A 101,720-nucleotide genomic window follows, 5' to 3' on the forward strand; every position below is an offset into this window, starting at 1 on the left:
CTGACACCATAGGGAACATCTACCCAACCTGCTTCTGGTTCAACATTGAGATCTGGTGTCATGATATCTGCTTGCGAACCATTTGATGTTCTATAAACATAAACTTGCCTTGTTTTTACCGTTGCTACAAATACATAGTCACCTGCTACACTGATTGCGGCTGGGTAAATAGTCTGTTTCTCTTCAGGGCGTCTATCTACAGGTAACTTAGTTCTCCACGCTGGGTTTCTGTTTCCTTTACTCCAATTATCAAAACGGACTAATTCAGACCCAACGACTTTGGCATCATCATCCGGTGCTGGGTTTTCTTTAGTAAACCCTGTCAAATACATTGTGTCTGTCTCTGGAAAATATTCTATTCTACGCAAATCTGTGAACAAGTTTGGTGTGGCTATTTTCTTCATTGATGCATAAGTATAGATAGGATTGCCACTCCCATCAAAACCCTGGAGAGGATAATGTCGGATACCATTAGCAGTGCGTAAATTTTTCCACACATCGCCTCGACTATCTACCCACCAACCACCAATGTAAACATCGTCTTTACTAGTATCGTATTCACCTGGGTCGAAGGCTCCATTACCGTTCGCATCGCGCCAAATCCACTCACCAGATTTAGGTTGGTTTGGAGGCCAATTCCCTTGAGTGAAAAAAGGCTTGTTAGGATCTGCTGGAGTGCCTACAAACATCCCACTTGGGATCGCCGTCCAACCTTCAGAGTTTTGTGCAAAACGATATATTTGCATCCAACTGTTGTACATACCTGTTAAGTACATCAAGGGTCTGCCTTGAACTCTTCGGAAGAAAACTGCAGTTGCTGTAGTATTGAGTCTGGGATCTTGCGGGTATTTAATAGCGTTAACTGTGTAGTCAGCATAAGTCCACTGCTGACCGTTAGGTTTGTCATAGTCCATCACATAGTGTTCTTCTTTTGTGAACACGTCACGACCATCAGAAGCGGGATCGGCATCTGCAGTATCCAGAAAGCACAACCCTAACAATCTCCATTGCATTGCACCATTAGGAGAAAATTTTCTCAGGTCAGCACCAGCGTTGTTAAAACCATCGTTGGCAACATAAATGTTACCTTGTGCATCAGTGCCTACTCCAGTAATACCGTAAAGTTTTAAATCTCCGATCTGACCGGGAGTTCCTGCATACACGCCTCGTTCGATGCCAAATGTTCCAACTTGAGAGGGAGAACCCGTAATGTTGTAAATCAGTATTTGTTGGCGCGGTCCGTTGTCTGCAACTAATAATCTACCTTGGTTGTCGAGTACGATCGCACTTGGTTCCACAACATTAGTAATTTTTTCCGATAACTGCTGTCCTTGGGGAGAATACCGCAAAATCGCAGCAGAGGAAGAATTTTCTTTTTGTTGGACAATCCAAAGATTCTTCTGTCGGTCTATGGCTATGTGTCCCGGACGAGAAAAAGAGAAACTCCGGAGTTGGTTCATGGAGTTAGCATCATAGACAATAATTCTATTACCAGCCTTGTCGCTAACATACACCTCATTATCAGTCGCAGCTAATCCAGTCACCGGACTACTCGTATTCACGATCGCCATACTCTTATCCCAACCACGCCCACCAGAAAAAGGTGCTTGCTGACCTGATAAGTTATAACGTCGGATACAGTACCAAATCGTTCCTTTTGGTGGATAATCCTCACCCGGTTTGCCCAAACCCGCACCTTGTGACATTCCCACGTACAAGTAGCGCGAATTAGCTGTTACCGCTTTGCCACCCAAACGCTCCCAACCATGTAAATCAGCAGCAAAATCAGCAACATCTCCATTTTTATATATACCCGCCTCTTTTGCTGCTTCGTCCCAGATACTATTCGTGTAAACAGTTCCATCAGGTGCAACATACATTGCCTCTATATTGATTTGCACCCACTTACGATTTCCACTAAAAGTGTTGCCAATCCAAGATGTCGAATATCCCATTTTTCTAGATTCTTGAGCCATGTGCGTTCATATTCTATCCACGCTAATTTCCGAGGAACGCTGAATGATAAGATTTTCTTAATATTGTAGATTAAAAACTTAGAATTATCAATTAAAAGGTATCATCAAGCTACAAAGTTAGTCGGTAGGCTATGTTTAATTTATTTATCAATTCTTCGTGTTAAAACTGAGATTTTGATATTCGTGAGATGTCTGTGTTTTCGCCATAATCGAGCTTTTTTTTAAACAGCCCTCCCCCCTTCGTTTACCTCTATCTTCGACTTGAACAAAAATTGGGCATAGATTGAGCAGTCATTGACATGGTAATCGAGCAAAACAACAGGACAAACTACAAACAGTTGGGAAGCAACAAGCAACAAACACCAATAGCAACGTTGACTGACCAGCACTGAAAACTAAACACAAAATACATTCAATTGAGGTTACAACCATGTCTAATTCTATGATGCAATCCAATTTCTTAGTAGATTTGTCCGTTGAACAAGAAGAAACAATCGCTGGTGGTCTCAGTATTGGCTCTATTGACGGTATTGACTTAGACAGTTTAACAAAAACTAAGTTCTCCGAGAAAAAATTAGCAACTGTTTCTACTGTAAAATCTGGTAGAGATGGTGGTGAAGTTACACGTATTGTTGGAGCTAGCGATACCAATAGCTTTGCGTCTGAGTTGTTCAACATCAATGTCTAATTTTGTTGATTGACGCCATCAACTCAATTAATTGGCGTGGGATGGGCGTCCTCGCCCGTCCTGTATTACAGCAATTTTCAAGTTAATAGACCACAAGAAAATATTATTCTCCACCTTAATAACAATGCTAGAAACTCCTACACCAGAACAATTACCAACAATTCAAGGAAACGAGTTTCTCCCCCAGATTAGTCCTTGGGCGATCGTTGCAGGTATATCTGTAATAACCATCCTGGGTAGCGCTGTTGCACTTTCTACCATCCTCAAATACAGTGTTGCTGTTAAAGTACTAGCAACTATACGTCCTGCAGGAGACTTGCGGTTGGTACAAGCGGCGGTAGAAGGAACAATTACAAAAATTTTAGTCAGTGAAAATCAACAGGTGAAAAAGGGAGAAGCCATTGCATACATTGATAACTCCCGGTTACAAACTCAAAAAAGCCAAATACAAAGTAGCATTCAGCAAAGCGAACTACAAATTCAGCAAATTGACGCCCAACTGAAAAGCCTAGAGTCACAAATAGCTGCAAAAACAAACTTAATCGATCGCAATATCGCTGCATCTAAAGCCGAGTTAGCAGGAGTACAACGAAATTATCAAGACCAACAAGTCAAAGCCCAAGCAGATAAAAATCAAGCAGAAACTAACTTACAACTTGCAAGGGTACAACTTGAAAGATTACAGACAGAGCAAGTCTTATCTGTCACCGTTCAAGAAGCCGAAGCGGCTTTACAATTAGCCAAAACTCAATTTGATAGACTACAATCTGTGTCTTCATCAGGCGCAATTTCTCGTACTCTATTAGAAGAGAAAGAACAAGCAGTCAAAGCAGCTCGAGCTAAACTGGAACAGGCAAAAATTTCTGCTAAAAATCTCTTAGAAGAAAAACAACAGGCATTGAAAGTTGCTCAACTCAATTTACAACGCGCAGAAACAGCACTCAACCCCAGCGATGCTAGTGTTACTGTAGCAATGGAAAACATCAGCCAAGCATCTGCTAAAGGAAAAGCAACCCTCGCCAGTTTAAATAAAGAAAGACAGACATTACTACAACAAAGATTAGAACAGCAAAAACAACGCGATCGCACCCAAAAACAACTGCAACAAATTAACAGCGACATTTACGGAACGATTCTTCGCGCTCCGATCGCAGGAACTATATTACAACTCAACTTGCGGAACCCGCAACAGGTTGTGCGTCCTGGTGAAGCAATTGCTAGCATCGCCCCTCAAAACGCCGCTCTAGTTATAAAAACCCAAGTTTCATCAAACGATATTGACAAAGTTAAACCAGGACAAGACGTGCAAATACAAGTTTCCGCCTGTCCCTACCCTGACTATGGCACGCTCAAGGGTACAGTCAAAACTGTAGCACCCGATGCTCTTATCCAACCAGGAATTAACACAGCAGCTTACGAAGTCAGTATCCAACCCCAGCAGATGTATGTTGGCGAGCTCAAAAACCAATGTCAACTACTACCAGGTATGGAAGGAAAAGCAGATATCATCTCGCGACAAGAAACCGTTTTGAAATTTGTCCTTCGCAAAATGCGGTTAATTTCTAATATTTAAAACCGCAGATCCACGCAGATAAACGTAGATTTTTTGAGACAATTATCCATCCGCGTCCGTCAGCGTTCATCAGCGGTTCAAAAATAAAAATAATATGACTCCCTATGCTTGTCTTAACTAAACAAAAATATCAGTGCGTGTCACAACTGAGTGAAGAAGATTGCGGAGCAGCCTGTCTTGCTTCTATTTGCAAATATTATGGACGTATATTAAGTATCACTCGAAGTCGGGAAGTCGTTGGAACCGGACAGCTAGGTACGACTTTACTAGGTTTAAAACGCGGATTTGAGACTCTTGGTTTCAAAACACGTTCTGTTAAAGCTTCACCAGAGATCTTAGACAACATCAAAGAAATACCATTACCAGGAGTTATCCATTGGAAAGGTTATCACTGGGTCGTTTTATACGGAAAAAGCGGTAACAAGTACATCATAGCCGATCCAGCATTAGGTATTCGTTATCTAAAACGAGCAGATCTCACAGCAGCTTGGAATGGCATCATGTTACTGTTGGAACCAGATCCAGAGTCTTTTCTTCAACAAACACAAACACAAGTCTTAAGTGGGTTTGGGCGTTTTGTCAGACGAATCTTACCCTATCGCAACTTAATTTTTGCAGTTTTATCAATCAATATTGTTTTAGGGCTTTTCTCTCTAGCAAGTCCATTTCTCATCCAAATTCTTACTGATGAAGTATTGGTTAGACAAGATACTCAACTTCTAACAGTTGTTATTGCTGCTGTCATAGTCATGAATCTTTTTAACAGCACACTACAATTATTGCAGTCAACTTTAATGGCTCATTTCAGCCAACGCCTGCAATTAGGATTTGTGCTTGAATTTGGGCGTAAAATTCTCAATCTCCCCCTAAGTTTTTATGAAACTAGACGAAGTGGGGAAATTATCAGTCGGTTACGCGATATTAATGAAATTAACCAGTTACTGTCTCAAATTGTTGCGTTACTTCCCAGTCAATTTTTCGTAGCTGTCATTTCTTTTACATTTATGCTTTTCTCTAGTTGGAAACTCACCATAGCAGTGACTTTCATTGGTATATTAATGGCTGTTTCTACTTTACCATTTATTCCATCTTTACAACAAGCAACTCGCAATTTATTAGTGTTAGCTTCAGAAAACCAAGGGGTTTTAGTTGAGACTTTTAAAGGAGCATTAGTCATTAAAGCAACCAATGCAGCACCCCAATTTTGGGAAGAATTTCAAACTCGTTTTGGACGTTTAGCAAACCTAACGTTTAGTACCATACAAATCACTATTGTTAATAGTATTTTTTCGCAACTAGTTAGTAATATTGGTAGTATCTCCTTACTTGGATTTGGTAGCTTACTCGTTATTAGCAAGGAATTAAGTATTGGACAACTATTGGCTTTTAACAGTATGCAAGGAAATGTCCTCGCCTTGATGAGTTCTTTAATTAGTTTAGTTGATGAATACTACCGCACTCAAACTGCAGTCAGTCGGTTAAACGAAGTCATTGATGCAACTAGTGAAGCCACAGGGAATACACAAAAACCATATGTAAAGCTTCCAGAAAGTACAGATATTGTTTGCCAACGCCTTCTTTTTCACCATGCAGGAAGACTAGATTTGATGAAAGATTTTTCTGTGACTCTTCCCGGTGGATATGCGATCGCTTTAATTGGTAAGTCGGGTTGTGGTAAAAGTACTCTAGCCAAACTCATCGCCGGATTATATCAACCGCAATCAGGAAATATTCGTGTAGGTTACTTTAACTTAGAAGACTTATCCTTAGAATGCGTGCGACAGCAAATCGTCTACATTCCTCAAGAACCCCATTTCTGGAGTCGGAGTATCATTGAAAATTTCCGACTTGGAACGCCCTACATTTCCTTTGAACAGATAGTCCAAGCTTGTCAGATTGCTGATGCCGATGATTTTATCAGTCAATTGCCAAACAAATACCAAACAGTCTTAGGAGAATTTGGTGCAAACCTCTCCGGTGGACAAAGACAAAGATTAGCGATCGCTAGAGGAATTGTAACAGATCCTCCCATTTTGATCTTAGACGAATCCACTGCAGGACTAGATCCAGTCAGCGAAGCCAATGTTTTAGATCGATTACTGACTCATCGCAAAGGCAAAACAACCATTCTTATAACCCACCGCCCTAGCGTTATCGAACGCGCCGACTGGGTAACCCTTTTAGATAAAGGAAAAGTCCAGATTCAAGGCTTCTTAAAAGAATTGCGTTCTTCTCCAGGCGAACATTTAAAGTTTCTATCTCATTAGTGACAAATGACAAATGACAACTAACAAAATCATGAACAACATTGAAAGAACTCATAAACTAGACTTGTTAACAAACCTATTAAGCCAAGAAGAACAGAAAATTAATGGGGGTATCAATCCAGCTAATTTTGAAACTTTTTTCTTTCAACAAACAGAGATTACTTCTTTTGCAGAAGATAGTACCAACATTTCTAATAACGGTAATCTTAATATCTCTTCTAACTCCAGAACTGGTTATAGTTTCCGCCAAATTACTTTAGGATTCACATCTTTATTTTCCAGAAATTCCCGTTTCAACCCCATCTCTCTCATCTTCCGTCTCTTTCGATAAAGAATTCTTCTAAATATAGCAATTCCTAATGTCGTAAGGTCTAGTAAGAAAAAATTAACCGCAGATGAACGCGGATGGACGCGGATAAATTTGTACCTCAATAGACTTTACCATGTCTCTAGTCCCCAATCGCCAATCCCCAATTCCCAATCCCTATTTTATGAAACAATCATTCACTCCCGCACAAACATTCAGCCTCTTAAGTATTGGAAAACGTGGAGTAGGAAAAACTGTTTTTTTAGCAGGAAGCTACTCTGAATTACACTCCAATACTCCCAAGCATAATCCTCATACTTTCTGGTTTGAATGTCAAGATAGTGAAGTTCAAGAAAATCTTGAGAAAATTAATAGCCATATTGCACGAACTCATTTTTATCCACCTGCAACAATCAAAATCACTAACTTTAATTTCAATTTAAAACGTCATACACTTTGGGGGATAAAAACTTTATGTCAATTTCGATGGTGGGACATTCCTGGAGAAATATGCGATCTTTGCAATCCAGATTTTCAAGAAATGGTATTAGCTTCCCACGGATGTTGCGTGTTTATTAACGCCCATGCATTAATTAGCGAACCGGACTATGTTAACACGTTAGAAGAAATGTTTCATCAAATTGTTGCGATCGCTTCTCTAATTGCCCAACACCGTCTCAAATACGCCTTTGCTCTGATTCTCACAAAATGCGATCTTCTCGAACCAGGTACAGTCACCCAATTAAAAATTGAACAAAGTCTTCAACCTCTTATTTCTCGTCTAGATACAGTACAAGCAAATTATCAAAAATTTTATTCAGCAATCCCTATTATCTCTATGGAAGGACTATCCGCATTGAGAGCTAGAGGTGCTGCTGAACCTCTACTTTGGTTACTCGCACAATTAAACAAACACCATCATTTCTTAACACAACAAAATCTAGCAAGTGGAGTAGCTCAAAATTTATTTGTCAATCAATTACTTCTAGCACAAATACAGAGATATATTGTAAGCTCGTCTCTAATTAGCATCAGTTTTTTAGCAGGGATTGTATTTCTATTGTTTACTTTTGGTATCATCTCTATTACCCCAGAAAGATTACCTGCAAAACAACAGATCCAAATTTTACTCCAAGACAAAAGATAATTTTATTCCTTATTTTTTCCATGTCTTTGCTTCTTGGTCAACTGATTTACAGTAGTTTTACTGGCATTGGGTTTACAACTCTCGCCAGTGTAGAAGTTCCTGTAGAAATCCAGCAAATTTTTTTAAAACAGATAGTTTATCAGTATTGGGATGCATACAATCCGCCTGACATAGGATATCAAGCTATTTACATACAACAAATTTCTTCAGACCAAATTTTATTTGGTTGGCTTTATAATGATGGTTTTGATGAATTTGGTCGTGCTTGCGTTCCATATTTTGTTTGTTATCATCTGAAAGTAAGTCTTAACTTATTCATACTTAATAATATTTTGACCTGCTTGCAAACGGGTCCCGTTGCTTTTTTTCCTCGAACAAACCTTCCAGATTATTTAGAAAGTATATTGGTTACAAGTTTTAGCAATTATCAATCTAATCGATCGGGAGTCAAGATTTCTCAAAAAATGTGTGAAGAAATTAGTACTGTACTCATACAAAATCAATTAATTCATTTATTTGTCTCTAACGAACAAAATACGAGAGATACAGCAAATTTTAACTTAGTGAAGTACGGAAATACCCCTCCTGCACGCTCGCGCACTCTCACCTTACCAAGGAGAAAATTGGGGAGGGGTGAACTCCATTTAAATCTACCTCTTGTTACTCAATCTCTAATTCCTAATCTCTTGCAACATAACATCATAGGAAAAGGAAGTCAGCAAGCTATTTTGTCGTTTCCTAAGCTTTTGATATTCAGTTATGTGACAATATTTTCTTTATTATTTATTATTTTAATGTATGTTTTTTATAACTTATCTCTATTGTCTCCTATTAATATATTTCCACAAAATCCATATGTGACTTCTCAAAAACAAAAGTCTGGAATAGTATCTGATAAGATTTCTAATTCGGTCTTGACTGAACATACGGATTCTGTATGGTCAATTATTTTAAGCAATGAAAATCAAAATTTAGTAAGTGGAAGTGCAGATAAAACAATAAAGATTTGGAATTTAAAGACTGGAAAAGTTCAGCATACCTTAACTGGACATAATGATGTGATTCGGTCTTTGGTATTTTCTAGCGATCGCCAGAACCTTATTAGTGCAGATAGCCAAGGAAAAGTTCGTATTTGGAATTGGCAAACAAAGCAATTAATAAAAATATTAAATATTTGTTCTGTCCCTTTGTGGTCTATTGTTATGAGTTCAGATAATAGGACACTGATAAGTGGAGATGAAAATGGCAATCTCATTTTTTCTGATATCCATACTGGTAAAATACTACAAGTTATTAAAGGACACTCAGGACGTATTTTCTCCATAGCTATTAGTCCTGATGGCAAAAAATTAGTGACTGGTGGAATAGATAAAAAAATAAAGATTTGGGAACTCCCAACAGGTAAACTTTTGCAAACCCTCAACGGTCATTCTGATGCAGTTCGATCTGTAACGTTTAGTCCAAACGGTCAACAGATTGCTAGTGGTAGTTGGGATAACACAATCAAAATATGGAATTTACAAACAGGGGGCTTATTACGGAATTTACAAGGACATACAGCTCGAGTTACTAGTATAACTTTTAGTACTGATGGTAAAAAGATTATCAGTGGAAGTATTGATAATACTATCAAAGTATGGAACTTAGAATCAGGTCAATTGCTGTATAGTTTTACCAGTCATTCTAACTGGATTTTAGGAGTTACTGTCAGTTCGGATAAAATATTTAGTGCTAGTAAGGATACAACTATCCGAATTTGGACTCTGCCACCCTGAAGTTATAAATTGTATAGATCTTGATGGGGAATAGACTTATGTCATCTTCTCTAGGTGCGCGTTTAAGTGCAGAACGAAATCACAGATTTGTAGGACGAGTACAGGAACTGGAATTGTTTCGCAATGCTATTACCTCAAGTGTATTGCCTTTTAATATTTTGTATATTTATGGTCCTGGCGGTATTGGGAAAACAAGTTTACTCCGACAATTGACTCGTATAGCAGAACAAAGAAATATACAATTTATATACATAGAAGGACGGAATTTAGAGCCTGCACCAGCATCGTTTCTGAGTGTCCTACGTTCGTTATTGAATTTACAAGATACAGATTCTCCACTTCAGATACTAGGGGAGAGCAGCGATCGCACGATCGTTTTTCTGGACACTTATGAAAACATCTCCGCATTAGATGAGTGGTTGAGGGAAGAATTTTTACCTCAACTGTCCTCAGAAACGTTAGTTGTCTTTAGCGGACGTAATTCTCCTTCTGAAGCTTGGTGCAGCGATCCGGGTTGGCAAGCGTTAATTCGTACTTTGCCTCTCCGCAATCTCAGCCCCGAAGAAAGCTTATCATACTTGACCAAACGGGATATTCCCATCGCACAACATTCTTCAATTCTTGATTTCACTCACGGCTATCCCCTAGCATTATCATTAATTGCAGACGTTTTTATTCAAGAAAAAGAAATTTTTTTATACCCAGAAACCGTACCAGACATTATCAAGGCGCTGTTAGAAAGATTTATTACAGAAGTCCCAACACCGAGTCATCGTCTAGCATTACAAGCTTGTGCAGTGGTCAGACTTATGACTGAAGCATTGCTGTCACATATGTTGGATTTGTCAGACACTCATGAAGTTTTTGAGTGGTTGCGAGAACTTTCGTTTATTGAAGCGGGACAGATGGGCGTGTTTCCCCACGATTTAGCCCGTGAAGTTTTAATTGCCGATTTACGTTGGCGAAATCCAGAACTTTATGCAGAATTACACCATCGCTCGCGTGCTTACTATGTCAAGCGCTTGGAACAAACTCAAGACCAAGAAAAGCACCGCATCTTGTTTGATTATATGTTCTTACATCGGGATAATCCTGCCATTCGTCCTCGTTTTACTTGGCAAGAACAAAGTAGTTTATTAACCGATTCACTGACAGAAAGTGACAAAGATGCAATATATCAGATGGTGGCACAGTATGAAGGAGAAGAATCAGCGAAAATAGCCGCCCATTGGATAAAACGTCAACCGCAAAATGTTGTGTTGTTTCGAGATTCAGAATCTACACCTGCAGGGTTTGCAATCTTAGTGGCATTACATGAAGCCTCATCGGAAGACTTAAATGCAGATCCAGGTGCTGCTACATCCTGGCGATATCTTCAAACCCATGCACCATTACGTCCAAGTGAAGGTGCAACTATCTTCCGTTTCTGGATGGCGCGAGACACATATCAATCTGTTTCTCCTACTCAAAGCTTAATTTTTATTAATTTTGTCCAGTTTTTTCAGAAAACACCAGGATTAGCATATACCTTTCTCCCATGCGCTGAACCCGATGCATGGACCCCCATGTTAACTTACTTCGACTTAACGCGAATTCCAGAAGCTGATTTTGAAGTTGGGGGAAGGCGCTATGGGGTATACGGTCATGATTGGCGGGTAGTGACTGCTTTATTGTGGAGAGAACTGTTAGCAAAGAGAGAAATTGCTGCTTCTACTTCTACTTCTACAGAATGTTCTGTGACTGCACCTGTTTGTCATTCTTTGTTGGTTCTCAGTCAACCTGATTTTGTAGAAGCTGTACAGGATGCTTTACGTAACTTAACACGCCCCGATGCATTACAGAAAAACCCTTTGTTACGTTCCCGATTGGTAGAAGATAGTCTTACTCATAAAGGAAGCAATACCGAACGAATTACTGCTTTAATAACTTTGGTGAAACAAGCAGCAGAATCGCTACAATCTTTTCCCCGCGATGAAAAGTTATATCGTGTTTTGTACCGTACTTATGTGAGTCCTGCTCCGACTCAGGAACAAGCAGCCGAACAACTAGATTTACCTTTTAGTACCTATCGCCGCCATCTTAAAGCAGGAATAACACGGGTAGCAGATCTCCTCTGGCAAAGAGAGATTAACTGATGAAAGTACTCAGGCTAATTTACTGAGGAGGACTGCTACCGCCATTGCGATCCCGCAAATACTCCCAAATCCGCCTAATTTCAGTTCGGAATTCTTGGCGGTCAATTGCAGCTTGTTGCCTATCTTGAGCTGCTTCGGCTGCTAGACGCTCGGCTTGTTCGCGAAAAGTTTGGCGGTCAACTTTAGCTTGCTCTCGGTCGTTGTACGCTTCTTCTGCAAAATTCCCAATGACCGTTACAAGATGGCTGATGCTATCCTGTAATTCTTGCTTGAATTCTGCCTGTTGGGAAGTTAACTGAGCGATCGCTGTTGTGTTTATCTGTTGTTGCTCGGCAACTCGATCTAGGCGGGTTACCGTTTGCTCCAAAATCCGCTCAATCCTGTCCAGTCTACTGCTAGGTGTTTGTGATGTGTTGGTCATTTATTTTTGTCTTTACGAAACTTCGCTACTTTTTGACTACACGGACGGATTGTTGCCACTATCCCGCTTAACCAAATAATCTAATAGTCTGTCAATTCGCGACAAAGTAGCTTCAGTTGTTTGCTTAAACTCCTGAAATTGAGATTTTTGTTCTTCATAGTTCCGGTCAAGCCGCCTTACAACTGCTTCTAAACTTTCAATTCTGCCGTCAACTCGAGCGGCCACAGTACCTAATTTAGTGAAAAGTCTCTGCGATTCGGATACAAAAGCATCAACTCGGTTTGATAATCGATCGAGTTGCATCTGAGTGCGATCTTGTTTCTCGCCTAGTCGGTCGATCTGTATTTGAGTTTGAGCTTGCTTCTCGCCTAGTCGGTCGATCTGTATTTGAGTGCGATCTTGCTTCTCGCCTAGTCGGTCGATCTGTATTTGAGTGCGATCTTGAGCATCTGTTAGCCTGTCAATCCCTCTATTAGCAGATTCGGCATAAGTTGCTGCTGATGCTAGTAGTTGTTTTACTGTGTCTAGGTCATTTTCAACACGGTTTAGTCGGTCATTTATTTGCGTCATTTTTCAATTTCATTAAAATAGTGGTATAATTGTATACTATTATGCACGCTATAGGCACAAGATTTTATTGTTCGGTTTTGCTTGCGATCGCAATACCCCTAGCTTTTAGAGCTTCTTCGCACAATGAAACGACCATTTGGCTAACTGTTTTCGTTTCTCGTTCAGCTAACGCGGATAGTGTTTCAAAGGTGGCGAGAGGAAAAGTTACATTCGATCGCTTTCCCTTGTATTTGGGCATAGATTCTCCCTGTAGGCACGTAATAGTATCAGTTTATCTAATTTCTTTTTCATATTCTTATCAGAATAAAATGACCGAAATTAAAGCATGAAGTGGTCGCAGTCTAAAATATGAGGTAGAAGCATATTTGAGAGGGTTGAATACGATTGCTTGCAGACTATTTCCTAAAATATCTGCTGCTGCATTTACACGTTTTAGGTAGTCCTTTAATAAACCACTGCCTATTCTTTTCCCTTGAAAATCTTTGCTTGCTGCTAGACGAGCTAAAAGGGCTATGGGTATAGGATATTTTGGCAATTCCTTAATAGTACGAGGTGGAGCATCTTTATGAGTAACATATGCTACAGTTAAAGTATCGTACTTTATTAATAAAATGTTGATTGAAATGCTAACTCTAGATAGAAGTACTCAGCAGGAGTAATCTCTACCATTTGACCAGTGTTTCTGATTTTTCTTATGTATTCTGCATCTTCTTATCGACGCAAAGAAATTCTCCGTGGTGTTTTAGCAGTGTCTACTATCATTGTTGGTATTACTCATTTTATCAAGCCAGACCAATACGCCCGAATTGTACCGCCAGTATTTCCGCCCTTGGCATCCGTTTACATTAGTGGTTTTTTTGAGATTCTTGGCGGTATTGGCTTAATGATTCCGTCGGTGAGTGTAGCAGCAGCGTGGGGACTCATTGCTCTATTTATAGGCGTGTTTCCTGCTAACATCTACATGACTTTGCACAACATTAAGGTGGAAGGAATACCCCATAGTCAGTTGCTTTATTTGGTAAGATTACCATTTCAGGCAGTGCTGATTGCTTGGGCATACTGGTATACTCAAAATCCACAAACACAACTAGGAGCATCGGAAAGTCGATGAAGCACCTGCATTTTTTACAGACACTCTGAGAGAGTGGCTGTTTCGATTTAAGCTAGCTCGGAGTGTGAGAACTGCTTGAAAGCTATAGCTACTTTGAGATACCGCTTATCCTCTGTTTTCCACCCGTAGTGTTTGAGTAATTTTCGTTACTTAGTTTTGGAATAGAAAATACTAAGTCAATAAAAATGTTAAAAGTGTCGAAACATACATCAATTTCTAAAGAAACGCCAAAAGTATAAAAAAATATATCAGTTAATTGTCAAAACGATCGAGTTTATTATTTTTCTAGGAACCGGTTCCAGATTTAAGAAACGGAAAAATGGAGAAAAGACGAAATGGACGAAAATCTGGAACAGTTTGTTTCTGATGAAAGCGATGTCTTTGCTGATGGTGATTTCATTAGCACTGGTACTGGTGATGATTTTGGCGGCACTGGTGCTGGTGATGACTTCGGTGGCACTGGTAGTGATGGTGACTTCAGTGGCACTGGTGACTTCGGTGGCGCTGGTGGCTTTGGTGGCTTCGGTGGTGCTGGTGACTTCGGTGGCTTTGGCGGCGCTGGTGGCTTCGGCGGTGCTGGTGGCTTCGGCGGTGCTAGTGGCTTTGGTGGCGCTGGTGGCTTCGGTGGTGCTGGTGGCTTCGGTGGTGGAGAAAATCCCTTTGCTAGTGGTGGCTTCGGTGGCTTCGGCGGCGCTGGTGGCTTTGGCGGCGCTGGTGGCTTCGGTGGTGCTGGTGGCTTCGGTGGTGGAGAAAATCCCTTTGCTAGTGGTGGCTTTGGTGGCGCTGGTGGCTTCGGTGGTGGAGAAAATCCCTTTGCTAGTGGTGGCTTCAGTGGCTTCGGTGGCGCTGGTGGCTTCGGTGGCGGAGCAGGTTAAGAAACTTCAAAATAAAAAGTTTCTAAATATCTCTTGTGGAACGATCGCCTTGCCTGAAACACGTTTGAAGGGCAGGCGAGGACGCTCCGCAGTTGCTATCTCAAGCGCGGAGACGCTATGTGCAAGGCACACGCTCTCGTCTCTGGCGCGACACGCTCGCTATGTGCAAAGCACATAGCGAGCGTGTCGCGATGCTGAAAGCTATGCCCGTAAGGGTTATACGCGAACAACGGGAGTTCCCCCCGCAACGCACTGCTTTCCACCCTACATTTCGGGAGAATCAATATTTGTAGGTTAAGGGGAACTGGGTTTGGGAAAAAGGAGAAGAAAAAACCCTTAACCCAATCCCAATAACCTTTTCCCTAAACCAAATTTGTGTAAAAATGCTATCACCCATTCGGGTGAACTGAGAGTAAGCCATGTTACAAAGCATTCGTGGATACTTCGTACCAACCTCGGTTAATGATGATTGTCTCTTTTGACTTAGGGGTTCCATTCTGTCAAATTGTAGTTTACGATCCAGGGAATGATGTAATAATTCACGATTGGACTGAGCAACAAGGCAGACAGGGATTTTCATGGCGTCCTAGTAGTGTAGCTTTCGGTATGATTGGGCAAGCTCCTGAACTATCAACAGAAATATGGCTAGCTAATGAAATAAACCTTAGAGCAGATACCGTTCGTGCTATTCTAGTTCCGTTTGATGTAGGAGAATCAAGGACAGTTAGGATTTCAGACGTTGCGGACTTGGGTAAAGAAGTTCCGATAGTCCAAGGCAAGTACGAACTTGTCTTTGAAACAGGATTTATAAATGAAGAAGAATACAAAAACTATAATTCCACCAGCATAGTCATCCAAGTTGTCCGATCGAGACTGCTCAATGTAAATCGCTCTCACCTGTGGATCAAATACAATCTCGTCCTCATTTCTCAAGTCATAGGCTGGGATTTTTCGCCCGTTAATCATGAGACCCTTAACTTGTGATAAATGATTCCCAATGCATTTACAAGTGTCAGCATCAAGTTTATGGGGTTATTATTCTGACGTTGTAAATACTCATCAATAAGTACAGCTACAGCTAGTAAGTCTGTAAAGATTGGCTGCTGAATGCCATGACGCGAAGCAAAGTCTCTAGTGTAAGTGAAGTGATATTCTACAAGTTCTACAATATCTAGTTCGGGATGCGATCGCCTAAACAGTTTTTGCTTTTCATAATCAGTGACCTGCAATTTCACTGAAGTCGTAGTCAAAATCGCATCATCAGCAAAGCAACTCACAATATCTACACCTGCAAACCCCGTTCTAGTTTTCATAACCGAAGCACAAAGACAGTCATCTTCAGCAAGCGTAAATGTAAGTACTGACTTCACTCATGTGCGAGAGTGTTAGCTTTCCGAGTAAGCGGAACTTCAATGCTCGTATTTTGGCATCGATTTCACGAAGTTTCGCTAATTCATCTACAGGTAAGTTTGTAAAATTAGTTGAAAAGTAATTTCCTTTGACACCCGCATACAATAAGGGAATAGGGTTATCGGTAGCTGAGTAGCAATTTCCAGCAAGTCTTGCGGCTTCAATTACAGATGCAAGACTTGGAATGGGCTTTTTTGCGTTCATAGTTAGTTCCAAAGATTGAGTTTTCAGAATTCTTCTTTATTCCTGCTGACTGTGCTTATAATTCCCAAAAATCTCAATTTTGCACACAAATAGAACATGAGTAACTCTGTAGACCACACTTAGCTTTTACAATTGGAAAATTATGAACAAATATAAATGCAGTAGTTTTTAGGCGATCGTTTATATTCCGCAATGAACAAGCGCGATCGCCTTTCACTAACCGCGTCCTAACTAATTTAGACTCTACCACTGCAAGTAGCCGATCCTAACCACGTATGCGGGTTACCAGCCCAACACCAACCGAGCTTTGGTTGATGCTTGCTTATCCATAAGGCTGTGACCCGACGGTCACCACAACGAGAACCAAGCAAAGAGAAACCATTGTTCTTTTTTAAGATATCTGGATAATGGGTAATTACGGCAATACCTTCATCAATCGTAAGTGGGGAACGGTTTTGTTTTTTGATTATTTCCATTGCATCATCTGGCGTAATATTAAGCGTTTCTTTGCCTGTATCAATATTTACTAACAAGTACGCCATACTGTTGGGAAGTTTTACACCCTCAATTGGTTTGAAACCTTTAAGATCGTCTGCGTCTATTACCGCAAACCCTTTTTTATATTTGCGTTCTACTAACTCTATTGTCTTGTCGGTAGCTACCAAATCGCTCTTGACAACAATAACAAAAGGGATATCTCCTTCTAATGGTTCTTTCCCTTGCGTGACAAGTTCACCGATTTTCTCTTTAAGGGGTTCGATATGCTTAATGAATTCATCCGCCGAGACAAGAGCAAATTTAGAGTATTCTTTCTGTACCAAGTTCTCAACTTGGCGATCGAACTCTTGCAGCAACTTTGCCATACTCTCTTTGTTAAGCATAATCTGTCACACGGTTTCAACGTATCTAACTGCTACAAAGTCACATCAGTCGATTCCATAAATTCTTCTTTGAATTTTAAAGCAGTACGTAACTGATTTACAATCTGGTGTATGTTCGTTTATACAGTAATTGCTTGGCTTTCATTTACCTGATACACAACTTGTTTGCGTATTTCAAGACTCTGCTGATAACGCGATCGCCTGCCAATCTGACTCAGTTCATAAGACTTTAATGAGCGATCGCAGTACCGATGCAGTGATTAAAATCACAATATTCATGTGAACTGACTTTTCTTAAATTTCCAGACAATACTATATTGTTTAGGAGAGTAAACTTGGTTAGGTTCAGCCTTGCGACTTGTCAGAAAGATTTTCTGTGTGGCGAACTGTATATTAAGCATTTTTGTGTTCTAAATAAGCTGTGAAAAATTTTATACTCAGGCTCTACCTGAACTTTAGTATAGGTAATGACCTCATCAAACAGTCAGTTCTTTGCCAAACTTAGGAATAGTGACAAGACATAGTAGTTGTATTAGTTAGTTAACAATGGGAGCAAAACGTTTCTTCTGATAGGAAAAATTTAAATAACTTGTGTCACAATGATATCATTGTAACTGGCTGAAAAGTCAGTAAAATAACATAATGATACTTGCTTTGATAAGCAAGCGTCAAACTATAGCATTCAAGTTTTTACCTTTAACTTACTGTATGAATACTAACTTAAATACTAAGTAGCATTACACGATCGACAAAAGATTTATGAGAAAATTGGTTGAACTCACAATTCATAGTGGTACCTTCAACGATGGTTTTTTTGTTACCCTACAAATACGTGAGAATGGTAGAAATCTCTTCCCGGAACCCAAACCAAAAAATTTTCCTCCTGCACCAGACCTTCCTGAACTTTATCAAAGTTGGCAGAGACAGTATTCTTCTTGGAGAAAAAGAGCAATTACCCATTCCAATAATCAAGTCACTAATGTATCTAATAATCAAAGTTTTAAAAACGCTGCAAAAGAACTTGAAGCAGGTATGAGAAGATGGTTCCAAGACCAATCTTTTTTACAATTGTCTAGTGATATACTAAGTCATGTTAAAGAGAACGAATCGGCTCACATCATTTTTAAAATAAATAGTGAACTTTTACAGAGACAGAATAATCAACTTCTACAGAAGCTTCCTTGGAATATATGGAATATATTTGAGTTCCGTGACAAAGTATGGTTTTCCCTGAGTCTGGTACTTAATCAACATTTTAAGACTCTGAAAACATCTGTGTTAAAAACACCTGTGAAGATTCTGGCAATCTTTGGTAATGCTGAAGGAATTAATACTCAAAAAGATAAAGAATTATTGGAGAACTTAGGAGCAAAAGTAGAACTACTACCAAATTCATTACAGCAAAACTCATCACCATTAAGGCAGCAAGTACATGATAAATTGTGGGATGAAAGTTGGGATATTCTGTTCTTTGCAGGGCACAGTGCTAGTAACAATGAAGGTAATAGCGGCGAAATACAGATTAGTAGGAATGAAAGTTTAGATCTGAATGAGTTTAAAAAAGCCCTTAAAAGAGCTATACAAAAAGGCTTAAAACTAGCTATCTTTAACTCCTGTGATGGAATGGGATTAGCAAACAAGCTTGCAGAATTAGAAATTTCTCAAGTGATTGTGATGCGGGAGTCAGTACCGGATGAAGTCGCACAGAGGTTTTTACAGGAATTTTTGCGTTTGTTTTCCAATGGAGAAGCTTTCGATCTAGCAGTGCGACAGGCTCTAGAAAGGTTGGAGGTTATTGAAAATGAATACCCCGGTGCTTCCTGGCTACCTGTAATCTGTCAAAATCCCGTAGCAAAGCTGCCCGTTTGGCCCCAATCAAGTCGTCTTCAAATTTGGCGATCGCACAAGAGAAAGATTATTTTGGTTGGTTTAAGTTTACTATTTATAAGTTTGTCAGCAGGTATTATATCCCAACTAAGACCCAAAAAACCAAATAGAATAAATACTCTTCAGGTAGAAAAAGAAAAACTACAAACAACTCCTCTCGTAGTAAAAACACAAGACCAAGTTCCAAATCTAAAACCTACTGATTTCAGCTATGGAGGACGAGTTTTGATTGCTGCAAGTAGTTTTGAAGTGACCAGCAAAAGAGCAGAATCAGAAAAGATAACAGGAATAAAGAAATTTGCAAATAAGAATTTTAATAGTGCTGTTATTCACTTCCAAAATGCTCGTAACATATATAAAAACGATCCAGAAAACTTAATTTATTTGAATAACGCCAAAATTGGTGAAGGTTCATCTTATACGATTGCCGTACCGATTCCCATCAGTCAATATAAAACAGGTGCAGAAGAAATCTTGCGTGGGGTCGCTCAAGCTCAAGATGAGATTAATAATGCAGGGGGTATCAATGGTAAGCCGCTACGAGTGTTGATTGCTGACGATCGCGACGATCCCAAATTGGCTAAGCAAATTGCAGAGAAATTGGTCACACTTCCTGACGTACTTGGAGTTATGGGGCACTATGCTAGCAATGTCGCCTTAGAGGTCAGTCAAGTTTATGAAAAAAAGAGATTGGTAGTCATTTTTCCAACCAGTTCATCTGTAAAATTATCCAACTTTGGTAATTACGTTTTTCGTACCGTTCCCAGTGACGCCTGTGCTGGAAAAGTATTAGCTAATTTTATGCTTAATAGTTTGCGACAACGGAAAGCAGCAATTTTTTACAATTCTCAAAGTGAGTATAGCAACTCCCTAACGTCGGCTTTTAAAGACGCAATTTCTAAGGGAGGAGGGGAGGAAGCACTCACCTTTGACTTGCACGCTCCTTTAGATTTATCTGCAAGTGTCAACAGCGCCGTGGAGAAAAAAGCTACCGTCTTAGTACTATTTGCGAATACTAACAAATTAAAGGATGCTTTACAGGTGTTAAAAGCGAACGACAAGCAACTCACTATTTTGGGAGGAGATGATGTTTATAATCCTATGACATTGCAAGCTGGTGCAAACACATCTGATATTGTTATTGCAGTTCCTTGGCACATTCAATATAATGACCAATCGGAGTTCGTCAAGAAATCTCGCAAGCTTTGGGAAGCAGATGTCAACTGGCGAACTGTCACGTCTTATGATGCAACCAAAGCCTTGATTGCTGGTATCAAGCAGAACCCAACCCGTGAAGGAGTGAGTCAAGCGCTTCGCTCAAAAGATTTCACCACAGAAGGGGCTATCAACGAGGTACAGTTTTTGCTAAGCGATCGCCGTAACGCCTCTATCCAGCTCGTCAAAGGTCAATACTCTGGTTCTTCCTCCCGCACTGGTCTTGAATATGAGTTTCGTCCTATAGGTCAATTAAGGTCTTGTCAACTCGAATAGTTTCTTCATAAAAATTTAAGTTGATAGGAGGTATCGTGTTGGGATTTTAAACATTGAGTTATTGCGATCTATAGTTGAATTTTGAGCGTTTACATCTTCTCTAACTTTGTTAGTTCGTCAATGGAAATAATTCGTTTGTTAATGGAATTAGATAATAACGAAAAAAGAGCATCGCGTGCATTCTTTGAGTGAAACTTATCAAATGTGGATTCAATGAAAACAATTGGTTGCTGAATGTTTTTCAAGAGTAATGGATTGAGGTCAGATAGGGAAGCTCCTTGATAAAGTTTTTTTGCTTTTTTCCATCCCGATGCCTCTATCACTTGTAGGACTTCAGGAGACGTTTTATTTCTTATAGATGTAAGAAATTGGTGAAATTCTTGCTCTCCCGCGATCGAGGCAGCAATTTCTGCATATTTATTTCTAATCTGAGTACGTTCTTCACCAAACGTTGGCACTCGATAAAAAATTAACTTCTCTACTAAGTGAGGAATTTCAAGAGTAGCATAAATTGCTACCATGACTCCCTTTGAGCTACCAACCAGAATTATTGGCTTGTCGATCGCGGACAAAATTTTAGCAATAGATTTACCATACATTTCCCAAGTTAGATCGTGACCTTCGGACTGGTCAAAAAGGGTTGCACTTCCATAACCAGGGAGACAGAACGAAAAGTCTACAAATTTTGCTAAATCCTTTGGGGGAAGAAATGTACCAAATAATTCGTGAATATATCCCACAATTAAACGATTATCAGGAAAATTTCCTTCAGCGATTACTATTCCAACGGAAGGAATCTCTACTTTTATTTGTGTCAAGATAAAGTCCTCAGAGTAATAGGAGCAATTCTACTTAAGCAAATATTAATTATTATTAGGAGCAAAGACGCCTAGCACTCTTTTCTACCTTTTGGTTAGTTCTGAGATAATTACTTGCCCAATGACAACCTTGTACAAGTAGAACATTGATATCGGAGGTTAATTTAACATCTTTAAGATTCCACAGTTTTACTGCTCCATCAACACTAGTTGAGGCAAGGGTTTTGCCATTAGGACTGAAACTGACTGACATAACTCGGTCTTTATGCTCTTCAAGAGTGGCGAGTAATAGACCATCAAGATTCCAAAACTTGATAGTTGCATCAGAGCTACCCGTCACAATCAGTTTACCATCGGGGCTGAAAGTTACATCAGAAACTCTAGCGGTATGACCTTTTAAGGTTTTAATTAAAGTACCATCTTGATACCAGAGGATAACAGTGTTATCTTCACTTGCTGAGGCAATTATTTGACCATCGGGGCTGAAAGTCACATTCCAGATCCAGCCAGTATGTCCTTTAAGGGTTTTAAGCAACTGACCCTCCCGATTCCAAAGTTTGACAGTATTGTCTTTGCTAGAAGAAGCAATTGTTTTGCTATCAGGACTAAAGCTGACACCATAAACTCCATCCGTATGTCCTTTAAGAGTTTTGAGCAGTTGACCCTCTCGACTCCAAACTTTGACAGTGCGGTCTTTCTCTCCACCCACTGTAGCTAGGATTTGACTATCCGGCGACCAAGTTACAGCCCTGATATAATCCTTATGCTCTTTTAAGGTTTTGAGTAGAGTGCCATCGCGTCGCCAAAGATTGAGTATTCCACTAGAGTCTACTGTAGCAATGAACCGATCATCAGGACTAAAACTTACCCCATTCACCTGACCTTTGTGTTTGAGCGAGTTGAGAAAAGCACCATCGCGATTCCAGAATTGGACGGTTTTATCCCAACTAGCTGAAGCCAAAGTTTGACCATCAGGCGACCAAGCTACATCCATGACTCTGTATTTATGTCCTTCAAGAGTTTTGGGAAACAATCCTACTAAATTCCACAGTCGAATGGTGTTGTCCCAGCTTGAGGTAGCAAGTATCTTACCATCTTGGCTGAAACTTAAATCTTTTACCCTATCCTGATATCCGTTAAAAGTTGTGAGTAAAGTTCCATCAATAGCCCAGAGCTTAACGTTTTCGCTATCGCCATCACTAACAGTAGCAATTAACTTGTTATCAGGACTAAATTTCACTCTATTAACGTGACCTTTATGTCCTTCAAGGCTTTTTAACAACTTACCATCTCGCTGCCAAATAATAGCGGTATTGTCATCGCTACCAGAAGCGATGAGTTTACCAATTCTTTCTTTTTCTTCTTTCTTGAGCTCCTTATACACACCCTCAGCATAGTGAGCTAAAGCTGCTTTGACACCTCGAATTTCAACATTCCCATTTTTAACTTTAATTTCATCGTAAGCAGCATTTGTCATTTGAGCGTTGCGCTGCTTCTCCCACAACTGAGTCAAAGCAAACTCCAACAGAGGAAGCTGACCCGGTTCGTTCCCGACATCATCCAATAGGCGTTCCGTAAGTCCTTTCTCAATAACAACTCCAAGCATAGTAGCAGGCTTAATAATTGCCTCTTCTAATTCTTGGCGATTCATCGGTCCAAGCATCTGGTCTCCATCACGGATAAAGTCCGCGAAAGAGCGATCGGAAAGTGCGTACCCAAGAAAGTCAGCCCGTAGTGTCAGAACAAGAGCAAAATCCAAAATGCGTTGTTTTGCTACACCCACGACCTCCAATAATTGCTCCAAGAAGCTCTGGCGCTCTTGTTCTTTGCAGAGAGTGTACAGTTCCTCAAACTGATCTACTACCAAAAGCAGGCGTCTATCTGAAGCTTCTTTTGTAATAGTTTCAATAACATCTCGCAAAGCATTAGTTTTACTACGCAACTCATCAGTCAGTTTTCTAGTTGCATACATTTGCGTCATTCCACCCTGTAGTTGAGGTTCTAAAAGGGGAATGAGCGCAGTGGCTAAAGCGTAGAAGGGACGATCTCCAGGACGGAAAGAAGCAATGCGCCAGTTACCTTGTCGTTTTAGCTGGGGTATTAAACCTGCAAACACGACTGATGATTTACCACTACCACTTGGACCTAGAATTGTCACCAAAGGTTCTTGTTGAACAGCTTCCACCAATTGTTTTGTAAAAGCTTCCCGTCCAAAAAAGAATTGTTCGTGTTCTTCTTGAAAGGCGAACAAACCGCGATAAGGGCAAGGTCGCTCCCATAGTTTATCCCATGCTGCAACCAATATCTTGGCAGGAATCATAAAGCCAACTTTGGCTTCTGGTCGGTTATTGTACCGACCTTCCACTGCTATTCCAACAACCCTACCTAGAGTGTCATCCCATATTGGCGCTCCACTGAAACCAGGCTCTAAGTTAAAACCTTGTTGTTTGACATCTTCAAGCTGAACCCAACCTTTAGCAGTGCGTCCCCGTAACACACCAGTAGCCCAAGCACCATTGGGTTCCCCAAATGGAAAACCACACGTTTGGAAATGATGACCGCTCAAGTCTTCTGATGGCAATAACCACATAGGTGTAGCCTCAGCAGGAACAGGCGTTTTCAACTCTAAGCCAGCAATATCTTCATACTTATCATTAGGATTGCAAGGTCGCCAAAAGACCACCCGCGCTTCCAATAACTGCTTTTCTTCTTCCAAAAGTGGAAAATCTAATAGTACTGTTTGGTCAGGTATAACAGTACTATCCTCTGGCAATCCCAAGGCAGTAGAAATTACGTGAGCGCAGGTAATTATGAAGTTGGGCGAGACTAATAAACCACCGCCTATCACATTTCCCGATTTCGCGTAAATTCTGACAAGGCAAGACTCAAGGGGTGCTACCATCTTTAGACTCCCTTTTCCATTTTAGTGTAATTTCATAGTTAACTTCAGCACTCCCTGATGCAATAACAGCTCCTAATCCGGCTGTCATTTTGATCCCAAATTTCACCTCAATTTCTTCTGCAGGCTTACTCAAGTTGTGTAATTTCTTAGTAATCGCATTAGCAACTGGTTTGATGTTGTCTAATGCTTCCTCAAAGTTCTTTTGAGCTCTTTGTGCAACTTCATCAGTAAGACTTATACGATTGTTTGTTGGCACATCCACTTCTACAAGAACGGAACCACCTTCAAGAAGTGGAAACTCAACAATACGCTTCATAGTGAACCTCTACAAAAGATTGTTTGAAACGGTCTATCCATAACATACAGTTGTTACTCTTAAAACTCCATTTTCAAGTTAAGAGCGTTATCATTATTGTTTTGTATCTGTCAATACATCTTTTTGGGAGTCTTGTTGTCCTTGAAAACATGATTTAATGACTTTTAAAGACATATTTAACGTTTGTGAATTTGAGTAAGCAATACTTGCTTACCTTCTCACTACTTATTTCTGAAAAAGCTAAGGTTTTTACGCAAATAGTATAAATCATGATGAGGCATCTCTTTCCCAGATTTAAGCTGTAAAAAACTCTGTGATACTAGCATCAGCCAAAGCAACTTTGACACTGAAACGATCTCCTGAATCAGCTATAAATTTAAATTGAATGTAATTATCTTTCTCCCTGGCTGAAACTTCTTTAATGAGATTGCCACTTTCATCCATCACAATCAACTTGAGACCTGAAGGTAGGTAAGAGAGATCAGTCATTGATACTTGTAGACGAATTGCTCTCATAGCACTATGTATCGGTAAAATGGTAAGTATGAGTGCAACTGGATAACCTGCTAACTGTACACCTAAATCCTTAAATCCTCTTTGTCCAGCATCAAAATAGTTTGGATTTATCTGCCATAAATAGTCAGCAGCTTGCCATTGAATTTCTACGTCTTGAGTTGATTTTATAAGTTGCGTTAATGCTGAACTAGGATCTAAGTCAGCTAAAGAATTTGCTTGCGATCGCTCGGTAATAGATTGACTGGCATACACTTGTGCAATCCAACGCTTAACACTTTCAGGAAGGTTTGGATCGACTATTTCCGATTGTCCGCCACGACGAAACGCACCAGCCAAGCCTTCTCTTTGCTGAGTCAATAATACTGATATTCCTGGTTCTATTGCTTGCCAACCATTGGTAAAAACATTAGAAATATTTTTTAACCATTTTTCCAAATCCACATCTTGTTTTTGACTCAAGTACTTAGTAAATTCTTCCATTGAACGCAATTCGCTTAAAGGAACGATTCCTTTTTTGGATGCTACTTCTGGAGTAAATCCTATTAGTTTTGCTTCTTTGAGAGATTGATTTAGCTGCACGGCTATGTAACCAGTTCGGTTATCCCAAGCATCTGGATGTACCTTCAAAATATCAGCATATGGTAACACGGGACAACACTCAAACTTTCCTAAATTTTTTACATATAAATCTGCTATATCTCTCAATTTTCTAGTTAGCAAATTGTAACTATCACTTTTATCATAGTCTGTTTCAATAGCCATTATTTGAAAATAAAACTCTACTGCATATATTGCTAAAGTATTGAGATAAACTTGCTTAGCTTTTTCTAAATGTTGATGCTGTTTACTATTCTCTTGGGCAAGTGAATGTGCTTCAAAAGAAAGTATAACTGGAAAAGAATCTTTATTCATCATCTGCTCCTTCTATTTAGCTTTAAACTACGAGTTTAATTTATTCTGGAGAACCGGAATAAAATTTTTTAGACTACGCTCATAAAAGCTAGAAAGTGTTGAAATTTTAATTCCTCCTAAATCCTTAGAGATTTCTTTCCATCCTTGACCATCTAGCCGAGCTATAGCTATGTATTGAAAACTAGCTTGGGGATGACCCTTGATATGCTTGTTTTTAAAAATATTATCAAGGTCTTCTTCCAAACATTTTCTTAATAATTCTTCATCAGGTACTTTGTCTTTTCCAGAAATTAACCTTTCCGAAATAAAAGTATCTAATCGATCTAGAGATATAATTTGTACCGAATTTTTAGCTTTTGAAGTTATTCCTTTGCTAGCGTCTTTATGAAGAATATCTTTGAATCTATATTTTAAGGTTTCATTGATCCAAGCCATCACAGGCTTTTGTAGATTGTACTTGTCAATTCCTTTAAAAAACTCAAGCATAACTTGTTGGAGCGCTTCTCTGTAATGTTCTTCATAAAAGTCAGACCAATCTGGATAATAGTTTCTAGCACGCCAAAGAGTGGGCGCTTGATAAATTTCCTTAAAGAGGATATACAAAGCTTTCCTTCTGCAAGAACTGTCAGTTGGTTGCTCTTGAACTTTTGTTACTAGCTGTTGTAAACGCCAATCCAGGGGTATGGAACTCATATATTGCTTGCACACTCCAAGTGCTCCTAGCGGATTTCTAAATAAGTGTGTAAGTTTTACGCAAAACTCTGATTTCTTAACAAAACTTCATGATTTAAAAGTAGCAGGAAAAAGTTTCTTAATACCTTATTGAGAAAAAGCCAAGATGTTGTACGCAAATCTTTGGCTCTCACAGGTAACGAGAAAACGAGAAAATTAGTCCGCGTAGGCGGACTTTGTTTGTATAGCAAGAGAATTCTATTCTGAGGGAATATTTATAAATGTTGGGTTTCCTTCCTCAACCCAACCTACAGAATGTCAAGCGTTACATTTTCCGTAACCAAGCAGTAAAAAGTCAGACAGGAATTGTAGAACTAGGAAAACCCCTTCGCCCCTACTTCCCCATTTATACATATTTTCAACTCTAACTTAGCAGAACTTATGAATCACCTGCACTCCTCACTTGCTCTGTTGGGAATGGCTGTTTTACTGGGAAATCTGGTTGCTTGCAGTCAACCTGAGACTACCATAAGTGGATCGGCACCAGCAGCAGCAGATCGAACAGCCCCAGAACTTCACCAACAACCTCCAAGACTTGCACTTAAACGTGCAGCGCCAAAAAACTCAGTATCTCGTCCCCTAGCGACATCTCCCGTGGCAAATATGGGAACACCATTGCTAAATCAGACGTCATCTATTCAACAGAGCGATCGCTCCTTGAGTCAGAACCGCGAGGGGTACAAACACAACGGAGACAATCCGTTTCAGAGTGTCAGCGCCAATCCTCTTTCCACTTTCTCAATTGATGTAGACGCCGCCTCATATAGCAATATCCGGCGCTTCATCAACCAGGGTCAATTGCCACCAGTCGATGCAGTCCGCCTTGAAGAAATGATTAACTACTTTTCTTATGATTATCCCCTACCCGATGGCGACAAACCCTTTTCTGTCACAACAGAGGTTTCCGATGCACCCTGGAATCCCAAACATAAACTCGTTCAAATTGGTTTGCAATCTAAACAAATTTCTACAGAAAATTTGCCTGCTAACAATCTAGTCTTTTTGCTAGATGTTTCTGGTTCAATGGAAGATCCTAACAAATTACCCTTGCTGAAGTCAGCATTGCGTTTATTAGTTAACGAGCTACGAGATTCTGATAAAGTCGCAATAGTTGTATATGCTGGTAATGCGGGTTTAGTCTTACCACCCACACCAGGTTCTCAAAAAGATAAAATATTTGATGCTATAGAACAATTAGCAGCAGGTGGTTCAACAGCAGGTGGGGAAGGAATTCAACTTGCTTATAAAATTGCTAGAGAGAATTTTCTGCAATCGGGAAACAATCGCATTATTTTAGCAACAGACGGCGATTTTAATGTTGGCGTGACGAGTGATGAGGAATTGGTACGTTTGATTGAGAAAGAGCGAGAACAGGGGATTTTCTTAACCGTTCTAGGATTTGGTACGGGTAATTTACAAGATGCCAAAATGGAACAACTCGCTGATAAAGGAAATGGGAATTACGCCTACATCGATAATTTACTTGAAGCGAAGAAAGTTCTTGTTAAAGAAATGGGGGCAACACTTTTGACAATTGCCAAAGATGTCAAAATCCAAGTCGAGTTTAATCCTACCAAAGTTCAAGGCTACCGTCTCATTGGATATGAAAATCGACTTTTGGCAGATCGGGACTTTAATGACGATAAAAAAGATGCAGGTGAATTGGGTGCAGGACATTCCGTGACAGCGCTTTATGAAATTATTCCGACAGGAGTAAAAAGTGATGTACCGCTACCACGAATAGATTCTTTAAAATATCAACAGAAAAGTCTCTCAAGTCATGACGAAATTATGCAGGTGAAGCTACGCTACAAACAACCCCAAGCGTCCACTTCTCAACTCCTAACTTATCCTGTTGTTGACCGAGGTGTTAAATTGAATGAAGCAACTACAAACTTGAAGTTTGCCTCGGCTGTTGCAGAATTTGGCATGATTCTGAGAAATTCTCCTGACAAGGGAACTGCCTCTTTTGATGGTGTTTTGCAACGGGCGCGTCAGTCTCAAGGAAGAGATTTGGATGGTTATCGGGCTGAATTTATCCGCTTGGTGGAAAAAAGCAAGGCTTTAAAATAAGTGTAAATCCATATGAACGAAATCTCCAATCACTCAATAAATTCTTATGCCAATCAATTTCCCGATTTTTCTCAACAAGGTTATTTAGTAGAACAACAGTTAGGATATAATCTCAACGGGGGACGAGTGACTTACAAAGCAACTTGTCTCCAAACTCAGCAAAAAGTCGTGATTAAACAATTTCAGTTTGCTAAAGTGGGATCGAGTTGGTATGCATATGAAGCTTTGCAACAGGAAATTGCTTTGCTACAGCAACTGAAACACCCCCGAATTCCCAAGTATCTTACAACATTTGAAACCGATAGTGGTTTTTGCTTGGTACAAGAATATAAGGATGCTCGTTCTTTAGCAGAACCACGGGATTTTACACTGGAGGGTATTCAACTCATTGCGATCGCAATTCTAGAAGTTCTCGTCTACTTGCAACAACAAGTCCCACCCATTATTCATCGCGATATCAAACCAGAAAATATTTTAGTAGACGATCGCCTCAACGTTTATTTAGTAGATTTTGGGTTAGCCAGAATTGGAAATGAAAACCTATCTGCTAGCAGTACTGTCAAAGGTACGTTGGGATTTATGCCACCAGAGGTGCTTTTTGGTCGTTCTCTGACTCTGGCTTCTGACTTATACAGCCTTGGAGTCACTCTTGTTTGCTTGCTGACACACACAAGATCGACTCAGGTAGGCAATTTAATTGATGATACTTTTCGCGTTAATTTGAACTCCCTCGTTCCGCAAGTTGATTCGCGACTCGTCTGTTGGTTGGAAAAGATGGTTGCACCATCACCACAAGATCGCTTCCCCAATGCTGTCGCTGCTTTGTGTCTTCTCAAATCCTTCCATTCCATTGGCACTGTACGAACGAGTTCGCGGCTAAAAACAGCTAAAGTCGCTTTGCATTGCTTCAGCTTATTGAGTGCGATCGCAATTCTCTCTTTAAGTTATAAAGAGACTGTAGAACCGATCGCAATTCACCCAGAAATCGTAAAGATTCCTACTATTGAGAATCCAGATAATATAAGACAGTTACAAGAATCCCGACAGTGTACGGTATGTGATTTAAGAGGAGCCGATCTACGAGGAATGGATTTAAGAAGTACCGAACTTAGGTATGCCGATCTGAGCGGTGCAGACTTAAGGGGTGCCGATCTCAGAGGCGCTTACTTAGTCGGTGCTGATTTAACTGGCGCTAAACTTGAGGGTGCTAATTTAGCAAGTGCCGATCTAACAGACGCAATTATGCCAAATGGGCTAATTTGGGGAGTAGGACGGGATGTGCCGCAATCTGGATTTTAAATAAGCCTAACATCTGAAGTTATATCAACCACTCAAAGAAAATGGGCACTCTTGCAATGGGCAATAAATTATTTCTGACTATGCTCCATGCCCATTGCCCTATTTTCCACTCAGTAAATTGTATAAAAAGTTTTACTAGAGGCAAAGGTGTCTTATTATTAGCAATGACTGATAATACAGCCATTAGCGAAAAGAGGATAATAAGGTGAAAAGCCAGCCTCCAAAATACTATAAGGTATTAATTTTTTTCGTTTGCACGTTGTTTGTTGTCTTTTCCAGTCAGATAGTCATCGCATGGAGCAATAGCAATCCGGATTCTCAAAAAATGCGGAGTGTGGATTTGATTGTTGGTGGTGATTTCGTCGTGACTATGAACGATGCACAACCTGTTATCAAGAATGGTGCAGTTGCGATCGAGGACGGCAAAATTATTGCGGTAGACAAAAGAGATAAAATCCTGACATCTTACAAAGCTGACAGGACGCTTCCAGGCGAAGGCATGGTATTAATGCCCGGTCTTGTCAACGGTCACTCTCATTCGGCAATGGTGCTGTTTCGGGGTCTAGCGGACGACTTAGCGTTGCAAGATTGGCTCCAGAATTATATCTTCCCTGCGGAAGCAAAGTTCGTTGACGAAAATTTTATTCGCATTGGAGAACAACTAGCCTGTTGGGAGATGATTCGGGGGGGAACAACGACTTTTGTTGACATGTACTTTAAGCCAGATGTTGCTACTGAAGTAGTGAATGAATGCGGCTTGCGTGCCATTATTGCACCATCGTCAATAGATTTTCCCAGCCCCGGTTTTCAAGGGTGGGATGATGCGTTTGCCGCAGCTGTAGATTTTGTAAAACGCTGGAAGGGCAAGAACCCACGTATTATACCAGCCATTGCTGCACATGCTCCCTACACTGTCTCGCCAGAGCACCTAACACAAGCTATTGAGGCTGCACGTCAGTATGATCTCCCTCTAACAATTCACTTAGCAGAGACAAAAACTGAAGTAGAAGATGTTCAACAGCGTTATAACGCGACCCCAGTGCAACACTTGGAAAATCTCGGCTTCTTAGAACCGCGTGTCTTTGCCGCGCACGTCGTATGGCCTAACGAAAGTGAAATTGCCTTGATGGCGAAACGCGGTGTTGGTGTTATCCACAATCCTGACTCGAATTTAAAACTAGCTTCTGGCTTTGCGCCGATTCCTGCAATGTTGAAAGCAGGAGTTAAAGTTGGTTTGGGTACGGATGGAGCTGCCTCGAACAACGATCTTGATATGTGGGAGGCAATCCGCCTTACTGCCTTCATCCATAAAGGGACAACTCTCGATCCCACTGCTGTACCTGCTAAGACTGTTTTGCGTATGGCAACACTTGGTGGTGCAGAAGCACTCGGCTTGGCAGATAAAATTGGTGCGATTAAGGTGGGGCTTCAAGCAGATCTGATTCAAGTCCAGCTTAGCGAACCACATCTGACCCCAATTTACGATGCAATCTCCCATCTGGTCTATACAGCAGATGCCCAAGACGTTGATACTGTTATCGTGGATGGGAAAGTTCTTATGCACAGACGTGAAATGCTTACCCTTAACCCGGAGCGGATTCGCCTTGAAGCGACTTCCATTGCACAGAGGATCGACGCTGAGTTACGACCTAATTAAAATACTTAAAGTCCTACCGTAATATACAGCAGTTTTCACCTAAATGAACCACACCGTTGGTAGGGGCGCAAGGCATTGTGCCCTTACAGATGTGGTCTATTTACTTGAAAATGGCTGTAATTGGGGATGTCCAAGAAATAAATTATTCCCGAATGTGGGATGGGCGTCCTCGCCCGTCCCGTGTCAGTGGCTGGCTAGAAGCCCGTACCACAAGAGAAAGTTGCATATTTTTTTATTTGGAAGTCCCTTGGCTCTCTGCCTTCTCCCTTAGGGAGAAGGGCTGGAGTGATAGGCATTTTCAACGAAAAACTTTCAAAGCCACCGAAATCAGGGTTAAGAAAGTGAGAAACCCAACAGCATCCAATAACGTAGTTAACAACGGTCCGCTAATCAATGCAGGGTCTAATTTTAACCTTTTGAGACCCATTGGTAAAACTGTACCCATACTGGCTGCAACAAATACGTTAACAGCCATTACCAATGCTGCAACAATTGCTACCCATCTCTCTTGAGGTGGCGACCAAATTAAGGAGAGTATGCCCAAGGATAATCCTAGCCCTACAGATGTCCCCAATCCTGCTAGAATTTCCTTACGAAGAATTTTGAAAGTATCTCTAGGTGTAACTTCTCCAACCCCTAATCCTCGTACTGTTACGGATAAGGCTTGAATGGCAACGTTACCACTGGTATTGGATAGAATTGGCATAATGACAGCTAAAACTGGCACTACGGAAATGACTTGTTGAAATGGCGCGATCGCACTCGCTGCTCCCACATATAAGGCAATATTAACCAACAACCAGGGAAAACGCTTGCGGAGAGTCACTTGGGGAGGTGATAAGGCGGCTTCATCACCACCACTCACGCCCGCAAGTTTTTGAATATCTTCTGTGGCTTCTTCTTCTAATATATCCACTACATCATCAATTGTGACGATTCCTACAAGTTTATCTTCGCGATCCACAACAGGGAGTGCTATCAAGTCGTAGCGCTTCATTAATTGAGCAACTTCTTCTTGGGGAGTTTCCGTTTTAACTTTGACGACGCGATCGCTGGCTACATCTCTGACGTAAACATCAGGAATGGTAAACAATAGCTGACGCAGGGAGACTACCCGCACGAGCTTGCGATTTTCGTCTGTGACGTAGGCGTAGTAAATTGTTTCTTTATCTTCATCATAACGGCGAATTTTGTTTAGGGCTTCTCCAACTGTTAAGCCTTGCTGCAAGCGGACATATTTAGTTGTCATGACGCGCCCAGCTGTTCCATCAGGGTAGCCGAGAATTGTTGCTGTCACTTGCCTTTCTTCCGGGCTAAGTTGTTGCAACAAGCGCTTGACAACTTTTGCAGGTAGCTCATCAAATAACTCTACGCGATCGTCCGGACTCATTGCCTCTACAATTTGACAGACTTGCGTAGCGTGAAGTGCTTCAATCAGTTCTTCTTGAATTTCAGAGGGTAAGTACTCAAAAACTGCAATTGCTTGGTTTTTGTTAAGCAAGCGGAATGCGATCGCTCTTTTTTCGGTAGGCTGTTCCACAATGTAGTCTCCTACATCCACAGCCGGTAAACGATTGAGTTCAACTTTTAGCTGGTTTAAGTCAGCAATGCTTGACAGTTCAGCACGTCCTTCCCAGGTGAGCATAAAAACCTCCTAATGTCTCCCTCTCACTGGGAGACCAACTCACCAAGCAAGAGGGAGATAAATACTATGACTACTAGGCGAACTTGTATCCATTGGATTTAAAAAATCGACGATGGTACTCGGAAGAGTACTTCTAGGTGACCTTTTAAGGTATTTTATATTACATTATATCAAAATTATTGACAAGACCATTTGGTTTAATCCCCTTAGTTAGATCCCCGACTTCTTTGAGAAGTCGGGGATCTTGAGTTTCATGTCACAAAACTTCATAAATTTTAAGTAATTTTTTGTAGCAAGTATAGTTTATAATATTACCTAATATTTTTGTATAAAAAATACATAAAACTGATGAATACCACAAGCAATTCTGAGATTGACAGCGAAGTGCTTCGCTCACAACTTGCTAAAGATTATCGTCAGCTATCAACATTAGAACAAAGTATAATCCAATTGTTTTCAGTTGTTTACGAGCCTATAAATAGAACTACATTTCTAGATTGTTTTACATATACTGGCGCACGTAACGAAAATGGTCTACTTTTCAATGCTTCAAATTTAAAACCTTATCTTGACAAACTGTTAGCATCAGGATTGTTAGTGCAACCTATTGGCTTCGGTCCTCAGTGTCATCCTTTGCTTGTAGAAATTGCGACTCGCGATGCAGTGAAAACGGGAAGGTTTAACGTATTTGTTAAAACAGTACAGGACAAATTACCCATCAAAACTCAATGGCAAGGTGGACCTCGGTTTTTTAAAAGTAAGAGCCAATTGATTCGGGAAGTCCGTATTGGTCTTTATAGCCATAACCTCAATTTTATTAACGAGCAACTTGAAAATTACAAGAAATACAATACGCGAGAGAATATATCAATAGAAGATATTTTTGAGCAGGTGTGCAATAATCCATTTGATGCAGATTGGTTTCGCACTCTACCTGAAGAATTGTATGAGAAAGCTATATCTAGCATTTTGTCGAGTGCTGCATTGAAATGCAAGCCAGCTGATGACGCATTTGCATTGCTTGAAGAACATTGTTCTTCTATAGATCCTTCACACGATCTGCAACTGCTTTTAACAGAACAACTGCTTTTAAGAGGACACATCCAAGAAGCTCAACAGAGTTTGGAATGTATATTGGATGAGTATCAACACCATGCTACTGTCTATTGGGGTTGGCTGAGTTTCTCACGTGGTGAGAACGACAAAGCTATTGAGTATTATACAGCTGGTCTCAAAGCCCATAAAAAAGGTAAAAGTCAACGACCAATATACTTTAACACTATAAGCGGATTGTTTTTTATCTTGGCTTTGTTGAAAGATGATTCGCCGGAACGTCTTCGCGAAGCAGAAGAATATGCTAGTTTGATTTCATGCCAACCCAAGCATTGGCTCAAGTTAGTTTATTCGAGACTGGAAATAGTCTTGCAAGTTCAACAGGGTGATGTTGAACAAACAATACTTATTGTCGATGCTTATATTCCTTCTTTAATTAATGGTAACAGTTTAGAAACACTGTTCTGTTGTCTGTGCCTTTACTGGATGGACATCGAGCAGGCAAAAAAACGATTGCCCAAGTTATTAGAACATTTATATAAACACGCTATGGCTTCTGGTTATGACTGGGTGGCGATGGAAGCAGCAGAATTGCTATCTCGGTTGATTCCAGACAGTCATTACGAAACGAAAGCAGAGATATTGCTTGAAGATATCGAGATAGAAAGTATTGTTAACTTGATTCAACCTCAAGAACCTTGGGAATTTAGCTTGAAGGCGCTGGCTAATATCCAGAAGGAACCGCAATCACCATCTAAAATTAATTTGGAATTGCGCTTGGCTTGGTTTATTACTTTCTATTCCAATAAATGCTTGTTACAGCCTCGCGAACAAAAAATAAATGCTAAAGGGGCTTGGGGTGTGGGTCGTCCTATAGCTTTGAAGCGGTTGAGCAATAATCTGAGTGAGTTCAATTATATCACTCCTCAAGATTTAAGATTGTGTGCGTATATTGAAACTTACCACGATAACTCTCATGGATATTACGGAAAAACTGAATATAGTTTAAACGAAAAAGCGATTTTGGAGTTAGTAGGGCATCCTTTTGTATTTTGGGAAAATTCTCCAACAACTCGTGTAGAAATAGTGAAAGGAGAACCGGAATTGTTGGTGAAAAAAAGCGATAAGCCGGGTACGGCTTGCGCCAAGGGCGATGCTGCAAAGCAGCCGCTTCGCGAACGCAATCGCTTAACTTTGGAATTTTTTCCCAAACTACCAGAAAAACAAGAAATCCTGGCTATAAAAGAAACGCCCACTCGGATAAAAGCGATCGAAATCAGTGCTGGACATCGACGGATTGCAGAAATTCTTGGTAAGGAAAATCGGTTGGAAGTCCCTGCTATAGCCAAAGATCGAGTCTTAGCCGCGATCAATGCAGTTTCTGGAATTGTCACCGTACATTCTGATATTGGTGGTGGGTTGGAAAATGCTAAAGAAGTCTCAGCAAAACCCACTCCTCACGTTCACTTGTTACCTGCAGGGGATGGGTTGAAAGTTGCCATACTAGTTCGACCGTTTGATGGAGGAGGTCCTTATTACAATCCGGGTACGGGCGGTGAAACCGTGATTGCAGAGGTTGAAGGTACGCGCTTGCAAACAACGCGCAATTTAAGTGAAGAGAAGCAACTAGCCAATGCTGTTGTAGCAGCTTGTCCCACCTTAACCCGTCACGAAGAACGAGAGGGTGAATGGTTGGTGAACGAACTTGAGAACTGTTTGGAACTGCTGCAAGAACTGCAAGCATTGGAGGACAGTATAATTCTGGAATGGCCAGAAGGCGAAAAATTCCGCATCGGTCACCGTGCTGACTTTAACGATTTTCAGATGAAGATTCAACGCCAGGGGGACTGGTTTGCTGTGAGTGGAGAGTTGAAATTGGATGAAAATATAGTATTTGATATGCAGCAACTGGTGGAACTCCTGGAGCTGTTAAAGACTTCTAAATTCACTAAGTACAGTCGCCTAGTTTCACCGCTTAATTTCACAGTCTTAGTAAGTTTCTTATTTAATAGATATACTTTCCATGTCACTCCCTGGCGATCGCCTTCAGATACCAGTCTTTTGCTTTGTGCATAAGCGCTTAAACTTAACACCAATATTAGTATTCCTGCTAGACTTACCAATTTTAGTTTCATTAACTGATTTACTCTTTGCTTTGTATCATTTTTTTCACAAAGTTAGGTGATAACCGCTATATTCTCGATTGGTCAGTAGAAACGAGTACCAGAACTATATTTGATACAGCTGGAGTCTGAATGTAATTGTAAAGAATTACGAACGCTTGAGTGGTTAAGTAATGGGCACTTCTCAGTACAACTACAACTTTTCTTCCCAACTCTGCACCGGATTTTAATCGAGCGATCGGTTCTTCAATATCTTTAGCTTCATATGCTTGGGTAGCATCAAAATCTATAACTCGATCGCATATGAAACTTATCATAAATTTTCCTCCACTTCGTCATCTATTTTCTCACAATGTATGATCTTTGCTGAGGATTGTACAATTGCTTTAAATTAGATATGAATTAATAAGTGTAGAAGTTACCACCTTATGTACTGACCAATGGGTTTAAATTGCCGAGATATGGTAGGAGTAGACTACAAATGTCCTAATATCTCGATCTGCATGGAAAATTCTTGCAAGCCCTCAATGCTCAAAATTGTCTTTTTTGTTCTCAATCAGCAAATGTGTAAACTAGAGGACATTAAAGTGAACGAGCAGCCCCTTGAAGAACTATTAGTCGAAACAAACCAAGATATAGAATCTTTGATGAGCAATCTGGATAGCTTTGTGATTGCTCAACGCCAAAGGGACTAATTGGGAGATTACTTGTGCATGGAAATGAAAGTTTATCACATGAAACACACGATCTCGCCATCATTCCCAGGCTTGTAATTGCCCTTTAGCATTGTTTCGCAGTGAATTCAATTGTTTGCGACGAGTTTCAAAATTAGCAGCGATGGTCAGGAGTACAATCTGAACTTTCAAGCTTCCATAGGATCTGGTCTACCAATGCCCAATTCTTGAAGTTTAGCTTTGACATCCTCCCATTGGATACCACAGTAATAGTACTTTTTGTTTTTAATGTCCGCTATATAGAAGCCGGGATGTCCGTTATTGATTCGTCGAAGCTCAGTAGCAACTTCTTTCATCGTTGTACCAAACACAGCAAATAAATCTTTTTGTTCAAGAATTGGAGCATTAAACAAATTAACGAACACGTCACCTTTAGTGAAATGCCAAGTGTCATTCCGTCGTACAACCAATCGATAATGAACTGGATAAACAATAGTCTTTGATTTTTGCATAATTTATCTTAAGGTAAAATAGAAATTACATTAACGAAGATATAGCGGTTCTCACTAGAATGAAGTACAGATTCATCCGCTACGGGCTGCTACAGGCTGCGGTTCCATAAATTTTTTATGTATTGCACCCAATTGAAAACCGTTATATTTGAGGATAAAGCTCAATCACAAGTCCCAATCTGTGCTACAATTCTATAATAAGTAAAGCTTTGTGAAGTCAGCTTATGGAGCGAGTCACGTTACCAGAAGTTCTTACCCTTGAAGAAGTTTCAGAATATTTACGTCTGCCGATGGAAACTTTACAGCGTCAAGCTTTACAAGGAAAGCTTCCCGGTCGTAAAATTGAAAACGAATGGAGGTTTTTGAAAGTTGCTATTGATGATTGGTTGCGTGCTCAAAGTAGTCGTTCCACCCTACTTCAGCAGGTAGGAGCTTTTGCCGATGATACATCGCTTGCTCAATTGAGAACAAGTATTTATCAAGCGAGAGGACGTTCTGAAGTTGATGAGTAATTGGAATGTAAATGTATTTGCTTGATACTGATACTCTAACCCATCTCTATGCTGGGAATACAAATGTTGTTACCCGGTTAAATGCTGTTGAAAATTCAGAAGTAGGAATTACCATAATTACAAAAGCAGAAATGTTGCGCGGACGCATTGATTATCTAATCAAAGCAGAAACTGGTGAAAGTTTATTGAGGGCGCAAGAGCTTTTGTTTCGCACAGAAGAATTGTTAGCAGAACTTTTAATTGTTCCCATCAGTCAAAGAGCCGCAGATGAATTTGAGCGTTTACGTACAGTATCAAAACTACGTAAAATTGGAAGAGCAGATTTGTTAATTGCGAGTATTTCCTTAGCGAATAGAGCTATATTAGTGACACGAAATATCAGACATTTTAAACAAATTCCTGAGTTACGAGTTGTAAATTGGGTTGATTGAAATCTAATTCAGCAGCAGAGTGCAATACATAAAAAAGTTTTGGAACCGCAGACGAACGCAGCCCGTAGCGGATAAATCTGTACTTCATTCAAGTGAGAACCGCTATATATTTCAATTGGATAGATGAGTTGTGTGAAGCAATTGAAGATTCACAATATATGAATTGGGTCTGTGAGATAATAGAGGATGCTTGCAATGTAAACGATTTGTAAATGATTTAAAACCTCTAATATGCTATCATTCCCAAGCTTGTAATTGCCCTTTAGCATTGCTTCGCAGTGAATTCAATTGTTTGCGACGAGTTTCAAAATTAGCAGCGATGGTCAGGAGTACAATCTGAACTTTCAAGCTTCCATAGGATCTGGTCTACCAATGCCCAATTCTTGAAGTTTAGCTTTGACATCCTCCCATTGGATACCACAGTAATAGTACTTTTTGTTTTTAATGTCCGCTATATAGAAGCCGGGATGTCCGTTATTGATTCGTCGAAGCTCAGTAGCAACTTCTTTCATCGTTGTACCAAACACAGCAAATAAATCTTTTTGTTCAAGAATTGGAACATTAAACAAATTAACGAACACGTCACCTTTAGTGAAATGCCAAGTGTCATTCCGTCGTACAACCAATCGATAATGAACTGGATAAACAATAGTCTCTGATTTTTGCATAATTTATCTTAAGGTATACTAGTAGACCTTAATCATCAATAACCGGATACAAGCGTTTGAGTTTGATTCTTGCCTCAGTGGTAGTGAAGTGCCAATTGATGGTGGAGTGAAGGTTATTGCGTTGTGTATTCCATGCGTTGAGTTCAGCTTGGAGGGTAGGAAGATCGGGGATACGGCGGTCGAGACACTGGCGTGTCAGAGTGGCAAGTTCGATTTCGGCGATATTGAGCCAAGAGCCATGTTTTGGGGTGTAATGGATTTCGAGACGATTGAGAAGGCGTCTTGCTTCTTCTGGTGGGAAAGTTTTGTAAAGAGCGGCGGGTTTGTGGGTGTTAAGGTTATCACATACGAGCACGACCTTTTTGGCATTTGGGTATTGCACACCCTTGGAGATGTTTTATCTGTTGAGCCCAGTCGGTCATGGTGCGTTGTTCATGGGCAGAAACATTACGAATTCCTGCTTTTGGTTCACAGAACATGAAGATACTAGCGGTACCGTTGCGTTCGTATTCAGAATCGTATCGTTCAGGTTTTCCAGGTTCCATCGGTAGTGGCGTGCGTGTTTCCTTCACGAGTTGTATCGGTTGTTCGTCCATGCAAATCACGGGAAAATCAGCATCGTAAGGACGATGATATACCTCCAACACGTTTTCCATTGCGGCTACGAAGTCCGCGTCCTGTTCCGGCGGTTGCCCCCAACACTCGCGGAAATGGGGTTTAAGTTCGTTTTTTTTAGCACCTCATGCACTGTATTAGCTGTACAATGCGGCACAATCTTTAGTTCTACCACGCGGTCAGCCAGCATCTGTAATGTCCACCTGCCACGACCCTCCGGCGGACTACTGCACGCCAGCGCAATCAACCAGGCCTCCGCTTCACCATCAAACAACCTTGGGATCGCCGGATTTTCACGCTTTTTGCGCTCAAGTGCTGCCGCAAAACCACGCTCGACTAGGCGTTTGCGTGCCTCGCACACCGTATCTTTATTGCAATGCAGTAGTTTGGCGATCGCTTCAACCGTCAGAGGCTCACCATTCTCATCGCTATGTAAAAGTATCTGGGCATTGCGAATCTTATGGGCACCTCCTTTCCCTTTCTTCACGATCGCTTCTAATTCCTGCCGCTCTTCCCTACTTAACCGCACCGTATACCTTTGCCGTTCCATTGCGCCCCCTTTCCAGTATTTTAGTCTGCAATCTTTCTTATTTTATCCGGTTTTTGGTAATTATATTTTACTAGAATGTTATCGTTTAGTTTTTCCAAAGCTTTTTTCAAAACAGCCGCACCAATTGCCGCATCAACAATTAGTGGTAAATGAGGTTCATGTTGTTCTATTGCTCCTACTGGTTGGATTAAGACAACATTTTCTTTATTTGGCATTGCTCGAACATCAGTCCAAGTCAAGTACGGAAAAAAGCGCGATGGAGGAATGTAGCCGTGCATATTTTCTAATATATAGCAATCCTAAATCATTTGCAAACAGTTAGAGCCCTGATTTCTTTGAAAAGTCGGGGATCTAGACACTCAAATTTTCACAAATCAGATAGGATTACTATGTTATTCCCAAGCTTGTAATTGCTGGTTAGCGTTCCGAAGTAAAGAATTCAATTGTTCGCGACGAGTTTCAAAATTAGCAGCGATGGTCAGGAGTGCAATCCCAACAAACAAGCCAACAACCCATTTAAAAAATGGATATTGCAAACTCAACAGTACGAGTTGATAGAAACTTGTAATAAAAAAGGCAGTGACGCCAACATAAAGAAAAGCTCTGACGCGCAATGCTAATCCAGAAAAGACAGCTATGAGACTGAAAACACCAGGTATTAAAGGCGCATATTGATTAAACACGATCGCCCAACCACAAATCAGACCGCAACCCAAAAGCCGCAAAAAATGACGGGAGGATTTCATGTTGGGTAATTTCAGCTCGGGTTCAAATTGAGCAACATATAGTATTGATAAACCAATAGAGGTAACATACCACAAAGGAGCGGTGAAATTTAAGACTAAAAACCAACGGAACAATGCCCAATTTCCTAGAACCAAACTGATATAAGTTAAACGGAATTTATGACCCGTTTTGGCAATAATGGTATAAAAGCTAGCAGCAATCAGCAAGCTTATTGGTGAAACTTCTACTCTAGTTTGCCATAAAAATATCAGTGGGAGGAAGTATGCTGACATACGCCAAGGTGTTTGAGACCACCCCCAAGTTTCCCAAGGCAAAATGTAGAGGAAATAAGCAACGACTGATGCGATCGCACCTTCCCATGGAGGCAACTGTTTCTCTAACAATCTTATAATTGGAATGTCTGGTAAAAAAGCCCTCAAACAAGCGATTTGGAGTAAACCAATGTAAACCCAGAGAGAAGATAAGGAAATTGCTTTCCTATCGGGATTTTCCGACTGAGTTCTACCTTGAAAGATAGCGTAACGAATTAAAAATAACCCCGTTCCCAAACCAAGAGTTTTTGCTTCTACAGTGCTAAAGCAAGCAGCAACTAACAAACTGCTGCTCAAAAACCAGTGAATATGAGCAACGACGTTGAGTTCTTGACTGGTTAAACGTAAGTACTTCAACAGCCAAGGCGAAAGGACACGATAGGCATACATAATACCAGTTCCAAGAACGGACATGGCAATGAAACCATCGCCATAGGCTCCTCCTGAAGCTTGTAAGAGTTGGTATAACAAAAGTTCGTATGCTGCAACTGAAACTCCAATCAGCCCTAAGTAAACCAATGGTTTATATTTTTGGTGGCGTCTCCCCACACCAATAGCAATTAAAGCCACAGCAAAGGATGATAAACCAGTCCAGTTCGTTAAGGTTTGGGATCGCAGCAAAACACCAAAAACTCCGTACATTAAGGGTAAAATGTGCCAACGGTTTGGAAGTTTTGCCAATTGGTGTCGTCTTTGCCACCACTCTCCTAAAAGTTGAGTCATTAAGCCTAAAGCAACGTTGGCGATTGCTATCTGGATGAGAGAATGTTCGCTAAAACCAAGTAATTCAGCGACTAATAATTCCAGACACCAACCAATGCCATAAAATCCCCAATCATTGGGTTGCTGCCAACTACGATAGACTATTGCTGATAATGCGATCGCACTGGAAATTAAATACAAAAATCCTGGCTCTACTAGGTTTTGATAGACGAACAAAGAGTGAGCGCTGAGTAACAATAACTCAGCCGTGCATAACGCAATCGCCCATTTATCAAATGCGATCGCATAAATTTGTGGCAAGCTTGAAGGAGCAACAGGAGTCTCTTGATTCTCTGTCTCCTCAGAGCTTTGTGTTATTTTTTTATTTAATAAACTACGTAATATCCACAAAATAGTGATGGTCGCTGCTCCTATCAAAAACCAACCAGGAGTTGATAGTCTTGAGAATCCAGGCACACCTTCCCATAATAAAGCAGCGATCGCACCCAACCCGTAACCCACAGTCATTATCGCCCATGAAGTGTGTCGCAAATAATACGTATTAACCAACATCAAAGCGACGGCGACAACCAAACCAATTAACCGACCTCCAATCAAAGGCAAAGTGAGTAACTGAGCCAGCCCCAAAGCAGCAATACTCAACAAAATGTTAGACATGGAACGCGATGCAGCACTGGTTTGAGTTTTATATCCCCAACTTGCAAGACTCGTGAGTGTCATTGGAATTGCCAACCAAATAAGACCCCACTGTTCTCTACCATTACCAGAACCAATCCAGGCTAGATTAGCATTTTCCCAAAATAGAATGTAGCTGAGTACCGCTAACCCCGTACCCATATGCCAAGCACTACGCCGCCAGATTCCAAGCCCCGGACTGAATAACCACTCTGCAATGGCAAGAACTAACAAAAGACTTGCCCAGACTTCCTGAGTTAAAGTTGGTAATAGGCGGTCAACTACCGAGCAAATTGTCAGCACAAGAGATATTTGGGTCATGTATACCAAATAATCCCTTGTACGAGGATGTCTTTGACTAACTTTCCATAAAGTGATGGTGGATAAAACTAAATTGATAGAACGAAGTGTAGGATTTGCCAAACTCATAGCTGTCAGCAGAACCCCAAATAGCAATGTTAGCAATTCCGCAAAATGAGCCAATTTCACCTTGTGGGTACGATAAAATCTATCTGCCAATGCCAACATAACAATAACGTAGGGAAATAAAGCAACACTCAACAATTGCCAAGGTGCATTTTGGGAACCCACCAGTCGAGTTGCCAGAGTGACAAGATTTTGCTGGAAATTTTCAGGTACTAACCGCCAACACAGCCAAATTGTCTCTAGCCCAATAACAAAAATTGCTCCAACATCTGCTCTCACACCACCACGATGCAAGCGACGCTTGAAAAACCACAAACCCAAAAAACTTACTGCTGTGGCTTGCCAAGGAAATGGCGAACCTACCGATACTAGCCATCCTAGCAATAATAAGACACCACCAACAGGTTCCCAGGAAAGATGAGACGGGGATAAGGGATCTGCTCTGGGATCGGGGGTTGGGGGAGATGATAACCAAGTTATTAAAGAGCCACAAATACCAAGCGCTAATCCTAGTTGCTGAATCTCGACATTGGCAATGAAGATTGCTCTTCCTATAAGTATAATTAACGCATAAATAATGACAAATGTATATAAATTAATACTTGATTTTTTTGTAGGAGTTGTCGAATTCTTATAATTAAGGCGATAAATACTAGCGATCGCTGTTCCTACAGTTGCACAATATACAGCTACAAGAGGAAACCCCAGTAATTGCCAACCCCAATGCAAGTATGACAGCCCTAAGATATTAAATAAAATAGATTTTGAAATATTAGTTTCAAATACCCGATTGTGACTAGATAAGATGGTAACAACTGTAAGGACAGTCGAAGCTATAGCAATGACAATCCAGTTCAAAGGATTTTGCCATAGTTGAAAACTATCCATTGCCCAGAAGTTCACAGGGATCAACAAAAGAGTCACAATCAGCAATGCCTTAGTCGTCAAGCCAAGATTAGATTGTTTGCCAGTCCAAAAGCTAACTCCCCAAAAACTTAAGGTGTAGGCAAGCAAAACTCCATATTGCCCAAAAGCGGGAAACTTATCCCATTGGCTAGCAGCAAGTACCCCAGAGGACAACACAACCAAGAACATCCCTAAGAACAGCAGCCAACGGACGCTTAATTCTTCCCCTAGTGACTGTAACATCCGGGCAAGAATGTTGGGTTTTTGAGGTTGCGATAAGCCGGGTACGGCTTGCGCCAAGGGCGAACGTTTGCTTTCAGGTAGAGACGTTACAGGTAATTTCTCTACAGGACTAGGCGTAACTAGTTGTTGTGGTTCTGGTAGTACTTGAGGTTGCAACACCACACGACATACTAAATGTTCTCGGCAAATTTGCCGCACTTGAGCATCAGATATCAAACCCAAATCTAGCCACAAATCGAGTCCTTGTAGTAAATCGGGATGAGAGGATGGTAGCCAAAGTTCTATTTTAAGTGGAGGATCGAGGTTTGGTGACATAAGCAGCACGCTATCGGCGCGACTCTTACATCATCTTTGCGATTTGGGTAAATGTGCCACTATTTTGTGCCAGTTAATTCACCGAATGATGTAAATTTTTGCTAACTTTAGACTACGCAATCGCTTCGGCGCAAGCCGTACTCGGCTTAGGAACTTCCAAATAAAAAATATTCAATTTTCTCTTGTGGTGCGGGCTTCTAGCCCGCCACTAACATAGGACAGGCGAGGACGCCCGTCCCACAAGATTGGGTAATTTATTTCTTAGAGCTCCCTTAACTGCGAGCTTGCTCCAACCAATTCTCTAAATCTGATACTTCAACAAAATCCAGCAGAGCTTCACTCAAAGCCTCAGTTCGATCCAAAGGTAACTCACGAACACGTTGCTCTAAGGATGGCTCAATTGTACCTAAGCGACGATTTAACTGTCGGAGAACTAGCTTTTGTGCCTCTTGCTCCATTCCAGTTTTCATCCAACTCGTGACAATTTCCATAACTTTTTCCTCCTGCTTTAGACCCATACTATCAAGCTCACGCTGAAAAACCTGCTCTTCTAACGCATTTAACTTTAAGTAAGTATCCACAAATCCAGAAATTAATTTGATTCGAGCCGGATCGAGCCGTAAAGTTGCGAGCAATCGCAAACACTCTGCTTTCACCTTCGCTCTATCTTCTGGTGCAATTCGCATTTTCGCCCTTCGGGTTCGCCAGTTCCCTACGACGGGAAACCCGCCTACAGGACTGGACTCACCATCAAAGCTGCTGCTACTGGATTTTTGTGTTCTAGAAAATCTCGCCAATTAAGCTGATTTAGTTGGATTGCTGTAAAGTTAAACTCCAGTACCTTTAAATTTGGAAACTCTACTTGATACTGTTTTCGTTCTTGCCGTTTTGGTTCATCAAAAGAAAATACGACAACTGGATAGATAGGAAGCTGACGGGGCGACAAAAGGGCTAGGATGCAGATAGAATAAGCTCCATAGCTCTTAGACCTCGTTGATAATACTTCCATTTATTGCGATGTAATCTCATTAATTCCGTGACTAAATCTTCAGATGATTCCATGAAATTAACCCATGTTTGACCATATAATCCAATATAAAAACTACTATGTCGCCTTTCAATACGTCCGTATTCTTTCACGCGACCCACATATTTTTGGACACCTTTTTGTTTAATTTGTTGTCCATGTATTGTGGCAGATGTGTAGGCGATAGGCGAAGCGCCTAACGGCTTAAGCCGTATCGCTATTAATAAAATTAGAGATATTAAGCGTTTATCTGAGACCTTCGTCTCTTCTAAATTATAACCTCCGCTCTTAAAGTCCCGAAACATTTCTTCTATATCGAATCTTCTTCTATAGGCAGCGAGCCTCCTAAGGGAGGAGCTTCGCTAACGCTAACTCTAATGTAGCTAAATTTGTAATAATAAACCATGCTTCTTTTGGTGCTATTCCTTGAATTTTACGTTTCCATTTACAAGCCACATTAAAATTGCCAAATCCTTTTTGTTTGGTCACTTTAACTCCTTGGAAAAACCCCGAAACTCCTGGTGAGAAACCTAAATCATTTAACTCTTTCCAAATCTCAGATTCGACTTCAACAAATTCATTCTTTTTCAGACGAAGACAGAAAGATGCATTCTGCTCTCTGAGCCAATTTGCTAGTTTAATAGAACAAAATTCTCGGTCTCCTAACAGGCAAATTTTGTAATTTTTAAACACCGGTAAGACTTGAGATATAATCAATTTTTGTTCATCTATATTACTGCTTCCTAATTTGGGTAAGAGTTCAAAATATACAGGAAAAGCTCTTTTATCCCAAACTACGCTAATCACAAAGAGATTAATGCAACTCCATGCAGTCCGGTCAATGACTACATAAATCATTTTGTCAGAGGGAAAATATGTTAACAACCATGTAGTAACAATTGGAAACCAAATTTTTTCAATTGTGAAAAAGGGCAATGATAAAAATCTTTGTAATTTTTTTCTTCTACTTTCAAATGTAATGGGAATCGGCAGAGCCGTTGCTAACGCTTCCAAACTGACTTTTTTAACTAATTGTAGAACATTAATTAAAATGGTTAACAACAAATATTCGGTTGGGCTAAATTGACTTTTTAAGTGTGTTTGGTAAAATAGAGGTATCATTGTCATTAGATAGGTCTTGTTGACAAAAGTAGACCGATCTTTTTTTACCACAAATTGCTACACACTTTATCACGTCAGCTTTTCAGGTTACTTTGTCACCCCCTCAGGATAGGAAGCAAGTATTCTTGATGTAGCTTAGCGAAATAGAAAAACATTCGTCGCGCAAATTCAGATTCGGTGTAAGACTGATTTTCTACATGAATAATGAAACAAGTTTCTTTACCTCGAAACTTCACTCTTTGCAAGCAAATCAATAATTTTGCGTTCTCCAGTTATGAGGTCAGTAAAGTACTCTTGTGGTAAAAAGGTAATGGATTCACGCTCAAGATAATTTGCTACTTCTGGTAGAAACAACTCTACGAACTCTACAAAAAACGTGGACAAAAGAGTTTTGAAGAGTTGGTCGTGGTCAATCTGCTCGGTCATGTAAAATTCTTCAAATAATGGAAAAACAGGGGAATTTAGATAAAAGCTTCCTTCCCGTTAAAAGATTATCTATTGAAATGAACCGCAAAGACGAGTCAGTGTGTCACGAGCGGTTTAGTGTGATACTACGAAACACATTTATGAAGCTCATGAGTTCAAGCATTAGTAACAGCTTCAAGGCACTTCATACTTACAGAGCGTAAATTTTCCCATAAATAACTTTCTTGAAAATCAAACAATATGCATTGGGCGTTATTTAAAGTTAGTGAATTCTCATTGCCCATAACAAGAGTATCCAATGCCCAATGCCCTGTTCGCAATTCCTTAAGGATGCTACCTTCCTAAATAACGACCTGCCATTTGCATAGCGTCCATAATGTCAACATCGCCATCTCTGTCAGAGTCAAGGAAAGAATTCAGGACAGGATTTCCTCCTGCTTGGGGATTCTGAGAATTAGCTCCCGAGCGCAACAGATTTAATACCAAGGGAACCAAAATTGGTAAGAGTTGTTGAACCATACCAGCATTTAAGCCCGTGCGCTGAGAAACAGCATTAGCAACTTGTTGCTGTACAAAAGGAGGAAATAACGAATCAACAGCTTGAGTGTTAGGAGAAGTCCCACTGTATTGATTTACAACCTCTTGTGCTGCTTCGTTACCTTCTGTATTTTGCTTTTCTTGTAACGCGGAACGCACGTAGTTGCCTACAATACCTAAAGCTGATTGCATTGTTGAGGAATCTGTACCAGTATTGCCACTTAGTTGCTGTACTGTGTTAAGAATATCACCCAATTGTCCGGTATTGCCTTGTTGGTTAGGATTGTCAAGTGCATTGATAATCTGGTCAAAAAGCCCCATAGGATTGTTTCTCCTTGTGTTACGCGACCACCAAAATAGATTCTTACACAGAAGCTGCATCTTGCGGGAAGGCAGAAGAAAAGAGAGTTTTTCATTGACTGTTTATTCAGTCATAATTAGAATAATAGTGGCGACAATAACATAAAAGCGAACACAGACTTGTTATCAAATAATGTTGACCCTGTGATTCGTCAAATGCGCCCGTGTAACCTGATAGAGGATACAAAGATGGATTTACATTATGAAATTCAAGGAAACGGCGAGCCGATTGTCTTCCTTCATAGTGGTGGAACAGATCTGCGCGATTGGGAATTTATTGCTCCAAAATTGGCTCAATTTTACAAATGCATAGCCTACGATGGTCGAGGTACAGGACAATCCCCATCGCCGATTGAGTTCGGTGATTACGTTGAGGATTTGAAAAATCTTCTTGATTTTCTTGACATCGATAATACGGTTTTGGTGGGACATTCAATTGGTGGACGAATTGCGACCGATTTTGCTCTTGCATATCCGCAACGAGTATCGAAACTCGTTCTGGTAGCTTCCGGACTGACAGGATACCAGTTTTCATCCGAATTGGTTCAAAGGTTTCAGGAGATTCTATCTGCGGTTCCAAATGTCGAGAAAATGACACAACTTAGTTTGGATTTACCCAGTTATCAAGTGGTGCTAGCAAGCCCGCAACGCGATCGCATGATAGAGATGGCAAAGCACAACACGCGACGAGGGCTTGAATGGCAGCACGTGTGGAAGGACGTGCAAGTTTGGGGAGAATTACCACCTATTCCCCCATTGAATGAGCTTGCAGTCAAAACCCTATTTATTATCGGTACCCAAGATATTGAGGATTGTTTCCGCATTGCAGACTTATTCAAACAAGTTCCTGACATTCGCTTTGCCCGCATTGAAGGAGCAGACCATATGCCGACTCTAACTCATCCATTGGAGGTTTCTAGTCTTATCGGAGAGTTTCTTGGTGAGGCGAAATATAGCGGTTTTCACTTGGGTACAATACATAAATAAAGTTATGGAACCGCAGCCTGTAGCAGATGAACGCGGATAAATTTGTACTTCATTCAAGTGAAAACCGCTACAATGCTCTACACTTCTTTTAAAGAGGAATGTGTTTGTTTTAAGCTTTGGGCATGGGCAATATTCCCATACCTGCAACATCCCACTCCTTCAAGGGTGGGATGAACTCAATTTAGAATTAGTTGGGAGAAAGACTGTAAACTCAGTTCCTTTATCTAACTCCGACTTACAGGCGATCTTACCACCATGTTTTTCTACCACAATCTGATAAGTAATAGCTAAACCCAAACCAGTACCTATACCTCTGGGTTTGGTAGTAAAAAATGTTTCAAATATTTTGCTCTGATTTTCTAAGGAAATACCCGAACCGTTATCTCCAATTTGCACGGTAAGTAAATCTAAATTGCCAAGCTCAGTGGTAATTGTAATTTCAGGTGAGAAATAAGGGTCTTTGCTAGTTTTTTCTTCCAAAGCGTCAATAGCATTGGATAATAAATTCATAAATACTTGGTATAGTAATCCAGGATAACCGGGAATATGGGGAATATCTCCATAGTTACGTATGATATTAATACCTTTTTTTAAACGATTTTGCAAAATTAAAAGCGTACTGTTCAAACAAGTATGTATATCTACAAATTGAATATCTCCTTCATCCAATCGAGCAAAATCTTTTAAACTCCGAGCAATTTCACGGGTTCTCTCAGCACCAAATTCTATAGAAGTCAACAGTTTTGGTAAATCGACTTCTAAAAATTCTAAATCTATCTCCTCAGTGAGTACTTGAATGGAAATGGGAGGGTTGGGTATTTCATGTTTGTAAGTTTGTAACAGAGTCATAAGATCGGTAGTATAATTTTTTGCATGGACGAGATTGCCAGAAATAAAATTAACAGGATTGATAATCTCATGAGCAACTCCTGCAAGCATTCTTCCTAAACTACACATTTTCTCGCTTTGAATAAGTCGAGCTTGGGTTTCTGCTTGTTGTTCTTTCAAAAGTTTCTTGACCTGTTGGATTAGCTGGTTGAGAGCAATTGCTAATTCCCCAACTTCATCTTTTGTAAGAACGGGTGCTTGTAAATCAAAATTTGCTTCTTTAGTAACTTGTTTGGCAACTGCTGTTACCACTTTTATAGGGTAGGCAATAGTACGACTCGTGTAGAAAGCCAGTAATGTCGCAAGTGCTGTAGAGAGCAGTATACTTCCTATGATAATATGAGCTTGTAGTGTAGCTGCTTGACTTTGGGCTACATCAGCTTGTTCTTGGTGCTCTCGAATTGATAGTGTAAATTTTGTTAATTCATGAATAAATTGATTAAATTGAATTGCCGCAGGATTTTGATAAAATTCCCAAATGAGAGATTGCTCTCGCAACTCTTCTGGAGTCCCATTAGATCCAAGTTGTTGAAGTAAAGGTTTACACTGTTGAAAGTATGTTGTGACTATCAGTTTGTGCTTTTCTAGAAAAGCTTGTAAATCTTTTTGAGAATGCGTTTGACTAAATTCTTGCAACTGAGCGAGCAACTTTTCTGTTTTTGTGAGATTAATTAAGAATTTAGAATTTGCTGCTTGCAACATCTGGGGCTGTTTTACAAGAGGTACTATTTCCTCCTGATGGCTTTTGATTTCTAATAAAGTACCTTGCAATTCGCTTAACAGTCCTCCTTCTTCATCGGCTACCATCATTTGATATCTGGCTTTTTGATAGTAGCGATCGCCTATTCCCAATCCTGTTGTGGTTCCCAAAATAGCAATTCCCAGCGCCAGCCCATATCCCACGACAATTTTTTGTCGAATACTGAGTTGGTGGAATGCCCGTTTAACTATATTAGGATGGCTCGCTTGGGGTTTCAAAGTCATGCTGCACTTAAAATGAATTTTTTTAGCAACTAGTAGAGCGAGAAAAACGAGGAATCTTTCTGAAAGGACTACAGGCTAAATTTTATACAAAATATCTGATAGTTTAGCAAATCACCATTTCAGTTCCCTGGTGACAAATACGGAAACTATGCTCAAACGATTAAGATCGAAGCATCAGAATACGTATTTATATCTTTGACTATGCCTCTATATCGTGCGATCGCATTGATTGTTGGTCTTATTATCATTCTGGCACTTAGCCTGTGGTTGATTAATTCTCTGATTCAGCTTTACTGGCAATTATCTTGGACTTCTCCCATACTGGGCAACTTACTGTTGATATTAGTCGTTATTTGTATAGCAGCCTTAATTGCTGGATTTGTTTACTATATATTAGTCATTCAGACAGGAGAGCAACGTCAACGCCGCAAGCGGAGACAGCAAGCAAATATCCAGGTTCCAGACGCTCGCCCGGAAGCGGCTTCTTCCACTTTACAAGCTGTGCGACAGCAGTTGGAGCAAGTTCAAGATGAAGTCACCCGTCAAGCTTTACTGAGCAAATCGCGAGAAATAGAAGCGAATCTAGCCCGTGGTGAAATTCAAGTTGTGATATTCGGTACGGGGAGTGCTGGAAAAACCTCTTTGGTAAACGCAATTGTGGGACGTGTGGTTGGTAAGGTTGATGCGCCCATGGGAACCACTCAAGTGGGAGAAACTTACTGTTTGCGGTTAAAGGGATTAGAACGCAAAATTTTAATTACGGATACACCAGGGATTTTAGAAGCAGGGGTGGCGGGAACGGAAAGGGAACAGCTCGCACGAGAACTAGCAACGGAAGCAAATTTACTGTTATTTGTCGTAGATAATGATATTCGGCGCTCGGAATACGAACCGTTGCGAGCTTTAGCAGAAATTGGCAAGCGATCGCTTGTCGTCTTCAATAAAATAGATCTCTATACAGATGAGGATAAAGAAGTTATTTTGGCTCGTTTGCGCGAACGAGTGCGCGGATTGATTTCACCAAGCGATGTTGTAGCAATTTCTGCCAATCCTCAAGTGGTAGAGTTAGAAGAAGGCGGTATCTTTCAACCAGAACCCGACATTTTACCCTTACTTAAGCGCATGGCAGCAATTTTACGAGCAGAGGGTGAAGATTTGGTAGCTGATAATATCCTCCTGCAATCCTTACGCTTGGGTGAAGAAGCACGAAAAATTATAGATGCTCAACGCCGCCGACAAGCTAATAAAGTAGTCGAGCGATTTCAATGGATTGTGGCTGGTGTAGTTTCCGTGACACCCATTCCCGTAGTTGATTTGCTAGCAACAGCTGCTGTTAATGCCCAAATGGTGGTAGAGATTGGGAGAGTTTACGGTTGTGATTTAAATTTGGAGCGAGGAAAGGAATTGGCACTGTCTTTAGGGAAAACTCTTGCTAGTTTGGGAATAGTTAAAGGAGCTTTGCAGTTACTTACTGTGGCATTACAGACAAATATTGGTACTTTTATTATTGGTAGAGCCATTCAAGGCGTGACTGCGGCGTATCTAACGCGGATTGCAGGGAAAAGTTTTATTGAGTATTTTCGCAATGACCAAGATTGGGGTGATGGAGGTATGACTGAGGTAGTGCAGCGTCAGTTCCAACTCAATCGCCGCGATGAGTTTATGAAGTCTTTTATTCAAGAAGCGATCGCACGAGTTGTTAAACCAGTGACCAGTGACCAGTGACCAGTGACCAATGACCAATGACGGAGCAACAATTATGCCTTCTCCATTTCCTGGGATGAACCCATATTTAGAGCATCCTAGTTCTTGGCCAAACGTTTATCATCGATTGATTACTGCGATACGGCTTTAGCCGTTAAGCCTCCGGCTTATCGCTGACTCAATATCTCCCCAACTACTGCCTAAATATCAAGTTCTGATTGAAGAGCGAATTTATCAAACGATTGGGGAAGATTCACTACTAGTTGGCATACCTGATGCAGTTGTCAAACCAACTCAAGCTACACATCCTCCAGTGAAGACGAATGTTGCTGTTTCTTACGTATTAACTCAACCAGTAACAGTTATATTACTGTTGTCTGACAACGTTAGGCAAGGGCATTTAGAAATCCGAGATATAGCAACAAGTGAAGTAGTGACAGCTGTTGAAGTTCTCTCTCCAGCTAATAAGCGTCCAGGACAAGGAAGAAAACAGTATGAAACTAAGCGTCAAACTATATTGGAGAGTACGACTCATTTGGTTGAAATTGATTTGCTACGGCATTAGGAACCCATGCCTACTTTATAGTAATAACATTCAGACCAATTATCGAGTTCTTGTGAGTCAAAGTTCTCGCCGCCCCAAAGCCGATCTCTATGCCTTTAATTTGCCAGACCCCATTCCCAGTTTCAAGTTGCCTTTGCGCACTGAGGATGTGGAACCTGCAATTGATTTACAGGAGCTACTGAATGGAGTCTACGATCGCTCTGGCTATGGCTTTGTCATTGATTACAGTCAAGAACCCGTACCGCCTTTGTCAAAAGTAGATGAAGCTTGGGTGGATACGTGGTTGAGAGAAAAAGGACTAAGGTAAACAATTAAGATAAGCTATTATTCTTTTTATACTCTAAATTTTTGTTATTGTCTTTCAGTATTAACTCTACTCATTTCCCAAGAAGTAATACAAAACACTATTTCTGGTATTTTTTATCGTATAAATACTTAAATAGTATGTTATTGTTAAATTTAGATATTGCTTTGTTCAATTATTTACATGGCATTCCGGAAACAGGGGGCAAAAATAGAAAACCTATATAAGCAGTGACTTAGTAGCTAGCGAATGACAAACTACATGATAGGCAAGGTACTACAAGGACGTTACCAAGTTGTCCAGAGCTTGGGGGCTGGCGTATTTGGTGAAACATACGTTGCTGTAGATATCGAAAATCCAGAGAACCCTAAATGCGTCGTTAAACAACTAAAAGTGACTAGTACGCAGCCTAGTTACTTACAAATCCTTAGATTGCGGTTTCTAACAGAAACTGAAACACTAAAACACCTCGGACATCACAAACAAATTCCCGAACTCCTAAGCTGTTTTGAGGAGAACGAACGGTTCTATTTGGTACAGGAGTTTATTGAAGGTCACTCAGTGACAGCAGAATTGCCCATTAATCTAGATTTGGGCTATGTGTGGAATGAGAGCGAGGTGGCTGAGTTTTTACAAGAAGTTTTGAGTATTCTGGATTTTGTTCACTCTCAAGGTGTTATTCACTGTGATGTCAAGCCAGAGAACTTAATCAGACGTGCTTGTGATGGGAAATTAGTATTGATTGATTTTGGCTCAATTCAGCCGATTGATTTTGGGTCAGATGCGGTACTGCCTATTTATAGGATACCAGTCACTTCGTTGGGCTATATCCCACCAGAGCAATTTGTAGGTCAAACGCAACCCAATAGTGACATCTACGCTTTGGGTATGATTGCTATACAGGCTTTGACAGGACAAACACCCCTGCAATTAAAGGTAGATCCTAGCACTCACGAGATTCTGTGGCGTTCTAGCACTACCCCGGTGAGTGATTATCTCGCGGCGGTCATCAGCCAAATGATTCGCCATAACCATAAAAATCGCTATCAATCTGCGAGTGAAGTCTTGCGAATGCTTCAGCAAAAGCCAGATGAAACTTGGGACTCGCAAACAGTGATAGATGTAAAATATCGCGTTTCAGATAGCGATGATGATACTCAATCAAGAGTCAGTACCAATAGCAGCCATTCTTCTGCAAAATCATCTCTGTTAACGGGGATGAAGGTGGGATTAGCCGCTAATTCTTTGGTCATGGGTTTTGGTGTTTATTCCATTGTTTACAACACTCCTGCTGTATCTTCATCCTCAGAAACAGAAACTTTATACAAAGCAACCAAGCAATTTCAATCGGGTGACTTGCAAGAAGCCATTGCTTTAGCTAAGTCTATTCCTTCAAATAGTAATGTTTATCCTGAAGCACAAACGAGTATTGATGAATGGGAAAAACAATGGAAAACGGCTGACGAACAGTACAAAATAGCCGAAAAAGCTTTTCAAGAAGGTCGATGGGCTGAGGTTCTTCGCGCTGCTTCTAAAATGCCTGATAATTTGTATTGGCAATCAAAAACCGACACATTAGTCGAGCAATCACAAGCACGCATCGAAGAACAAACAAAAGATTTACTATCTAAAGCTTATGAGAAAGCGACCTTAAAAGACTTTAGCACTGCACTAAACTATCTCCGCCAAATTCCTCAAGAAACTTCCGCAGGAGAACTCGTTCAACAAAAGTTGGCTGAGTACAATCGGAAGAAAGAAGTTAGAGCTTCTTATTTGTTACAGAAAGCTTATAACAAAGCTTCAGACCGCGATTTTGTGGGGGCTGTCCAATTTCTCCAACAGGTTCCCAAAGATACACCTGTTTATGCCACTGCTCGAGTTAAGTTAGTGGAGTACACGCAAAAACAACGCGCACAAGCTGAAGGTCAAAAGATAGCTTCTTCAAAGTTAACGAATTCTTCTTTAGATATGGTTCAGCCGTTTACAGATAGTAGTTCCACAACTAGTTTACAAAATTTCAACCCAGACAATGAGTTGTATGAAGTCAACATAAGATAGTCAATGGTTAAAAAAACTTTAGACTCTGTAGAGAACTCATAGCGCATCTCTATCGTGGAGGTGGGCTATTAGGTGTCTCTACAGGTTTTTGAATTGGTAATAATAACAACTGTTCGCGGGCGCGATCGCGAGCATCGATGGCTGGTTGATAATCCGGTTTAAGTTTAAGCGCTTTATTGTGTGCTGAGATAGCATCTTGATAGAGTTTCAAGTTCAACAAAGCATTCCCTTTGCTATACCAAGGTTCGTAATGGTTGGGTTCTTGAGCGAGCGCTCGATTGTAAGAAACGATCGCTTCTTGATATTTTTTCAAGTTATACAATGAATTTCCCCGTCCATACCAAGCTTGATAGTTACCACGCCTGAATTGAACGGCTTTATCATAAGATAGGACTGCTTCTTCATAACGTTGCATTTGATGAAATGACCAAGCCCGTCCATACCAAGCTTGATAGTTACTGGGGTTATATTTAATAACTTGCTCAAAAGAGTCTACAGCTTCTTGATAGCGTTGTAAACTGTTGAGTAAATTTCCTCTAGACTGCCAAGCCAAGTAGTTATTTGGTTTGTATTGTACGGCTTTCTCGTAAGATGAGATTGCATCTTGATAGCGACGCAAATTCACCAGAACATTACCGCGACTGTACCAAGCGCGATCGTAAGCGGGTTTGAGTTCAATAACTTTATCATAAGCCACAATTGCTTCATCATAGCGTCTTAAATTATTGAAAACGAGCGCCTTATTATACCAAGCTTCATAATAATCCTGTCGTAATTCAATAGCTTTATTATAAGAATCAATGGCTTGGTCGTATTGCTTGATTTTTGTTAACACATCTCCTTTCTCATTCCAAATTTCCGGTTGATTCTTATTCAATAACAAAGCTTTATCCAAAGAAGAAACCGCTTCTTGATATCTTTGTAACTGACTCAAAGTAAAGCCACGACCGCGCCATGCTTCCAAATAATCTGGCTGTAATTGAATGGCTTTATCGTAAGCAGCAAGTGCATCTCTATATTCTTTCAATTCATATAATGTTTTTCCCTGACCGTTCCATGCTTTCGCATAATCCGGTCTGAGTTCTAATGCGCGATCGTATGTTGAAAGAGCATCTTTATAGCGTTGCAGATCGTAAAGTGTATTGGCTTGCTGATACAATTCTACAGCGTTAGTAGAATTAATCGCGTTCCCAACATAGATAGAACCTGCCGTACCCGTACCTATTAAAGTGATTGCTGCTAAAATTTTTAAGAATATATTTTTACGAGATTTGCCACGAGTTTTTATCTGACTTTTATAATTTTGTTTATTGATTGAAGGAGGGCTTAATGTTACAGTTTTAGACTGAGATTTGTTTAATTCCTTCAGTGCTTGTAAAGCAACAGAAGCAGAAGAATAGCGCTCTCGGAAGTCATAGCGCACCATTTTATCTAAAACTTTTGCAAAATCTTCGCTAACTGAAACGCGCTCGCGCCAGATAATTTCGCAAGTCTCAGCGTCTTTCTCCAATTCTTCAGGAGATAATCCAGTCAATGCTTGAATACCCAAGATTCCCACAGCATAGATATCGCTACTAAATTTAGGATTTCCCTGTGCTTGTTCGCTAGGAATATAGCCAGGAGTCCCAATAGCAACAGTAAATTTTGTGTGGTTATTGGGGCTGACAACTTGAGTAGCGATTTGTTTAACTGCACCGAAATCAATAAGGATTAATTTGCCATCAGAACGGCGTCTGAGGATGTTATGGGGGTTCACATCGCGGTGAATGACTTTTTGTTGGTGAACAAATTCTAAGATGGTTAAAATTTCTTCCAAAAGGGCAATAACTTGGTCTTGAGGGAGAAGTTTTTCAGGTATGATTTCATGACTGAGATCCGAGCCTTCAATAAACTCTTGTACGAGGTAGAATTCCTCTTTTTCCTCAAAATACGCCAAAAGTTGGGGGATGCGATCGTGAGTCCCCAATCTAAACAAAACTTGAGCTTCCGTATCAAATAAACGTCTTGCTGTTTCTAAAGTAACAGGGTCATTCGCTTGAGGTTTAAGTTTTTTAACAACACATTGCGGAGAACCAGGTAAATGGGTATCACTAGCGATAAAAGTTTCGCCAAATCCACCTCCTCCCAAGTGACTGATAATTTGGTATCTTCCAACAAGTGTGTTTCCTAACATTCGGTTTACCCAGCCTAGTCCTGACGATTCTGATTTCATTTTAAAAGGGAGTAGGGGAATGAGGTAAGTAAATACTACTAACTATGTACGGGCGCAAGGCATTGCGCCCCTACTAACCACTAACTACTAACCCCTAACCCAAAATCAGCATGATTCCTATTGGTGATAACGTTTTCTTTTTCTCGCGCCGAAAGCCAATCGTTGTTTATTTGCTGATTGGCATTTATCTTGCTTTATTTTTTTGGGAACTGAAACTAGAGTTAAGCGGCGAGTTGGGTACTTTTGTCAATACTTGGGGTATTATACCCGCAAGAATAAGTGATGCGATCGCGACAGCGTTATCTGGTAATCCGGCGGCTTGGATAGTTGTGCTGATGCGTGCGACTTGTCTGCTGACGGGAATGTTCCTACATGGCAGTTTTAGTCAAATTTTAGGTAATTTAATATTTCTGTGGGCGTTTGGTAGAACTATTGAAAGTATTTTGGGATATAGGCGATTCTTATTACTTTACTTAGGTTCCGGTTTTTTAACCTCGATTTTACAAGTCTTAATTGAACCGAGTTTGACAATACCATTGATTGGTCCAAATGGAGCGATCGCTGCTATTTTAGGAGCTTATACTCTGAAATTTCCCAAAGCCAAAAGTGACACAATTCTACCTTTATTAATTATCTTTATTCCCATACAACTACCTGCCATTTTCTACTTATTTTGGTGGTTTGTACAGCAATTATCTTATGGCATTGGCAGTTTAAATATTCCTAATGGTGTTAATCCCTTCAGCATTGGTTATTGGGCGCATGGTGCGGGGATCGTTTTTGGAGCAGTGTTGATGAAGTTATTGTCTCATACAAGTCGGAAATAATTTACGGGAAGTTTTATCGTTACTCCCGAACCGCCAGCTATATTACCTAAACAAGTAGGGTGGGCACTGCCCACCGTTCGCGCTTTGTAGGGCATAGCCCCACCCTACTAAGATCGGTAATTTTATGTCAATGGGAGAAACTCAAGGCAGTTCCCAACTGGCAAGAGCAATTAAGGGGTTTTGTCGCTCGACTCATATCAGATCTACCCAAAGACGACTAACAATGGGTAGAAGTTGGTAGCAATTAGCTAACTGTTGCTACCCCTAACCCTCCCCAATTCATCGGGGGGATTAAGGAGGGTAAATATTTATTCTGATGCTTCTGAATCTAAAAGAGTTCCTTCTAAATTAGCTCTTTCCAAATTAGCACCATTCAAATTAGCATCTTGAAGTTCCGCTTGGCTCAAATTAGCATCTGTTAAGTCAGCAACAACTAGATCTGCTCCACTCAAGTTTGCTTGCTCTAAATTTGCAGCTGTTAAATTCGCTTCATGTAAGTCAGCCTCATTTAAAGTAGCAGTTACTAAGTTAGCAACAGTCAAATCAGACTGAGTTAAGTTAGCATTATCAAGTATGGCTCCGTCTAGAATTGCTCCATCTAAAATGGCTCCTCTCAAATCGGCTCCACTTAAATTTGCTTGAGTTAAATTCGCTCCATTAAGATCCGCATTTGTCATACTAGCTTGGCTGAGATTAGCACCATTGAGATTTGCTCCATCTAATACAGCCCTATCTAAAATAACCTCACTGAGATTCGCTCCTTCAAGATTTACCTCACTCAGTTCAACTGCTGTAAAATCTCTAACACCTGCTGCATATTGTGAGAGGAGTTCTGTTGCTTTCATAACTATTACCTAACTCAAATGACTCACAACTAGTAGTTTTCTACAAATACCTTTAGTGGTAACTTTTTTCTTGAATATACACTGGCATTCCTTTTAATTTATCAAAGCTAGATTCTAAAATATGTCTATCTAAAGTCGGAAATATAGTAATTCTATTTAATTTGAAAAATACACGTAGGTAGGGCTAAAGCCCACCAAAAGGGGAGTATCCTAATAGGAGGGCATTGCCCTGAGAATAGAATTCTCTTGCTATACAAACGCTCGTCCGCCTATGCACTCCATGCACGCTGAACGCGGACTTAACATAAAGTCCACGTAGGTGGACGAGCGTTTGTATAGACGCTATTTTAATCGCGAGCGTGTTTTTTCCAAATTGGGATGCTCCCACCAAAAGTCTTAATGGTGGGCATTGCCCACCCTACAGTGCTTAATATTTTCACAAATCATTTAAAATAACTATACTCTCTGGATACCAATAAAGAATACTTGAAGAATCAGGAAATTTTATTAAGACTATGACACAGTTATTAGACAAAGTTGTATGGATTACTGGTGCTTCTTCAGGTATAGGAGAAGCTCTAACTTATGAAATAGCACGACAAGGGGCTAAAATTATTTTGTCATCCCGCCGAGAAAATGAATTACTTAGAGTCAAGAATAATTGTTTCGGAAAAGTCGAAAATTATAAAGTTCTTCCTCTCGATCTAACTAAAGCAGAAACATGGCGCTCGTCCGCCGAACAAGCTGAAAGTTTTTTTGGACAAGTCGATATTCTAATTAATAATGGAGGAATTAGCCAGCGATCGCTTGCTACCAAAACTAGTATAGAGGTTGAAAGAGAAATTATGGAAGTCAATTTCTTTTCCGCGATCGCTCTCACAAAATATGTGTTACCGGGAATGATAGCCAGAAGAGCGGGGCATATTGTTGCTATCAGTAGTCTTGTGGGAAAATTTGGTACGCCATTTCGTTCCACATATGCTGCTTCCAAACACGCATTACATGGTTATTTTGATTCTTTAAGAGCAGAAGTTTGTAAAGACAACATACAAGTTACGATAATTTGTCCCGGCTATATTCAAACCAATGTCTCAATTAATGCATTAACAGAAACAGGAGATAAATATAACGAAATGGACAAAAATCAAGCAGAAGGATTACCAGCTGCTCAATGTGCCAAAGCAATAATCAAGGCTATTCAATCGAATAAAGAAGAAATTTATATTGGTGGAAAAGAAATTGCTGGAGTGTATCTTAAACGATTTTTTCCAAATTTATTGTCAACAATTGTACGTCGAATACAACCATAGAATCAAATCCAAGTGAGGCTTGTTCAATCCAAAGTATAAAATAATATAACATTTTTAAGAACCTAAACAAGCAGGAAGTTGGGACACTGAACCCTTTGGAGCAACAGTAGGTGTATCTGCTGTAAGAATCACCTCGCCATCCCTCCCATAGATCCATCCTTGAGCTTCAACCAGTAGCGCAGAAGTAGAAGAATTGTTGGGTTTGCTATCAGTGTTAATATCTTCCGATCGCAGAGCGTTTTCTTGTAGTGTTGATACACTTGCGCTTTGGACGGTCGGTATCTGATAAGTCTGATAGGACGCAACTAGGGCTCTATCGCACTCGATTGTCACTCGAAAAGTCAAATTATCTCACTGTAGCTTTACGGTGCTGTCGGTACAATACAAAAGCAGAAGTCATTGTACCAATCAGCGCGATCGTATTATCCGGTTCTGGCACTTTTTGGGTGAATGGGACTTCAACAGTACCAGTAACGCGAGCAATACCCGTTGTTGGAATGTTTGGGTCGAAACTAAGTTGATATGTTTCCGCCAAAGTTAGTATACCAGTCGCACCAAGAAACAAGACTTCACCGCCAGCAATTGTATAGATATTAGTAGCACTGCCCGTAAGAGTTGTAAAGTCAATCACTCCAGTTGCGTCATTAGTACCGAACAATCTATTGCCACTGCTACCAAATAACGCTACCTTACCTTGTGGCAGGTTTGGCAAACTGAATGTTGCTGGATCGGTATTAAAACGAAAAGAGCCAGTTGTCAAATCAATTTGAGTGTAAGTCGAACCACTGACTTGACTCAAACCATAGGGAGCATCAGTGCTTTCTCCAGAAATAGTTGTTGCCGAAACATTTGGCGTTATGGGTACGGACGTTGACGATACCTCATAAGTAGCATTGAACGTATATGTAGTTTGAGCTTTTGCACTTGTGTCAGTCAAACTAAGACCTAGTAAAGTGAAGGCAACAGCAGCTACAGTTGATGAGCGGTTCATAATTCACCTACTTTTTCGTAGAATTACTGAATATCCTAAAATAGGATACACTAGTTTAAAATTCTTTTTGTGCTACCTAAATAGTTTTCCTGACAAATGCCAGTTCTCTTTGCCGAACGCTAGGAAAACGACAGTTGTGAAATATTTTGACTTCCATCGATCGACAGTAATAAATTAGTCCTCGTCTTCATCTTCCTCATCTCCAAGAATGTTAAACATTGTATCCATACCTGCAACTAACTGTTGTGCAACATTCATCAACTGCCGTGCATCTTCTTCTGAAGCGATGTTAACGTAGAGGCTTTCTGTATCTAAGCCTGCATACATGGGGTGATATATAGCAAAAACTCCATCACTCTCGTTTTCGTACAGTTCGATCTCCGTGTAACCCAAAGCTTCTCTGTTAATCAATTCATAACCGTTTTCAAGCAGCCAGCTAGACCAATTCCCCTCACCAGCACGAGGTAATTCAGATAACTGCTTGGTCTGCCAGTCCATCACTTTCATTGGATTCATGGTTGATTTCCTTTGCCCTGCGATAAGCGAGCGATTACGGAAGACAGCCGTATCGAATTTTCTAAAAAATATAATAGCAAGTAGAATACCACCGCTTCCAAACATCTAATTTCCTGTCATTATCCATTCACGTGCAGCTTTTTCAGCAGCTTCAGGAGCAAAGTAGAGCTTGCGTTGACCAAAGACAACACCACCAGAGCTAATAACTCGAAACTGCCAACAATCAGTTTCAGTGTAATAAATTACTAGTATATAATTATGGATACCAACAACTGCATGAACGAGAGTACTAGTCATCTTGTAGCAGACAAAAGTATGGTCTTTAACACAAAGTATAAGGGCGCTCAGGGGAAGCTAAATCCTTCGCAAGGGCAATTTTGAAGGAGAGTGAAAAAAAAATTGTCATTTGTGGTATTATACATCTTACTCAAAAAACAAATTTTGCGGTATTTTGCCCGCTACCCGTTATGCATTTTGGAATTTTAGTTGTAGGAAGCGAGATGGCTTCCCGAAAGGAGGATGACTGGAGCTAAATGTTCCGGTCGCGATCGGCTTGACGTTGAGGCTGCGTTAGCCGAAGTCAAAAAGCTTCAGTTTGACCGCAAATATCGTGATGCCTCTGGATTGTTTTTCATTGAAGGTGTACGGAATTTCGTACAAGCAATTGACAACGACTTTAATGTATCCACAATCCTATTTAGCGAGAAACTGCTGACAGCACCCCTAGCAAGAAAGCTAGTTCGCCAAACTCGGCGTAAAGGTGTGAATAGCGTCTCCCTTACACCAGAACAATTTCGACAAATCTCTCATACCGAACGTGCTTCAGGTGTTGCGGCTATCTTGCGTCAGCGCTGGTTCGAGTTGCACGATGTTTCTCCACAAACTGGTTTGTGCTGGGTGGCTCTTGAGACTGTGCGATACGGCTTTAGCCGTTAAGCCTTCGGCTTATCGCCAGGAAACTTAGGAACATTAATTCGTACTTCTGAAGCTGTAGGTGGTGCTGGATTCGTATTTATTGGTGGGAGAGTAGATCCGTTCGCTCCTGACGTTCTGCGAGCATCTATGGGCGCACTCTTTCGTCAGAAGTTTGTACGCACCGGATTTTCTGCACTGAATGAGTGGATACATTACCACTCCTGTCATGTTATTGGTGCTTCACCAGACGGAACAATTGACTTTCATCAGTTTGATTATCCTGGTTCAACTGTTCTGTTCTTAGGTGAAGAACGTCAAGGTTTGACCCAACAACAGAGAGATTTGTGTCAGCATCTTATACGGATTCCAATCGTAGGTACTGCTGACTCTCTCAATCTCGCTGTAGCAGGTAGCCTCTTAATGTATGAGGTTTATCGGTCAAAAGTCTTCAAGGTCTAAAACTGCATTTCGTTATGGAACGGGCGTCCTCGCCCGTTCTTAACAGAGATGGCTAGAGGAACATCAAGCAGTTGTTGATGCCCTGGTGCAGAATGATGGTAAAACTGTAGCAGATTTGCTTCGCTACCACGTTGAAAATGTTGTAAATCGGGAGGAAAGACTTTTATGAATAGTTTTCCATCGTGAGAGGGTGTACATCTCCTCACGATTGTTTCTTTCAACATAGGTGCATTTTGCCTTTTTTCAAGGATTTAGTTTATTTCTATGTTTCAGGCTTTACTTGGTATTCATCTAGCGGTACTTCTATTTGGTATTTCAGGTTTATTTGGTAAGCTTATCTCAGTATCGCCCGTCGTAATAGTCTTTGGGCGCACGCTTGTAGCTGCTTGTACTCTAGCGGTTTATAAAATCAAGGAAGGAGGTTTCTCCTATTTTTCTATAAAAAGAAAAACACTCGTGCATTTCATCTTACTAGGTGTGCTATTAGCATTCCATTGGCTCAGCTTTTTCTATTCTATACAGATATCTACAGTAGCGGTTGGACTTCTTTCTTTTTCAACTTTTCCAATCTTCGTATTAATTTTAGAGCCTTTCTTCTTTAAAGAGAAAATATCGCCTTTTGAGTTAGTATGCGGTGTCATTGTATTTCTAGGGCTTTGCTTCGTTGTTCCAACATTCGATATAAAAAATAATCTTTTTCAAGGAACTGCTGTTGGTATCATTTCAAGTTTATCATTTGCGGCGATCGCTGTTTTGAATAGATTATTTGTTGGTTCCTTTTCTGCAATCAAAGTAGCTTTTTTCCAAAACACTTTTGCAGCAGTCATCCTTCTCCCTCTCGTACTTTCATTAAAGCCAACCATTTCATACAAAGACGGTCTTCTTATTCTCTTCTTAGGTATCTTTTGTACTGCTGTTGCTCATACTCTCTTCGTTAACTCACTTAGAAAAATTCCGGCTCGTACAGCGAGTATCATTGCTTCATTAGAACCTGTATACGCCATAGTTTTTGCCTATTTTCTGCTGGGAGAAAGCCCAAGCGTTCGCCCACTCAGGTAAATTATCTAATTTTTCGTCACCTACCAAAAACACTGCAAGACAACCTAGTTGCTTTGCAACTTCTAAACTTTCTGTGTAAAAATCTCCAGCCGTTTTAACGGTTACGGAACCAAGAGTAAAAACGACTGGCGCGGTCTCAAACACTGTTGTCGTAAGAGGATAGCTGCATCTTACCAAAGACACAAATAACAGGTTTAACAGGATAGCGTTCCACTCAGTCTATGTATACAGCATTTACTTACGTAGTTATACAGTCAGAATCATAGCAACAACATTTAAACTTTATTTTTCGTCAATTTTGTCCATACCCAGTTATAATGACTAGTCTCAGAAACTTAATTTGAGCTAAGCCACATAGTACAGGGAGCAATCGATCTACATTCTCAAAGAGGTCTTGCCTTTTGAGTAGAAAACTGCAAAGCTCAATGGTTGCTAAGTATATTTGTGACAAAACTAAACAGCAGATACTAGCAGGTGTAAAACTGAAGGTCGCGCTGTTATAAACTTTAAGGTATTTTACTGTACTATGAGGATGACTGAAGTATCTCAATCAACAGACGCTTTTATACCAAATGAGACGAGGCAAGATCCTCGCGTCCTAGTTGTTACTTCCTGCACTGGAGAAAAGCGCTATAAGCCTCTGAATCAGCTAACTCTAGAAGATTTTGAGAATCAACATAAATTAAGAGAGCGTGAGAAAACTCTCTCGGAATTTGCTTGTCGAGCCAGCCAGATGTATACAGGACAGCAGCATCTCCGGATTATGGAAGGTGTAAACTTGCTACGTTCCTGCTTTGGAGAAAAAGCAGTAGACTTGAAGATTCTTTCAGCAGGATATGGATTAATCCCAGAAGACAAAACTATTGTTCCTTACTCAGTTACTTTTAACGAAATGAAGGAACGAGAAATAGATCGATGGGCGCAGGTTCTTGGAGTACATGAAGATTTTGAGCAAGCAATCAGTAAGTATGATTTAGTGTTTGTTTTACTAGGAGAGAAATACCTAAGAGCGCTTGATTTTCCAGTGAAAACTGAATCCGAACAAACCCTTATTTTTTTAGCTTCAAACCAGAGTTCTTCTTGTATCCGCTTCCTAAATATCAATACAAAATATTTTATTTTAACCCTTTCCAATGCTGAAGCATCCCGTTTTGGTTATGGTTTAGTGGGATTAAAAGGATATCTTCTTAAACTATTTGCAACTGAAGCAGTAGACAAACTAGATTTGCTGTACCAAGTTTATCAAACTCCTGAATTATTCTTACAAATAGTAGACAAACAACCACAGCAATTAGAATTACCAATAGAAATTTTAGTTAAAAACAATCAGAAAAAAAAGACTAAATTACTAGAAAATAAGCCGATTTTCTTAGAAAATTTCAGCAAAATTCTTGAATTACCTGCTGCTCGTAATAAAAATTTAGAAATGTACTATTTTATTCCTGAGTGGGAGGATCGAGTTGATAAGGGGTATGATTTTAAAACAGATTCATATACACCCAATCGCATTGCTTATAATGACGACATATATGCTCACGAAATATACGATGAACCAAACTACCATGGAATTTTAGTATCTAAGGTTGTGATAGATAAAAGAAAGAGAAAAAAAGCTGATGTAGAAAAAGCTGGTGGTATCCACAATTTTATAAAATTTTCAGGTAAAGTTATGGGTGATTGTGGAGCTTTTGGTTATATAAAGGAAGAAGAGCCTCCATACACAACTGAAGAAATTATTGAGTATTATCAAAATCTTGGCTTTAATTATGGAGTCAGTATCGATCACTTAATTGTTGGAGCATTTACACAGCCAGGTATAAGAGAAAAACGGTATGAGCTTACTTTGAGAAATGCTTGGGATTTTTTAGAAAAACATAAAAAATTTGGATGTACATTTACACCAATTGGTGTAGCACAAGGGTGGAACCCGGAAACTTATTCAAAAGCAGTTCGCGAACTGCTTGATATGGGTTATGATTATATTGGTTTAGGAGGACTAGCAAGAGCAAAAAGTGCAGAAATTTTAGAAATCCTTCAAGCTGTTTCTTCTCATTTAACTCCTAAAACTAGTTTACATTTGTTTGGTGTAGGGCGTATTGATGATGTTCCTTATTTTCATCATTTAGGAGTAACAACTTTTGATTCGGCAAGTCCGCTACGTCGCGCCTGGTTAGATTCAAAATCAAACTATCATACTCTTGATGGCAAAAGTTACGCTGCTGTCCGGATTCCATTCGTAAACAAGCCATCTGTAAGAATTAAGCATTTATTAGAAACTGGTCACGATCGTAATGTCCTGTTATCACTTGAAGAAGAATCGCTAAACGCACTGAGAGAGTTTGATGCAGGCAAACGCTCTGTAGAAGATACTCTTAAGTCACTACTCGCATACGATGAGTTGTTAGAATTACCTCGTGATGGGAAGGTAGCTCCAAAAGCTAAAGCGAAACGCCAAAAGCTTCATGAAGTGATGTACAGAGAACTTTTAGAAGATAAACCGTGGAAGCAGTGCAATTGTGTAGTCTGTCAAAAGATTGGAGTTGAGGTAGTTATTTTCAGAGGAAACGATCGCAACCGTAGACGGGGCTTTCACAATACCTATGTTTTTTATCAACGGTTTCAAGATTTCTTAAAATCAGAACAACCAGAAAGAGTAGAATAAGATACTGATGTTATAAGAAAAATTAGTGAGCAAGAAATTTTTACCAGTCTTTTCTGTAGATTGGTCTGGTTTGGTAAAAAGATTAAAAAACTTAGAAGGAAACTACGGTATCTTAGCTCCTATCTCATGCTATAAAAAACTCCTGATGAGCATTCGAGACACAGGTAAACCTTTTTTTATAGATAGTGGAGTTTTTGAAAATCGAGGTTCCCCTTGGTACTCTCAAATTCATTGTGAGTTTCAAAATGACCGTTGGGTGCGCCAATTATATTTAGCTTCCGAACAACAATTGCGTCAGAAAATAAAAGAATATATTAAGCGGTGTGATGAGTTTAGCCCTGATTACGTTTTTGCACCCGATATTTTTGGAGAACCTCTATTATCTTTATACCTCGCCCGACTTGCTTGGGAAGAATATTGGACACGACAAAGAACTTATACATTGATTGGCGTTGTTCAAGTTGGCTCAGTCATTTACAACTGGTCACAGAAACTAGTTCCACAGCCCGACTCTTTTCCACCTCACTATGAATCTCCCAAAAGTTTCTTAGCTTCCCTTATTAGTGCGTACCGAGGTATTGGCTATGAGTATCTTGCGTTAGGAGGCTTACTGAAAGCTGACAATACTATGCCAACAGGCTTGAAGTTTGGGATGTCCTCTAAGGAACTAGATGAACTCCTAGCTTGGAGCCGACCGGAATTTGTCTTAGGTGGGCTAGCATTAACCCGTCTAGAAGTTCTGAAGAAGCATAACGTATGGGCTGATTCTACTAATTGGCTATGGTGGACTGAACGTTACGACTATCAAAGGTTTAGTAACCGGGATGTCTTCCAAGAAGTTTTAAGCTAAACTTCACTCTAAGGGCTTACACAAATATAACTCCGCCGCAAAATCCCTAAAATTAACAGCAAATAAGGTTTTAAGGCTTATTTAGTTCATTTGTTCGGAAAAAATTCAGTTTTCCGAACAAATGCTAGTCTCAACTACCCTGTAGTCCTTAACACGTCAAATATTAGAAAAATTCATCATGACTGGTATTTTTTTTTATAATTAGGGAAATATAAGTAATGAATATTAAAAATATGAAATCCTCCTAGGTGTACTACTAGCAAGTTCCATAATATACAATATGCTTATTCATAGATTTAAGATGTTCGGGGACAGAATACCAGAGATTAGCCTAGAAAAGCTTGTCTTTGAAGTTCTCTATATGAATTCAGCAATTGCACTGATGGAAATAGGAATATGATACAGTCTGGTTCATTAGTGCGATTGCAGGATAACAAGTTAGGCATAGGAAAAGTCACTCAAATACTTGATACCCAAGTAACAGTTGAATATTTCTACTCCGTTGCACAACGCCTAAAAAAATCCTTGACCTTAAATTCACTGCGTCCTGTTAGGTTACAGCCTCAGACTCGATGTTATATCTGGAATGAAAGCCAAGAAACTTGGACAATAGGCAGAATTTACCAATGGGATGATGATATTTGTCAGTATCAAATTGACCTACCCGATCGCCAGACAATGTTGGCTAGGGAGCAGGATGTTTTCGTTCGTTGCAATCTCTCTATCGCAGACCCTATAGAAACCCTGGTCATGAAAGGTCAGGAAACCCCTTACTTTCACGACAAGCGATTAAGTTTAGTTCAATGCCTAATTGAGCAACGTGCTATCAGTCGAGGAATGACGGGTTTGATTTCGGCTAATATCAAGCTTTACTCCCACCAGGTTGAAGTTGTGCGCCGTGTTTTGGAAGACCCAATTCAACGCTACTTATTAGCAGACGAGGTTGGACTGGGAAAGACTATTGAAGCAGGTGCAATTCTCCGCCAATACCTAATTGATGAACCTTCAGGACGTGCGCTAGTGCTGGTTCCGCAATATTTGCAGGAACAATGGCAGACTGAATTGGAGCACAAATTTTACATCTCCCACTTTGGTGACAGAGTGAAGGTGTTTGCAGTTGAGGATGTAAATCAGGTGGGACAAGATACCGATTTTGGCTTGCTGATTATAGATGAAGCGCATCATATCGCAGCAATGGCAATATCCTCTGAAACAAATCGGCGTAGGTGTTTTGAGATTTGCAAACATCTGGCAAATAAAAGCGATCGCCTGCTCTTGCTTTCCGCTACTCCAGTCCTCAATCACGAACAGGATTTTCTGGTAATGCTGCACCTGCTCGATCCTGTCACTTATCGCCTTGATGATTTAGAGGGTTTTCGGATTAAAGTGCAAAAACGTTCCTTAATTGGTAGAGTTTTGCTTTCTTTTAGGGAAGGGGCTAAAGCATTCGTTCTGAAAACTAGCCTGAATCAACTTCGCAATTTGTTTACAGAAGACAAATGTGTACTGCAATTGGCAGAGGAATTACAAAATGCCTTGCAGGCTAATGCTACGGACACAAATAAAATAGTCCGGGCTATTCGCATCCACATTAGCGAAACTTATCGTTTGCATCGTCGGATGCTTCGTAACCGTCGTGCGGGGGTTGCGGATGTCATCTTCGACCGTAATGTAACGCCGAAAGTTGAGTATGACATTGATGAGCGCACTTACACCATCCACGAACTCATTGATAATTGGCGTACCATTGCTCCTCAGCAAGAGGAATACGGGCGAATTTTTCTACTGTTATTTCAAGCTTCCGGTACTTTGTTAGAAATTTTACAACAGGTAATTACAGCACGTTTGGGCAGTAAATCTTCTGCCGCACTTAACCGAGAATTTGGTACTGATGATGTCCGTATTTTGACAGAATTCCCCTTGTTTGAGGAGGAACAAGAGATTCTGCAATCATTATTAAAAATAATTCAACAACCCTCAGAGGATGGCGATCGCAAGGAACTATTAAAGATAGTCATCCTAAATCACCTTTCACAATCTTTGGGACTGCAATCTTTCCGCAGCAACATCAGTAAATTACTCGAACGGGTGCAACAGCGGATTAGCAGACCGATACCTGGTGACAAGCTGCCTAAAATTGTAATTTTCACGAGTTTTGTGCAAGTAGGGGCAGAAATTGTCAGGTTTTTGAAGAATAACTTTGGTCAAACCGCAGTTGCTAGTCATTTATTTGGGCAATCTCGCACTCAAGTGGAACAAAATCTGAAGCAGTTCAAAAACGACGCCAGTTGCTTCATCCTCGTCTGTGACCCTTCTGGAGAAGAAGGACGTAACCTGCAATTTGTGGACTGGACAATTCATTTTGACCTGCCGTGGTCACCAAATCGCCTAGAACAAAGAATTGGTAGAATTGATCGCATCGGTCGCCCATTAAAAGTTGAGTTTACGGTATTTGCAGGTACAGACTTACCAGATAGCCCCCATAACGCTGTATATCAGTTATTAAAAGAAGGGTTTCGTATCTTTCAGCAATCAATCGCTAGTTTGCAGTTTTATGTTGATGAAAAACAGTCAGTATTAGAAGCTACCCTATTCCAATCTGGTGCCAATGGACTCTTAGATTTGATAGCAGTTATTCAGGAGGAAATTACTGAAGAGGAGGTAAAAATTAGCGAGCAGAATGTTCTTGATGAAATTGACGCACAGGATGAAAGCGTATATGAGTATTTTCAGGCGCTAGATGATTATGATGCTAATCATCAGAAAATTCAAAGAGCAATCGAAGGTTGGCTCAAAGATGCTCTACAATTCCAGCAAATTAATGACCCAAATATGTCGGAGGTAAAGCTTTATATAGCGAAAAAGCACACTTTACTTCCCGCAGACCATGTGCAAAGCCAATTTGCACGTCCTTTAAAGCAATCCGGAACTTATAACCGTAGGGTAGCAAATCAAAATAAAGATATTAAAATATATCGCAATGGAGAAGCATTGGTAGAATCGCTAGCATCTTATATCCGATGGGACGATCGGGGTAAAGCTTTTGCCATGTGGCGTACTGATGAATCTTGGGACAAGAGCGAAGGTATGGAGTGGTTCGGCTTTCGCTTTAACTACACAGTTGAGTCTAATTTGGCAACTGCTAAGGAAGTTTTCCAGAACTATAGACTAAACGATACAAAATACAAAAGTCTAAAACGACGTACCGATGCCTTATTTCCGCCATTGGTCAAGACTGTATTTATTGATGCACGGTATGAACCTATGTGCATCGTGGAAGATGAGGCGCTGCTAAATCTACTACACCGGAACTACAATGGAAAAAGCCTTGGAATTAATCGAGATTACAACTTGGCAAAACGTCGATTAGCAATTCTCAATCAATTTGTTGCGCCTAGCCAATGGCAAAATTTTTGTAGGCAAGCACGTAGTAGCTCGGAAGAATTACTCAGAAAGCGTCCCGAATTTATAGAGTTATGCCAAGAGCGTAGCTTGCTTGCCGAAAAAAAACTAGAAACCCGTCTCAACCAACTGCGTCTGCGCCTAATGCGACTTTCAGAAACAGAGCCAATCTCCAATTCCTTATTAGCTAAGGAAGTAGATATTGAAACTGCTTTAAGCCAAGCAATTTTAAAAGGAATTCGCCACCCAGACATTAGACTTGATTCTGTAGGATTCATTATCCTTTCTGGACGACCTCCAGTGCAATCTGAGGAAGAAGGAGATAATTGATGACTGACTCTTTTCAAGAACTTAACGAAATTTTACAAACAGGTAATATCCCTGAAGATACAAGCGATTTTTCAGAAGCTTGTTATCAGCGTTTACTAGATGCACTTGGTAACTCATCAGGGTCTGGAGACATTGTTAGTTTAGTGCGTCATATACTGCGACGTGAAGATGTAAAACAGGGTGTAAGTTCTCAAACTCTGCTGAAAGTTCCACGAAAACCTCCTTTTCCCAATCGCAGTATTTGGGAACAATTTAGTATAAAGGTACTAAATGACAATGATGATGATGAGTACTATCTCATTAATGCCCATCCTTGGCAACCGGAATGGTTAGAGCTTTCTGAGCAATATCCCCCAGACACGCCTGTATTTAAAGAAGAAAATCGGCGTAGTTACGAGGAAGTAGCACCAGATCCGTTTTTGTCTTTGGTGCAAAGGAAAAGCTATCGCAGTGTTGGGCAACGGGAAGCAATTCGTGCAGTTTTAACTGCTCCTGAAAATTCAAGTTTAGTGATTAATTTACCTACTAGTTCAGGAAAAAGCCTTTGCGCTCAACTACCTGCCTTGTTGAATTCCAGAACCAGTGGTGTGAGTGTCGTTGTTGTTCCGACTACTGCATTAGCAATTGACCAAGAACGGGCTCTTAAACCTTTTGTAAATCATGATACCGCTTATTATGGAGATAAGTCACAGGAGGAACAAGAGCGACGGGAAGGAATACGCAATCGCATTCGTGCGGGAACCCAACGCATCATATTTACCTCTCCTGAAAGTTTAATGGACTCCCTTGCACCCGCCCTGTATGAAGCTGCAAAGTTAGGAATGCTGCGTTATTTCATCATTGATGAAGCGCACATGGTAGAGCAATGGGGTGATGATTTTCGTCCTGCTTTCCAAGAAATTCCAGGTTTACGAAGGGATTTATTGCGTCTTACCTCTTTTACAACCTTACTACTAACTGCCACTTTAACAGAATCATGTTTAGATACCTTAGAAACCTTATTTGGGAAACCTGGGGAATTTCAATTGATATCTGCTGTAGAGTTGCGTTCAGAACCTTCCTACTGGTTTTCGAATTGTGAGACAGAAGAAGTCAGAAAGCAACGTCTATTGGAGGCAGTTTATCACCTTCCTCGTCCGCTAATTATTTATGCGACCAAACGCGAAGATGTTGAATCTTGGAAGAGAGAATTAAACCGTTCTGGCTTTAAAAGATGTGGAGTCATGACTGGTCAATCTAGTTCTCAGGAAAGGTTACAATTAATTAAAAATTTGAGAGAAAAAAAATTAGATATAGTTGTTGCGACATCTGCGTTTGGATTAGGTGTGGATCAAGCAGATATACGAGCAGTTATTCATGTTTGTGTTCCTGAAACTATAGATCGTTTCTATCAAGAAGTAGGGAGAGGCGGGAGAGACGGTAAAGCATCAATATCACTGACGCTATATACAGATTTAGATTTAGAGATTGCCAAATCTTTAAATGAAAATTCTCCCATTAATATCGAAAGAGGTTTAGAACGTTGGCAAAGTATGTTTAATAGAAAAGAAAGTTTTGGGAATGGACAATTTCGCTTGCCTATCAATACGCCTCCTTCGTCCAGAGAGGAAGATATTGATATGAAAAATAAGCAAAGTACAGCTTGGAATATCCGTACACTAACCTTGATGAATCGTGCTGGTTTAATTGAGATAGAATCAGCAGAACCTCCGCAGAGGAAAGCCTTTGAATCAGAAGATTTATATAAACTAGCGTGGGATACTTACAGAAGTTCTCGTGTCATTCGTATAAAAAATGAATGTCATTTGGACAAATCTACTTGGGAAACTGATATAGAGCCAATTCGTCTGCAACGTCAAAACTGGAGTTATAAAAATTTACAATTAATGAAAAAAGCTTTAAAAGCAAAAGTTTGTATTTCAGAAATATTTGCTGAAGCTTATACAATTCCTCCACGTCAAACAATAAAAAAAAGAAACGGAGTGACAGTTGTTCGTGCTTGTGGTGGATGTCCAGTTTGTAGAAAACAAAGGAGAACACCTTTTTCAGGAATTATGCCACAACCGCTTCCTGTGTGGCATAATCCTAAATTTTTTGTTGGTGAAGAATTGCAAAGGTTACTTGCCAATGAGAAATTGATGCTGATTTTTTATGAGTCTTTAGAAGATAGAAGTAGGAAAAGACGAATGAACGCAGTCATTAAATGGTTTATTGGACAAGGAATTATAAATATTATAATTCCTCATAATTATCAAGAAAATTTAATTCAAGATAGGGTTCAAAATTCTAATAATTTTATTTTTTTATTTGAAAAATATCAACCGATTACGATGCCCCACGTCCCTACTTTAATCTTTTATGCTTTAGGTAATTTCTTCTCTCACAACTGTTTATCAATAAATCACCAATGGCAAGCTCCCCGAATTATTTTACTACCTATGGATACACCCGATCCTACTAGAACTGACCGAAAATTAATTAATATTTTTCCAGGAAGGCAATTTAAATTTGATAGATTCTGTACAGAGATTGGTATATGAGTGTACTTAAAGAACCTTTGGCAACACCTAGCAGAATTAGAGGTATTTACAGATATTTGTTACAAGTAGAAGGACAACGGGAGAAAAGAGAGGTAATTGAAAAAATTTTGTCGCCTAATGAATTGGTTAAAAATGCTCCTTTCCCTCGTCCAATGCTAAGCAGAAGCCTCAACGAGATGTGCAAGATAAAACTTTTATTAGAAGAAAATGAAGAAACTTTTATTAATCCGAATTTACCAGAAGATGCTCGCGATCCAAAAATAGGCGATCGTTTGTTACCTAATACTCTGGCTAACCTCTTTTTTGCTTCTGGTAGTACAGATGATCGAGATTTTGGCAATGTTTGTGCTTGGTTTTTAGTACAAGACATATATGAATTTCATGGAACTTGGAAAGTCGTAGAACGGGAGGTAACTCAGCAAGGGGTTGGTGAGTTACTAAAAATGTCGAATAACGCTCTTTTTGGCCAAATGGATGATTGGATGTGCTATATGGGTTTAGCTTGGGGTCATGCGTTAGATGGAAGAGTCACTGTTCCCGATCCTAGTTTATATATTAAGCGGAACCTTAAAGATTTGTTTGAAGAGCAAGTCGGTACAAAAATTCTCCTCCAAGTATTTATTGATAGGTTAGCTAAAAAATGCCCTCTTTTTGAAACAGGTCAGTTTCGAGAAACAATTGAGGAACATATTGGTTACCGTCAACCTAATTATTTATCGACTAGCACAGCTTTTGCTTTGTTTCGTTTACAGGATGAAGGTTATATTCAGCTTAAACGCGAGTCAGATGCTGACTTAATGATTTTGCCTAAGGCGAATAATCAAGTAGATGATGATGGTCGAATGTCTCATATTATCTGGGAAGGAAAAGCAGTATGAGTTTTCAAAATTTTGTGTGCTGGAATTTGGATATGGTGCATCACGTCATGAACGTAGAAGCTACCCAACCTCCAAACCACCTGTTTTTAGCCACTCACCATCCTATCACTATGTATCGCCAGGAGTTGATTGGTTCATCTTCACAGATTAAATATGATGAGCAACAATTTCTTAAAGATTTTCTGGCGGAAAAAGATTTTGCTTTTGTACCAGTTTTAGGCACTTCAGGTACAGGTAAATCTCACTTGATTCGTTGGTTAGCAGCTAACATCAAATCTACAGACAAACGGAAGGTTTTATTAATTCCTAAGATTGGTACTAATCTGAAAGATATTATTGGTTTAATCCTGGAGGGAATGGAGGGAGAAAAGTTTGATAAGTATCGTCAACGTCTCAGTCAAGCAACTAACACCTTAACCGATAGACAAGCACGAGAGCAGCTACTCAATCAACTGGCAGTAGCTGTAGGTAAAAATGGAAATAGAGATACAACCCAACTTACCGAAGAACAAAATCATTTAGTTGAGGAACTTGATTCGCTGCTATACGATCCATTTTTCCGCGAACATTGGCTGAAAGATAATGGCATTATTCATCGCTTGACGATCCATATTTTGGGACAACGAGATACAGTCGAAATTGTTGAAGAAAGGCGGCAGTTTTCAATTGATGATTTGCCTCTCAACCTTTTAGACTTAAAAAAAGCTGGACAACAAGCAAAAGAGTTTTACAGGTTTCTTATAAGTAACGAAAATATCAAAAAGGCAACTGTAGATTGGTTGAACGATCATTTAGACGAAGCTATTATCCAAGTTTTAAATTTGGGTCAAGAAGACTTGCAAAAATTAATGACTGATGTGCGCGAGACTTTGGCAGAACAAGACATAGAGTTAGTTTTGCTGATCGAAGATTTTGCCAAGTTGCAAGGTATCGACCGCGAAGTATTAGAAGCAGTTTTAGCAAGACCAGAACAACCGGGACGTAAACCCTTGTGTTCTATCCGTACCGCCTTAGCTTGTACTACGGGTTATTTTCAAAGTTTAATTGATACAGTCCAACAGCGCGTTACCTTTAGTGTAACTCTTGATATTGGAAAAGTAGACCAATCTTTAATTAGTCAAGATGATATTCAACACTTTGTTGCTAGATATCTCAATGCGGTTCGCTTAGAAGAAGAGGTCATTTTAAATTGGGCAAATTCTCATGATGAAGAAGAAAATTCTCAAAGCGAACTGCTGGTAAGTGCATGTACTGAATGCGTACACCGCCAAGCTTGTCACACAGGGTTTGGGGAAGTTAATGGTATGGGTTTATATCCATTCACAGACATAGCTATAAAACAGATGCTTGGTCGAGTCAATCCAGAAAATTTTAATCCCCGAATTCTAATTAAAGATGTTTTGAAATACACACTGGAAAATGGATGTGATGACATAAAACAAGGATGTTTTCCGGGAGTCAATTTACGCGAACATTTTGGCAGAATTCGTCTGGGTGCTATGCTTCAAGGAGATATTAAAGCTAAAGATTCCAAAAATTATGACCGACGCACAACACTTATAGAGTTGTGGACTGATAGCAATGTCCTTTGTGATTTACCTGCTGAAGTCCACACAGCTTTTAATTTACCTAGTTTGAATGTGAAAACTTACAATACAAAAGGAACACAAACAAATATTTATCAGCTTAAAAGACGCGATGAATCTTCAAAAGAAAAATCAAGTAAATATCAAATTTCTTCTAAATCTATTAGTGATAGTCAGGAAATTGAAATATCAAATCCATTGATAGAAAAGCTGAAAAAACTTGACAATTGGAATAACCAAGGAGATTTATCTCAAGATATAGCTCAAAATTTGCGTGACTTTATATTTCCTGCGATTGTTCAAAGAATTGAATGGGACAGTGAAATATTACTAGAGAAAGAATTTGCTAGTAGTGGTAGCAAATATTTTAAGCAAAAAAATATTGTCTTTCACAGTCCCAAGGTTACACGAGAAACTATAGCTGGGGTAAAATTAAAGCTTCCTCTAAACCCCGATAATTCTGATGAGTTCAGAGAAACCGCGATCGCCTTTCAAGGTATCATACAATACAAGTACTACAAAAACTGGAAATTCCCCGATGGCGATCGCTATTTCCGCCTATACAGTAAATATCTCGAAAAATGGAGTCAGTACGTTTTAGATGGAATTCGCCGCTATCCTCGCGAGTCTGGGGAAGCGTGGAACCCAGTACCAGCCGCCGTGGAATTGCTAGCGATAACAGCCACAATGGCGGGACACCCAACTGATTCTCTAGAGAATTTGATTAATTCTTTGTTTTTGGAGATAGATAATAATAACGATGCTAATCGTGCATCTAGTTGGAAAAAACTGTTTGAATCTCTCAAAAAATATCGCGTACCACTGTTAGAAATTGTTAAAAGTCGCATCGCTTGTACCAAAGGGAGTTCTAATCAATTTCAAATTATTGATGCAGTTCAAATTCTAGAACCCCTAAAACAAATTAGTCACTTCTGGCAACCCCAGTGTGAAATCCCAAAAGATATTAGCGGTGAGTTTTCAGACATTGATAAGGCGCGTCAACAAGTCAATGAGCTATTAGAAAAAGCCATAGAGGAAGAATGCGAACGTCAACTAAATTCCTACCAGGTTCTCATCTCGGAATTAGGAGAAAACCCTAAGAAAAAGGATGTTATTGAAGCTGTAAAACAGGCAATGGATAAAGCACAAGATGTAGGTGGATTTCGTGGGAAAGAATTCACTGAAATGGCAGAGTTATTAAAACAGTTTAATAATCTTGCAATTTCTAGTTATATGAAATCAATGCAACGCCTCAAAACAGAAAATAGCGATTCAGAAACCCCTTCAAGAAAGCTGCTACGCTATCTTAGCGAGAATCATCAAAAAGTCATGACAGATGGTTCAGCATTCCTCAAAGATACTAATCATTTTCTTGATGCTTCGCTTTTTGAGGCACAAAAGTGTATTGCTGATTTAGAACAATCAGGTGGTCTAACAGTAGAATCTACTCACAATGCAATTTCAGACGGACTGGCTGACTTGCGGAGTCTCATTCATGAAATCAAAGGAGAGTTGTAATGCTTGTAGACAAAACACAGCAGCTTGTCAATTTATGTCAAAAGAGAAAAAATCTGCAAACCTCTGCAACTAATCTTAAAGAATTTAAGTCAAGACAGAAGCAAATTGCAGATGCTGTTACAGCTATAAAACCTCTTGTTGAAGCATTAAAAGCTTTTCGTCAAAGAGGTATTACAGATTTTGATGTCAAACAAACAGCAGATGCTCTCATAAAAATTGTTGTTGAAGCAGAAGCAAAATTTAAAGAAAATCCTGAGTGGATTAACCAAAATTTTAATGGCAATAATTTGAAATTGAGAAGAGAAAGCTTAAAAACTACCTTAGAACAGCAACTAGGCGATGCTTGGAAAAGATACTTAATTCAACAAAATATCCCCAAACCCAGTCATGAAACGCTTAATCTGTTATCTAGAATTGATACATTTAGGAAAACAGTTCAACAATTCCGGATTCTTGAAGGAGAATTAAATAAAGTTGTTTTTCCCAAAAATAATGCTGAATTTGAGATATATGAACAGAAAATTGAAGAACTCAAATTATACTGGAACAGCCTCAGTTCTGATGACATACCACAATCTGTTTTGGAATTACTTAAAGCAGCCGCCAATCAAGGCGCATCGCTTAATCTTCTGACTCCAGAGGTTATGAATTGGATTAACCAACACGGTATTTCTGATGCTTTAAAAATTCGTTTTACTTAAAATGTTTATAAAGGGTGAATAAGGTGAGCACTAAGAGGGATATAGTCATTAGAGAATTTTTGGATTCTTTAGAGCGTCAGGAAGTCCAACTGCTTGTATGGGGAATAGTTGACGGTGGATTTTCCAAAGCGGAAATTGAAGTCATTGCTGAAGAATTTTTGAACAAATATGAAGTAGATGAGGATGTTTGGGATTTCTTAGAGCAAACTCTCGAACGGCGTTTGCTGTTTGAATTTAACCTTAGAGGTAACCTTATTTACCGCACTCGAATGACAGAAGCGGTGAGATTGTTTGCTCGCCTTCGTCAACTTTTTCCTAACAATCATTGGCAAACTGCCCCAACTCTCGTTGCTGATTATCGTTTTCAAATGCGTCCTAGAGTTTATCCAAAACGCCACCTTTCTCCTGCAAAAGTGCTGGAAAGGCTGGAAACAGAAAAACTGCTAAATCCTGTTGTGCTAAAGGCGGTGTCAGCAATACTTTGTTCCTCTAACCGAGGTGAATTGCACTTAGCAGATTTTCAGTTACGCGCTACAAGTCGAATGCTGCAAAATCTAAATAGTACCAAAAGCCGTGGGATAATTGTTTGTGCGGGAACTGGTACAGGGAAAACCTTAGCATTTTATTTACCAGCATTAACCCATATTGTGGGGTTACTTAAAAAAAACGAATATTGGAGCAAGGGACTCGCTATTTATCCCCGCAACGAACTACTAAAAGATCAGTTTTCTGAAACCTATACTGAAGCACGTCGTCTTGATAATGTTCTCATGGGGGAAAGAAACCGCAAAATTCTCATTGGTGCATTTTTTGGACTAACTCCCAGAAACTTGAAAGATGTGGAGAAAAAATGGCAATCTGAATTTGGAGGGTTTACTTGTCCTTACTTGCGGTGCCCTAGGTGCGAGGGTTTACTTTCCTGGCAACGGGAGGATTTGCAGGCGGGTAAAGAAAAACTTGTTTGTCTAAACCAATCCTGTGGTGCAATCGTTCAGGATGATGAGGTCATTCTGACACGCGATCGCATGGCGAAAACTCTCCCTGACTTGGTTTTTACCACCACAGAAATGTTAAATCGGTCAATGGGAGACTCGCAATACGGTCATGTTTTTGGCATTAGGGCTGCTAAACCGCCACAAATGGTGTTGTTGGATGAGGTTCATACTTATGCAGGAATACATGGGGCGCAAGTTGCTTACCTATTGCGACGTTGGCAGAAGGTAATAGGTACAAAAGTTGATTTTACAGGTCTTTCAGCAACTTTGGAAAATGCACCGGAATTTTTTGCCGAACTCATCGGTCTTTCCTTTGCTGTGGTGGAAGAAATTTCGCCAGGAGAAAACCTGTTGGCAGAGGGGATGGAGTATCAGTTGGTTCTCCGGGGCGACCCAGTATCGGGAACAAGTTTGTTGTCTACAAGTATACAAAGCGCAATGCTTTTGCGGCGGGTGCTAGATCCATCTAATAACCCTCCCAGTATTGGTATGTATGGTTCTCGTGTTTTCACCTTCACTGATGATTTGGATGTAACCAACCGCTTATTCCATAACCTTTTAGATGCAGAAGGTCGCGATAGTTGGGGGCGTCCTTTGCCACAACGGGAACCATTAGCAGCATTACGAAGGCATGGTTTGGCAAATAGCCGGGAACGCTTTACAGTCGGTCAATCTTGGCGTATGTGCGAAGAAATTGGTCACGAGCTGCAAATCCCTTTGCAAATTGGGCGTACCAGCTCTCAGGATACAGGAGTTGACCAAAATTCAGACATAATTGTTGCTACTGCATCTTTGGAAGTAGGATTTAATGACCCAAATGTTGGAGGTGTTATTCAGCACAAAGCCCCACGAGACATGGCATCCTTTCTTCAAAGGAAGGGACGCGCAGGACGACGCCGAACTATGCGACCTTGGACTGTGGTAGTCCTTTCTGATTACGGGCGCGATCGCATAGCTTACCAAGGCTATGATATGTTGTTTAGCCCAGTTCTGGAAAAGCGTTCCCTACCCATTGCCAACCGCTACGTTATCCGCATCCAAGCAGTTTTTGCGTTCATGGACTGGATAGCCCAACAATTAAGCACTATTGTACCAAAAGGGAGTGTATGGAATGATTTTGCGAGTCCGTCTTTCTATGCACGCACTCGTCAGCAACAAGAAATGAAACTGATTGAGAATATTTTAGAAACGGAAAAAGGGCAATCGAACCTAAAAGCATACTTACAATCCGCGCTGCACTTGACTCAAGATGAAGTTGAGGCAATTATGTGGGAACCCCCTAGGTCGTTGATGATGGCAGTACTTCCCACCTTATTACGTCGCTTGGAGTCTGGATGGAAGCGAATTCCCATCCCTCCAGAGGAATTAGACGATGACTATCAGCTTTCCTTCACACCCCTACCAGATTTTGTCCCTGCAAACTTATTCAGCGACTTGCTTTTACCTGAGGTAACAATCACTACACCAGCACAAACACGTAATAGCGAGGAAGATGTTAACTCAATGCCAATTGTGCAAGCCCTAAAAACCTTTGCTCCAGGAAGGGCAACACGCAGATTTGGAGTGCAACACATTCATGCTACACACTGGGTTAGCCCACTCAACTTGCAGCAGGCAGAACAAGATTTACCAGTGGAAGACTACTGTATGGAGTTTGAAGAGTTAGGGAATTTTCAGCTTTGGCGGGACGGACAAGTTGTTGATATTCGCTGTATTCGTCCTTGGGCAATTCATGCGACGCAAGTTCCGGGTGATATTGCTATTACATCCAATGCTCAGTTAGAATGGCGTAACCAAATTATACCACCAGATGCAGGCATCAAACTGGATTTACCTCATGGTTCTGCCTGGAGTCAAATTATTACAGAAGTTTGTTGTTTCACCCATACTCAACAATCCCCAATTGAGGTGCGAAGGTTCGCCATCGCATCCCACGCCAACATCCGCTTCCAAGATGGTCAGGAATTAGATACCACAATTCACTTTACCCAGCAACAGGATAGAAGCCCCGTTGGTGTCGGGTTTGCCCAAGTGGTTGATGGTCTGGTGTTTCGCTTTCGTCACCTTACGCCTCATCTCTCACCATCGGCAGAGAGGGGAGTTCGCACGGCGTACTTCCGGTATCGAGTTTTGACCGATACCAGATTATGTGTATTAACCAATATCTTTCAACGGGATTGGCTTTATCAGATATATGTATCAATGCTGACTACTCGTGCTTTAGTACAGCAAGTTTCTCTACCTGAAGCTTTTGCAGCGCTTTCCCGTGACAATATTGGTCAGGAAATGGCAAGGGTTCTGGGTAATATCTTTCAGACATTGAATGTGGAAGAGTCAGAATTAGACCCGACACCAAGGCGACAACGGGTTCATGACACCCTGTTAGCACTTTGCAACACTGATGACATACAAAGTATTTTAAATGACATCGCTCCAGTGCTGTGGTCAGAACCAGATGAGGAGTGGCAGAACTTTTGTGCTTCCCGCTTCAAGGCAACACTAGGAGGGGCGCTGCTGGATGCCTGTGGGCAATTGTGTCCTCAATTTGATATGCAAGATTTGCTTCTGGATATTGATGCCGATCCCCGTCCTGCAGATGCACCCACTGTACCAGAGGGGGTGGAAGAAATCTGGATTACTGAATCTACTATCGGTGGTGGCGGAGTCATTGAGGAGATTGTGCGGCGCTATGCAGCCGATCCAGCTAATTTCTTCCGTTTGGTGCAAACTGCTTTGGAACCGTCAGATTTTGAGATTGTGGACACTGAACTCACCCAGTTACTAGAGTTGACTGAAACCAGTGCTGAAGTTGTTGAGGCAATGGCAAGCGTGCGATCGGCAGAGGGATATAGTGAGCTAAAACAGGCAAGTGTCTATTTCCGCAAAGTTCTATCTGCCCAAGGAGTATTGATAACGCATCCGGTGATGACTGCAATTAATGCCAGGGTTTTGCGTCCGGGGAGTAACCAGGAAACTGACAAATTGCTGCTAGATTTGATTCGGTTGTGGCATCAGGAAGAAGAAAGGTTAGGCATTGAGATTGATGCGCGAGTGTTTGCCTATGTTGTTAGTGATGATGACCAATTAGATAACGCATTGTGGCATCTTGGTTTGGTAGAAGCTAACCCCTACTGGCGATTCCAAGTCATTTATGGGCTGTTGTGGGCAAGGGGTAATAGCGTGCGATCGCGTGCCTTATCTGCTTACAATCCCTTTGCTGTACTTCCCGATGCCGATAGAGAACTTTTGCTAGCTGTGATACAAATGGATGAACGCACAGTTTCTCTACACGATCCCGACTGGCGCGAACAGGTAGAAGATGCCTTTAAGCAGGGTGTATCAGTTTTGCTTGTGGTGCGATCGCATGCAAGAAGAGAGTTGAAGTCAGCAATATTGAGTTTGGTCGCGGAACCTATGGAACTTGGGTTTTTACAGGTTTACCCATTAGTAGAAGGTATACAGCGACAACCACAGGGGTTTGCAGTGCGGTTGCGGGTACGGGAAGTGGTGCAGTAACGGATAGGCAACATTTCAATGGTTAAGCAAGAGCGCAAACAAAGTTTTCTTACTTAACAACTTTCATGACTTGCCAATAAGATTTTTGCTTTTCTATTAAGATGGTTAATCCTAGATAAGGGTTTGGCTTGATTAAACTTTGTGGGACTGGTGGAGATGGAGCGCTTGTTTAAGCATTGCTCATGTTAGGCTAGTATCGATCTCCTGAGTTTACTTGAGTTTTATGACCGTTGCTCAGTCAGCAAAACCCTCTAGCAGCGATATTACGGTGACATTGAAGCGGCTCGTTGCTCTTTTAGAAGAGGATGAGACGGATGAGTATGGGATTTTACAACCGAGTCAAGCCGCCTTTAAGTTGGCGATGCGATTGGTCGTAGATGCCTATGAAGCAATGGGCGATCGCTTTCCCAAAGCATCGGCTTCGACGGATGAGCAAGGCGGTATTCGACTAGCATGGAGCAAACAGTCGCCCGAACGTGAAGTCCGGTTAGTTTGCCCAGCTACAGCCGAACAACAAGCTTATCTGTACCATGAAATGGAAGATAATTATGCCGTCAAACGGGATATAACAGCATCTATATTGGCGCAGTGGTTGGAGTGGCTGAATCAAGCATGACCCAGTTTGAGCCATTGCCAGAAGATGCAGTTGTTTATCGGGCACTGCTGCGTAAACAGTGGATATCGGAGGATGCTGTCGCGATGATACGCACCCAGTACCCAGAAGTGGTGGAGACATTGGAAGTCGTGACTGTGGGCGGCGTGCTAGCACCTAATCAAGTCATTGCTTTAGAGTACAGTCAGTTTCTATCAAGTACTTAAGATATGTCTATAGTTTTATTCGGATCGCTTTTGGAATAATCAATATTGCCTTCTAAATCAGCCTCTCCAAGATGTTGTTTGCCTGTTTTATCAAAAACTTCCAAATGAGCTGCTTTGCCATAATGTAAATTGTCTATATACCAATACCTTCCTGTAGTCAATTCACAGTAAATAAATCTTCCATCATACCTAAATGATGTTTTTTTAAATCTCTTAACATTTAGTAAAACCGTTTGTTCATCTCTGGGTGATTCAGTAGTATTTAGAGAATATTCTAATTGGCTTAAATGTAGTTTATGTTTTAACCAGAACTCCAGTGCTAATTTACTCTCAACACCATCTAAACATATTTGATAGATTTCATCGTTATTTTTAATAATGGTAATTAAGCAACTATTGCTAATATCAGGGTGAGGTATTCTAAAACTAGAATTAATAAAATTAATTATCAAATATTCCTGTTTGTGGTTTTGCAATTTTCTTTCGGCTATTTCAGCTAATGAAGTATTACTGACATTTTTATAGTCATTATCAATAGTTAAGCAATCAAACAAATCTTCTGAAGAATGTATCTGTTCTTGACGCCATTCTTTAGGATTCAATTTATTGAAGACAATATTGATAAAAGCAACTCTCAAAGATTTATCTTTGATTTGATTAAGACTAGCATTAAAATTAGAGCCTTTTATTGCTTCATAGTTTGCATATATATTACTATCATCTTTATAAAGTTTTTTATCTTTGATTTTTTGATTAATTAACTCAAAAATAGAGATAAAATTTTTTATAGCATCCCGAAATTCGGCCTCTGTAATATACTGACCCTCCAGAGAAACTTCATTGATAAATATTTCCATTATTCTATATTCCAAAAAGTCGAGAAAAATCTTTATCCATTTGGTCAAAAAATCCATCTGGCCATTCTTCAATTTCTCCCTTAGGTTGAACGGGAATCTGCACAACTGGCTGCTCCGGATTTTGTTGAAAATATAATATATTCAAATCTTCATAGTCAATAATTTGATCGAGTACAGCTATTCGTAAACCATTCAAAATATGATCGCTGTGGGACTCAATAAAAACTTGTACACCACAACTACTGACTTTGGCTAAAAACCGGGCTAATCGGGATTGCGCTCTTGGATGCAAATGTGCTTCAGGATTTTCCACAATTAATATCTCACTTGGTTTAGCAATCAATCCTGACACAACAATAGGTAAAACACAGTGATATCCAAAACCAACATTAGCTGGCTTATAACGGTCTTTGGAAGCACTCGTATTAAATAAAGGTTCTAGAACATTGCTTATGGCTTTTGGTATTTCAACTTTGGCTCCATCAAAAATTTGATTCAACCATTCTTCTGTTTGAGTAGATAATGTTTTTGCATTTTCTCCTAAACAAAGTTTCTCATTAACTAAATCATCTCCTTTTTTATAAAGTACATTAATAGTGAATTCGCCTTTAGCACCAACATTAGGAAAGTTTGTGAGAGTAGACTTAAAATAAAATTCTTGCGGTCCTATCCTATCTGCTGATATATAGTGAATATGACTAAAATTTAATAATTTGCTTATCTCATCTAATAAATTAAAAGACTCATGACCAAGGCTAACTGGAATATTATCTTTAGGTATTAATTTAGATAACTCGGAATGGTAACTGCACTTTAGCGGTTGACTATCATTATTATAATTATATACTTCAAACACTCTAATTAAAGATGTTTTTTTATAGATTTTGTCTACTTTCTCAGATATATCAACATCATTTTTATTGAAAAATCTAACACTATTAATCTCTGCCACCATATCATCATTGTTATTCTCTTTTAAAAGGTATTCAAGAAATCCTTCATATTTTTTTTCTTTTCCGAAATCTTGATGATAATGATACTTGATTAGTATATATTCTTCTCTTGAATTATTACTATTTCTCGCATCTGTAAAATTACCTAATTTTACACAACTACCATTCAATATGATTTGATCGGTCACCTCATTATGCTCAATAGATTGACGCATCAAAAGAAGGGATTGTAAAAGAGTTGATTTACCTCTCCCATTTATACCTGTTAATAAATTTAGCTTTTTCAAAGGAAAACTTACTTCTTCCTGAAAACACTTAAAGTTCTTTAAATTTATCTGTCTTAGCATTTTATACACTACCCAAAATTTCTTGTGCTATTTTGAATCTGCTAATCACCTTAGCCTTACTACTAGTAGCATACTTCACTGAATCAAGATATTCTTGATTCTCTAGCAATTTTATAAAGTTTTGTTGTATGGTTTCTTTATGCGCTGTCAAAAATTCATCACTATTCAAGGAAAAAAAGTAAGATACAGACTCGAATATAGCAATATTGATTCTTCCTCTACTCTCGCCAGAGGGTAAGCGAAAATTTTTCTTACCGAAAAAATCATATGTCCAAATCATTACACGCTCAAAATCTTTCTTAAGTTGCTCTATTTTTTCATTGGGCATCTTATTAATTTTTTTCATAGCGTTTTCTACAAAATCACTCAGATCGCCTTGGTAATCATTTTCATAATTAAAAATTTTGAAGGCTAAATATCGCAAAATAACTTCTCTGTCTTTCATCCTTTTTGGTGAAATTCCCTTATCAATAGCATTTTTAAAAAAATCTTTTTCTGATAATTCCTTTAAAAGCTTTGTAGATTTTCCTGAAAAGATACAATTTCTGACTTCTTGACGCTCAAGTTTTGTTCCTCCAGTATTAATTCTATTGAAAATATCATAAACAATTTTTATCGGTACAGAAGGTTTGATAATGTAAATGTTCAGTTTTTTATCTTCTACTTTGGTTTGATAATCTCCTGGTAATCGTTTCAATTCCGAGAAATTATAACCATTTAACTTAGTAAGAGCCTCTAAACCAGTTAGTTTAAACTCATCATTAACAAATTCGTGTAGTGTGGATGTGCGCTGTAATCCGTCTACAATAAGATATTTACCTTCCACGGTTTGATTCACATACCAAGGAGGTAAGGGAAAGTTAAGAATAACAGATTCAATAAATTTACTTTTCTGTTCCAGTTGCCAAACTAAATTACGTTGAAAATCTGGATCTATAATAAGTTTTCCATTATCGTATTTTCTCATTAACTCAAAAACTGTTTGAGGATCTTCTCTAATGTCAATATCTGCCTTAGTTGGATCATAAGGATACAAACCTCCATTATCACCTCTATCTTCTTCAGCAGTGTCTTCATCCGTCATGATGACATCGCTGTCCTGCACTTCACTATCCATTTTTGCTTGCTCCTTCTCCAAATTTATATACACGATATAATTAGAACTTACTGTAGATTTTTAACTATCTGATAATTAAATTATGACATCTCGAACCAGTCTCAAATGCCTTCCCGTCATATTCACTCCCGCCTAACCTCTCGTCAAGTCCCCGACTTGCTTCAGGCAATCTTCGTTGCCGAACTTATGAACCCCAGCTACTGTCTCTGGCTTGTCTCTCCTTGGATTTCCGATATACCGATTATCGATAACACCGCCAACACGTTCTTGTGCTTGGAGCCTGCTTGGAGTCGTTCTCGTGTACGCCTTTCCGAAGTGCTGGCAAACTTAGCTGAGCAGGAAACTACTGTACGTATTGCTACTAGACCCGATATCCACAACCGTAGTTTTATTGAAACGCTTCAAACCAAGACTGAGGGTATGAACTGCCATATTCACATCACAGAAGAACTCCATGCTAAAGGTATTTTGGGGGACGGGTATTATCTAGCAGGTTCCATGAATTTCACCTATAACGGTATTACTGTTAATGAAGAAGCAATCACTTATGAGACATCCCCGGAGGTTATTGCAGAACAACAAGTGTTCTTCACTCACCGTTGGGGAGGAGCATAATTGATTACATAACACATTCTTATGAAGTGGATGGAGAGATGGGGAGATAACCCCGGCAATGACAAATCTTAGCAATAGTGATGCCCGCTATTTTCTAACGCGGTTTTTTGGTGCAGGCAATGAATTTAACCTTAGCGCAATTGAGGGATCTGAGGGTAAACAAGCCAAAATTCGTCCTTGGGTGGAACGTTTGACGCAAGTAGAACCCCAGCTAACGATTCTTCCATGCTGGCGTCACAAAGGTAACAAAGAAGCGGTAGATTGGTATGCAATAGCTCGGTCGGAACGGGCAATTACGCCAGTTGTGTGAAGAATTGATGGCATTCATTGGTCCGACATATTCCACATTTCGGGGACAAAGGGCAAAACTAAATTTGCAAGACCCTATAGAAGCAGCTGTTTACGAGTTTACTGGAGGCACGGCTGTTAAATTCTACGGCAAACCACAGGAGGTTTGGGCAGCACTAGAACGAATGCGCCGAGTGGATGAACGCCAGGTGAAGCGAAGTGCAGAATTTCCCCGTCCAACAGGTCGGGTATTAAGGGATTTTTACATGGCACTGCAAGCAGGCGATCGCATCTCTGCTGAAAAAGAATTGCAATACTTATTCGATCGACATCGCCTGGATGCACTGAATCTCCTGTTTCTCAGGGTACAACTCTTAGCGGAACTTGAGCAATGGCGAGACTTAGTTGAGCTTCCAGAACTGAGCAACCTCTTGCAAATTCGCTGTCCTTTTGCTGTTACCCAAGCTTTGTTAAAGGCAGTATACCGCATTCATCTGCAACGCTTTGAGGAAGATAATGCCCCAAGTAGTGCAGTAGCCTATTTTCGAGAAGTCATTTTTCCCCGGTACAGCAATCTTTTTACAGTACGTGCGGGTAGTAAAATTTCAGAAGTACTGAAATTATTTATGCTAGTGGCAGTGGGAGGAGAACCACCAAAACCCGCTCTTCGTGACGAGTTGCTGGCAACTCTGGGAATAGACGAGTCCCATCGTTACTACTTGCAAAGACTAGCAGCACTACTTCCGGATGTTACACCACCCAGTCAAGGCGATCCTCTACAACAAGCGGAACAGCTATTAAGAAATGGTGACTACGACCAAGCCTTTTCACTATTATGTAATGTGCGGTTATCCAAAGATAAAGTTCGCCTCCTTTTCCAGTGCGCCTACGAATTACAAACCTTGGCAGTGGAGAAAGTAGCACTACAGGCATTTGACAAATTGAATCCTGAAGACCAAAATGCCTTGCAGACAGTCCGTTGGAATCGGGATTATCTTGTTCAACTGTGGGGGAATGATGCAGAGGTAAATAAGGAAACACCTGCATCTGAATCAGTCCCAAGCAACTGGCTGCAGTGGCTATCAAAGCTTGATAAAGAGCCACATTGGGAACGGGCGCTTGAAGTGGCTCGCCAAGGTTCTACAGAGTGGGATGTAGCAGATTGGCTCAGTGAACCGAGTACAGTGAAACAGTTCATCCAGTTGCAGGAGCGAATTTTCTCTAACGCTGAATCAGTCTTGCATAATGCCCTTCCCTATTTGCTGGCATTTTTCCAGAAAGACGAGCAATTTCCCCGTTGCGAGTTTCTACCGTTATATTGTTGTCTACTAGAACTGTTGGTGCTAGGTACACAAGGCGGGGATGCAGATTTAATATTGTTTAATGAGCTAGCCGTTGCCCTCTTATTCTTGGGAATGGATGGAGCCAAATATATTGAAATCATAGACTACGCTCTAGAACTTTGGCAGAGGTTTGCTGCTCCGAAAAAAGTTGATTGGGTACTTGACTTTATTGATGTGTTGGTATTGTATCCTTGCCCAGCCAAAGAGAAACGCGAACAACTCCTATTCGCTGCGGCTGACACTCTACGTCGATTTGCTGGACGTATTGATGAGACACAATGGAGAATCTTTCGCTCTTTAATTAAAGATTTAACATTGGAAGAATCATTGCCAAATTTGCTTGGAGAAGAAGCAAATTTGGTAGAGCAAAATCTTGATTTTGAGGCAAATATTTTCCAAAAACTGAAGGGTAAATCTGTTCTCATCTACACTCTTACAGAATCAGTGGCATTAAGAGTAAAAGCCATTTTAGAAGCAGCTTGTCAAGGAGTTACAGTTTATCTAAGCCACGACAAAGGAGGTAATGATAGGTTGCGCCAGTGGGTAAAAAATTCTGACATTGTGGTGATGGTAACAGCTAGTGCTAAACACGCAGCTACAGGTTTTATCGAAGCTAATCGTCCGTCCCACCTTGCGCCGATTCTGCTAGTTAACAGTAAAGGGAGTGCGAGTATGCTGCGGATAATACGGCAGTATTTAGCTAAGTGAGGAATAGATCGGTAAGAATAGGTTGTCTTCGATAAGAACCAGTTCTAACTCTCAAAAACACCACCCATAGACACAACACCTACAAACTCTCGCAAAACCCTATAACAAGCATCTACAGTTGTTTTTGTATTAGACATAATTGGCTCTCCTGTTGCGCCAACTTGTGTGACTCCTCGTTCACGCCAAAATTCATTTCCCTTACGCCAGTCAATTTCCCTTAGTTTACCCAACCACTTAACCAAATCCTCTGCAGGAACTCCTTCAAGGAATAAATCGCGAGCTAACATTCCCAATGCCTGGAAAACAACAGCACTGACTGCAAGTGACTCTTGTCTCTGAGTAGCCCGTTCCTGTTTGCTTTTCATCTGCCAAGGGTCATCAGGTAAGATGCTTGCTACTGCCGCCCAGAAGGTTGTAGCCCAATCAATGAAGGGTTCTAAATCCTTTTTAGACTGTAACGACGGGAACATATGCTGGGTAGCAGTAACTAAGGTTGAAAGAGTCAGTAACTTGGGATTATGCTTGCCTAGCCCGTTTTCAACCATCTCCACATTGTCACGGAACTGAGGGACTCGGTGTAGTAATTGTTTGGCAATTAAGACTTTAGGCGATCGCTTATCAAACATATGTGAGAGCGATACACTCGGTCTTTGCACTAAAAGATTTTGGTCGCGGAAAGCTTGACGTTCCTCCTCCAATGGCAAACCTGCGTATATCAATATCCCAATTTCCAGTTGGGAAAGGATAATGGCATACTCTGACTCTTGAGCTTGAATATCTTGTAACGCTTGACGAATGCCATAGCATCTGTGTTGACCATCGGTTAAGCGCAAGCTAACGGAAGAGTAAGGAAGGTATATATTGCCATCTCTGTAAGTTGGGGACGGTTGAACGTTAACACAAATCGAAGGGAAAAAGGTAGTTCCATCTTGGTAAGTCTCCAGAATATATCTAGCGATCGCCTTAACTCTTGTCTGGTTGAGTTTCCGTTGAGCAAAATCTGGTAATTCAGGAATGTTCGGAATGTAAAGGTGACCGTCATTCAGTAGTCGAGCAACATCCCCAAAGGTGATGCTAGCAACATAACTAACATGCTTACTTAGAAGTCCACGTTGTACAGGAACTCCTTTTATAACCAGTTCAAACATGACTTTTCCTATGCGCTAAATTCATTTTCTCACAAGCTTGCATACAAGCATACATGGTTGCTAAAAGGTTTTGTATATATTTATGCTGAGGTCAGACATATAGCAGGGGTAAAACCATTGCCTCACCAAGCACGGATTCCAGATGAAGTTTATGCGGAGTTATACACAATTAAGCACTCGTTCGAGCACTTGCTTGCTCCAAATCGAATTAGCGATGCCCCAAGCGTACAAGACATCGTAAATGTGGCGCTCAGGCGATTGATTAAGGATTGGCAAGATCCTGAGAAGCAAAATTTGTTACACAATGAGCTTCTTGAACAACGCAGGATAGCCCGTACAAAAATGGGCAGGAAAGAAAAAAGTTGACGCTAGCTAAAGTGCAGCAATCCAATGCTAAATTAGCCACCTTTAACTTACTAGGTTTATCTACCTTAATTTTCACAAAACGATGAGCTTAGACTCTGACACCATTAAACGACTTGCTGATGAAGTTCTGACTTTTATTGAGCAACGCGAAGCAGAACAAATTGCCTATGGTATATATGATGTCACAATGACAGGGGTTGAGGTAATTGACAATTTTAAACCCTCTGAAGACATCAAGTTAACTGCTGAAGAAAAAACAGAAAAACTCAGAACAGCTTTAGCGCAGCTTGCACATGAGATGCAAATCATCAAGTTTAATCAAGCAGAGTCTCCTGATGACTGGATTTTCCGCAGTCGAATTGCAGAAACTGTAAGGTTGGTATCAAAACTCCGTCAAAGAATTGTTCGAGATAATAATCTCAAAGTAGCCCATCGCATTAGCAATAGCAAGCGTTTAGTGGCGGATGTAAAGTTTAGTGTCGCGAACCGTCGCGTTCCTCAAAGGAATATTGCAGTGCAAACCTACATGATGCCTTTACTTATCGGTAATGCAGAGCAACAGCAAACTGCAAATCTACTATTGGAAGTCATTAATACCCATCTGTCGGAGAAGATACCCAAGATGAGTGGCTTTCAACAACGAGCTTTAGAAAGAATCCTCGAAGCAATCGAGTTAAAAGTACAAGAAGGTATTGAAAAAGGTGTTGTAGTAACTGCTAGCACAGGGGCAGGAAAAACCTACGCCTTCTTTTTACCTATACTCGCTAAGATGGTGCTAGAACGCTGCTTGCGAGGCAGAGAAGGGGTTAAAGCCATTTGCATTTACCCACGGGTTGCACTCTCTGAAAATCAACTTACTGATTTTATTGAAGTATTGTTTTACCTCAACCAAGTGCTGGCAAAGCATAATCTTCCACAACTGACGATTGGGGTAGAAAGTAGCGCGGCGGTTTACCAAATACGAGACTTCCAAAAAACAAGTGATGAACAAAAACGAAAACTTTCTCAGGATCGGGGCTGGACTTTTAGCAAAGAATATGTAGGTTATCTATCACCTTTTGCCTACTGCGTAGGTACAGATGGTAGAGCCTGCAAAACTGATAAACAAAGATTGCTTGTCCGTCCCACAGATCCTAAAACGTTAGTTTGCCCGGTTTGCGATAAGCGCTTTCCCTTTATAAAATTTTCTAGGGATATTATGGCGGAGCATCCACCCGACTTACTTATCGCTACAACAGAATCACTTCATAGACGACTGCTATCAACAAAATATCAATATTTATTTGGAAATGACAAGTTTTGTGCGCCAACAGTTGTAATGTTGGACGAAATTCACTTACAAACTTCGACTGCAGGGACTCAAGTCGCACTTCTGTTAAGACGATTGATGGCGAGAATTCGATTGGGTAAGCAGTACCGCAAGGAACAAGGGAATTTAGCATTTGTAGGGCTGAGTGCTACTATTTCTGAACCAATTGAATTTCTCTCGGAGTTATCTGGCATACCCGTTACCCGCGTTCGACGGGTAAATCCCGAAGAAAATGAAATGCAGACCATTGGTGCTGAACGTTATATTTTTGTACGGGCTGAGGATAACGAAGATACTGCCGTAATTTCAACTTTAATCCAGACAGCAATGTGCGTTTTGCACACCATGCCACAACCGTTGCCAGATTCAGACCTGAAACGATACCGCACATTTGGTTTTGTTCAGTCTTTAGACATCGCCGGTCGCTGGTTATACCAGATGGAAGATGCGGAGAAAATTAAACCAGAACAACGTAGAGAAAGAGAAAGATATAAATCGCAAAAAACGCCTCTCGACCAACGGCAAATTAAGTATATTCCGTTATACGCATATCGATATCCACCATTTAATCGACGGCTTTTTCCTAACTTCTTTGGTTCCAATTTTACTTGCAACTGTAATTGCCACAACAGTGGCATCCCAGATTTAAGTTGTCCATACTTCCAAGCAGGAGAATGTTGGTGGGTACTTAGTCAAGATGGAAAGGCACGTCAAGAATCTTTAAAGATTATACGGAAAACAGGGAGCGATCGCTCGATTACTATCGAGCCTGATGATGACTTAATAATTACAACAACTGCATTAGAAGTTGGTTATGATGACGAAGCTTTGATGTGCGTTTTACAGTACACAGCACCTGCAAACGTTGCTAGTTTTGTACAACGTAAAGGTCGAGGAGGGCGGAAAGTTGGGACGCGACCTATTGTAGTGACAGTACTCAGCCCCTATAAATCTACTGATTTATTTTTGTTTCGTAACGAACATATACTTACAGATCCTACCTTCCAAAAACTACCTCTCAATTCACAAAATCGGTATCTCCAAAGAATTCATGGGTTTTATGCTTTCTTTGACTGGTTAGCTTATCGGGCAAGTTGTGCAGGAATTGAGCTTGAACTTGATAGTTTATCTCGGCAGGGATACGAGTATCTAATGGAGCAAAGTGCCGATTTTAGAGTTTTGCTGGAATTTAAGGATTATCTCAAACAAACTTTTGCAATACCAGATGATGCTATAAAACAAGTACTTGGTGATGAGTCTGAAGGATTTTTGAGCCAAATTTTCTTCGAGGGCTTAATGAAAGGGGTAAATCTACAGTTTGAGAGAGACAACACACAGCGCATTAATTCCACAGAGTTGAGAAAATTGTTATGCAAGCATTTACCAGAGAATTTATTTTCTGACATCAATTTACCAGAGGTGCAAGTTGACTACCGCCCTGACTATCAAAACCCCAACAAAAAGACTAACTCCGAAAGTGTTAGTTTAGCTGTGAGTGAAACAATCCCAGGTAATGTAACATTTCGCGGTGGTAAGGGTTCAACTTGGATACCACCTGAAATTTCAGATGGGGAGCCTTCCCTAATTGCCATTGGTCAATACTATGAATATGAGCAAATTGACGGACGACCTAACACAGCAAATCTCCCAACCCGCGCACTAAGACAAGTTGGAATCCCAATAAAAAGTAGTTCTCTGAACTTTTATCGTCCGCTAGAAATCAAGCCCAAGCAATTTAGTCAAGATCACAACTTCTCATTTTGGCAGTGTAACCCTGAAACCAGAGAGTTGTTCGAGGAACGTATACCTGAAAATACCAGACAAGACACTCAATCATTAGCACACTCTTGTTCCGCCAACCCCATAGGGGCTGTTGAAATTCGCCCTATTAGGTATGATACTCCGACGCCAGCTTATACATTGACACCGGGCAATTCTTCTGTTAGTTGCGATCCACTAGGACAGGAATTAATACAAAAAATAATTTTTTACAGTGACGAACTCGAAAATCTAAATCTTTTGGATGTACGCCGTATTATTCTTGGAAGCCAATACACAATTAAATTCCATAATTCTTCAACAGAGGAGATTCGAGGAATTGTGGGTTTTACGGCAGATGGACTCAGTAATTGTGCTTTAGGCTACAAAATTGAAACAGAAGGAATTTGTTTTGACCTCAATCCCGAGCTGTTAACAAAGCTTCAATTATCTACTTCAATACGGAAAAATCTGTGTTATCATGCCATCCATCATGCTTTTATTACAGTTCTCACAGTTGAGTACCAGGAAAACTACTTTGCTGCTGAGTATTTAGTCAATGTGCTGCTTACTTTGGCAGATAGGTGGTGTGGTGGAGAGGGAGGAACACCTGAAGGGTTGCGTGATTGGTTTACCCGTGGTAGCGACCGGTTTGACCGTTGGTTAACAGAAGTCATTCAAGGGATACACCAGTTGTCCCGCAAAAATCAACAAGCTGTATACCAATTACTAAACAGCGACAATGATTACTTATCAATATTTTTGAATCTCTATGCTGAAATTCATAGCGGTCTATCTCGCTATCAGCAATACTTACGAGACAGCTTTCAATATAGTGTGACTCAAGCTTTAAAGTCAGTAGCGCAAGAAGTTGCAGGTGTTGAGGCATTAAATTATGTTTCAGCCTGGACCGAGTTACGTGCCGACTTTGGAGAACGTGCTGCCAAACGCATCTGGATGTACGAAATTGGTATGGGAGGTATTGGTGTGATGCGGGCAACTCATGACTTGCTGCGTAAGCATCCCGATAAATTTTGGACAGCCCTGGCTAACAAAATGAGCCGATGTACTACTGCTCAAGAGGAAGCGTTTCTGCGTCATTTACTAGAGCAACCTGAGTCTTGGTTAGAAGGGTGTGCAACTAGGGTCAATGAAATTATAGCTGTAGGTAAATCTAGCGATCGCCAAAAGAAAATTGAAGAGTTACTTGCCCAGGTCAGGCAACAATTGGGTTTACCTGTGCGTCAAGCTCAACTCAAAGCTTTACTGCGCGTCTTTATTCCAGACTATAGCCAAGAAGTGGATGGTAGACCTCTAGTAAACTGGCGCATTTTTCGGGAAATAAACCATAAGTTCCTTCCCCACTGCACTCAGCAATTAGGGCGCGATCCCACATTTACTGAAGCACGGGCGCTGCTTTATCGGCAAGTAGATAAAGCCAGACAAAAGCAACAAACAAGCCCCTATCCAGAATTAGCCCACTTACTTCAACTTTATGAAACCGAGTATGGAAGGTCAAATGGTGAGGCTCGTAAAGCATTTGAAGCAGGGGTGGAACGCCGGATGCTTTTAAATTGTCGCTGCAATTGCTCTAGTTGTCTAGACGACCGCAGTGGCGACATCGAAGCGCCAGGTTTAAGCCGTAACCTTCTTAACCGTCCTCTACTAGCTGAATGGTTCAATCACGTTCGCGCTCCTCAAACCTTAGAATTAGATGATACTGTAAGCAGTACCAGTGTCTGTGACAAAATGCGCTCGTTCCTGGAAAATGGGTGTCAAACAATTTACTTACGGGTAAGAAGCAATAATCTGGCATACCTCTGTGACACAATTAGCTACTTGACGGATGCAGGGATCGACACGGACATCGGTATGGTTTACCCAATGATTACCGATATTCAAACAATCTACGCTAACGACTTAACACCAAGCGAAGCACCTGTAATTGAAGTAACAGTTCGTCCTATTAAGTGAGGTTCTGCCAGTGGCAAAGCAATCAACTCAATTGCAACGCAGTGGTCAAGCAATGCTTTACAACTTTCTGCTCAACGAGATTCTAGCATCACAACTAGAGGGCAGTTACGAGTTTTGGATTGTTTCTCCTTGGGTAACTAATTTTCGTTTAGAAAAACCCTACTATGTCTCTTTTCAGGAGATTGTGGAGACAAAGCAAGAAGCACTACACTTGTTTGACATTCTGCATCAAATTGCTGCTAATGGTGGTAAGGTTTATATCACAGTAGGTAGCGATCGAGAATATCATCCTTTATTGAGACAACTCAGCAACCAAAGCGATCGCATTGAGGTACGGGTACTTTCCAAGCTCCATGCTAAGGCATATGTTGGTCGTTATGGTGCTATTAACGGTTCACTAAATCTAACTGATGGGGGAGTTAATCAAAATTTTGAACTCTTCACATACAATCATGACGAACGGAGTATTGCTGAGTTACGGAAGATATGTGTACAGCATTTTGAACAAGGATTGGCACTGTGATGTCGTTTCAATATGAAATCGTGACAAAACTGGGAAGCGCTGACCAGGTAGGAGTACGCTTGCGGTGCAATGAAACAACTCTTGCGGATGACATTCATCGAGGACTTCGACAGATTGGTTTCAAGGTCACTCGCCTGATGCCTTCAAATCATGGAGATTATACCCATTTTGTTTATGTCACCGCTACAGCAGATAATGTCACTAGTGCTATGCTTCAAATTGAAGCCAGTATCAGAGCTTTAAATAATGCCACCGTCCTAAAAAAAGAACCAAATGTCAAAGACTTTAAGTCCTGGCAAAAATTATTTCGTCAAGCTCTCAAACGATTGAAGGACGACTATCAAAATCCTACAAGTTCAGTCCAAGAAATTAATCAAAATATCCTCGAACAAAAAATTTCTGCTGGACGTATCACTGAAGTTGAAGAACATCTGCTTCGACAAGCTGATGTTAATGATAGCAATGCTCTGCGAGCGTTAATTGCACTTTATGCCAAGACAGAACAGTATGAACAATTAGTAGAACTTTGTAAAGCTAAATATAAGAGTGTTCTAGCTTTACCTGTTTCTGGAAGGTTAGTGGAGCAGTTACTAACTGCTTATTTCCAGCATTACCAACAAACAAAAGAACCAGAGCTATTACGTTCTGCTCAAGCATTAGCACAAGAATTTTTACCCGAACTTGAGCGTTTACGCCAAGCTAATGGAGTAAGAAAACTACTCAATTTGTCCCTAAATTCTCAAGAATCACTACCAACAATAGAAGGAGCTACACTCAATGAACAATTGACACAGTTATTAGTAATCGAACCAGGAGAACGTATTCCTCAACTAGAGAAACTCAAAGAAGAAAAACCTAAAGCTATCAATGTACTGCTAGCTTTAGCTGAATCATATGCATCAATTGATAATACTGAATCTGCCTTAGAAATATACCAATCACTTAGCGAAAAAACAGAAGAAATTCAACAACGTCATGCAGAAATACTATTAAATATTCAACGTTTTCAAGAAGTTATTGAATTGTTGCCAGGTGTAATTTCTGAACTATCGCCAGCTTTGGCAGGATTACGAGGTGCTGCCCTTTATAATTTAGGACAGCAAAAACAAGGCAGCGAATTTTTAGAAAAGGCATGGCAAGGGGGTGAACGTAGAGTTGAAATTCTACTCCCATTAGCAAGATTGTGGGCTACAGTTGGTAACCCACAAGCGGCAGGCGAAGTGTATCAAATTTTGCTAGAAACAGCTTCTGAAAAGCTGACAATAGAAGATAGAGCCTTAATAGCAAGAGTTGTGAATTTAGATGGTTTTGGTGATATTTCCGATGAGCGTAAAGTTAATTATTATGAAGAATGTGTCAATTTTGCCGGAGTGAATCTGCCCAATTTAATCGATGTAGAAGAAATATTAAAAGACCGATTAGACCTTTGGAAAAACTTACAAAATGAAGAGAGGCTTCAGAACGCGTATGCTGATTGGTTAGACTGGTTGGTTAATAAAGAAAGCTGGGAAAAATTAAATAATGAACTAGATGATTTAAGAAAGTTTGCTGCACAACAAAAAATAACTGCCCAACTTTTTTTTGAATTACTAGAAAGTCTGGAAGTCTATATTAATTTGCACCCTACTTTACGCCAATGTCTTGCAAATGACTACTTTAGTTTAGCAATTGTCGAAATAGATAATGCATTACGTCAAGGAAAAGTCGAAGTATCGTTTTTTCAAGATTTAAAACGTGCGCTACTCTTTCTTGACTCTAATGCAGCAAATGAAATTGTTGAATACCGCCAACAGCGTCGTGCTGAAGCTGCTAACTTAGATATACAAGTAGCCTCAGACGCAAATAGAGTATCAACTCCCAACTTGGTATCCGTACATCTTGCACTGGTTGGTGGACATCAAGCAACTCGACGAGAGGTTATTCGTGAATTGTCCGAAAACTATGGGTTAAAAAAGTATGTTGAGATTGGCTCCTCAAGAGAGACATATATAAATCGTAGCAATATACAAGCAAAGATAAGTAATTGTAATTTAATTGCAGTAATAACTGGATATATGGGTCACGATTTGAGTCAAATCGTATCTGACTTAAAAAAAGATGGGGTTTTGACAGGTGATGTATTTTTTCTAGCTTGTCGGGGCAAAAGTGGTATAGTTCGTTCAATTCTGAAGAAGGTGCAGCAAGAAAATGTCTGATTATACACTTAGAGAAATTCAACAACAGGTTGATGATTGGGTACAAGAAGTAGGTAAAGGTTATTGGAGTCCTCATGAAATGCTAGCTCGACTAGTTGAGGAAGTGGGCGAAACCGCTCGATTAATTAACCATTTGCATGGTATAAAAAAAAAGAAAGAGAGCGAATCAGCTCAAGAACTCTCCAGTGAGCTTGCTGATATTTTGTTTGCCGTCATTTGTTTGGCAAATACCGAAGGCATAGATTTGCAGGAGTCTTTTGAGCAAATGATGACTAAGTATTCTGTAAGAGATAAAAATAGATACTAAGATAACAGTGAAAATTCACAGTAAGTAAAGTTAAGTTAATAGGATTTGCCAATCAATGCGGTTATTTGAATTGGGAGCACTCAGTTTTGGCAAATAAACTTTTTTAGATAAATTATAGAGTGGGAGTTCTGGTATAAAGTAGTTATGTTTTCTTCAAAAGTGGATGCTAGATTACAGTACTGTAAACTCTTAAATGGGATAGACAAAAATTGACATGAATTTATCCTACAGCAAAATCAGTTAGCTAACGCATTTTAGGTGAATTAAACCCAATCACTATATCGTGTTTTAGTACACCCATCTCAATCAACTCTAAAGCAATATCTACTTCAGTTGTATTTTGCTGAATCCAGATTTTTTCATTTTTGAGGTCTAAATGCATGATAGGTCTATAAACGTGCGAGGGACTACATTGTTGTGTGCTGAGTTTGCCAAGCGTCACCATGGCAAACCAGGAGGACGAATTATCAATCTGACATCTGGTCAAAGTTTGGCACCAATGCCATTGAACTTACCGTATGCTATTACCAAAGGAGCAATAGAGGCACTGACAATCAGTTTAAGTGCCAGCTTAGCAAGCAAAGGCATTACTGTGAATGCTATAGACCCTGGTGCAACGGATACAGGTTGGATGAGCAACGAATTGCGTTCATCCCTTGAGGTAAAAGCACCCTTTGGCCGTATTGGGACTCCAGAAGATGCTGCACGTATAGTGTTATTTCTTGCCTCATCACAAGGGCAGTGGATTACAGGACAGGTTATTCGCTCTAGAGGCGGACTGTAAATCAAACCAGATTCCTAGTATTACAGCAAAATCAGTTAGCCAACGCATTTTATGTGAATTAAACCCAATCACTATATCGTGTTTTGGTACACCCATCTCAATCAACTCTAAAGCAATATCTACTTCAGTTGTATTTTGCTGAATCCAGATTTTTTCATTTTTG

81 protein-coding genes and 8 pseudogenes (1 of these 89 only partly in view) are annotated in these 101,720 nt (G+C 40.3%); 48 read left to right on the top strand and 41 right to left on the bottom strand.

Going from position 1 to position 101,720, the window contains the following annotated elements:
* Window positions 1–1,976, bottom strand: the 5' portion of a protein-coding gene (locus ACKTT2_RS45565; RefSeq protein WP_407899176.1) for an NHL repeat-containing protein. The gene continues 88 nt to the left of window position 1, outside the view; 1,976 of the gene's 2,064 nt are visible here — the first part of the coding sequence; its start codon is at window positions 1,974–1,976; its stop codon lies beyond the left edge, outside the window.
* Window positions 1,977–2,406: 430 nt separating this feature from the next.
* Here ACKTT2_RS45565 and ACKTT2_RS45570 point away from each other — a divergent pair, with 430 nt between their 5' ends.
* The 7 genes from ACKTT2_RS45570 to ACKTT2_RS45600 all read left to right on the top strand — a co-directional run bounded on the left by ACKTT2_RS45570 (window position 2,407) and on the right by ACKTT2_RS45600 (window position 11,868).
* A complete protein-coding gene (locus tag ACKTT2_RS45570) occupies window positions 2,407–2,664 on the top strand; it encodes a CTB family bacteriocin (protein WP_407899178.1) in 258 nt (85 codons plus the stop codon).
* 124 nt (window positions 2,665–2,788) lie between these two features.
* A complete protein-coding gene (locus ACKTT2_RS45575; protein ID WP_407899180.1) occupies window positions 2,789–4,237 on the top strand; it encodes a beta-barrel domain-containing protein in 1,449 nt (482 codons plus the stop codon).
* A 104-nt stretch (window positions 4,238–4,341) separates the two neighbouring features.
* Window positions 4,342–6,504 carry a peptidase domain-containing ABC transporter gene (locus ACKTT2_RS45580; protein WP_407899182.1) on the top strand — a complete coding sequence of 721 codons (2,163 nt, stop codon included), beginning with the start codon at window positions 4,342–4,344 and terminating at the stop codon, window positions 6,502–6,504.
* A 13-nt stretch (window positions 6,505–6,517) separates the two neighbouring features.
* Window positions 6,518–6,835 carry a hypothetical protein gene (locus ACKTT2_RS45585; RefSeq protein ID WP_407899184.1) on the top strand — a complete coding sequence of 106 codons (318 nt, stop codon included), beginning with the start codon at window positions 6,518–6,520 and terminating at the stop codon, window positions 6,833–6,835.
* Window positions 6,836–6,995: 160 nt separating this feature from the next.
* On the top strand, window positions 6,996–7,958 hold the full coding sequence (locus ACKTT2_RS45590; RefSeq protein ID WP_407899186.1) for a hypothetical protein: 963 nt from the start codon (window positions 6,996–6,998) through the stop codon (window positions 7,956–7,958).
* 20 nt (window positions 7,959–7,978) lie between these two features.
* The gene (locus tag ACKTT2_RS45595; RefSeq protein ID WP_407899188.1) at window positions 7,979–9,733 is read left to right on the top strand and encodes a WD40 repeat domain-containing protein; all 1,755 of its coding nucleotides are present in this window, start codon (window positions 7,979–7,981) and stop codon (window positions 9,731–9,733) included.
* A gap of 38 nt (window positions 9,734–9,771) precedes the next feature.
* On the top strand, window positions 9,772–11,868 hold the full coding sequence (locus tag ACKTT2_RS45600) for an AAA family ATPase (RefSeq protein WP_407899190.1): 2,097 nt from the start codon (window positions 9,772–9,774) through the stop codon (window positions 11,866–11,868).
* A 19-nt stretch (window positions 11,869–11,887) separates the two neighbouring features.
* Here the strand turns inward: ACKTT2_RS45600 and ACKTT2_RS45605 are convergent, their stop codons facing one another.
* The 4 genes from ACKTT2_RS45605 to ACKTT2_RS45620 all read right to left on the bottom strand — a co-directional run bounded on the left by ACKTT2_RS45605 (window position 11,888) and on the right by ACKTT2_RS45620 (window position 13,394).
* Window positions 11,888–12,289, bottom strand: coding sequence for a hypothetical protein (locus ACKTT2_RS45605; protein WP_407899192.1), 402 nt, complete (start codon window positions 12,287–12,289; stop codon window positions 11,888–11,890).
* 36 nt (window positions 12,290–12,325) lie between these two features.
* On the bottom strand, window positions 12,326–12,859 hold the full coding sequence (locus ACKTT2_RS45610) for a 6-aminohexanoate hydrolase (RefSeq protein ID WP_407899194.1): 534 nt from the start codon (window positions 12,857–12,859) through the stop codon (window positions 12,326–12,328).
* A 64-nt stretch (window positions 12,860–12,923) separates the two neighbouring features.
* Window positions 12,924–13,097: a ribbon-helix-helix domain-containing protein gene (locus tag ACKTT2_RS45615; protein WP_407899196.1), complete on the bottom strand. Its 174-nt coding sequence runs from the start codon at window positions 13,095–13,097 to the stop codon at window positions 12,924–12,926.
* Between the two features lie 60 nt (window positions 13,098–13,157).
* Window positions 13,158–13,394: a hypothetical protein gene (locus ACKTT2_RS45620; protein WP_407899198.1), complete on the bottom strand. Its 237-nt coding sequence runs from the start codon at window positions 13,392–13,394 to the stop codon at window positions 13,158–13,160.
* Between the two features lie 159 nt (window positions 13,395–13,553).
* On the opposite strand from ACKTT2_RS45620, the gene ACKTT2_RS45625 reads away from it, so the two are divergent.
* Window positions 13,554–13,970 (top strand): DoxX family protein, encoded by a 417-nt coding sequence (locus ACKTT2_RS45625; RefSeq protein ID WP_407899200.1) that lies wholly within the window; start codon window positions 13,554–13,556, stop codon window positions 13,968–13,970.
* A gap of 47 nt (window positions 13,971–14,017) precedes the next feature.
* Here ACKTT2_RS45625 and ACKTT2_RS52455 read toward each other — a convergent pair.
* Window positions 14,018–14,104, bottom strand: a pseudogene (locus ACKTT2_RS52455) (Alr2735 family protein); the annotation flags it as partial.
* A 201-nt stretch (window positions 14,105–14,305) separates the two neighbouring features.
* On the opposite strand from ACKTT2_RS52455, the gene ACKTT2_RS45630 reads away from it, so the two are divergent.
* The 3 genes and pseudogenes from ACKTT2_RS45630 to comJ form a co-directional block, all read left to right on the top strand.
* The gene (locus ACKTT2_RS45630; RefSeq protein WP_407899202.1) at window positions 14,306–14,845 is read left to right on the top strand and encodes a hypothetical protein; all 540 of its coding nucleotides are present in this window, start codon (window positions 14,306–14,308) and stop codon (window positions 14,843–14,845) included.
* Window positions 14,846–14,964: 119 nt separating this feature from the next.
* Window positions 14,965–15,138, top strand: coding sequence for a hypothetical protein (locus ACKTT2_RS45635; RefSeq protein WP_407899206.1), 174 nt, complete (start codon window positions 14,965–14,967; stop codon window positions 15,136–15,138).
* A gap of 172 nt (window positions 15,139–15,310) precedes the next feature.
* Window positions 15,311–15,661: pseudogene (comJ, locus tag ACKTT2_RS45640) on the top strand (competence protein ComJ); the annotation flags it as partial.
* 66 nt (window positions 15,662–15,727) lie between these two features.
* Here comJ and ACKTT2_RS45645 read toward each other — a convergent pair.
* The 4 genes and pseudogenes from ACKTT2_RS45645 to ACKTT2_RS45660 all read right to left on the bottom strand — a co-directional run.
* A pseudogene (locus tag ACKTT2_RS45645) lies at window positions 15,728–15,817 on the bottom strand (FHA domain-containing protein); the annotation flags it as partial.
* Window positions 15,808–16,158, bottom strand: coding sequence for a hypothetical protein (locus ACKTT2_RS45650; protein ID WP_407899208.1), 351 nt, complete (start codon window positions 16,156–16,158; stop codon window positions 15,808–15,810). The pseudogene ACKTT2_RS45645 and the gene ACKTT2_RS45650, both read right to left, overlap by 10 nt.
* A gap of 25 nt (window positions 16,159–16,183) precedes the next feature.
* Complete coding sequence (locus tag ACKTT2_RS45655) at window positions 16,184–16,459, bottom strand: hypothetical protein (RefSeq protein ID WP_407899210.1); 276 nt, start codon at window positions 16,457–16,459, stop codon at window positions 16,184–16,186.
* Between the two features lie 236 nt (window positions 16,460–16,695).
* Window positions 16,696–17,340 carry a DUF5701 family protein gene (locus tag ACKTT2_RS45660; protein ID WP_407899212.1) on the bottom strand — a complete coding sequence of 215 codons (645 nt, stop codon included), beginning with the start codon at window positions 17,338–17,340 and terminating at the stop codon, window positions 16,696–16,698.
* 130 nt (window positions 17,341–17,470) lie between these two features.
* Here ACKTT2_RS45660 and ACKTT2_RS45665 point away from each other — a divergent pair, with 130 nt between their 5' ends.
* Window positions 17,471–17,623 carry a hypothetical protein gene (locus ACKTT2_RS45665; protein WP_407899214.1) on the top strand — a complete coding sequence of 51 codons (153 nt, stop codon included), beginning with the start codon at window positions 17,471–17,473 and terminating at the stop codon, window positions 17,621–17,623.
* Window positions 17,624–18,099: 476 nt separating this feature from the next.
* Window positions 18,100–20,718: an ABC transporter substrate-binding protein gene (locus ACKTT2_RS45670; RefSeq protein WP_407899216.1), complete on the top strand. Its 2,619-nt coding sequence runs from the start codon at window positions 18,100–18,102 to the stop codon at window positions 20,716–20,718.
* Between the two features lie 89 nt (window positions 20,719–20,807).
* Here ACKTT2_RS45670 and ACKTT2_RS45675 read toward each other — a convergent pair whose 3' ends face one another.
* From ACKTT2_RS45675 to ACKTT2_RS45695, 5 genes are all read right to left on the bottom strand, one after another.
* The gene (locus ACKTT2_RS45675; protein ID WP_407899218.1) at window positions 20,808–21,536 is read right to left on the bottom strand and encodes an alpha/beta fold hydrolase; all 729 of its coding nucleotides are present in this window, start codon (window positions 21,534–21,536) and stop codon (window positions 20,808–20,810) included.
* Window positions 21,537–21,591: 55 nt separating this feature from the next.
* Window positions 21,592–24,438: an nSTAND1 domain-containing NTPase gene (locus tag ACKTT2_RS45680; RefSeq protein ID WP_407899221.1), complete on the bottom strand. Its 2,847-nt coding sequence runs from the start codon at window positions 24,436–24,438 to the stop codon at window positions 21,592–21,594.
* Complete coding sequence (locus tag ACKTT2_RS45685) at window positions 24,422–24,754, bottom strand: CU044_2847 family protein (RefSeq protein WP_407899223.1); 333 nt, start codon at window positions 24,752–24,754, stop codon at window positions 24,422–24,424. The genes ACKTT2_RS45680 and ACKTT2_RS45685 overlap by 17 nt, the downstream gene beginning before the upstream one ends.
* Window positions 24,755–25,048: 294 nt before the next feature.
* Window positions 25,049–26,185: a DUF1822 family protein gene (locus ACKTT2_RS45690; protein ID WP_407899225.1), complete on the bottom strand. Its 1,137-nt coding sequence runs from the start codon at window positions 26,183–26,185 to the stop codon at window positions 25,049–25,051.
* A gap of 24 nt (window positions 26,186–26,209) precedes the next feature.
* Window positions 26,210–26,785 (bottom strand): sigma-70 RNA polymerase sigma factor region 4 domain-containing protein, encoded by a 576-nt coding sequence (locus tag ACKTT2_RS45695; RefSeq protein ID WP_407899227.1) that lies wholly within the window; start codon window positions 26,783–26,785, stop codon window positions 26,210–26,212.
* A 510-nt stretch (window positions 26,786–27,295) separates the two neighbouring features.
* Here ACKTT2_RS45695 and ACKTT2_RS45700 point away from each other — a divergent pair.
* The 3 genes from ACKTT2_RS45700 (at window position 27,296) to ACKTT2_RS45710 (ending at window position 31,943) form a co-directional block, all read left to right on the top strand.
* Complete coding sequence (locus ACKTT2_RS45700) at window positions 27,296–28,987, top strand: vWA domain-containing protein (protein ID WP_407899229.1); 1,692 nt, start codon at window positions 27,296–27,298, stop codon at window positions 28,985–28,987.
* Window positions 28,988–28,999: 12 nt separating this feature from the next.
* Window positions 29,000–30,286 carry a serine/threonine protein kinase gene (locus ACKTT2_RS45705; RefSeq protein WP_407899231.1) on the top strand — a complete coding sequence of 429 codons (1,287 nt, stop codon included), beginning with the start codon at window positions 29,000–29,002 and terminating at the stop codon, window positions 30,284–30,286.
* A gap of 205 nt (window positions 30,287–30,491) precedes the next feature.
* Entirely contained in the window at window positions 30,492–31,943 is a 1,452-nt protein-coding gene (locus tag ACKTT2_RS45710; protein WP_407899233.1) for an amidohydrolase, read from the top strand.
* A gap of 298 nt (window positions 31,944–32,241) precedes the next feature.
* Here the strand turns inward: ACKTT2_RS45710 and mgtE are convergent, their stop codons facing one another.
* A complete protein-coding gene (mgtE, locus tag ACKTT2_RS45715) occupies window positions 32,242–33,588 on the bottom strand; it encodes a magnesium transporter (RefSeq protein ID WP_407899235.1) in 1,347 nt (448 codons plus the stop codon).
* Between the two features lie 348 nt (window positions 33,589–33,936).
* On the opposite strand from mgtE, the gene ACKTT2_RS45720 reads away from it, so the two are divergent.
* Complete coding sequence (locus tag ACKTT2_RS45720) at window positions 33,937–36,717, top strand: hypothetical protein (protein WP_407899237.1); 2,781 nt, start codon at window positions 33,937–33,939, stop codon at window positions 36,715–36,717.
* 115 nt (window positions 36,718–36,832) lie between these two features.
* On the opposite strand, the gene ACKTT2_RS45725 is transcribed toward ACKTT2_RS45720, so the two are convergent.
* Window positions 36,833–37,081 carry a hypothetical protein gene (locus ACKTT2_RS45725; protein ID WP_407899239.1) on the bottom strand — a complete coding sequence of 83 codons (249 nt, stop codon included), beginning with the start codon at window positions 37,079–37,081 and terminating at the stop codon, window positions 36,833–36,835.
* Window positions 37,082–37,291: 210 nt separating this feature from the next.
* On the opposite strand from ACKTT2_RS45725, the gene ACKTT2_RS45730 reads away from it, so the two are divergent.
* Window positions 37,292–37,459 carry a hypothetical protein gene (locus ACKTT2_RS45730; protein WP_407899241.1) on the top strand — a complete coding sequence of 56 codons (168 nt, stop codon included), beginning with the start codon at window positions 37,292–37,294 and terminating at the stop codon, window positions 37,457–37,459.
* A gap of 167 nt (window positions 37,460–37,626) precedes the next feature.
* On the opposite strand, the gene ACKTT2_RS45735 is transcribed toward ACKTT2_RS45730, so the two are convergent.
* Complete coding sequence (locus tag ACKTT2_RS45735; protein ID WP_407899244.1) at window positions 37,627–37,950, bottom strand: hypothetical protein; 324 nt, start codon at window positions 37,948–37,950, stop codon at window positions 37,627–37,629.
* Between the two features lie 224 nt (window positions 37,951–38,174).
* Between ACKTT2_RS45735 and ACKTT2_RS45740 the strand changes: the two genes are divergently transcribed.
* Entirely contained in the window at window positions 38,175–38,462 is a 288-nt protein-coding gene (locus ACKTT2_RS45740; protein ID WP_407899246.1) for a helix-turn-helix domain-containing protein, read from the top strand.
* Window positions 38,463–38,473: 11 nt separating this feature from the next.
* Window positions 38,474–38,893 carry a type II toxin-antitoxin system VapC family toxin gene (locus tag ACKTT2_RS45745; protein ID WP_407899248.1) on the top strand — a complete coding sequence of 140 codons (420 nt, stop codon included), beginning with the start codon at window positions 38,474–38,476 and terminating at the stop codon, window positions 38,891–38,893.
* 344 nt (window positions 38,894–39,237) lie between these two features.
* Here ACKTT2_RS45745 and ACKTT2_RS45750 read toward each other — a convergent pair whose 3' ends face one another.
* The 9 genes and pseudogenes from ACKTT2_RS45750 to ACKTT2_RS45790 form a co-directional block, all read right to left on the bottom strand.
* Complete coding sequence (locus tag ACKTT2_RS45750) at window positions 39,238–39,561, bottom strand: hypothetical protein (protein ID WP_407899250.1); 324 nt, start codon at window positions 39,559–39,561, stop codon at window positions 39,238–39,240.
* Between the two features lie 28 nt (window positions 39,562–39,589).
* Window positions 39,590–40,726, bottom strand: a pseudogene (locus ACKTT2_RS45755) (IS630 family transposase).
* Between the two features lie 74 nt (window positions 40,727–40,800).
* Window positions 40,801–41,004 (bottom strand): annotated as a pseudogene (locus ACKTT2_RS45760) (creatininase family protein); the annotation flags it as partial.
* Window positions 41,005–41,118: 114 nt separating this feature from the next.
* Complete coding sequence (locus ACKTT2_RS45765) at window positions 41,119–45,072, bottom strand: DUF2157 domain-containing protein (protein WP_407899252.1); 3,954 nt, start codon at window positions 45,070–45,072, stop codon at window positions 41,119–41,121.
* A gap of 272 nt (window positions 45,073–45,344) precedes the next feature.
* A complete protein-coding gene (locus ACKTT2_RS45770) occupies window positions 45,345–45,758 on the bottom strand; it encodes a DUF4351 domain-containing protein (protein ID WP_407899254.1) in 414 nt (137 codons plus the stop codon).
* A 44-nt stretch (window positions 45,759–45,802) separates the two neighbouring features.
* Entirely contained in the window at window positions 45,803–46,081 is a 279-nt protein-coding gene (locus ACKTT2_RS45775) for an RpnC/YadD family protein (RefSeq protein ID WP_407899345.1), read from the bottom strand.
* Window positions 46,024–47,221 (bottom strand): annotated as a pseudogene (locus tag ACKTT2_RS45780) (IS4 family transposase). The gene ACKTT2_RS45775 and the pseudogene ACKTT2_RS45780 overlap by 58 nt, the downstream one beginning before the upstream one ends.
* Before the next feature lie 219 nt (window positions 47,222–47,440).
* A complete protein-coding gene (locus tag ACKTT2_RS45785) occupies window positions 47,441–47,647 on the bottom strand; it encodes a hypothetical protein (RefSeq protein WP_407899257.1) in 207 nt (68 codons plus the stop codon).
* A 333-nt stretch (window positions 47,648–47,980) separates the two neighbouring features.
* Complete coding sequence (locus tag ACKTT2_RS45790; RefSeq protein ID WP_407899259.1) at window positions 47,981–48,505, bottom strand: DUF937 domain-containing protein; 525 nt, start codon at window positions 48,503–48,505, stop codon at window positions 47,981–47,983.
* 228 nt (window positions 48,506–48,733) lie between these two features.
* On the opposite strand from ACKTT2_RS45790, the gene ACKTT2_RS45795 reads away from it, so the two are divergent.
* On the top strand, window positions 48,734–49,531 hold the full coding sequence (locus ACKTT2_RS45795; RefSeq protein WP_407899261.1) for an alpha/beta fold hydrolase: 798 nt from the start codon (window positions 48,734–48,736) through the stop codon (window positions 49,529–49,531).
* Between the two features lie 159 nt (window positions 49,532–49,690).
* On the opposite strand, the gene ACKTT2_RS45800 is transcribed toward ACKTT2_RS45795, so the two are convergent.
* Entirely contained in the window at window positions 49,691–51,403 is a 1,713-nt protein-coding gene (locus ACKTT2_RS45800) for a sensor histidine kinase (protein ID WP_407899263.1), read from the bottom strand.
* A 201-nt stretch (window positions 51,404–51,604) separates the two neighbouring features.
* Here ACKTT2_RS45800 and ACKTT2_RS45805 point away from each other — a divergent pair, with 201 nt between their 5' ends.
* The 3 genes and pseudogenes from ACKTT2_RS45805 to ACKTT2_RS45815 all read left to right on the top strand — a co-directional run bounded on the left by ACKTT2_RS45805 (window position 51,605) and on the right by ACKTT2_RS45815 (window position 56,034).
* Window positions 51,605–53,128 carry a YcjF family protein gene (locus ACKTT2_RS45805; protein WP_407899265.1) on the top strand — a complete coding sequence of 508 codons (1,524 nt, stop codon included), beginning with the start codon at window positions 51,605–51,607 and terminating at the stop codon, window positions 53,126–53,128.
* A gap of 55 nt (window positions 53,129–53,183) precedes the next feature.
* Window positions 53,184–53,979: pseudogene (locus tag ACKTT2_RS45810) on the top strand (DUF4058 family protein).
* A gap of 246 nt (window positions 53,980–54,225) precedes the next feature.
* Window positions 54,226–56,034, top strand: a complete 1,809-nt coding sequence (locus ACKTT2_RS45815) for a protein kinase domain-containing protein (protein WP_407899267.1) — start codon at window positions 54,226–54,228, stop codon at window positions 56,032–56,034.
* Between the two features lie 49 nt (window positions 56,035–56,083).
* On the opposite strand, the gene ACKTT2_RS45820 is transcribed toward ACKTT2_RS45815, so the two are convergent.
* On the bottom strand, window positions 56,084–58,207 hold the full coding sequence (locus tag ACKTT2_RS45820) for a tetratricopeptide repeat protein (protein ID WP_407899269.1): 2,124 nt from the start codon (window positions 58,205–58,207) through the stop codon (window positions 56,084–56,086).
* A gap of 149 nt (window positions 58,208–58,356) precedes the next feature.
* On the opposite strand from ACKTT2_RS45820, the gene ACKTT2_RS45825 reads away from it, so the two are divergent.
* Window positions 58,357–59,073, top strand: a complete 717-nt coding sequence (locus ACKTT2_RS45825) for a rhomboid family intramembrane serine protease (protein ID WP_407899271.1) — start codon at window positions 58,357–58,359, stop codon at window positions 59,071–59,073.
* A gap of 308 nt (window positions 59,074–59,381) precedes the next feature.
* Here ACKTT2_RS45825 and ACKTT2_RS45830 read toward each other — a convergent pair whose 3' ends face one another.
* Window positions 59,382–59,918, bottom strand: a complete 537-nt coding sequence (locus ACKTT2_RS45830; protein ID WP_407899273.1) for a pentapeptide repeat-containing protein — start codon at window positions 59,916–59,918, stop codon at window positions 59,382–59,384.
* Between the two features lie 515 nt (window positions 59,919–60,433).
* Here ACKTT2_RS45830 and ACKTT2_RS45835 point away from each other — a divergent pair.
* Window positions 60,434–61,228: an SDR family oxidoreductase gene (locus tag ACKTT2_RS45835; RefSeq protein ID WP_407899275.1), complete on the top strand. Its 795-nt coding sequence runs from the start codon at window positions 60,434–60,436 to the stop codon at window positions 61,226–61,228.
* A gap of 54 nt (window positions 61,229–61,282) precedes the next feature.
* Here ACKTT2_RS45835 and ACKTT2_RS45840 read toward each other — a convergent pair whose 3' ends face one another.
* From ACKTT2_RS45840 to ACKTT2_RS45855, 4 genes are all read right to left on the bottom strand, one after another.
* A complete protein-coding gene (locus tag ACKTT2_RS45840; RefSeq protein ID WP_407899277.1) occupies window positions 61,283–61,573 on the bottom strand; it encodes a hypothetical protein in 291 nt (96 codons plus the stop codon).
* A gap of 1 nt (window position 61,574) precedes the next feature.
* On the bottom strand, window positions 61,575–62,219 hold the full coding sequence (locus tag ACKTT2_RS45845; protein ID WP_407899279.1) for a hypothetical protein: 645 nt from the start codon (window positions 62,217–62,219) through the stop codon (window positions 61,575–61,577).
* Between the two features lie 174 nt (window positions 62,220–62,393).
* Window positions 62,394–62,735 (bottom strand): hypothetical protein, encoded by a 342-nt coding sequence (locus tag ACKTT2_RS45850; RefSeq protein WP_407899281.1) that lies wholly within the window; start codon window positions 62,733–62,735, stop codon window positions 62,394–62,396.
* A 105-nt stretch (window positions 62,736–62,840) separates the two neighbouring features.
* Window positions 62,841–63,032 (bottom strand): hypothetical protein, encoded by a 192-nt coding sequence (locus tag ACKTT2_RS45855; protein WP_407899283.1) that lies wholly within the window; start codon window positions 63,030–63,032, stop codon window positions 62,841–62,843.
* Window positions 63,033–63,254: 222 nt separating this feature from the next.
* On the opposite strand from ACKTT2_RS45855, the gene ACKTT2_RS45860 reads away from it, so the two are divergent.
* Together ACKTT2_RS45860 and ACKTT2_RS45865 are read left to right on the top strand one after the other, a co-directional pair.
* A complete protein-coding gene (locus tag ACKTT2_RS45860; RefSeq protein ID WP_407899285.1) occupies window positions 63,255–63,671 on the top strand; it encodes an RNA methyltransferase substrate-binding domain-containing protein in 417 nt (138 codons plus the stop codon).
* A gap of 24 nt (window positions 63,672–63,695) precedes the next feature.
* Window positions 63,696–64,109: pseudogene (locus ACKTT2_RS45865) on the top strand (TrmH family RNA methyltransferase); the annotation flags it as partial.
* On the opposite strand, the gene ACKTT2_RS52460 reads toward ACKTT2_RS45865, so the two are convergent.
* Window positions 64,106–64,333: a hypothetical protein gene (locus ACKTT2_RS52460; RefSeq protein WP_500691432.1), complete on the bottom strand. Its 228-nt coding sequence runs from the start codon at window positions 64,331–64,333 to the stop codon at window positions 64,106–64,108. The pseudogene ACKTT2_RS45865 and the gene ACKTT2_RS52460 sit on opposite strands and share 4 nt — an antisense overlap.
* A gap of 40 nt (window positions 64,334–64,373) precedes the next feature.
* On the opposite strand from ACKTT2_RS52460, the gene ACKTT2_RS45875 reads away from it, so the two are divergent.
* The 11 genes from ACKTT2_RS45875 to ACKTT2_RS45925 all read left to right on the top strand — a co-directional run bounded on the left by ACKTT2_RS45875 (window position 64,374) and on the right by ACKTT2_RS45925 (window position 84,965).
* Window positions 64,374–65,168 carry a DMT family transporter gene (locus ACKTT2_RS45875; protein ID WP_407899287.1) on the top strand — a complete coding sequence of 265 codons (795 nt, stop codon included), beginning with the start codon at window positions 64,374–64,376 and terminating at the stop codon, window positions 65,166–65,168.
* A 532-nt stretch (window positions 65,169–65,700) separates the two neighbouring features.
* Window positions 65,701–67,830 (top strand): tRNA-guanine transglycosylase DpdA, encoded by a 2,130-nt coding sequence (gene dpdA, locus ACKTT2_RS45880; RefSeq protein ID WP_407899290.1) that lies wholly within the window; start codon window positions 65,701–65,703, stop codon window positions 67,828–67,830.
* Between the two features lie 25 nt (window positions 67,831–67,855).
* Window positions 67,856–68,680, top strand: a complete 825-nt coding sequence (locus ACKTT2_RS45885) for a hypothetical protein (protein ID WP_407899292.1) — start codon at window positions 67,856–67,858, stop codon at window positions 68,678–68,680.
* A gap of 396 nt (window positions 68,681–69,076) precedes the next feature.
* The gene (dpdE, locus tag ACKTT2_RS45890; protein ID WP_407899294.1) at window positions 69,077–72,412 is read left to right on the top strand and encodes a protein DpdE; all 3,336 of its coding nucleotides are present in this window, start codon (window positions 69,077–69,079) and stop codon (window positions 72,410–72,412) included.
* The gene (gene dpdF, locus ACKTT2_RS45895) at window positions 72,412–74,952 is read left to right on the top strand and encodes a protein DpdF (RefSeq protein WP_407899296.1); all 2,541 of its coding nucleotides are present in this window, start codon (window positions 72,412–72,414) and stop codon (window positions 74,950–74,952) included. The genes dpdE and dpdF overlap by 1 nt, the downstream gene beginning before the upstream one ends.
* Window positions 74,949–75,830, top strand: coding sequence for a protein DpdG (gene dpdG, locus ACKTT2_RS45900; RefSeq protein WP_407899299.1), 882 nt, complete (start codon window positions 74,949–74,951; stop codon window positions 75,828–75,830). The genes dpdF and dpdG overlap by 4 nt, the downstream gene beginning before the upstream one ends.
* Window positions 75,827–78,934 (top strand): protein DpdH, encoded by a 3,108-nt coding sequence (gene dpdH / locus ACKTT2_RS45905; protein WP_407899301.1) that lies wholly within the window; start codon window positions 75,827–75,829, stop codon window positions 78,932–78,934. Before dpdG ends, dpdH begins: the two co-directional genes overlap by 4 nt.
* Window positions 78,934–79,635 carry a hypothetical protein gene (locus ACKTT2_RS45910; RefSeq protein ID WP_407899303.1) on the top strand — a complete coding sequence of 234 codons (702 nt, stop codon included), beginning with the start codon at window positions 78,934–78,936 and terminating at the stop codon, window positions 79,633–79,635. The genes dpdH and ACKTT2_RS45910 overlap by 1 nt, the downstream gene beginning before the upstream one ends.
* A gap of 23 nt (window positions 79,636–79,658) precedes the next feature.
* The gene (gene dpdJ, locus ACKTT2_RS45915; RefSeq protein ID WP_407899305.1) at window positions 79,659–84,146 is read left to right on the top strand and encodes a protein DpdJ; all 4,488 of its coding nucleotides are present in this window, start codon (window positions 79,659–79,661) and stop codon (window positions 84,144–84,146) included.
* A gap of 223 nt (window positions 84,147–84,369) precedes the next feature.
* Complete coding sequence (locus ACKTT2_RS45920; protein ID WP_407899307.1) at window positions 84,370–84,762, top strand: hypothetical protein; 393 nt, start codon at window positions 84,370–84,372, stop codon at window positions 84,760–84,762.
* Entirely contained in the window at window positions 84,759–84,965 is a 207-nt protein-coding gene (locus tag ACKTT2_RS45925; RefSeq protein ID WP_407899309.1) for a hypothetical protein, read from the top strand. Before ACKTT2_RS45920 ends, ACKTT2_RS45925 begins: the two co-directional genes overlap by 4 nt.
* Here the strand turns inward: ACKTT2_RS45925 and ACKTT2_RS45930 are convergent.
* Genes ACKTT2_RS45930 through ACKTT2_RS45940 form a run of 3 tightly spaced genes read right to left on the bottom strand, consistent with a single transcriptional unit; the run spans window position 84,962 to window position 88,239 of the window.
* Complete coding sequence (locus tag ACKTT2_RS45930; RefSeq protein ID WP_407899311.1) at window positions 84,962–85,822, bottom strand: hypothetical protein; 861 nt, start codon at window positions 85,820–85,822, stop codon at window positions 84,962–84,964. The two genes, ACKTT2_RS45925 and ACKTT2_RS45930, sit on opposite strands and share 4 nt — an antisense overlap.
* 4 nt (window positions 85,823–85,826) lie before the next feature.
* Window positions 85,827–87,122, bottom strand: a complete 1,296-nt coding sequence (locus ACKTT2_RS45935; protein WP_407899313.1) for a DUF3696 domain-containing protein — start codon at window positions 87,120–87,122, stop codon at window positions 85,827–85,829.
* A gap of 1 nt (window position 87,123) precedes the next feature.
* Window positions 87,124–88,239 carry a GmrSD restriction endonuclease domain-containing protein gene (locus ACKTT2_RS45940; RefSeq protein WP_407899315.1) on the bottom strand — a complete coding sequence of 372 codons (1,116 nt, stop codon included), beginning with the start codon at window positions 88,237–88,239 and terminating at the stop codon, window positions 87,124–87,126.
* A gap of 105 nt (window positions 88,240–88,344) precedes the next feature.
* On the opposite strand from ACKTT2_RS45940, the gene dpdK reads away from it, so the two are divergent.
* The 3 genes from dpdK to dpdD are packed head-to-tail and all read left to right on the top strand — an operon-like array spanning window position 88,345 to window position 91,193.
* Window positions 88,345–88,854: a phospholipase D-like domain-containing protein DpdK gene (gene dpdK / locus ACKTT2_RS45945; RefSeq protein ID WP_407899317.1), complete on the top strand. Its 510-nt coding sequence runs from the start codon at window positions 88,345–88,347 to the stop codon at window positions 88,852–88,854.
* 58 nt (window positions 88,855–88,912) lie between these two features.
* Window positions 88,913–89,164, top strand: coding sequence for a hypothetical protein (locus tag ACKTT2_RS45950; RefSeq protein ID WP_407899319.1), 252 nt, complete (start codon window positions 88,913–88,915; stop codon window positions 89,162–89,164).
* Window positions 89,165–89,171: 7 nt separating this feature from the next.
* Window positions 89,172–91,193, top strand: a complete 2,022-nt coding sequence (gene dpdD, locus ACKTT2_RS45955) for a protein DpdD (protein WP_407899321.1) — start codon at window positions 89,172–89,174, stop codon at window positions 91,191–91,193.
* A gap of 44 nt (window positions 91,194–91,237) precedes the next feature.
* On the opposite strand, the gene ACKTT2_RS45960 is transcribed toward dpdD, so the two are convergent.
* Window positions 91,238–92,341 (bottom strand): DNA sulfur modification protein DndB, encoded by a 1,104-nt coding sequence (locus ACKTT2_RS45960; protein WP_407899323.1) that lies wholly within the window; start codon window positions 92,339–92,341, stop codon window positions 91,238–91,240.
* Window positions 92,342–92,458: 117 nt separating this feature from the next.
* Between ACKTT2_RS45960 and ACKTT2_RS45965 the strand changes: the two genes are divergently transcribed.
* The 5 genes from ACKTT2_RS45965 (at window position 92,459) to ACKTT2_RS45985 (ending at window position 100,773) form a co-directional block, all read left to right on the top strand.
* Window positions 92,459–92,707, top strand: coding sequence for a hypothetical protein (locus ACKTT2_RS45965; protein ID WP_407899325.1), 249 nt, complete (start codon window positions 92,459–92,461; stop codon window positions 92,705–92,707).
* Between the two features lie 82 nt (window positions 92,708–92,789).
* Window positions 92,790–97,748, top strand: coding sequence for a DEAD/DEAH box helicase (locus ACKTT2_RS45970; RefSeq protein ID WP_407899327.1), 4,959 nt, complete (start codon window positions 92,790–92,792; stop codon window positions 97,746–97,748).
* Window positions 97,749–97,758: 10 nt separating this feature from the next.
* Window positions 97,759–98,271, top strand: a complete 513-nt coding sequence (locus tag ACKTT2_RS45975; RefSeq protein ID WP_407899329.1) for a phospholipase D-like domain-containing protein — start codon at window positions 97,759–97,761, stop codon at window positions 98,269–98,271.
* Window positions 98,268–100,466: a tetratricopeptide repeat protein gene (locus tag ACKTT2_RS45980; RefSeq protein ID WP_407899331.1), complete on the top strand. Its 2,199-nt coding sequence runs from the start codon at window positions 98,268–98,270 to the stop codon at window positions 100,464–100,466. The genes ACKTT2_RS45975 and ACKTT2_RS45980 overlap by 4 nt, the downstream gene beginning before the upstream one ends.
* On the top strand, window positions 100,459–100,773 hold the full coding sequence (locus tag ACKTT2_RS45985; protein WP_407899333.1) for a nucleotide pyrophosphohydrolase: 315 nt from the start codon (window positions 100,459–100,461) through the stop codon (window positions 100,771–100,773). Before ACKTT2_RS45980 ends, ACKTT2_RS45985 begins: the two co-directional genes overlap by 8 nt.
* Window positions 100,774–101,017: 244 nt before the next feature.
* Here the strand turns inward: ACKTT2_RS45985 and ACKTT2_RS45990 are convergent, their stop codons facing one another.
* On the bottom strand, window positions 101,018–101,218 hold the full coding sequence (locus ACKTT2_RS45990) for an element excision factor XisI family protein (protein WP_407899335.1): 201 nt from the start codon (window positions 101,216–101,218) through the stop codon (window positions 101,018–101,020).
* Here ACKTT2_RS45990 and ACKTT2_RS45995 point away from each other — a divergent pair.
* Window positions 101,150–101,557: an SDR family oxidoreductase gene (locus ACKTT2_RS45995; protein ID WP_407899337.1), complete on the top strand. Its 408-nt coding sequence runs from the start codon at window positions 101,150–101,152 to the stop codon at window positions 101,555–101,557. The two genes, ACKTT2_RS45990 and ACKTT2_RS45995, sit on opposite strands and share 69 nt — an antisense overlap.
* On the opposite strand, the gene ACKTT2_RS46000 is transcribed toward ACKTT2_RS45995, so the two are convergent.
* The gene (locus tag ACKTT2_RS46000) at window positions 101,504–101,707 is read right to left on the bottom strand and encodes an element excision factor XisI family protein (protein ID WP_407899343.1); all 204 of its coding nucleotides are present in this window, start codon (window positions 101,705–101,707) and stop codon (window positions 101,504–101,506) included. The genes ACKTT2_RS45995 and ACKTT2_RS46000 overlap by 54 nt on opposite strands.
* Between the last annotated feature and the right edge of the window lie 13 nt (window positions 101,708–101,720).

Source organism: Scytonema hankhaensis NUACC26 (assembly GCF_045865695.1).
In the GTDB taxonomy this organism is placed as follows: Bacteria; Cyanobacteriota; Cyanobacteriia; order Cyanobacteriales; family Nostocaceae; genus Scytonema.

Coding starts and splice junctions, on each gene's coding strand:
- ACKTT2_RS45570 (WP_407899178.1), top strand. CDS start 2,407: ATGTCTAATTCTATGATGCAATCCAATTTCTTAGTAGATTTGTCCGTT.
- ACKTT2_RS45575 (WP_407899180.1), top strand. CDS start 2,789: ATGCTAGAAACTCCTACACCAGAACAATTACCAACAATTCAAGGAAAC.
- ACKTT2_RS45580 (WP_407899182.1), top strand. CDS start 4,342: ATGCTTGTCTTAACTAAACAAAAATATCAGTGCGTGTCACAACTGAGT.
- ACKTT2_RS45585 (WP_407899184.1), top strand. CDS start 6,518: ATGACAACTAACAAAATCATGAACAACATTGAAAGAACTCATAAACTA.
- ACKTT2_RS45590 (WP_407899186.1), top strand. CDS start 6,996: ATGAAACAATCATTCACTCCCGCACAAACATTCAGCCTCTTAAGTATT.
- ACKTT2_RS45595 (WP_407899188.1), top strand. CDS start 7,979: ATGTCTTTGCTTCTTGGTCAACTGATTTACAGTAGTTTTACTGGCATT.
- ACKTT2_RS45600 (WP_407899190.1), top strand. CDS start 9,772: ATGTCATCTTCTCTAGGTGCGCGTTTAAGTGCAGAACGAAATCACAGA.
- ACKTT2_RS45605 (WP_407899192.1), bottom strand. CDS start 12,289: ATGACCAACACATCACAAACACCTAGCAGTAGACTGGACAGGATTGAG.
- ACKTT2_RS45610 (WP_407899194.1), bottom strand. CDS start 12,859: ATGACGCAAATAAATGACCGACTAAACCGTGTTGAAAATGACCTAGAC.
- ACKTT2_RS45615 (WP_407899196.1), bottom strand. CDS start 13,097: ATGCCCAAATACAAGGGAAAGCGATCGAATGTAACTTTTCCTCTCGCC.
- ACKTT2_RS45625 (WP_407899200.1), top strand. CDS start 13,554: ATGTATTCTGCATCTTCTTATCGACGCAAAGAAATTCTCCGTGGTGTT.
- ACKTT2_RS45630 (WP_407899202.1), top strand. CDS start 14,306: ATGGACGAAAATCTGGAACAGTTTGTTTCTGATGAAAGCGATGTCTTT.
- ACKTT2_RS45650 (WP_407899208.1), bottom strand. CDS start 16,158: ATGAAAACTAGAACGGGGTTTGCAGGTGTAGATATTGTGAGTTGCTTT.
- ACKTT2_RS45655 (WP_407899210.1), bottom strand. CDS start 16,459: ATGAACGCAAAAAAGCCCATTCCAAGTCTTGCATCTGTAATTGAAGCC.
- ACKTT2_RS45660 (WP_407899212.1), bottom strand. CDS start 17,340: ATGCTTAACAAAGAGAGTATGGCAAAGTTGCTGCAAGAGTTCGATCGC.
- ACKTT2_RS45670 (WP_407899216.1), top strand. CDS start 18,100: ATGAGAAAATTGGTTGAACTCACAATTCATAGTGGTACCTTCAACGAT.
- ACKTT2_RS45680 (WP_407899221.1), bottom strand. CDS start 24,438: ATGGTAGCACCCCTTGAGTCTTGCCTTGTCAGAATTTACGCGAAATCG.
- ACKTT2_RS45685 (WP_407899223.1), bottom strand. CDS start 24,754: ATGAAGCGTATTGTTGAGTTTCCACTTCTTGAAGGTGGTTCCGTTCTT.
- ACKTT2_RS45690 (WP_407899225.1), bottom strand. CDS start 26,185: ATGATGAATAAAGATTCTTTTCCAGTTATACTTTCTTTTGAAGCACAT.
- ACKTT2_RS45700 (WP_407899229.1), top strand. CDS start 27,296: ATGAATCACCTGCACTCCTCACTTGCTCTGTTGGGAATGGCTGTTTTA.
- ACKTT2_RS45705 (WP_407899231.1), top strand. CDS start 29,000: ATGAACGAAATCTCCAATCACTCAATAAATTCTTATGCCAATCAATTT.
- mgtE (WP_407899235.1), bottom strand. CDS start 33,588: ATGCTCACCTGGGAAGGACGTGCTGAACTGTCAAGCATTGCTGACTTA.
- ACKTT2_RS45720 (WP_407899237.1), top strand. CDS start 33,937: ATGAATACCACAAGCAATTCTGAGATTGACAGCGAAGTGCTTCGCTCA.
- ACKTT2_RS45725 (WP_407899239.1), bottom strand. CDS start 37,081: ATGATAAGTTTCATATGCGATCGAGTTATAGATTTTGATGCTACCCAA.
- ACKTT2_RS45730 (WP_407899241.1), top strand. CDS start 37,292: ATGCTCAAAATTGTCTTTTTTGTTCTCAATCAGCAAATGTGTAAACTA.
- ACKTT2_RS45735 (WP_407899244.1), bottom strand. CDS start 37,950: ATGCAAAAATCAAAGACTATTGTTTATCCAGTTCATTATCGATTGGTT.
- ACKTT2_RS45740 (WP_407899246.1), top strand. CDS start 38,175: ATGGAGCGAGTCACGTTACCAGAAGTTCTTACCCTTGAAGAAGTTTCA.
- ACKTT2_RS45745 (WP_407899248.1), top strand. CDS start 38,474: ATGTATTTGCTTGATACTGATACTCTAACCCATCTCTATGCTGGGAAT.
- ACKTT2_RS45750 (WP_407899250.1), bottom strand. CDS start 39,561: ATGCAAAAATCAGAGACTATTGTTTATCCAGTTCATTATCGATTGGTT.
- ACKTT2_RS45765 (WP_407899252.1), bottom strand. CDS start 45,072: ATGTCACCAAACCTCGATCCTCCACTTAAAATAGAACTTTGGCTACCA.
- ACKTT2_RS45770 (WP_407899254.1), bottom strand. CDS start 45,758: ATGCGAATTGCACCAGAAGATAGAGCGAAGGTGAAAGCAGAGTGTTTG.
- ACKTT2_RS45775 (WP_407899345.1), bottom strand. CDS start 46,081: ATGGAAGTATTATCAACGAGGTCTAAGAGCTATGGAGCTTATTCTATC.
- ACKTT2_RS45785 (WP_407899257.1), bottom strand. CDS start 47,647: ATGACCGAGCAGATTGACCACGACCAACTCTTCAAAACTCTTTTGTCC.
- ACKTT2_RS45790 (WP_407899259.1), bottom strand. CDS start 48,505: ATGGGGCTTTTTGACCAGATTATCAATGCACTTGACAATCCTAACCAA.
- ACKTT2_RS45795 (WP_407899261.1), top strand. CDS start 48,734: ATGGATTTACATTATGAAATTCAAGGAAACGGCGAGCCGATTGTCTTC.
- ACKTT2_RS45800 (WP_407899263.1), bottom strand. CDS start 51,403: ATGACTTTGAAACCCCAAGCGAGCCATCCTAATATAGTTAAACGGGCA.
- ACKTT2_RS45805 (WP_407899265.1), top strand. CDS start 51,605: ATGCCTCTATATCGTGCGATCGCATTGATTGTTGGTCTTATTATCATT.
- ACKTT2_RS45815 (WP_407899267.1), top strand. CDS start 54,226: ATGACAAACTACATGATAGGCAAGGTACTACAAGGACGTTACCAAGTT.
- ACKTT2_RS45820 (WP_407899269.1), bottom strand. CDS start 58,207: ATGTTAGGAAACACACTTGTTGGAAGATACCAAATTATCAGTCACTTG.
- ACKTT2_RS45825 (WP_407899271.1), top strand. CDS start 58,357: ATGATTCCTATTGGTGATAACGTTTTCTTTTTCTCGCGCCGAAAGCCA.
- ACKTT2_RS45830 (WP_407899273.1), bottom strand. CDS start 59,918: ATGAAAGCAACAGAACTCCTCTCACAATATGCAGCAGGTGTTAGAGAT.
- ACKTT2_RS45835 (WP_407899275.1), top strand. CDS start 60,434: ATGACACAGTTATTAGACAAAGTTGTATGGATTACTGGTGCTTCTTCA.
- ACKTT2_RS45845 (WP_407899279.1), bottom strand. CDS start 62,219: ATGAACCGCTCATCAACTGTAGCTGCTGTTGCCTTCACTTTACTAGGT.
- ACKTT2_RS45850 (WP_407899281.1), bottom strand. CDS start 62,735: ATGAATCCAATGAAAGTGATGGACTGGCAGACCAAGCAGTTATCTGAA.
- ACKTT2_RS45855 (WP_407899283.1), bottom strand. CDS start 63,032: ATGACTAGTACTCTCGTTCATGCAGTTGTTGGTATCCATAATTATATA.
- ACKTT2_RS45860 (WP_407899285.1), top strand. CDS start 63,255: ATGACTGGAGCTAAATGTTCCGGTCGCGATCGGCTTGACGTTGAGGCT.
- ACKTT2_RS52460 (WP_500691432.1), bottom strand. CDS start 64,333: ATGTTGAAAGAAACAATCGTGAGGAGATGTACACCCTCTCACGATGGA.
- ACKTT2_RS45875 (WP_407899287.1), top strand. CDS start 64,374: ATGTTTCAGGCTTTACTTGGTATTCATCTAGCGGTACTTCTATTTGGT.
- dpdA (WP_407899290.1), top strand. CDS start 65,701: ATGACTGAAGTATCTCAATCAACAGACGCTTTTATACCAAATGAGACG.
- dpdE (WP_407899294.1), top strand. CDS start 69,077: ATGATACAGTCTGGTTCATTAGTGCGATTGCAGGATAACAAGTTAGGC.
- dpdF (WP_407899296.1), top strand. CDS start 72,412: ATGACTGACTCTTTTCAAGAACTTAACGAAATTTTACAAACAGGTAAT.
- dpdG (WP_407899299.1), top strand. CDS start 74,949: ATGAGTGTACTTAAAGAACCTTTGGCAACACCTAGCAGAATTAGAGGT.
- dpdH (WP_407899301.1), top strand. CDS start 75,827: ATGAGTTTTCAAAATTTTGTGTGCTGGAATTTGGATATGGTGCATCAC.
- ACKTT2_RS45910 (WP_407899303.1), top strand. CDS start 78,934: ATGCTTGTAGACAAAACACAGCAGCTTGTCAATTTATGTCAAAAGAGA.
- ACKTT2_RS45920 (WP_407899307.1), top strand. CDS start 84,370: ATGACCGTTGCTCAGTCAGCAAAACCCTCTAGCAGCGATATTACGGTG.
- ACKTT2_RS45925 (WP_407899309.1), top strand. CDS start 84,759: ATGACCCAGTTTGAGCCATTGCCAGAAGATGCAGTTGTTTATCGGGCA.
- ACKTT2_RS45930 (WP_407899311.1), bottom strand. CDS start 85,822: ATGGAAATATTTATCAATGAAGTTTCTCTGGAGGGTCAGTATATTACA.
- ACKTT2_RS45935 (WP_407899313.1), bottom strand. CDS start 87,122: ATGCTAAGACAGATAAATTTAAAGAACTTTAAGTGTTTTCAGGAAGAA.
- ACKTT2_RS45940 (WP_407899315.1), bottom strand. CDS start 88,239: ATGGATAGTGAAGTGCAGGACAGCGATGTCATCATGACGGATGAAGAC.
- dpdK (WP_407899317.1), top strand. CDS start 88,345: ATGCCTTCCCGTCATATTCACTCCCGCCTAACCTCTCGTCAAGTCCCC.
- ACKTT2_RS45950 (WP_407899319.1), top strand. CDS start 88,913: ATGACAAATCTTAGCAATAGTGATGCCCGCTATTTTCTAACGCGGTTT.
- dpdD (WP_407899321.1), top strand. CDS start 89,172: ATGGCATTCATTGGTCCGACATATTCCACATTTCGGGGACAAAGGGCA.
- ACKTT2_RS45960 (WP_407899323.1), bottom strand. CDS start 92,341: ATGTTTGAACTGGTTATAAAAGGAGTTCCTGTACAACGTGGACTTCTA.
- ACKTT2_RS45970 (WP_407899327.1), top strand. CDS start 92,790: ATGAGCTTAGACTCTGACACCATTAAACGACTTGCTGATGAAGTTCTG.
- ACKTT2_RS45985 (WP_407899333.1), top strand. CDS start 100,459: ATGTCTGATTATACACTTAGAGAAATTCAACAACAGGTTGATGATTGG.
- ACKTT2_RS45995 (WP_407899337.1), top strand. CDS start 101,150: ATGCATGATAGGTCTATAAACGTGCGAGGGACTACATTGTTGTGTGCT.
- ACKTT2_RS45990 (WP_407899335.1), bottom strand. CDS start 101,218: ATGGTGACGCTTGGCAAACTCAGCACACAACAATGTAGTCCCTCGCAC.